Origin of the sequence: Pseudoalteromonas espejiana DSM 9414, assembly GCF_002221525.1 — a bacterium.
Taxonomy (GTDB): domain Bacteria; phylum Pseudomonadota; class Gammaproteobacteria; order Enterobacterales; family Alteromonadaceae; genus Pseudoalteromonas; species Pseudoalteromonas espejiana.
In genome coordinates, this window is record NZ_CP011028.1 from 1,576,787 (window position 1) to 1,692,129 (window position 115,343).

103 protein-coding genes (2 of these 103 running past the window's edge) are annotated in these 115,343 nt (G+C 41.8%); 43 read left to right on the forward strand and 60 right to left on the reverse strand.

The features are described 5' to 3' along the window. The 3 genes from nirB to metG all read right to left on the reverse strand — a co-directional run. A protein-coding gene (nirB, locus tag PESP_RS07275) for a nitrite reductase large subunit NirB (RefSeq protein WP_089347425.1) crosses the window boundary here: on the reverse strand, positions 1 to 621 show its 5' portion. 1,956 nt of this gene lie to the left of the window's left edge; 621 of the gene's 2,577 nt are visible here — the first part of the coding sequence; its start codon is at positions 619 to 621; its stop codon lies off the left edge, out of view. Positions 622 to 897: 276 nt separating this feature from the next. Further along, on the reverse strand, positions 898 to 1,548 hold the full coding sequence (locus PESP_RS07280) for a bifunctional 4-hydroxy-2-oxoglutarate aldolase/2-dehydro-3-deoxy-phosphogluconate aldolase (RefSeq protein ID WP_089347426.1): 651 nt from the start codon (positions 1,546 to 1,548) through the stop codon (positions 898 to 900). Between the two features lie 73 nt (positions 1,549 to 1,621). Continuing rightward, positions 1,622 to 3,643 carry a methionine--tRNA ligase gene (metG, locus tag PESP_RS07285; RefSeq protein ID WP_089347427.1) on the reverse strand — a complete coding sequence of 674 codons (2,022 nt, stop codon included), beginning with the start codon at positions 3,641 to 3,643 and terminating at the stop codon, positions 1,622 to 1,624. A gap of 187 nt (positions 3,644 to 3,830) precedes the next feature. Between metG and apbC the strand changes: the two genes are divergently transcribed. Continuing rightward, positions 3,831 to 4,907, forward strand: a complete 1,077-nt coding sequence (gene apbC / locus PESP_RS07290) for an iron-sulfur cluster carrier protein ApbC (RefSeq protein ID WP_089347428.1) — start codon at positions 3,831 to 3,833, stop codon at positions 4,905 to 4,907. Between the two features lie 5 nt (positions 4,908 to 4,912). After that, positions 4,913 to 5,497 carry a dCTP deaminase gene (gene dcd / locus PESP_RS07295; RefSeq protein WP_089347429.1) on the forward strand — a complete coding sequence of 195 codons (585 nt, stop codon included), beginning with the start codon at positions 4,913 to 4,915 and terminating at the stop codon, positions 5,495 to 5,497. A 16-nt stretch (positions 5,498 to 5,513) separates the two neighbouring features. Here dcd and PESP_RS07300 read toward each other — a convergent pair whose 3' ends face one another. Together PESP_RS07300 and PESP_RS07305 are read right to left on the reverse strand one after the other, a co-directional pair. Beyond that, the gene (locus PESP_RS07300; RefSeq protein ID WP_089347430.1) at positions 5,514 to 6,299 is read right to left on the reverse strand and encodes a CLCA_X family protein; all 786 of its coding nucleotides are present in this window, start codon (positions 6,297 to 6,299) and stop codon (positions 5,514 to 5,516) included. A 16-nt stretch (positions 6,300 to 6,315) separates the two neighbouring features. Continuing rightward, a complete protein-coding gene (locus PESP_RS07305; protein ID WP_089347431.1) occupies positions 6,316 to 6,912 on the reverse strand; it encodes a tRNA-uridine aminocarboxypropyltransferase in 597 nt (198 codons plus the stop codon). Positions 6,913 to 7,047: 135 nt separating this feature from the next. On the opposite strand from PESP_RS07305, the gene PESP_RS07310 reads away from it, so the two are divergent. Both PESP_RS07310 and PESP_RS07315 read left to right on the forward strand, forming a co-directional pair. Further along, positions 7,048 to 7,392, forward strand: a complete 345-nt coding sequence (locus tag PESP_RS07310; RefSeq protein WP_089347432.1) for an Hpt domain-containing protein — start codon at positions 7,048 to 7,050, stop codon at positions 7,390 to 7,392. 339 nt (positions 7,393 to 7,731) lie between these two features. Further along, complete coding sequence (locus PESP_RS07315; protein WP_089347433.1) at positions 7,732 to 8,949, forward strand: pyridoxal phosphate-dependent aminotransferase; 1,218 nt, start codon at positions 7,732 to 7,734, stop codon at positions 8,947 to 8,949. Positions 8,950 to 9,033: 84 nt separating this feature from the next. Here PESP_RS07315 and PESP_RS07320 read toward each other — a convergent pair whose 3' ends face one another. The 4 genes from PESP_RS07320 to PESP_RS07335 are packed head-to-tail and all read right to left on the reverse strand — an operon-like array spanning position 9,034 to position 11,989. After that, positions 9,034 to 9,504, reverse strand: coding sequence for an outer membrane lipoprotein (locus PESP_RS07320; RefSeq protein ID WP_089347434.1), 471 nt, complete (start codon positions 9,502 to 9,504; stop codon positions 9,034 to 9,036). A 58-nt stretch (positions 9,505 to 9,562) separates the two neighbouring features. Further along, positions 9,563 to 10,183, reverse strand: coding sequence for a penicillin-binding protein activator LpoB (gene lpoB, locus PESP_RS07325; RefSeq protein WP_089347435.1), 621 nt, complete (start codon positions 10,181 to 10,183; stop codon positions 9,563 to 9,565). Positions 10,184 to 10,190: 7 nt separating this feature from the next. Continuing rightward, a complete protein-coding gene (locus tag PESP_RS07330) occupies positions 10,191 to 10,616 on the reverse strand; it encodes a YcfL family putative periplasmic lipoprotein (RefSeq protein ID WP_089347436.1) in 426 nt (141 codons plus the stop codon). Between the two features lie 8 nt (positions 10,617 to 10,624). Further along, entirely contained in the window at positions 10,625 to 11,989 is a 1,365-nt protein-coding gene (locus tag PESP_RS07335; RefSeq protein ID WP_089347437.1) for a COG3014 family protein, read from the reverse strand. A gap of 372 nt (positions 11,990 to 12,361) precedes the next feature. Between PESP_RS07335 and PESP_RS07340 the strand changes: the two genes are divergently transcribed. After that, positions 12,362 to 13,225, forward strand: coding sequence for a DMT family transporter (locus PESP_RS07340; RefSeq protein WP_089347438.1), 864 nt, complete (start codon positions 12,362 to 12,364; stop codon positions 13,223 to 13,225). Between the two features lie 14 nt (positions 13,226 to 13,239). On the opposite strand, the gene PESP_RS07345 is transcribed toward PESP_RS07340, so the two are convergent. The 7 genes from PESP_RS07345 to PESP_RS07375 form a co-directional block, all read right to left on the reverse strand. Next, positions 13,240 to 13,926, reverse strand: a complete 687-nt coding sequence (locus PESP_RS07345; RefSeq protein WP_089347439.1) for a M15 family metallopeptidase — start codon at positions 13,924 to 13,926, stop codon at positions 13,240 to 13,242. Further along, a complete protein-coding gene (gene dapE, locus PESP_RS07350) occupies positions 13,926 to 15,056 on the reverse strand; it encodes a succinyl-diaminopimelate desuccinylase (RefSeq protein ID WP_089347440.1) in 1,131 nt (376 codons plus the stop codon). Before dapE ends, PESP_RS07345 begins: the two co-directional genes overlap by 1 nt. After that, positions 15,056 to 15,400 carry an ArsC family reductase gene (locus PESP_RS07355; protein WP_089347441.1) on the reverse strand — a complete coding sequence of 115 codons (345 nt, stop codon included), beginning with the start codon at positions 15,398 to 15,400 and terminating at the stop codon, positions 15,056 to 15,058. Before PESP_RS07355 ends, dapE begins: the two co-directional genes overlap by 1 nt. A 4-nt stretch (positions 15,401 to 15,404) precedes the next feature. Next, positions 15,405 to 15,902: a PTS glucose transporter subunit IIA gene (locus PESP_RS07360; RefSeq protein WP_089347442.1), complete on the reverse strand. Its 498-nt coding sequence runs from the start codon at positions 15,900 to 15,902 to the stop codon at positions 15,405 to 15,407. After that, positions 15,903 to 16,292 carry an ACT domain-containing protein gene (locus PESP_RS07365; protein WP_089347443.1) on the reverse strand — a complete coding sequence of 130 codons (390 nt, stop codon included), beginning with the start codon at positions 16,290 to 16,292 and terminating at the stop codon, positions 15,903 to 15,905. It lies immediately after the preceding gene. A gap of 226 nt (positions 16,293 to 16,518) precedes the next feature. Then, positions 16,519 to 18,678 (reverse strand): phosphate acetyltransferase, encoded by a 2,160-nt coding sequence (gene pta / locus PESP_RS07370; protein WP_089347444.1) that lies wholly within the window; start codon positions 18,676 to 18,678, stop codon positions 16,519 to 16,521. A gap of 2 nt (positions 18,679 to 18,680) precedes the next feature. After that, positions 18,681 to 19,895 (reverse strand): acetate kinase, encoded by a 1,215-nt coding sequence (locus PESP_RS07375; RefSeq protein WP_089347445.1) that lies wholly within the window; start codon positions 19,893 to 19,895, stop codon positions 18,681 to 18,683. Between the two features lie 303 nt (positions 19,896 to 20,198). Here PESP_RS07375 and yfbV point away from each other — a divergent pair, with 303 nt between their 5' ends. Beyond that, a complete protein-coding gene (yfbV, locus tag PESP_RS07380; protein ID WP_089347446.1) occupies positions 20,199 to 20,645 on the forward strand; it encodes a terminus macrodomain insulation protein YfbV in 447 nt (148 codons plus the stop codon). Here the strand turns inward: yfbV and PESP_RS07385 are convergent. Genes PESP_RS07385 through xthA form a run of 3 tightly spaced genes read right to left on the reverse strand, consistent with a single transcriptional unit; the run spans position 20,629 to position 22,888 of the window. Next, on the reverse strand, positions 20,629 to 21,432 hold the full coding sequence (locus PESP_RS07385; protein ID WP_089347447.1) for a putative RNA methyltransferase: 804 nt from the start codon (positions 21,430 to 21,432) through the stop codon (positions 20,629 to 20,631). The genes yfbV and PESP_RS07385 overlap by 17 nt on opposite strands. After that, entirely contained in the window at positions 21,429 to 22,076 is a 648-nt protein-coding gene (locus PESP_RS07390) for an energy-coupling factor ABC transporter permease (RefSeq protein WP_089347448.1), read from the reverse strand. The genes PESP_RS07385 and PESP_RS07390 overlap by 4 nt, the downstream gene beginning before the upstream one ends. 5 nt (positions 22,077 to 22,081) lie before the next feature. Continuing rightward, positions 22,082 to 22,888: an exodeoxyribonuclease III gene (gene xthA, locus PESP_RS07395; protein WP_089347449.1), complete on the reverse strand. Its 807-nt coding sequence runs from the start codon at positions 22,886 to 22,888 to the stop codon at positions 22,082 to 22,084. Between the two features lie 241 nt (positions 22,889 to 23,129). On the opposite strand from xthA, the gene PESP_RS07400 reads away from it, so the two are divergent. From PESP_RS07400 to rluB, 4 genes are all read left to right on the forward strand, one after another. Then, positions 23,130 to 23,561, forward strand: a complete 432-nt coding sequence (locus PESP_RS07400) for an exonuclease III (protein ID WP_089347450.1) — start codon at positions 23,130 to 23,132, stop codon at positions 23,559 to 23,561. A gap of 224 nt (positions 23,562 to 23,785) precedes the next feature. Then, positions 23,786 to 24,307 carry an EF-hand domain-containing protein gene (locus tag PESP_RS07405; protein WP_089347451.1) on the forward strand — a complete coding sequence of 174 codons (522 nt, stop codon included), beginning with the start codon at positions 23,786 to 23,788 and terminating at the stop codon, positions 24,305 to 24,307. A 149-nt stretch (positions 24,308 to 24,456) separates the two neighbouring features. Next, positions 24,457 to 25,047 carry an SMC-Scp complex subunit ScpB gene (gene scpB / locus PESP_RS07410; protein WP_089347452.1) on the forward strand — a complete coding sequence of 197 codons (591 nt, stop codon included), beginning with the start codon at positions 24,457 to 24,459 and terminating at the stop codon, positions 25,045 to 25,047. Then, positions 25,044 to 25,913: a 23S rRNA pseudouridine(2605) synthase RluB gene (gene rluB, locus PESP_RS07415; RefSeq protein ID WP_089347453.1), complete on the forward strand. Its 870-nt coding sequence runs from the start codon at positions 25,044 to 25,046 to the stop codon at positions 25,911 to 25,913. Before scpB ends, rluB begins: the two co-directional genes overlap by 4 nt. A gap of 63 nt (positions 25,914 to 25,976) precedes the next feature. Here the strand turns inward: rluB and PESP_RS07420 are convergent, their stop codons facing one another. Next, on the reverse strand, positions 25,977 to 26,723 hold the full coding sequence (locus tag PESP_RS07420) for a YciK family oxidoreductase (protein WP_089347454.1): 747 nt from the start codon (positions 26,721 to 26,723) through the stop codon (positions 25,977 to 25,979). A gap of 226 nt (positions 26,724 to 26,949) precedes the next feature. Between PESP_RS07420 and PESP_RS07425 the strand changes: the two genes are divergently transcribed. Both PESP_RS07425 and sohB read left to right on the forward strand, forming a co-directional pair. Further along, entirely contained in the window at positions 26,950 to 29,409 is a 2,460-nt protein-coding gene (locus tag PESP_RS07425) for a VolA/Pla-1 family phospholipase (RefSeq protein ID WP_089347455.1), read from the forward strand. Between the two features lie 100 nt (positions 29,410 to 29,509). Further along, positions 29,510 to 30,526, forward strand: a complete 1,017-nt coding sequence (gene sohB, locus PESP_RS07430) for a protease SohB (protein ID WP_089347456.1) — start codon at positions 29,510 to 29,512, stop codon at positions 30,524 to 30,526. Positions 30,527 to 30,634: 108 nt separating this feature from the next. On the opposite strand, the gene PESP_RS07435 is transcribed toward sohB, so the two are convergent. Next, entirely contained in the window at positions 30,635 to 31,966 is a 1,332-nt protein-coding gene (locus tag PESP_RS07435; protein ID WP_089347457.1) for a dicarboxylate/amino acid:cation symporter, read from the reverse strand. 190 nt (positions 31,967 to 32,156) lie between these two features. Here PESP_RS07435 and PESP_RS07440 point away from each other — a divergent pair, with 190 nt between their 5' ends. Both PESP_RS07440 and topA read left to right on the forward strand, forming a co-directional pair. Continuing rightward, on the forward strand, positions 32,157 to 36,122 hold the full coding sequence (locus tag PESP_RS07440) for a beta strand repeat-containing protein (RefSeq protein WP_089347458.1): 3,966 nt from the start codon (positions 32,157 to 32,159) through the stop codon (positions 36,120 to 36,122). Between the two features lie 250 nt (positions 36,123 to 36,372). Continuing rightward, positions 36,373 to 39,072: a type I DNA topoisomerase gene (gene topA, locus PESP_RS07445; protein WP_089347459.1), complete on the forward strand. Its 2,700-nt coding sequence runs from the start codon at positions 36,373 to 36,375 to the stop codon at positions 39,070 to 39,072. 121 nt (positions 39,073 to 39,193) lie between these two features. On the opposite strand, the gene PESP_RS07450 is transcribed toward topA, so the two are convergent. Next, complete coding sequence (locus PESP_RS07450; protein ID WP_089347460.1) at positions 39,194 to 39,436, reverse strand: hypothetical protein; 243 nt, start codon at positions 39,434 to 39,436, stop codon at positions 39,194 to 39,196. 236 nt (positions 39,437 to 39,672) lie between these two features. Between PESP_RS07450 and PESP_RS07455 the strand changes: the two genes are divergently transcribed. Beyond that, the gene (locus tag PESP_RS07455; protein WP_089347461.1) at positions 39,673 to 40,224 is read left to right on the forward strand and encodes a TIGR00645 family protein; all 552 of its coding nucleotides are present in this window, start codon (positions 39,673 to 39,675) and stop codon (positions 40,222 to 40,224) included. Between the two features lie 285 nt (positions 40,225 to 40,509). Here PESP_RS07455 and PESP_RS07460 read toward each other — a convergent pair whose 3' ends face one another. Continuing rightward, positions 40,510 to 42,135: an alpha-glucosidase family protein gene (locus PESP_RS07460; RefSeq protein ID WP_089347462.1), complete on the reverse strand. Its 1,626-nt coding sequence runs from the start codon at positions 42,133 to 42,135 to the stop codon at positions 40,510 to 40,512. A gap of 653 nt (positions 42,136 to 42,788) precedes the next feature. Here PESP_RS07460 and PESP_RS07470 point away from each other — a divergent pair. From PESP_RS07470 to PESP_RS07495, 6 genes are all read left to right on the forward strand, one after another. Further along, complete coding sequence (locus PESP_RS07470) at positions 42,789 to 45,581, forward strand: TonB-dependent receptor (RefSeq protein ID WP_089347464.1); 2,793 nt, start codon at positions 42,789 to 42,791, stop codon at positions 45,579 to 45,581. Between the two features lie 121 nt (positions 45,582 to 45,702). Then, on the forward strand, positions 45,703 to 47,196 hold the full coding sequence (locus tag PESP_RS07475; RefSeq protein ID WP_089347465.1) for a tryptophan halogenase family protein: 1,494 nt from the start codon (positions 45,703 to 45,705) through the stop codon (positions 47,194 to 47,196). Beyond that, positions 47,196 to 49,049 (forward strand): glycoside hydrolase family 13 protein, encoded by a 1,854-nt coding sequence (locus PESP_RS07480; RefSeq protein ID WP_089347466.1) that lies wholly within the window; start codon positions 47,196 to 47,198, stop codon positions 49,047 to 49,049. The genes PESP_RS07475 and PESP_RS07480 overlap by 1 nt, the downstream gene beginning before the upstream one ends. A 90-nt stretch (positions 49,050 to 49,139) precedes the next feature. Continuing rightward, positions 49,140 to 50,999 carry an alpha-amylase family glycosyl hydrolase gene (locus tag PESP_RS07485; RefSeq protein ID WP_089347467.1) on the forward strand — a complete coding sequence of 620 codons (1,860 nt, stop codon included), beginning with the start codon at positions 49,140 to 49,142 and terminating at the stop codon, positions 50,997 to 50,999. Continuing rightward, positions 50,992 to 52,488 (forward strand): MFS transporter, encoded by a 1,497-nt coding sequence (locus PESP_RS07490; protein WP_089347468.1) that lies wholly within the window; start codon positions 50,992 to 50,994, stop codon positions 52,486 to 52,488. Before PESP_RS07485 ends, PESP_RS07490 begins: the two co-directional genes overlap by 8 nt. 9 nt (positions 52,489 to 52,497) lie before the next feature. Further along, on the forward strand, positions 52,498 to 54,909 hold the full coding sequence (locus PESP_RS07495; RefSeq protein ID WP_089347469.1) for a glycoside hydrolase family 15 protein: 2,412 nt from the start codon (positions 52,498 to 52,500) through the stop codon (positions 54,907 to 54,909). Between the two features lie 106 nt (positions 54,910 to 55,015). Here PESP_RS07495 and PESP_RS07500 read toward each other — a convergent pair whose 3' ends face one another. Next, entirely contained in the window at positions 55,016 to 56,032 is a 1,017-nt protein-coding gene (locus tag PESP_RS07500) for a LacI family DNA-binding transcriptional regulator (RefSeq protein ID WP_089347470.1), read from the reverse strand. A gap of 279 nt (positions 56,033 to 56,311) precedes the next feature. Between PESP_RS07500 and glk the strand changes: the two genes are divergently transcribed. The 5 genes from glk to gap all read left to right on the forward strand — a co-directional run bounded on the left by glk (position 56,312) and on the right by gap (position 62,201). Beyond that, positions 56,312 to 57,304: a glucokinase gene (glk, locus tag PESP_RS07505; RefSeq protein ID WP_089347471.1), complete on the forward strand. Its 993-nt coding sequence runs from the start codon at positions 56,312 to 56,314 to the stop codon at positions 57,302 to 57,304. Between the two features lie 36 nt (positions 57,305 to 57,340). Then, a complete protein-coding gene (locus PESP_RS07510) occupies positions 57,341 to 58,354 on the forward strand; it encodes a LacI family DNA-binding transcriptional regulator (protein ID WP_089347472.1) in 1,014 nt (337 codons plus the stop codon). A gap of 325 nt (positions 58,355 to 58,679) precedes the next feature. After that, positions 58,680 to 60,530 carry a phosphogluconate dehydratase gene (gene edd / locus PESP_RS07515; protein ID WP_089347473.1) on the forward strand — a complete coding sequence of 617 codons (1,851 nt, stop codon included), beginning with the start codon at positions 58,680 to 58,682 and terminating at the stop codon, positions 60,528 to 60,530. Positions 60,531 to 60,564: 34 nt separating this feature from the next. After that, a complete protein-coding gene (gene eda / locus PESP_RS07520) occupies positions 60,565 to 61,185 on the forward strand; it encodes a bifunctional 4-hydroxy-2-oxoglutarate aldolase/2-dehydro-3-deoxy-phosphogluconate aldolase (RefSeq protein ID WP_089347474.1) in 621 nt (206 codons plus the stop codon). A gap of 11 nt (positions 61,186 to 61,196) precedes the next feature. Further along, positions 61,197 to 62,201: a type I glyceraldehyde-3-phosphate dehydrogenase gene (gene gap / locus PESP_RS07525; protein ID WP_089347475.1), complete on the forward strand. Its 1,005-nt coding sequence runs from the start codon at positions 61,197 to 61,199 to the stop codon at positions 62,199 to 62,201. Positions 62,202 to 62,270: 69 nt separating this feature from the next. Here the strand turns inward: gap and PESP_RS07530 are convergent, their stop codons facing one another. From PESP_RS07530 to PESP_RS07540, 3 genes are all read right to left on the reverse strand, one after another. Next, on the reverse strand, positions 62,271 to 63,566 hold the full coding sequence (locus tag PESP_RS07530; protein ID WP_089347476.1) for a leucine-rich repeat-containing protein kinase family protein: 1,296 nt from the start codon (positions 63,564 to 63,566) through the stop codon (positions 62,271 to 62,273). 72 nt (positions 63,567 to 63,638) lie between these two features. Then, complete coding sequence (locus tag PESP_RS07535; RefSeq protein WP_089347477.1) at positions 63,639 to 64,352, reverse strand: YebC/PmpR family DNA-binding transcriptional regulator; 714 nt, start codon at positions 64,350 to 64,352, stop codon at positions 63,639 to 63,641. Positions 64,353 to 64,444: 92 nt separating this feature from the next. Beyond that, positions 64,445 to 66,226, reverse strand: a complete 1,782-nt coding sequence (locus tag PESP_RS07540) for an ABCB family ABC transporter ATP-binding protein/permease (RefSeq protein WP_089347478.1) — start codon at positions 66,224 to 66,226, stop codon at positions 64,445 to 64,447. A 105-nt stretch (positions 66,227 to 66,331) separates the two neighbouring features. Here PESP_RS07540 and PESP_RS07545 point away from each other — a divergent pair, with 105 nt between their 5' ends. The 6 genes from PESP_RS07545 to PESP_RS07570 all read left to right on the forward strand — a co-directional run bounded on the left by PESP_RS07545 (position 66,332) and on the right by PESP_RS07570 (position 71,879). After that, positions 66,332 to 66,793: a hypothetical protein gene (locus PESP_RS07545; protein ID WP_089347479.1), complete on the forward strand. Its 462-nt coding sequence runs from the start codon at positions 66,332 to 66,334 to the stop codon at positions 66,791 to 66,793. Positions 66,794 to 66,902: 109 nt separating this feature from the next. Then, positions 66,903 to 68,741: a protein translocase subunit SecD gene (gene secD / locus PESP_RS07550; RefSeq protein WP_089347480.1), complete on the forward strand. Its 1,839-nt coding sequence runs from the start codon at positions 66,903 to 66,905 to the stop codon at positions 68,739 to 68,741. Then, complete coding sequence (gene secF, locus PESP_RS07555) at positions 68,734 to 69,666, forward strand: protein translocase subunit SecF (protein ID WP_089349121.1); 933 nt, start codon at positions 68,734 to 68,736, stop codon at positions 69,664 to 69,666. Before secD ends, secF begins: the two co-directional genes overlap by 8 nt. Positions 69,667 to 69,780: 114 nt before the next feature. Then, positions 69,781 to 70,257, forward strand: a complete 477-nt coding sequence (locus PESP_RS07560) for a GreA/GreB family elongation factor (RefSeq protein WP_089347481.1) — start codon at positions 69,781 to 69,783, stop codon at positions 70,255 to 70,257. A gap of 239 nt (positions 70,258 to 70,496) precedes the next feature. Next, on the forward strand, positions 70,497 to 71,132 hold the full coding sequence (locus PESP_RS07565) for an MltR family transcriptional regulator (protein ID WP_164504409.1): 636 nt from the start codon (positions 70,497 to 70,499) through the stop codon (positions 71,130 to 71,132). Positions 71,133 to 71,477: 345 nt separating this feature from the next. Then, on the forward strand, positions 71,478 to 71,879 hold the full coding sequence (locus PESP_RS07570; protein WP_089349122.1) for a hypothetical protein: 402 nt from the start codon (positions 71,478 to 71,480) through the stop codon (positions 71,877 to 71,879). A 62-nt stretch (positions 71,880 to 71,941) separates the two neighbouring features. Here the strand turns inward: PESP_RS07570 and PESP_RS07575 are convergent, their stop codons facing one another. Further along, positions 71,942 to 72,280, reverse strand: a complete 339-nt coding sequence (locus PESP_RS07575) for a zinc ribbon domain-containing protein YjdM (protein ID WP_089347483.1) — start codon at positions 72,278 to 72,280, stop codon at positions 71,942 to 71,944. 305 nt (positions 72,281 to 72,585) lie between these two features. On the opposite strand from PESP_RS07575, the gene PESP_RS07580 reads away from it, so the two are divergent. Genes PESP_RS07580 through PESP_RS07590 form a run of 3 tightly spaced genes read left to right on the forward strand, consistent with a single transcriptional unit; the run spans position 72,586 to position 75,623 of the window. Continuing rightward, positions 72,586 to 73,980, forward strand: coding sequence for a RimK family protein (locus PESP_RS07580; RefSeq protein ID WP_089347484.1), 1,395 nt, complete (start codon positions 72,586 to 72,588; stop codon positions 73,978 to 73,980). A 4-nt stretch (positions 73,981 to 73,984) separates the two neighbouring features. Further along, positions 73,985 to 75,094, forward strand: coding sequence for a GNAT family N-acetyltransferase/peptidase C39 family protein (locus PESP_RS07585; RefSeq protein WP_089349123.1), 1,110 nt, complete (start codon positions 73,985 to 73,987; stop codon positions 75,092 to 75,094). Between the two features lie 16 nt (positions 75,095 to 75,110). Next, positions 75,111 to 75,623, forward strand: coding sequence for an MgtC/SapB family protein (locus PESP_RS07590; RefSeq protein WP_089347485.1), 513 nt, complete (start codon positions 75,111 to 75,113; stop codon positions 75,621 to 75,623). 31 nt (positions 75,624 to 75,654) lie between these two features. Here PESP_RS07590 and PESP_RS07595 read toward each other — a convergent pair whose 3' ends face one another. After that, complete coding sequence (locus tag PESP_RS07595; RefSeq protein WP_089347486.1) at positions 75,655 to 76,881, reverse strand: sensor domain-containing phosphodiesterase; 1,227 nt, start codon at positions 76,879 to 76,881, stop codon at positions 75,655 to 75,657. A gap of 75 nt (positions 76,882 to 76,956) precedes the next feature. Further along, positions 76,957 to 77,967, reverse strand: coding sequence for a GlxA family transcriptional regulator (locus PESP_RS07600; protein WP_089347487.1), 1,011 nt, complete (start codon positions 77,965 to 77,967; stop codon positions 76,957 to 76,959). Between the two features lie 124 nt (positions 77,968 to 78,091). Here PESP_RS07600 and PESP_RS07605 point away from each other — a divergent pair, with 124 nt between their 5' ends. Both PESP_RS07605 and PESP_RS07610 read left to right on the forward strand, forming a co-directional pair. Next, positions 78,092 to 79,999 (forward strand): beta-ketoacyl synthase, encoded by a 1,908-nt coding sequence (locus PESP_RS07605; protein ID WP_089347488.1) that lies wholly within the window; start codon positions 78,092 to 78,094, stop codon positions 79,997 to 79,999. Between the two features lie 303 nt (positions 80,000 to 80,302). Further along, positions 80,303 to 80,737: a thermonuclease family protein gene (locus PESP_RS07610; RefSeq protein WP_089347489.1), complete on the forward strand. Its 435-nt coding sequence runs from the start codon at positions 80,303 to 80,305 to the stop codon at positions 80,735 to 80,737. A 786-nt stretch (positions 80,738 to 81,523) separates the two neighbouring features. On the opposite strand, the gene PESP_RS07615 is transcribed toward PESP_RS07610, so the two are convergent. Continuing rightward, the gene (locus PESP_RS07615) at positions 81,524 to 83,029 is read right to left on the reverse strand and encodes a zinc metalloprotease (protein ID WP_089347490.1); all 1,506 of its coding nucleotides are present in this window, start codon (positions 83,027 to 83,029) and stop codon (positions 81,524 to 81,526) included. Between the two features lie 352 nt (positions 83,030 to 83,381). Here PESP_RS07615 and PESP_RS07620 point away from each other — a divergent pair, with 352 nt between their 5' ends. Continuing rightward, entirely contained in the window at positions 83,382 to 83,750 is a 369-nt protein-coding gene (locus PESP_RS07620; protein ID WP_089347491.1) for a LexA family protein, read from the forward strand. Between the two features lie 80 nt (positions 83,751 to 83,830). Here the strand turns inward: PESP_RS07620 and PESP_RS07625 are convergent, their stop codons facing one another. The 28 genes from PESP_RS07625 to PESP_RS07770 form a co-directional block, all read right to left on the reverse strand. After that, complete coding sequence (locus PESP_RS07625) at positions 83,831 to 84,895, reverse strand: DNA cytosine methyltransferase (RefSeq protein WP_089347492.1); 1,065 nt, start codon at positions 84,893 to 84,895, stop codon at positions 83,831 to 83,833. Further along, positions 84,892 to 86,025 carry a hypothetical protein gene (locus PESP_RS07630; RefSeq protein ID WP_089347493.1) on the reverse strand — a complete coding sequence of 378 codons (1,134 nt, stop codon included), beginning with the start codon at positions 86,023 to 86,025 and terminating at the stop codon, positions 84,892 to 84,894. The genes PESP_RS07625 and PESP_RS07630 overlap by 4 nt, the downstream gene beginning before the upstream one ends. Before the next feature lie 210 nt (positions 86,026 to 86,235). Further along, the gene (locus tag PESP_RS07635; RefSeq protein ID WP_089347494.1) at positions 86,236 to 87,102 is read right to left on the reverse strand and encodes an FAD-dependent thymidylate synthase; all 867 of its coding nucleotides are present in this window, start codon (positions 87,100 to 87,102) and stop codon (positions 86,236 to 86,238) included. Positions 87,103 to 87,113: 11 nt separating this feature from the next. Then, on the reverse strand, positions 87,114 to 87,296 hold the full coding sequence (locus PESP_RS07640) for a hypothetical protein (protein ID WP_055253325.1): 183 nt from the start codon (positions 87,294 to 87,296) through the stop codon (positions 87,114 to 87,116). 1 nt (position 87,297) lies between these two features. Next, complete coding sequence (locus PESP_RS07645) at positions 87,298 to 87,708, reverse strand: DUF3310 domain-containing protein (RefSeq protein WP_089347495.1); 411 nt, start codon at positions 87,706 to 87,708, stop codon at positions 87,298 to 87,300. Positions 87,709 to 87,736: 28 nt separating this feature from the next. Further along, positions 87,737 to 88,339, reverse strand: coding sequence for a helix-turn-helix domain-containing protein (locus tag PESP_RS07650; protein WP_089347496.1), 603 nt, complete (start codon positions 88,337 to 88,339; stop codon positions 87,737 to 87,739). Positions 88,340 to 88,474: 135 nt separating this feature from the next. Next, positions 88,475 to 88,930: a hypothetical protein gene (locus PESP_RS07655; RefSeq protein ID WP_089347497.1), complete on the reverse strand. Its 456-nt coding sequence runs from the start codon at positions 88,928 to 88,930 to the stop codon at positions 88,475 to 88,477. Continuing rightward, the gene (locus PESP_RS07660; protein WP_089347498.1) at positions 88,930 to 89,478 is read right to left on the reverse strand and encodes a 3'-5' exonuclease; all 549 of its coding nucleotides are present in this window, start codon (positions 89,476 to 89,478) and stop codon (positions 88,930 to 88,932) included. Before PESP_RS07660 ends, PESP_RS07655 begins: the two co-directional genes overlap by 1 nt. Positions 89,479 to 89,717: 239 nt before the next feature. Beyond that, positions 89,718 to 90,425 carry a hypothetical protein gene (locus PESP_RS07665; RefSeq protein ID WP_089347499.1) on the reverse strand — a complete coding sequence of 236 codons (708 nt, stop codon included), beginning with the start codon at positions 90,423 to 90,425 and terminating at the stop codon, positions 89,718 to 89,720. A 190-nt stretch (positions 90,426 to 90,615) separates the two neighbouring features. Further along, a complete protein-coding gene (locus PESP_RS07670; protein ID WP_089347500.1) occupies positions 90,616 to 91,044 on the reverse strand; it encodes a hypothetical protein in 429 nt (142 codons plus the stop codon). 1 nt (position 91,045) lies between these two features. Beyond that, positions 91,046 to 91,417 (reverse strand): hypothetical protein, encoded by a 372-nt coding sequence (locus PESP_RS07675; protein ID WP_089347501.1) that lies wholly within the window; start codon positions 91,415 to 91,417, stop codon positions 91,046 to 91,048. A 31-nt stretch (positions 91,418 to 91,448) separates the two neighbouring features. After that, positions 91,449 to 92,834 (reverse strand): SNF2-related protein, encoded by a 1,386-nt coding sequence (locus PESP_RS07680; protein WP_089347502.1) that lies wholly within the window; start codon positions 92,832 to 92,834, stop codon positions 91,449 to 91,451. After that, positions 92,824 to 93,732: a PD-(D/E)XK nuclease family protein gene (locus PESP_RS07685; protein ID WP_164504411.1), complete on the reverse strand. Its 909-nt coding sequence runs from the start codon at positions 93,730 to 93,732 to the stop codon at positions 92,824 to 92,826. Before PESP_RS07685 ends, PESP_RS07680 begins: the two co-directional genes overlap by 11 nt. A 125-nt stretch (positions 93,733 to 93,857) precedes the next feature. After that, positions 93,858 to 94,079, reverse strand: a complete 222-nt coding sequence (locus PESP_RS07690; protein ID WP_089347504.1) for a hypothetical protein — start codon at positions 94,077 to 94,079, stop codon at positions 93,858 to 93,860. Continuing rightward, complete coding sequence (locus PESP_RS07695; protein WP_089347505.1) at positions 94,076 to 96,733, reverse strand: primase-helicase family protein; 2,658 nt, start codon at positions 96,731 to 96,733, stop codon at positions 94,076 to 94,078. The genes PESP_RS07690 and PESP_RS07695 overlap by 4 nt, the downstream gene beginning before the upstream one ends. A gap of 343 nt (positions 96,734 to 97,076) precedes the next feature. Next, positions 97,077 to 97,466, reverse strand: a complete 390-nt coding sequence (locus tag PESP_RS07700) for a hypothetical protein (protein ID WP_089347506.1) — start codon at positions 97,464 to 97,466, stop codon at positions 97,077 to 97,079. A gap of 2 nt (positions 97,467 to 97,468) precedes the next feature. Beyond that, positions 97,469 to 97,828: a hypothetical protein gene (locus PESP_RS07705; protein ID WP_089347507.1), complete on the reverse strand. Its 360-nt coding sequence runs from the start codon at positions 97,826 to 97,828 to the stop codon at positions 97,469 to 97,471. Positions 97,829 to 97,830: 2 nt separating this feature from the next. Beyond that, entirely contained in the window at positions 97,831 to 98,559 is a 729-nt protein-coding gene (locus PESP_RS07710; protein WP_089347508.1) for a hypothetical protein, read from the reverse strand. A gap of 78 nt (positions 98,560 to 98,637) precedes the next feature. Further along, positions 98,638 to 100,689, reverse strand: a complete 2,052-nt coding sequence (locus PESP_RS07715; protein ID WP_089347509.1) for a DNA polymerase — start codon at positions 100,687 to 100,689, stop codon at positions 98,638 to 98,640. Next, entirely contained in the window at positions 100,686 to 101,264 is a 579-nt protein-coding gene (locus PESP_RS07720; protein ID WP_089347510.1) for a hypothetical protein, read from the reverse strand. The genes PESP_RS07715 and PESP_RS07720 overlap by 4 nt, the downstream gene beginning before the upstream one ends. Positions 101,265 to 101,340: 76 nt before the next feature. Next, complete coding sequence (locus tag PESP_RS07725; protein ID WP_089347511.1) at positions 101,341 to 101,814, reverse strand: hypothetical protein; 474 nt, start codon at positions 101,812 to 101,814, stop codon at positions 101,341 to 101,343. Positions 101,815 to 101,858: 44 nt separating this feature from the next. Further along, positions 101,859 to 102,263 carry a hypothetical protein gene (locus PESP_RS07730; RefSeq protein WP_089347512.1) on the reverse strand — a complete coding sequence of 135 codons (405 nt, stop codon included), beginning with the start codon at positions 102,261 to 102,263 and terminating at the stop codon, positions 101,859 to 101,861. Next, a complete protein-coding gene (locus PESP_RS07735) occupies positions 102,260 to 102,541 on the reverse strand; it encodes a hypothetical protein (RefSeq protein WP_089347513.1) in 282 nt (93 codons plus the stop codon). The genes PESP_RS07730 and PESP_RS07735 overlap by 4 nt, the downstream gene beginning before the upstream one ends. Positions 102,542 to 102,565: 24 nt before the next feature. Further along, positions 102,566 to 102,928, reverse strand: coding sequence for a hypothetical protein (locus tag PESP_RS07740; protein ID WP_125939505.1), 363 nt, complete (start codon positions 102,926 to 102,928; stop codon positions 102,566 to 102,568). 382 nt (positions 102,929 to 103,310) lie between these two features. After that, positions 103,311 to 103,712 carry a hypothetical protein gene (locus tag PESP_RS07745; RefSeq protein ID WP_089347515.1) on the reverse strand — a complete coding sequence of 134 codons (402 nt, stop codon included), beginning with the start codon at positions 103,710 to 103,712 and terminating at the stop codon, positions 103,311 to 103,313. Beyond that, positions 103,709 to 104,284, reverse strand: a complete 576-nt coding sequence (locus PESP_RS07750; RefSeq protein WP_089347516.1) for a pentapeptide repeat-containing protein — start codon at positions 104,282 to 104,284, stop codon at positions 103,709 to 103,711. The genes PESP_RS07745 and PESP_RS07750 overlap by 4 nt, the downstream gene beginning before the upstream one ends. A gap of 1,793 nt (positions 104,285 to 106,077) precedes the next feature. Further along, positions 106,078 to 106,515 (reverse strand): hypothetical protein, encoded by a 438-nt coding sequence (locus PESP_RS07765; protein ID WP_089347519.1) that lies wholly within the window; start codon positions 106,513 to 106,515, stop codon positions 106,078 to 106,080. 78 nt (positions 106,516 to 106,593) lie between these two features. Then, positions 106,594 to 108,069: a hypothetical protein gene (locus PESP_RS07770; RefSeq protein ID WP_089347520.1), complete on the reverse strand. Its 1,476-nt coding sequence runs from the start codon at positions 108,067 to 108,069 to the stop codon at positions 106,594 to 106,596. A 270-nt stretch (positions 108,070 to 108,339) separates the two neighbouring features. Here PESP_RS07770 and PESP_RS07775 point away from each other — a divergent pair, with 270 nt between their 5' ends. The 5 genes from PESP_RS07775 to PESP_RS07800 all read left to right on the forward strand — a co-directional run bounded on the left by PESP_RS07775 (position 108,340) and on the right by PESP_RS07800 (position 114,388). Further along, positions 108,340 to 108,678, forward strand: coding sequence for a hypothetical protein (locus PESP_RS07775; protein WP_125939506.1), 339 nt, complete (start codon positions 108,340 to 108,342; stop codon positions 108,676 to 108,678). After that, positions 108,679 to 109,185 carry a hypothetical protein gene (locus tag PESP_RS07780; protein ID WP_089347522.1) on the forward strand — a complete coding sequence of 169 codons (507 nt, stop codon included), beginning with the start codon at positions 108,679 to 108,681 and terminating at the stop codon, positions 109,183 to 109,185. A 115-nt stretch (positions 109,186 to 109,300) separates the two neighbouring features. Further along, positions 109,301 to 110,899 (forward strand): phage terminase large subunit, encoded by a 1,599-nt coding sequence (terL, locus tag PESP_RS07785; RefSeq protein WP_164504412.1) that lies wholly within the window; start codon positions 109,301 to 109,303, stop codon positions 110,897 to 110,899. Positions 110,900 to 111,197: 298 nt separating this feature from the next. Then, positions 111,198 to 113,327 carry a portal protein gene (locus PESP_RS07795; protein ID WP_089347524.1) on the forward strand — a complete coding sequence of 710 codons (2,130 nt, stop codon included), beginning with the start codon at positions 111,198 to 111,200 and terminating at the stop codon, positions 113,325 to 113,327. A gap of 2 nt (positions 113,328 to 113,329) precedes the next feature. Beyond that, on the forward strand, positions 113,330 to 114,388 hold the full coding sequence (locus PESP_RS07800) for a hypothetical protein (protein WP_089347525.1): 1,059 nt from the start codon (positions 113,330 to 113,332) through the stop codon (positions 114,386 to 114,388). Between the two features lie 705 nt (positions 114,389 to 115,093). Here PESP_RS07800 and PESP_RS07805 read toward each other — a convergent pair. After that, positions 115,094 to 115,343: the 3' portion of a hypothetical protein gene (locus PESP_RS07805; RefSeq protein WP_089347526.1), read on the reverse strand. 161 nt of this gene lie beyond the right edge of the window; the window shows 250 of its 411 coding nt (coding positions 162-411); its start codon lies beyond the right edge, outside the window — the gene reads right to left on this strand; its stop codon occupies positions 115,094 to 115,096.

Genomic DNA, 115,343 nt, shown 5'->3' on the forward strand with positions numbered 1-115,343 from the left:
TTTAGAGGTGTGAACAGTAACGCCTAGTTTTTCTATTTTATTTTTTAATAGCGTGCCGCCTTGCTCGTCGAGCTGTACCGCCATAAGCTGCGGTGCAAACTCAACAACATGCGTATCAAGCCCTAATTGTTTAATGGCGTTTGCGGCTTCAAGTCCTAATAAACCACCCCCAATTACTACACCACTTTTACTGGCTGCGGCACTGGCTTTTATTTGCTCTAAATCCTCTAGGGTGCGATAAACCAAACAGTGTGGTTGATCGTTCCCCTTAATGGGCGGCACAAACGGGTATGAGCCAGTAGCTAAAATAAGTTTATCGTAATTGTATTGCTCACCCGTTTTGGTGGTAACGACTTTATTTGCCTTATCAATTGCATCAACCCATTGGTTGGTAAATACATTAATGTTTAATTGCTGATAATTATCAAAGGTGGTTAGGGCTAAATCTGCGGCTGTTTTACCATCAAATACACTCGATAAATAAACACGGTCGTAGGCTAAATTTGCCTCGCCGCATAAAACAGTTATATGGGCATGGGCGTCGCTTTGGCGCATTTGTTCAACAAAATGGTGCCCAACCATCCCATTACCAATAATGAGTATTTTTTGTGGTGTTTGCATTGGTATTCCCTCAGTGACGGTTAAATTTAAAAACAAAAAAAGCCCGCCACAGATACAAGTACATGTAACTGCGTGCGGGCTTCTTTGCCTTTAGCTGGTTATTAGCGAGCTTTAATTTTATGTCGTAAAAATACGAACTTACCAGCTAATAAGCAAATACGTTGCCAATTATGTAACCCTTTGTTTATGTTTATTAAGTTAATAATAGTAAGCTTTTAAAAAAGGGGGGTGTTTAATTATGGTGCACGTAAGCACCTGATGAGTGCATACAACTTTTTAATTTTTTGGCAGTTTATTTATATAGCAATTAACTAAATTGGTCAGGGCAACGTGTTGCTCCGGAGTATTTATTGGCTTACTAAAATCGCCACTCACTGCTATAGCGCAGGCACCAGCATCAAACCATTGTGTTAAATTATCTAAATTTATACCGCCTACAGGCATTAGTTGTGCCTCAGAAAATGGGCCTGTTAACGCTTTAAAGTAATTAACCCCCATACTTCCTGCAGGAAATACCTTAATAATATCAGCGTTGTACTCTATTGCATTGGCTATATCGGTAGGTGTGAGTGCCCCCATTAAAACGGGTAAGCCATGCTGGTGAGCAAGCTCTACAACTGCTTTATTAGTGTTGGGCGTTACAATAAACTGCGCACCAGCATCTACTGCTTGCTGTGCAATATGTGTATTGATAACTGTGCCAGCGCCTATAAGTATTTGCGGGTTCTTTGCGCGGGCATTAATAATTTCTTGCTCAAACCCCGGTGTATTAGAGGTTATCTCTAACACTTTTATACCTGCAGAAATTAGGCAGTCTATTACATTAGTTACATCAGCTTGTTGTGCTAATCGAATGATAGCAACTAGCTTATGCTGCTTTATTAGTGTTACGATTTTTTGTTTGGCTGAGTATGTGGCGTGGCTCATCATTGTATGCTCAGTTAGTTAAGTTACAGGCAATAAAAAACCGCTACTAGCAGCGGTTTTTTATTAAGTAATGTTACATTACACGCATACCTGGCTCTGAGCCGTCGTCTGGGTTAAGAATGTAAATTTCTTTACCGCCAGGGCCTGCGGCTAATACCATGCCCTCAGACATACCAAAGCGCATTTTACGAGGCTTAAGGTTTGCAACCATTACTGTAAGCTTACCTTCGATGTCCTCTGGTGCATAAGCTGATTTAATACCTGCAAATACTTGGCGAGTCTCGCCGCCTAAATCAAGAGTTAGTTTAAGTAGTTTGTCAGCGCCTTCAACGTGCTCTGCTTTTGCAATTTTAGCTACGCGTAAATCTACTTTTGCAAAGTCATCAAACTCAATTTCATCGCTAATTGGCTCTTTTGCAAGTGGGCTATTTGGGTCAATCGTTACTTTTGACTCTAGGCTTTCTTTTGATTCATCAACCATTTTATTCACTTTATCCATTTCTACGCGTTGCATTAACGGCTTAAACTTATTAATAGGGTGGTTTACTAGTGCATTTTGAACACCATCCCACGCTAGGTCGTCATTTAAAAAGGCTTCTACATTTGCAGCCATTGCTGGTAATACAGGTTTTAAATAGGTAATTAAAACGCGGAACAAGTTAAGGCCAAGCGAGCATACTTCGTGTGCTTCTTGTTGTTTTGCTTCGTCTTTAATAAGTACCCATGGGGCTGCGGCATCAATAAATTGGTTTGCTTTGTCGGCAAGGGCCATAATTTCACGAATGGCACGGCTGTATTCTCGGTTTTCATAATGAGCAGTAATGCTTGGTGCCGCTGCCTGAAATTCTTCAAGTAGTTCTGGCTGCATAATAGTGCTACTTAGTTTGCCATCAAACTTTTTAGTAATAAAGCCTGCACAGCGACTCGCTATGTTTACTACTTTACCTACTAGATCTGAATTTACACGTTGTGCAAAATCTTCTAGGTTTAAATCAAGGTCAATAATACCGCTGTTTAGTTTAGCTGCGTAGTAATAACGTAAATACTCTGGGTCTAGGTTATCAAGGTAAGTACGCGCTTTAATAAACGTGCCCTTTGATTTAGACATTTTTTCGCCATTTACGGTTACAAAACCATGAGCAAATACATTGGTTGGTTTTCTAAAGTTAGCGCCTTCTAGCATGGCTGGCCAAAATAAGCTGTGGAAGTAAATAATGTCTTTACCAATAAAGTGGTATAGCTCTGCCTCTGAACCTTCAGCCCAAAATGCGTCAAAGTCTAGGCCTTTTTCGTCACATAGGTTTTTAAAGCTGGCCATGTAACCAATTGGCGCATCTAGCCAAACGTAAAAGTATTTACCTGGTGCATTTGGAATTTCAAAACCAAAGTAAGGCGCATCACGGCTAATATCCCACTGCTGTAGTCCATCGGTAAACCATTCGTCTAGCTTGTTAGCCATTTCTTGTTGAATGGAGCCTGAGTGTAACCACTCTTTTAACATGCCTTCAAATGCAGGTAGGTCAAAAAAGTAATGTTCAGAGTCTTTTAAAATTGGCTCAGCACCCGACATAACAGAACGCGGGTTAATTAGCTCTGTAGGGCTGTAAGTTGCGCCACACGAGTCACAGCTGTCGCCATTTTGGTTTTCAGACTTACACGTTGGGCAAGTACCCGTTACAAAGCGATCAGGTAAAAATATGCCTTTTTCAGGGTCAAACAATTGCGAAATAGTGTGCTTTTTAATATGACCGGCATCGTTTAGACGGTTATAAATAAGCTCACTCAGCTCTTTATTTTCTGAGCTGTGAGTACTGTGGTATTTATCAAACTTAATGTTGAAGTCGGCAAAGTCGCGTTGGCGTTCAATGCTTACATTTTTTACCATTTCTTCAGGCGTGATCCCTTGCTTTTGCGCATTAAGCATAATTGGCGTGCCGTGGGCATCGTCGGCGCAAACATAATATGCTTCATGGCCTTGTAGCTTTTGAAAACGTGACCAAATATCAGTTTGAATGTATTCCAATAAATGGCCTAAGTGAGTAGGGCCATTAGCATAAGGTAATGCGCTGGTAATGAGGATCTTTCGCTGCGTCATAATTATTCCGAATTGAGGATAACTCACCATTTTGACTGTAAAAAGGAGAGCTATCATTAATATATCTACAAGCTAGTGGCTAACAGTACGCATAGCTTATGGATTTTTGTTAATTGACTGGTGTTAATGCCCTGAATGTTACATAATTCTGTGGCACTTTTCATCAAAGAAACGCTATTTAATTGCTATGTTTGGACTGTCAAAACTATTCTCTTCTAAATCGGTGCAAAAACAACCGATTATTACTGCCTTAGCGGCGTATCGTAGCGCGGCTTTTGCCGTGGGTATTGATGAAAGCTTTATCGATACAATTTCTCAAAATGACGATAAATCTATACTTATAAAACTTACGCTGCCTTTTGCAGCGCAATCAGAAATGCCAAAGGTTGAGCAGCATGTAAGTGAAAGCTTAAACGTACCTGTGGTAATTGAATCTGTGGTTAGCATTAAAGAGCCTGCCAAATTTAAAGCCATTAAACATATTGTGCTTATTGCCTCGGGTAAAGGCGGGGTGGGTAAATCTACCACTGCGGTAAATTTAGCGGGGGCACTTAAAAATGAAGGCGCAAAAGTAGGAATTTTAGATGCCGATATTTATGGGCCGTCTATCCCTATGTTATTAGGGCTTGTAGGCGCAGAGCCGCAAACCAAAGATAACAAACTACTACAACCATTTGATGCCAACAGTATTAAAGCCCAATCAATTGGCTTTTTAGTGCCAAGTGACGATGCTACCGTATGGCGCGGGCCAATGGCCTCGGGAGCGCTCAACCAATTATTAAACGAAACCGATTGGGGCGAGCTTGATTATTTAATTGTTGATATGCCGCCAGGTACCGGTGATATACAATTAACCATGAGTCAAAAAGTACCCGCAAGTGGCACTGTTATTGTTACTACCCCACAAGATTTAGCGCTTGCCGATGCGCAAAAGGGTATAGCCATGTTTAATAAAGTAAATGTGCCTGTACTTGGCCTTATAGAAAACATGAGCCATTACATTTGTACTCACTGCGGTGAAGCAAACCATGTATTTGGCAAAGACGGCGCCGAAAAACTTGCCCATAAGCACGGCGTACCCGTATTAAGCCATATTCCCCTTGCCATAGATATTCGTGAATATTCTGAGCAGGGCAAACTTATTGCCAGCGATAACAGTGCCGCAATAAGTAAAACATACAGCGCAGCAGCGAGGCTAATGGCCAGCACGCTTTACTATCAACAGCATCACAATGCGATTGAAATTGTGATTACAGAAGATTAATAAAAATGAGACTTTCAGACACACATATTAAAGAATACTTAAACGATGGCCGTATTGTTATTGAGCCTGCGCCAACAAGCGAAATGATTTCGGGTGTAACCGCCGACTTACGCTTAGGGAATAAGTTTAGAACCTTTAATGCACATAATGCAGCCTTCGTGGATTTAAGCGGCCCTAAAGATCAGTTAAATAAAGCCATGGAATCAATAATGAGTGAAGAAATTGAGCTTGCTGATGGCGAGGCTTTCTTTTTGCACCCAGGCGAGCTTGCGCTGGCCATTACGCATGAAAAAGTAACATTACCTGCCGATATTGTAGGCTGGTTAGACGGGCGTTCGTCGCTTGCCCGCCTTGGTTTAATGGTGCATGTAACCGCACACAGAATCGACCCTGGCTGGAGTGGTAATATTGTTTTAGAGTTTTATAACTCAGGTAAGTTGCCACTAGCACTGCGCCCAATGATGAAAATTGGTGCAATGAGTTTTGAAATGCTTTCAGGCCCGTGCGAAAACCCATACAACATTCGTAAAGACGCAAAATATAAAGATCAAAGTAGTGCGGTAGCAAGCCGTATTAGTGACGATAAATAACCAGTTAATATAGACATTACTCGTCTGTTTTATGAAGCGCATAACCCAGTAATTCAAAATAACGGTTAAGCGCTTTATTTGCGTTATTAACATGCTGAGCATTTGGGTATATTAAATTACTGCTTTTTAAGCCACTAACCAAAAAGCTATTTTGAATAGTGCTGTGAGCATCTATACAGGCTTCAAAGCAGCGCGCCGCTAATTCCTCAGGCATACTCATGTAATTCATGTTATGCGCTTGGTCGTGTTTTATGCACGTTTGTACGAATTCATTCGCATCTTCCCCATTTAAATCTAAAAACACGCTTTTGTAAAAATTGTTTAGCGCACTATTAAGTGGGTGCGATAAATTTGGTGTATTTGAAAGCCACAATTTTGATGCAAATCCAAAGCGAGGTTTGGCTGCAAATAAGTGCTCGCTTATATGATGATCAAATGCATGAAACCATTCGTGGGCTAGCGCGCCACCACCGGCATTTTTAGCAAGCGCTAAGGTTTGGTCGGCAGCGTTATAGTGCGCTTGCACACCTTTTTGACCGCCGTGACCAAATGCAAAATTAAGTTTACCGCGAAGGCCAATCGCTTTTGGCGGTAAATGCAGTATTTGAGCAAGGTCCGCGAGGGCATCGTAAATTAAATTAGCACTTATGAAGCGCTCTTCTTTGGTAACCCATTTACCCACCACCATAGATCTAAATCCAAAGGTAGTTCTTATATCGCTAAAGTCGACTTGGTCGTCAAAGCGGTAATCGGGGCCTTGGCGTGTAAAGCCTCGTTTTAATCTGTTTGGGTAGTTTCGCATGCGCTAATTTTATAGATTAATTTAAGTAACGTGCTTTTACGTGTTCGGGCATGTGTTGGGTTTGTTTTTTTATTAATTCATCTAACAAATTATAAAGTGGCGCGGGGTTTAACTGCTCTATTAAAAACAAACTATGTGCAACGGCTTCAAGTGTTGAGAGGCTATCGGCTCTAGGGGCTTTTCTAATTGCGTAACGGTTAGTAGGCAACTGCTTAAAGCTGACTGTTTTAAACTGATTTAACAGCGTTGTGAGCTGTAATATTTTGTAGGCTTTTTTCCATGTGCCGTCTATCACAATTAAATGAGTGATATTGTTTATCTCAGCGCTTTTTGCTTTCTCATCTAAATTTATAGCCTTCCCATTAGGGTAAAGTAAAACTGTTGATTCTAAAGGTAGGCTTTTTAGTATTGCAAAGTCGTTATTATTTTCACCTTTGACTATTTGGCAACCAGTTAGGCTTAAATTAACTAATTTAGCGGTGTTTTTAGCTATTTTTTCTTCGCTTGGGTGTTGTAGAATAATAACTCTAATTTTGTTGTTTATATGTGAAACAGCCCTGCATATACAGGTTGAGGGCGTGAACTGACAGCGTTCGCAAAGTTGGCGGGTCATTAATAAACTTTTTGCTGATGTATTTAATATAATTATACATTTATAAAGTAATAAAGTTGGAATTTTTTACGCATAGATATACAGTAATACTATTAACTATAAAAAAGACATGGATTGTTTATAAGGGCTTAAAATATGACAGAAGTACAAATTGATGTGGCTGCTTTAGAGAGCATGCAATCGTTACTTGGTGAACAGTTTAAAGATACACTGGAATTTTGTTGCAGTGAGTTTGAACGTTTGGGAAATGAAGTAATTGCAACATTAGGGAACGATAAAGAAGCGTCTATTCGCCACGCCCATAGTTTAAAATCAAATGCTGCACAGTTTGGTGCTACAAGTTTATCTGAGGTAGCACGCGATATTGAATTAAGTCTTAACCAAGATAACTTAGACCAAGCTACTTCTGCTTCTGCTTATTTAATGGCGCAAGTAACGGGCTCGCAGGCTAAGTTAAACGAATGGTTAGCAACGAATTAGTTAATTGAGCATAAACGTGAATTTATTTCAGTCTTAAGCAATTAATTAGGCTAGTATTTTGCGCCTTTAATAGGTTAATCTATGCCTTAACTAGGGCGTGTTTGGCCTTTCGAGAATAATTTTTTTGCAGAGTGTTTAATTTTTAAATTAGCTAAAGCACATGTGTTGTTAATGTATAAAACAATAACAACACATAAAACTCTATTTAAGGGCGCTTTACGCAACTTTCCTACTCGAATTACCAAACCAAATCAGGTTATATCCCACGCGCTGCGAAAACCCCTCCCTAGATTTAACAAATTTTGATTTAACAAAGCCACTACGCCCAAAGAGGTAGCAATGTCAGATATAAAAAAGAGTCATAAACTAGAAGGTGTATGTTATGACATTCGTGGGCCGGTTTTAGCGCAAGCTAAAAAAATGGAAGACGAAGGTCAAAAGGTTCTTAAATTAAATATTGGTAATCCGGCTGCATTTGGCTTTGATATGCCAGAAGATATGCACCGCGATATTATCCGTAATTTATACTCGGCCCAAGGCTATTGTGATTCTAAAGGGCTTTATTCTGCACGTGTGGCGGTTTATCAGCATTACCAGCAACGTGGCTTGTATAATTTAGACGTAGATAATATTTATATTGGTAATGGCGTGAGTGAGCTTATTCAAATGATCACGCAAGCGTTACTAAACAACGATGATGAAGTGCTTATTCCTGCGCCTGATTACCCTTTGTGGACGGCATCGGTTAAGTTGGCTGGTGGTAATCCGGTTCATTATTTATGTGATGAAGAGCAAGATTGGTTTCCGGATATTGCGGATATAAAAAGTAAAATTACATCTAAAACTAAAGCATTGGTGCTCATAAATCCAAATAACCCAACCGGTGCGGTTTACAGCGACGACTTACTTAAAGAGCTAATTAATATTGCGCGCGAGCATAAACTATTACTGTTGAGCGATGAAATCTACGAAAAGATTTTATACGATGGAATAACGCATACCTCCATTGGTGCGCTTTGCGATGACGTGCCAATAATTACATTTAATGGGTTAGCTAAAACGTACCGAGCAGCAGGTATAAGAATGGGCTGGATGGTACTCAGTGGACGCACATCAGCAATGGAAGATTTACGCAAAGGGCTCGATATTTTATCCTCTATGCGGTTATGTGCCAATGTACCGGCTCAATATGCAATTCAACAAGCATTGGGTGGCGTACAATCAATAGACAGCTTAATAGACCCAGGCGGGCGGTTGTATGTTCAGCGTGATATAGCTTGGCGCGGGCTTAACGCCATAGATGGCATTAGCTGTAAAAAACCTAAAGGGGCGCTTTACGCTTTTGCTAAAGTAGACACAGCGCATTTTAATGTAACAGATGACGAAAAAATGATGTTTGATTTGCTAAAAGCAGAAAAAATATTACTTGTACATGGGCGAGCATTTAACTGGCCTGAGCCTGATCATTTTAGATTAGTGTTTTTACCTAATAAGGACGATCTGTCTAGTGCGATGCTTAAAATGCAGCGCTTTTTTAAAGACTATCGCCAAGTTTAGTTAATTCCAACTAACGCGTTGTAAAATAAAAAACGAGCTTAAATAGCTCGTTTTTTATTATAGCGATAATGCTAATACGCGCTATTAGTAAGCGCGGTCTACTCTTACAGTGTTATCACTTAAATAGACAAGGCGTACGTTATCACCTTTACTAAAGCGCATTGACTGGTCTTGGTCTTGTACCACCATGTATTGGTCGCCGTTTTCTACTTGAATTAGTAATTCGACTAGGTGCGTTTGTTTATAATAGATTTTTTTTTGCTGATTATTATGGGCAACGCTACCACCAATTACAGAACCTAAAATGGTTGCGACCGTTCGCCCGCTTCCGCCACCAAACTGATTACCCACTACACCACCGAGTAGGGCACCGCCAAAGGTTTTCCAACCACTGTTTTTATCTTGGACGAGTTCTTGCTCAGTTATTTTGCGAACAGATTTTACATCACCAAATAACACTTGCTGCACGGGTACGGCTTTATTTCGCTCGTAGTTTGCAAAGCTTGGATTGCTGATTGTAAGTAAAGTGCACATTATTAGCGTTAAGGCTTTCATAATAGTCTCCTGTTGGTTGCCATATACGTATTATGTGTAATACGTATATGGCTTTAAATTACCAACCAAATGTCGATTTTTCTTTCGTTTTACGAATTTCTGTTTCGTCTGCCCACTCTACTAGGCCGCTTTCCATATCCATTAAACGCATTGTAAATTTGTAATACACGTCTGATTTGTCGGCATTAGATTTTACAATGCTCGATAAATTTCCGTATAGCATGTATTGCGCGCCAATTTGTTTACCAAAAGCAACCGCGGTTGCAGGGTTTACAAGAGCGTCTTCGTTTTGGAAATTAAGTTGTTCGCGCACTGACTCAACACGGGTCATATCTACAAAACGGAACTTACCACTGCGCAGCATTTGCGTAGAGATTGAATCGGTGATTGATTCGGTATCAATGTGTTCGCTGGTTTTATTTTTAATTCGCTCTACAAATACCACAGGGCGTTTGTTTTGCGTCATTGTGCCAACCACAGGCGAGCTAAGTAGTGAGTCGGTCATTTGGCTGGCTACTTTTTGTAAATCGGTAGAGCCAAAGTTAATATCAGTCGTCTCTACTGCTTGTGCATCACCGTAGCTTACTACAGCTTTGTTAGCACAGCCGCTAAGTACCAAAGCACTTAGGCCAACGAGTGCGTAGCTAGATAGCGTTTTAAATTGTGTTACTTTCATCATTTTACCCTTACTCTTTAAATTCTTGTGCGTCGGTAGATACTTCTCTCACTGCTAGCGAAAACGTTACCGCAGTTGGTGTAGGTGCTAAACCAGGTAATTGTGTTTTAGAAAAACCAAACAGTGTTAAAGCTTGCCAAGGCGAGTGGTTGCCTTTAATGACAAAGCCGTCTTTGTCGTACCAATTAAATTGATATTGTAAATACTGCGATTTTTTATATTGGCTGCTGAGCGTGACTACCACATCGGTGAGCTGGTTAGTTTGGCGCGTTTTAACATCGGTAATAGCAAGTTTTTCACCAAGAGCAGGATTATCAACATGTAACTGCTCGTTAAATGTATTTTTGCTTTGCTCAACCGATATCCCTGATGTAACAGGTTGTGTTGCACATGCACTTAGCATTATTGCAGCCACAAATGGCAAAGTATATTTCATGATGACTCCTAGAGTTGAACCACATGGTAGTTAAAGTAGTTATTAATAGAGGTTAGGTAAATTAAGGTTAACCCTTGCTTACTAACGGTAAAATTAATAGGCGTGTTGTTGCCTACTAACAGTGTATGCGAGCCAGTACTTAAGCTTTTACGCGCCACACTTATTTGGTTTGGTAATGTGAGCCAGCTGCGAGTATCAGCTTGCTCCGACGCTAAATTGTAAATATTGGCGATTATATTGCCTACATCCCCTGTACTGCGCGCTAGTTCGGCGCGTACTTTTTCTTTAGCAACTAAACGTAAAACTTGCCTAGATACACGAGCGGGAATTTGTTGCTCTAAGGTTTTTGCTGCTAATGCTTCTATGTGAACTAAAGGATTGAGCGCTAAACTTTGCGAATCTATATTTATGTTATTAAAACTTGAAACATAGGCATTATCTTTATAAACCGGCATGGCTAAGCTATAAAAACGAGCATCCCCACCTGATGTGTAAATAGGGAGTCGCAATTTAAATTCATCTTGCTTAGGTACTAAGCCCTGTTCAAATAAAACCACAACCTCGCCATGTTGTGCTGCTAAAGGTTTTACATCGCTAAAGCGGCGCTTAAATTCGTTTAGGTCTTGGGTAAAACCCTGTTTTTTAGCTAAACGCATTACATCTTGTTGTAAATATATATTATTAGGCTGAATCTCTAATGCTTTTTTATAATCTATGTATGCATCATCATATTGTTTATCACCTTGGTACAATAAGGCTGATAAATAAAACGTAAATGCATTTTGAAAACCATTTTTAATATCACGTGTTACGTTACTCATACTAGGGTAGTGCTGCTGAGCCTGCGCCACTGTATCACTTATTTCTGTTTGGTTATCGGCAAGGGCGTCTACCTGCACTTTATTTGCACGGCGTATCTCTACAAGCGCGCCTTCTAAATCATTTTTATATACATAATTAAGCGCTTTATAACTGTGTAACATGCTCATTTCGTAAGCTGGTGGTACATAGGTAATCGCTGAGTCGTTAGTAAAAAGGGCGTTACTTTGCTCAAGTCCGGCGCTTAGTTGTATTTTTGCCGCTTCACGTTTTGTTTGAACCTTGCTGTATACGTTTTCAAATTGTTGTTGTGAAAGACTTTGCTCGTTAGCAAGGTCTTTTAAACGTGCTTGCTCTAATTGGTTAAGTAAATAACTACTGTGTAATGTGCTGTTGTTTGCAATAAGTGACTGTGCCTGATCTATATTGTTATTTTTAATTGCGTTTCTTACAGGCGTCATTTGGCTTGCATAGTCGTTAAATAGGTCGTTAAAGCCTATGGTGCTACATCCACTTAATATAAAACAAATGCTTAAAATTATACTTTGGCGCACTGAGCACTCCTATATAGTTAGGTTTTAAAGATTAACATACTCTGGTTTTTGATTAGCGTGAAATAGTGTAAAAAAACGTAGCCTAAACTTTGCTTTACTTAACATAATTAAGGTAGGCAAATCATTATGAACTGCTTGTGAATTTAGCTTGAGTCAAATTAGACATGTATTAATTACGTTTAATAGTTATAACAGCTAAATTAAAAATATAGTTAAAACAATGGCATTGCTTTACACACTAAGCGCACACCTGTTTAAATGGCACTCAGTAACCTGAGAATTCTAAAATAAGCCTTTAAGGAGTATTTGGGTTAAATACATACTTAATAAATAACAAACCTACTAGGTTTAACTTTACGCTTAGGAGCCACCTTGAAAGCCACTTTATACACAGTTATTGCTTTAATTGCGTTTGCCGCAAACTCATTACTTTGCAGAATGGCATTAGCGCAAGGGCATATAGATGCATGGAACTTTACTGTTATTCGTTTATTAAGTGGTGCGGCTTGCTTGGGCTTAATTATGTTTTTTTACACCTACAAACTAAAACGCCAAGGAGCATTTGATACTGCTATTTTAAACGATACTGGCAGCTGGCGAAGTAGTATTAGCTTATTAATTTATGCTCTATGTTTTTCGATAGCCTACGTAGAGCTCGATACAGGAACTGGCGCGCTTATTTTATTCTCGGCAGTGCAGTTGACCATGATAGGCTGGGGAATTTATAAAAAAGAGCGCTTAAGCCGCGTGCAATGGGTCGCCTTTTTTGCTGCGTTAGCTGGTTTTGTGTATTTAATGCTGCCTTCAGCGGCTGTGCCTTCACTTTTTGGTGCTTCGCTTATGGCCTTAAGTGGAATAGCGTGGGGTATTTATAGCATTCGCGGTAAAGTGTGCGTTTCACCGCTTCGTACTACGGGGTTTAACTTTATACGCAGTTTGGTGGCAATTCCTATTTTATTATTAGTGGGTATGGCCTATATAAAAACAGTGAGCTTAGAAGGTGTTTTATTGGCAAGTGCCTCTGGGGCTATTGCCTCCGGCATAGGTTACAGTATTTGGTATGTGGCTATGCCACTACTTAAAAGTACGCAAGCTGCTGTTGTGCAATTATGTGTGCCGGTACTTGCCGCAGTAGCCGGTGTGCTGTTTTTATCGGAGCAATTAATAATTGAATTTGTGATAGCAAGCTCAGTTATATTAGGCTCTGTATGTGTGTTTATATTAAATAAAAAGTAACGTAAAAGCCCGTTTTAAGGCGGGCTTACATTAGTTACAAAACGCTTATAGAGTGCGGGTAAATTTTTTAAAATAGCCGACTTACCCAGTAAATCACTCTCATTTATGCATTCAAAAAGAACCTCTTCGGTTAGTGCTTCAGCTAATAACTTTGATTGCTGTATGTGACTTATATGCCAAAGCTCTGGGGCAACACCGCCTAAATCGTGCTTGTAAGGGCGGTAAAAACCAAATTTAGCTAAGTGTGTATCAAGCCATTTGCTAAGCGCTGCAAACGGCCCACCCGGTAAATACTCTGAAGGCGTTAGCTGTAGTTGGTAATCATCACTTACGGCTGCTTTATCAAATATATCGAGATCAGTGCCTAAATGATGCCTACTTGCACCTGGTAGCGCAGAGTAGAGCATAATAGCAGTGCATTTATCTATATCGGTTAAGGCGCTTAAATCAAGCTGTTGTTGCTGCTTGTTTAAAACAGGGCGACGACCCGAAAATTTATTGTTCCAAATCATGGCTTGGCGATTAAAGTCTCTGAAGCTCGAGGCAATGGTCAGCTCAAATCCAGCTGTTTTAGCGGCATTTTGTAGCGCTAAAAAATCGTCGATAATTTTACTGTGTAAACGATGATTTTGAATAGCACTTAAATGTGTATCACTTTTACCTGTAATACACAGTGCTAATGAGTGATTTGTTGGCGCCATTAGGTTAACAGTTGCTCTAGTATTTGCTCATAAATATCAGCAAGGGCAATTAAATCGTCGGTGCTTACGCATTCATCTACTTTATGAATAGTGGCATTACGCGGGCCAAGTTCGATAACCTTAGCACCTGTTTGAGCAATAAAGCGCCCATCAGAAGTACCGCCCGTGGTTTCTAAGTTAGTCGTAATCCCGGTGACAGATTTAATCGCGTTTACGGTAGCATCAACAAGTGGCCCGTGTTCGGTAATAAAGGGTAAACCATTCACTATCCAACTTAACTCATAGTTTAAATTGTGTTTTTGCAAAATAGTATTAACACGTTCTTGCAATTGCTCATGTGTAACTTCGGTACTAAATCTAAAGTTAAATTGCACATCAAGCTCACCAGGAATGACATTCCCCGCGCCTGTGCCGCCATTAATGTTTGATACCTGAAAGCTAGTTGCAGGGAAAAACGCATTGCCGTTATCCCACACTGTTTGGCTAAGTTCAGTTATTGCAGGGGAGGCTATATGTATAGGGTTTTGTGCTAAATGTGGGTAAGCTACATGGCCTTGTACGCCTTTTACCTTTAAAAAACCAGTAAGCGAGCCACGGCGGCCATTTTTTACAACATCGCCTAGTACATCACGTGATGAAGGTTCACCTACCAGGCACATGTCAATTTTTTCACCGCGTGCTTCTAGTGTGTCTATAACGCGAGTTGTACCATTAATAAATGGGCCTTCCTCGTCTGAGGTAATCAAAAAAGAGATAGAGCCTTTATGGTTCGGGTTTTTAGTTACAAACCGCTCAGTTGCAACAAGCATTGCAGCTAAAGAGCCTTTCATATCGGCTGCGCCACGGCCATGGAGTAAGCCATCTGAAATTAAGCCAGAAAAAGGCGGGTGCTGCCAGTTTTTCTCAGGCCCAGTAGGCACTACATCGGTATGCCCTGCAAAACAAAAGTGCGGAGATTGTGTGCCTTTACGTGCCCATGTATTAAGCGTATCGGTAAAAAAAAGTGACTCAATATTAAAGCCAACTGCTTTTAAACGCTCGTTCATCATTTGTTGGCAACCCGCATCTTCTGGGGTTACCGATTCGCGTTGAATAAGCGCTTGTGCGAGTGCAATTACATCATTTGTCATTATTTAAAAATCTCATCGTATTGCGCGGCTATAAATCCTAAGTGGTAGCTGTTGTTATTTACGAGCACAGGGCGTTTTATCATTGCTGGCTGCTCAACAAGAAGCTCAATTGCTGACACTTTAGTAAGGCTTTGCTTTTGTTCATCACTAAGTGCGCGATACGTTGTACCTCGTTTATTAACCAGTTGTTCCCAATCAAGCTGCTTGGCAAACTCACTGACCATTTTTTCATTTACACCGTCTTTTCGGTAATCATGAAAGGTATAGTCTATGTTGTTATCGGCTAAGTATTTTTTAGCTTTTTTAATTGTGTCGCAATTGCTAATGCCGTAAAGAGTGATCATAAATTCAATTCTTCTTAATAATTGATAATAAAGGGTCTACACCCGCGTTAACATGCGAGTGTGAATAATAAAAGCTACCTAAGTTATGGCCATTTAATAAAACTAAGCTACCAATTAGAGGTGCATCTAGCTCACGTAAATCAAAATAGGCTAAGCGTTGCCCTTTTGTAATTTTACTGCCATTTAACTGTGCAATATGTGTGTGTGTAATGTGTTGCTCTGGAGTAATTGATAAATTTATCAATACTTTTAGACCATTATTGGCTTGCAGAATAAACTCGCACCCTGCATTTTTTACTTGCACTAAGGTGCCATCAAAGGGGGCTAAAATTTTATGGTTACTTAGCGAAACCATAGCGGTAGGACCTAAAGTAGAGAACTTGAAAAAAGGCTCAGGATGTTGGTTTAAATCCATCACCTTGCCACTAAAAGGGCTGGTTATTTTTATTGCGGTGGCGGGAAGTTTGTTTTGCGCCAAATATTCAACAGCAGTGGCTTTCATTTATTGATCTACCACTAAGTTATAACCATCACTTTTAAGTGCACTGATGGCTTGCTGTGCAGTATGCTTTTTTACCAAAATGTAATCTGTATCGTAAGTCGAAATAGAAAAAATAGAAATATTAGCCTTGGCCAATACGCCTGAGATATTTGCCATAATCCCTGTTAAAGAAAATCCCAAAGGGCCTACTACTTCGAGTGCTTGCCAGTCAGGCTCGGTATCTAAACAATCTATATTAAAACTGCTAGGGCACACTATTGATAACTCATCATGTGTTTTAGAAATAAAAAATAATGGTAATTTTAATAGTTCGCCCGGAATGTCAGCATCTACCTCTAAACTATGAATAGATAAAAGTGTGCTGTGTAATTGTAATGTTTGTTTTGACATTAAAAGCCTGCGAACAGCATTGATAGTCAGTTAATAGTATAGATTATTGACATCGAATTAAAGGTGTAAAGGCGACTAAAATGAGGGTTATGAAGTTGCTTGCTATAAGAATTTAAAACTTACCCACAATTTCTGTGGATAACTATGGGAATTGGTAGGTATAAATAGCCTAACTAACTAATTATAAAGTAAATATTAGCTAGGCTATAAAAAGCACTAGTTTGCTTTATGCGTTTTCAAGCGCTTCAACTTGGGCAGCCTGAATGGCTGTTAGAGCAATAGTATACACAATGTCATCTACTAAAGCGCCGCGGCTTAAGTCGTTAACAGGTTTGCGCATTCCTTGTAGCATTGGGCCAATACTAATTAAGTCGGCACTTCGTTGCACAGCCTTGTAAGTGGTATTACCGGTATTAAGATCTGGGAATATAAATACCGTTGCCTTCCCTGCTACTGGGCTATTTGGTGCCTTTTTAAGTGCTACGTTTTCCATAATTGCCGCGTCGTATTGAAGCGGGCCATCAATAATTAGGTCAGGGCGTTTTTGTTGTGCAATTTGTGTCGCTTCACGTACTTTTTCAACATCGGCACCTGTACCTGACGTACCAGTGCTGTAGCTGATCATGGCAACACGTGGCTCAATACCAAATGCAGCAGCAGAGTCGGCAGATTGAATTGCAATATCAGCCAATTGTTCAGCATTAGGGTCTGGGTTTATTGCACAATCACCGTAAACAAGTACTTGGTCAGGTAAAAGCATAAAAAATACCGACGATACAAGTGATGAACCCGGCGCTGTTTTAATAAGCTGTAAAGGAGGGCGAATAGTATTGGCCGTGGTGTTAACCGCACCTGATACTAAACCATCAACTTTACCTTGCTCAAGCATCATGGTGCCAAGCACAACGTTATCTTGTAATTGCTCTTGCGCAACCACTTCTGTTAGGCCTTTGCTTTTACGAATTTCGACCATAGGGGCAACGTAATCGTTAATGACCGACTTAGGCTCAATAATGCTTACATGTTCGTTAAGCTCTATACCTTGCTGCTCGGCAATACGCATAATTTCTTCACGTTCGCCTAATAAAATAGTTTTTGCAATACCACGTTGGCCACAAATTGCAGCGGCTTTTATTGTACGTGGCTCGTTACCTTCAGGCAGTACAACGGTTTTAGCTGCTTTACGTGCTTTATCGGTAAGTAAATACCTAAACGCAGGCGGAGAGAGCTTACGTGTTTTACCCACACTTTTAGCAAGCGTATCTAACCAGTCTGAATCTATGTATTGCGCGTTATGATCTTTTACTTTTTCGATGCGTTGGTCATCGTCACTTGGCACTTCCATATTAAAGTTATGGAGCAATAACGAAGTGCGCCAAGTATCTGCATCAGTTGCAAGTATTGGTAAGCCAGTTTGCATTGCTTGCTCACACAGCGCCATTATACGCGGCTCTGGCTCAAAACCACCGGTAAGCAATATTGCACCAATTTTAGTACCATTCATGGCTGATAAACACGCCGCGACAAGTATGTCTGAGCGATCGCCTGGCGTTACTAATAAAGCACCCGGAGTAAAGTGGTTCAAAATGTTAGATACTGTACGAGCACAAAATGTAATACGGCGCAAACGACGATGTAGCATGTCGCCTTCGTTGATAATCGTTGCTTTTAAATACGCGCTTAAGTCTTTTACGCGCGGGGCAACTAGGTCAAAATCCCATGGTATTGCACCAAGTAGCATAAACGGATTTTTTCTAAAAATAGGTAAAGACGCTAAACGATTTAGTTCGTGATCCAGCTCTTCAGGTTTATACGAATCAACTAAATCTGCGCGGGCGCGGCCTTCTTCATCGAGAGGGGCGTTTACCTTATTAAATATACAACCTAATACACGTGCGTGGTCTATACCGCCATAGTAGCCAGCGGCTATTTCTAGACGATCTTCTATTTGCGTAATACTGTAATTACCTGGGGTAAGTACAAATACGATTTCTGCGCCTAACGTCTGTGCAATTTCTCTATTTACTCGTCCAGCATAAGGTTGACGACGCGTAGGTACCATGCCTTCAATAATGGCTACTTCGTCATCGTTTATTTTACTTTCAAAGCGTTCAACAATTTCTTCTAGTAAGTCATCGCCTTTGCCATCACCAATCATTTGCTCAGCGTAGTTTAAAGCAAATGGGGTAGGCGGGGTGATAGATGAGCCTTGCATAACAATTTGCGTTGACTTTTCAGGGCCTGTTTCGCCTGTGCGAGGTTGCGCAATAGGTTTGAAAAAATTAACTTTAACTGTTTTTTGCTCAAGTGCGCGCACTAAACCAACCGAAACAGAGGTTAAACCAACACCGGTAGAGACCGGTATTAACATAATACGACGAGCCATAATTAAAGCTCCTTTACAATGTTTGCAGCATCAAGAGCAATAACCCACTCTTCATTGGTTGGCATAACAACGGCTTTAGTTGCTGCAGTCGCAGAACTAATAACGCCTTCATTGCCAAAGCGTGCGTCTAGGTTGGCTTGCTTGTCGCAATCTAACCCTAAAAATGCCAGCTGAGTAATTACTTTTTCGCGGATAATATCTGAGTTTTCACCTATGCCGCCGGTAAAAATAAGTGCATCTAATGTTTGTAATGGCACCATGTATGCTGCAATTTGTTTTGCAAGGCGGTAGCAAAAAATATCAAGGGCTAGCGCTGCTTTTTCGTGACCTGCAACTGCGGCTTCTTCAATTGTTCTACAGTCGTTTGAAAGCTCGCTTATACCTAGCAAACCACTTTCTTTATTGAGTAGGTTATCGATTTGTTTTGCGTCGTAATTAAGCTGTGTTGTTAAAAAATTAAATAAGCCTGGGTCTATGTCGCCACTGCGAGTACCCATAACTAAACCTGCTAACGGCGTTAAGCCCATGCTGGTATCAACACTTTTGCCACCTTTAATCGCACACACCGAACAACCATTACCTAAATGCGCACTAATAAAGTTACTTTGCTCTACCTGTTTACCAATTAACTTAGCAGTTTGACCTGCCACATAATAATGGCTTGTACCGTGCATACCGTAACGACGAACGCCGTGCTCAGTGTACAGCTTATAAGGTAGGGCATATAGGTAAGCTACTTTGTCCATTGTTTGGTGGAACGCGGTATCAAACACGGCAACTTGTGGTAAACCTGCAAAAGAAGCTTGCGCAGATGAAATACCGAGTAAATTTGCATGGCCGTGGAGTGGGGCAAGGCTTGAAGCATCTGAAATGCCTGCAATCACTTTATCATCGACTAATGCCGATTTTGTAAAGTGCTCGCCACCATGAACAACGCGGTGGCCTACAGCAATTAAGTGCTCATCTAAGTTATGATCTTTTATTAAGCCCACTAGCGTATTAATGGCTTCTGCATGTGCTTGATTAGCGCTTAGGTCAATAATTGTTTTATTGCCTTGGTACTTATATTTAATTGATGGAGTGTCTGAGCCAAGTCGCTCAGCTAAGCCAGAAATGATTTCATGACCGTTATTAGCGTCAATAATGGCAAATTTTAAACTTGAACTACCACAATTTAATACTAAAACGTGTTGTGACTTAGAAGGCGTAGTTGGCATAGATACAGTTTCCATAAACAATAAATTTAGTAAGTGTATGTTAAGGTATTAACAATACACTTTAGGTGCAATTAACGTGTAACTTGGCGCTCATTAAATTTGTTTAGTAAGCGACTAAAGTCTAGTTGTAAAGCAGGCTATTTTACCCCAGTTAATAAATTTAGTTTAGTGTTTAGTCGCTTATATATACAAAAATAATAACTTTTACCGGTAAAGTGTTAAGCCATAATTATGTGTTACACTTATCAATAGTGGCACGCTTAGCGCTACTGTGTTTATAAAGTTTAGATGTGAGGAGTCATGATGCAAAAAAGTGTGATGTCACAATTACAAACGGGTAGGTTATACGCAAAAAAATGGCCTATGCGTAAAGAGTTAGCGCCGCTGTTTAATGAGTTTAAAGTCATTAAAGCAACTGAGCTGGCAATTACTGTAATGCCTATTTTGGCAATGCTTACTCTTTTTTTTCAGCTTAACTATTTAGGCCCTGACTTTTTACCGCAAGCGATTGCCAGCGCTTTGTTTTTTTTATCCCTCCCGCTACAAGGCTTATTTTGGTTAGGTAAACGCGCCCAAACTGAGCTAGAGCCAAACATGCAAAAATGGTACAACGATTTGTATACCAAAATGGTCGCAAATGGCTACCAAGCACAGTTAAGTGAAAACAAGCCCCGTTATATGGAGCTTGCTAGTTTATTAAAAGATATGTTTGATAAAATGGATAAAGCGTTTACTAAAGAGCAATTTTAGTAAACTGAGTTATATAAAATGATAAGGTGACATTATGCTCACCTTTTTCTTCGAGTGCTGCCCAGTGCTCGGGTCTGAACTTCCACGCAAATGGCGTCATCATTATTAAATTTTTAATGTCTGAAAAGTTAAGCGTTACATGCTCTGTAATGAGCGTTTGCGCTGCTTTTTCAAAACCATTGGGTGTATCAATTTCGGTGTGCTTTGCTACATCAGCGTAAATATATTCTTTTAGCTCTTTGAGATGCCAAGGCCCTGGGCTTGCGACAATTAATGTGGCCCCTGGCGCTGCTAAACGAGCCAATTCTTGATCGAACAGCGGAGCAAACACACTCAGTAGGGCGTCTGCTGCTTTCTGTTTAAAAGGCGCTGTACTAATAGAAGCAACGCTAAAATGGCAATTGGGGTAGCGTTTTGCAGCGTATTTAACTGCTGATTTAGATATATCTACACCATAAACTGCGGCTTGCGTGTTCGCTGCAACAGCGTGTGTATAAAAGCCTTCGCCACAGCCTAGGTCTATGAGCAAATTAGGATTAAGCTCGCTAATAATATTACTTAATGCGCGTTGTAAAAAGCCATAAAATCCACGTTCTAAAAATGCACGCCGTGCTTGCACCATTTCTAACGAGTCGCCAGGCTGCTTGGAGTTTTTTTGTTGTACAGGTAATAGGTTTACATAGCCTTCTTTAGCAAAATCAAAACTGTGATTATTGCTGCAGCGAAGTGTTGCCCCATGCTTTGCAAGTGAGGTGTTACATAGTGGGCATTGGTATTGCAGACTCATTGGCCTAGGTAGTCCTTATCGTAAAATGTTTTGACCCAGTGCGGTCGATAAGTAATCATAATGGTTATGGCCATACCGTTGAGCATTGCCTCAGGAAACCAAATGATTGCACTTAAATATACGTAGTTATCTGCTAATTCTTGCCAATTGTACTGCCCTATCGCTAAGTAAAATAAAGCGCCTAAGCTTATTTTTATACACGCAATAAAACCGGCGGTTATAAACGCGCAAACAAATATGTATACAAAAAAGTGACGAGGTAAATACTGATAGCTCAGTATAAAGCTAAGGTAGCTTAATACTGTAGGAATAAATGCACCAATTAACAGCTGCAGAGGAAGTAACTCGAGATCTATTTGGCCAAAAGAGAATAATAATCCAGATGCGAGTAAGCTGCATAAAATAGTTAACCGCCAACCTAAAATTAAAGTAGCTGCGGTTACGCCTAAAATGTGTAAATCAAGCCCAGTTAAAATACCGGCTTTAATTTGCCAAAGAACAGCAAAAACGAGCGCACACGCCAGCACACCCGTTTGGCGTGCAGGCGTAGTATAAAGTGCTTTGTAGGTGTTTTTATCAAAACTTATAAAGGTAATGATTAAAACAAGGGCCCAAAGTAGCCCTTGTGTAATGTCAGTAAACATTAAAGCTATTTAAAAGTAGACCAAATAGGTGCATGATCCGACGGCTTTTCAATTCCGCGCAGTTCATAATCTATCCCTGTATCTACACAACGAGCAGCAAGGTCGTGCGTAGCAAGTACTACGTCAATACGTAAGCCTCTATTATCAACAAACCCTTTAGAGCGGTAATCAAACCAAGAGTATTGATCGTTTGTTTCGGGGTTTTGCTCTCTAAAAGTATCTTTAAAGCCCCAATTTAATAATGTTGCTAACCACTCACGCTCTTCTGGTTGGAAAGAGCATTTACCTGTTTTTAACCAGCGCTTAGCGTTTACATCACCGATGCCAATATCTAGGTCGGTAGGGGAGATGTTTATGTCGCCCATTACAATTACGTCTTGATCTGGAGTGTGGTTAGTTTCAAGGTGGGTCATTAAGTCTTTGTAAAACTGGCGTTTATAAGGAAACTTTGTTTCATGGTTAATGTTGTCACCTTGAGGGAAATAACCATTCATTACAGTTAAGTCACGGCCGTTATCTTGCTCTACGGTCACACTTATCATGCGCTTTTGAGACTCTTCGGTATCTGTTGCAAACCCTTTTAAGACCGATTTTGGCTCTTTTTTGCATAACATTGCCACACCATAGTGAGCTTTTTGGCCATGAAAATAAACGTGATACCCCATCTTCTCAACGTCTTCTAGCGGGAATGCTTCATCATGAACTTTAATTTCTTGCAGCCCAATTACGTCTGGCTGATGTTTATCTATAATTGCTTGTAACTGATGTAAGCGTGCGCGCAGACCATTGATATTGAAAGAAATAACCTTCATAAAATTTACCTTTAATTAGACTCTGTTTTTATAACTAAATTGTATCAGTAATTTAGACTACATAACATGATCGAAATGAGAAAATAGCTGCGCAAATGTTGATCAAATGGTGGCTAAAGTTTAAACATTGTAAATGCTTTATTAATTATTTAAATAAATAAAAAATTCAATTGATCTCCTTATTATTGAATATATAATGCGCAAAAATTACTTGTTTAGTCGTTCAAATAGGATCTCTCTCATGAAAACACAATTACTTTTAGCTACTGCATTATTAGCGTCTGCATCTGTATCTGCACAAAGCAACACTTACTTCAGCCAAGATAACAAACTTGAGTCTAAGTTATGTGTTTTAAGTGCGAATGAAGGTTTTACTGCGGCTCGTAAAGAAGCTGCACAACACGGTGTTTACTTATCGCGTTTTTCAAAAAGTGTATTATGTAATGGCCAAGACATTCGTGACATTGCTAAAAAAGCAACGTCTAGCCAAGTAAAAGAATCAAAGGTTGAAGTATTCGCTAAAGATGCTCACCAAGAAACACAGTTATGTATGACTGCACTTAAAAAAGGTTTAGCGCCAGTACGTCAAAAAATTGGTAATTTAAACTCTTTAAAGTGTAATGGTCAAAACGTAACTGAGTTTGTAAAGCGTTACCAAAACGCTGCCATTTAATTTTTAAGCTTTAAATTAGCTTTATAGAAAATGCCCGGTTTATACCGGGTATTTTTTTGCAAAAATTACAAGGTAAGCTGCAATCATTGCAAAGCTAAGTAATTGATAACTGTATATAAAACATCCTTTTAAAGGCTAAGTGGCTGTTTTTTGGTAAGTTATATGTTCTGGCATCAGACTTGTATTAGTTAAAGTGACATTTACTAACTACAAGGATACGTCTTATGAAAAAGTTAACACTCGCAACAACTATTTTAGCATCTTTGAGCTTAGCGGCTTGTGCCTCAAACCAAGGCTTAGAAAAAATCGATAGCGATTTTGCAAGTTTAGATAACGACAGTGATGGTTATATTTCAAAAGTAGAAGCAGATGACGACAGCATCTGGGGCCACTTTTCAAATATTGATACCAATATGGATAACGAGATCAGTCGTAAAGAATTTAACGCTTACATGCAATTAAATACCGGTAAGGTAGCCACTGACAGTGAAGTTAGTGAATCAGCATTTAAAGCTAAGATAGCAAAGTTTGATAAAATCGAAAATGATTTTAAGAGCTTAGATAATGACAAAAATGGTTACATTTCAGTAGAAGAAGCTGACGATGATGACATTTCAAACCATTTTGGTTACATGGATGGAAATAACGATAAACGCATCAGCAAAGGTGAGTTTAAAGGTTATATTAAAAAATACGGTAAAGCCGTAGCTGAAGATGATGCTCTTAAGGTATTAAGACACAGCTAATATTACCTAAATGAGTTAATAAAAACAGCCAGCATTAATTGCTGGCTTTTTTGTGCATTTAATTTAGATAAAAGGCAGATATATTTTCCACCTTTTATGATGTTCTGTCATAATAGATGGCTGTGTATTTTAAAGGGCTGAGCAAAATTATGGCAGGTCGTCGAATTAGTGACGAGCAATTAATTGAGATCATTGAAGCGGCTATATTTGTCGCAGACAAACCAGTTAGTAAGCGCCATTTAAAAGACACAGTACTTGCTGATTTAGCACTATCAATGGCAAGAATTAACGCAGCAATTGAAGCTATAGAAAGCCATTTTCAGACACGAGGTATACGCCTTGTAGAAGTTGGCAGCGGTTATCGGTTTCAGGCTTGTAGTAGCTTAAGCCCTTGGCTGAGCAATTTATGGCAAGAACGAGCGCCTAAGTATTCGCGCGCGCTTTTAGAAACTTTGTCGTTAATAGCCTACAGGCAACCAATAACACGTGGTGAAATAGAGCAAGTAAGAGGCGTTACTACCGGCTCAGCAATTATAAAAACCCTTCTCGAGCGAGAGTGGGTAAAAGTGGTAGGGCATAAAGAAGTACCCGGTAAACCGGCACTTTATGCTACTACAAAATTATTTTTAGATTATTTTTCGTTAACGGGTTTAGAACAGCTTCCTGCATTGCCAGAGCAACAGCAAAGTAAGATAAACCAGTTATTAAGTGATCCTTCTGTGAGAGAACCATCCGAATGAGTATTCAAGGTGAAAAGTTACAAAAAGTCCTAGCCCGCGCAGGTGTAGGCTCGCGTCGCGAAATGGAAAAGTATATTGATGCTAACCGCGTTAGTGTTAACGGTAAAGTTGCCAAGTTAGGTGACCGTGTTGAAGAAACCGATTTAATTCGTGTTGATGGCCACACTGTAAAAATTGAAGAAAAAGCAGACCGTATTTGTCGCGTTATTATGTATAACAAACCAGAAGGTGAGTTAAGTACACGTAAAGACCCAGAAGGGCGCCGTACTGTTTTTGACCGCCTACCACGCATTGATGGCGAGCGCTGGATTGCGGTTGGCCGATTAGATATAAATACCGCAGGTTTAATGTTATTTACTAACGATGGTGAAATGGCTAATCGTTTAATGCACCCAAGCTACGAAGTTGAACGTGAATATTCAGCGCGTGTATTTGGTGAAGTAACTAACGAAACAATTAAAAATTTAACACGTGGTGTAGAGCTTGAAGATGGACCCGCTAAATTCTTAAATATTAAACCGTTAGGCGGTGAAGGAATTAACCGTTGGTACAATGTTACGCTAAACGAAGGACGTAACCGCGAAGTTCGTCGATTATGGCAATCGCAAGATGTTGAAGTGTCACGCCTTATTCGTATTCGTTACGGTAAATTAGAGCTTGATAAACGCCTACCACAAGGTGGTTGGGCTGAACTTGATTTAGAAACGGTAAACTATTTACGTAAAACCGTGAAGTTAGGGCGCGAAACTCAAACTAAGCTATCGGTAATGCCAGAAAAGCGTAAAGATAAACGCGCTAAAATAAACCAAATTCGTAAAGCGGTTAAAAAGCATAACCAACGCGTTAAGCAAACAAAGCGTAAATAGCTTTTACGATTAGTAATTAAAAAGCCGCAATTTATTGCGGCTTTTTAATAAGAAAATAAAATTTTACTTTTTAGTTTGTGCGTCGAGTGATTCGCCATTTACCTGGGTTGAATCGTCGCTCATAAGGTATAAATAGGTTGGCATTAAATCTTCAGGGCTGGCTAGTTTATCGCGATCCTCTCCTGGGTATGCAGAAGCTCGCATAGAAGTGCGGGTCGCACCTGGATTAATACAATTTACACGGATATTTGTTTTTCCTACCTCGCATGCCCATGTTTGCATCATGCCTTCTACTGCAAACTTAGATATAGCGTAAGGTCCCCAAAATTCACGGCCTTTGCGGCCAACACCAGATGATGTAAATACAATAGAGGCGTTGTCTGACTTACGTAGCACTGGAAATAGCGCTTTGGTGATCATAGCTTGCGCTGTCACATTTACTTTCATGATATTCTCAAAAGTAGATGAACAAAAATGCTCAAGTGGCCCCAGTGAACCCAATATACCTGCGTTATTTAACAAGCCATCTAATTTACCAAATTGGCTTTCGATTGTTGCGGCAAGGTCACGGTAGTTTTGTTTAGTCGCACCTTTTAAATCCATTGGTACGATTGCAGGCTGAGGGTAGCCAGCATTAACAATCTCATCGTAAACGCATTCGAGTTTATTTGTTGTTTTTCCTAATAAAATAACCGTAGCACCATGCTTTGCATAGGTAATTGCTGCTACACGACCAATGCCGTCTCCGGCACCAGTAATTAATATCACTTTATTTTGAAGCGCATTTTGAGCTGCTTGATAAGTTTGCATATAAATACCAATTGATAATTTTTTTTGATTTTAACATAGCAAATCGTCAAGTAATCGAATTTATTGAAAATTTAGGTGGCGGAATTATAAACTTTACGTTAAGTTTAACTGGTCTAATGTCTCATTAATAAACTGATTACATTGTTTTAACTTTACTACACTGATTAAACACACTTACTTTGAACGAACACACTATAAAAATAAAGATATGTGCGGAGCTAAAAATATGAAAAAAATGCTACTCTCACTCTCGGTTACGGCTGCATTAGCAGGCTGTGGCGGCGGAGAAACGTTAGAAGATGTTAAAAATGATACAGCCACTATTATCCCAACTGCTACGGTAACTTTTGACCCAGCAAACGGGGTACTGTCTGTTCCTAACGATTTATTAATGAGCGGTACTCAAGACGGCACACTTAATATTCCAGGGGAACTAGACGATGATAACGTGTCTATCCCTCGTGCCGCTTATTCAGACCCACAACTTGCATTGGGTGCATTAGATGGTTGGTCTTCTCAGGTGCCATTTAAGATTGATTTAACTTTCCCTACGGGTGTATCGCTTGACGAAACGTCAGCTGCAACGCCTGGCACAGTGCGAATTTTTGAAGTTATTATGGGCGCAAGCCTCACAGATGCAGAATGTTCGGTGGTTACAGCCGGTACTGCATGTAAGTTAGTTGGTGAGCTGACTTACGGAGTTGATTTTATCTCTCAAGCATCGGGTGATGCAGTAGCAATTATTCCTCTTAAACCATTTAATGCAGGTAGTTCATACATTAATGTACTAACTACTGGCTTGAAAGATTCTCAAGGGCGTTCTATTCAGCCTTCATCAACTTATGCGTCTGTAAGTGAAGAAGCGCCGCTTATTACTGATGCTCAGCTTGGGCTTCAAGCGGCAGTAAATAGTTATGAAAATGTAGTGGTAAGTTCGGGTGATATCACCAAAGACGACATTATATTTTCTGCTGCGATGACTATTCAATCAGCAGGGCCTGTACTTGGTACTATTAAACAATTATTAGCAGGTAGTTTGGCAAACCCTGCGACCGTACCAAAAATAACTATCACAGAGTCTGAAGAAACGGTTAAAGATTTTTTAAAATTTCCTGATATAGCTACTTTTGCACCATTTGATGCTGTTGAATATATTAAAGGCGAGATTACTTTACCTATGTACCTAGGCACACCTACAGGTACAGAAATAAGCGATTTGAATGACACTTACTGGAAAGCTATGTGTTCAAGCCCCGTTGCAGTATTAAATCAATTAGCTTCAGATCAAAAATTACGAGATGAAGGTAAGCAAGAAGAAATTGATGCAACTATGTTTGACGAAGGTCCTTATGAAGACGTTTGTCAGCAAATAAATACTCAGCTACATGATTATCCAAAAATTGATATTACTCGGCATTTAACTAAATATAACCCAGTTCCACTAGCTCAAAGCTATGAGACTATACCTGTACAAATCACAAAGCCAATTTTAGCTGATATAAATGTTTATCGTTCAGCTTATAATCTACCTGAGCTTGAAAGTATCCCAGAAGGCGGTTGGCCTGTTGTAATTATGCAACACGGCATTACGACAAATAAAGAAAGTATGCTTGCATTAACTGCGCAGCTTTCAATCCAGGGTTTTGCTACCGTTGCAATAGATCATCCTCGCCACGGTGAGCGTGGAATAGATGTAGGTGATGATGGCACAGACGATTTTAATGCTACTAGTGGCTCTGTACTTAGCTATATGAATTTAAGTTCATTGCTTGTTGCGCGCGATAGTTTACGTCAATCTTCAGCTGATTTATTAGGTTTACGTTTAGGGTTAAACTTTATAAATGATACAACGATTAACGCACAAGACGTCACTTACATTGGTCATTCATTAGGCTCTATTGTCGCTCCTGCATTTATTTCCCAAGCAAATAATCCATTAGCGCCAACGGTTGATCCATTATTTAATGTAAACACAGTAGCACTTGCTAGTGGCGGTGGCGGTATTGCTAGCTTCTTACTTGAGTCGGCAGCATTTGGTCCATTTATTCAAGGTTCAGTGTTATCTCAAGCTGGCACAACAGAGGCTGACGAACTTAATGTATACTTGCAAGGTGCTGCATTGTCTAATTGTGGGGCATTAGCATCAGAAGATAAGGAAGCTTATTTAACGTGTGGTTATAACGAGTATGTAGCTTCTTTAACTACAGCTGGTGAAACAAGCAAGCTTACTAATATTCAAGATGTGTTTACTCAGTTTGCATTTGCAGCGCAAACAGCGTTAGACAGTGGAGACCCAACTAATTACGCATCGGCAGTACAAGCATTAGGTACGCCTGTTTACACAAACGTAGTAGTGGGTGATGGTGGCGATAACAAACCTGATCAAGTTATTCCTCCTGCGGCAGCGAATAACCCAATTTCAGGGACTATTCCATTAGCAAACTTTATGGGGCTTGAAACAGTAAGCACTTCACAGCCATTAAGTGAAACACCGGCTAGCTACTTAGTTAAATTTACTAAAGGACATCATGGCTCTATTTTAACACCAGCCCAAGATGAAGCCGAAGCGGCTACTGTTGAAGGCAGCGCTGCCGCAAATGCTGAAATGCAGCTGCAAGTTGCTACTTATTTAGCAGCACGCGGGCGTATGTTACTCGTTACAAACACTGAGGTTGTGACTGATTAACCAGCAAATATATTATTAACCTTTAAAAGCCACTGTTTAGTGGCTTTTTTTTGTTATAAAGCATGATAAATTAGCTTAAATTTATAAATGGAGAAACCAGTTGGAATTTTTATACGAGTACGGTTTGTTTTTTGCTAAAACGGTTACCTTTGTTATTGCCATTGCAATTATTTTAACCCTTATAGTGGGCTCTGCTGTTAGGCCTAAAGCTAAAAAAGGGGCAATAGAAATAGATGATTTATCTGAGCAGTTAGATGATTTAAAACAGAGCTTTTTAGAAAACACGTTAACTAAAAAAGAGTTAAAGTTGCATCAAAAAGCATTAAAAGCTGAGTCTAAAAAAACAGCAAATGATGAGCCTAAACCACGTTTATATGTTATTGACTTTATTGGTAGCATGGATGCACACGAAGTTGAAAGCCTACGTGAGGAAGTGACTGCCATTATTACTATTGCAAACCCAAAAACAGACAAGGTGCTGGTGCGTTTAGAAAGCGGTGGTGGGGTAGTACATGGCTATGGCTTAGCAGCCTCTCAGCTACAGCGATTTAAAAATGCGGGTATTAAACTATCTGTATCAATAGATAAAGTTGCAGCAAGCGGTGGTTACATGATGGCATGTGTTGCAGATGAAATACTTGCAGCACCTTTTGCAATTGTGGGCTCTATTGGGGTTATAGCGCAAATACCTAACTTTAATAAAATATTAAAGAAAAATGATGTGGAGTTTGAGCAAATTACCGCGGGTGAATTTAAACGTACACTCACATTATTTGGAGAAAACACAGATAAAGCACGTGAAAAGTTTCGTGATGAAATAGAACAAACACATGGCCTGTTCAAGGATTTTGTAAGTACACAGCGTCCAAGCTTAAATATTGATAATGTTGCCACTGGTGAGCATTGGTTTGCTACTCAAGCTATTGAAAAAGGCTTAGTGGATGTTATAAAAACCAGTGACGATGCATTGTTAGAGCAACAAGCCGAGCGCCAAATTTATAAAGTTAAATACAAGGTTAAAAAGGGCTTAAGCGATAAACTGGCAATAGGTTTAAGCAGCGGTGTAAATAAAGCGGGTGTTAATTTAATGTCGCGTTTTAAATCGATAAACCCATAAAATACTTATACCAATCCTCAAAATAGATCACTTAATTAAGCGAATTGGTATTAATTATAAACAATAAAAAACCCTTGCATGGCAAGGGTTTTTTATGGCTTAAAAATATTAGGGCGTTGATTTATGATAATCTTCTAAGTCTTTTGCGGCATTTGGGTCGTTGAAAATAGTTTCATCGAGTTGACCTTCAGATTTAGCAACAACACACGTTACCATACAGTCACCAGTAATATTTACCGCAGTACGCGTCATATCAAGCAGTCTGTCTACACCAATAATGATAGCAATACCTTCTACAGGTAAACCTACTTGGTTAAGTACCATAGCTAGCATGATTAAACCGACACCAGGTACACCAGCTGTACCTACAGATGCAAGTGTTGCAGTTAAGATAACCATTAAGTAATCAGAAATTGTTAAATCAACAGCAAACACTTGTGCAATAAACACGGTTGCCACACCTTGCATTATTGCTGTGCCATCCATGTTAATAGTGGCACCAAGCGGTATAGTAAAAGAGGCAACTGAGTTGTTAGCACCCAGCTTTTTTGTTGCTGTTTCAAGGGTGATTGGCATAGTAGCGCTTGAACTTGATGTACTAAAGCCAAATAAGCAAGCGTGTTTCATTTTTGCTAAAAAAGTAAGTGGGTTAAGTCCCGTCAGAACTTTTAAAATAATGCTGTAGTTAATAAGGGCATGAATAAGCAATGCAGCTACAACCACTAAGAAGTATTTAGCCAAGCTTACAATTAACCCCATTTCAATGGTGGTAAACAATTTAGCCATTAAGAAAAATACGCCGTATGGTGCAATATTCATCAGTAGTGTAACAAGTTTTAAAATTACTGTGTTTAAGTCTTCGAACACAGTAGCAACACGTTTACCTGCTTTACCGCTTAAAGCCATCGCCACACCAAATAAAAGTGCAAATACAATAACTTGCAGCATGTTACCTTTAGCCATTGCTTCGAAAGGGTTAGTAGGGAACATATCAATAATTACGCGTGCAAGTGTAGGGGCTTCTTTCGCATTAAAGCTCGCATCTGAAGGAAGGGCAATGCCTTCGCCTGGATTAAATAGCAGCGCCAACGATATAGCAACTGTAATTGCAACCGCGGTAGTTACTAAATATAAGCCTATAGACTTACCGCCTAAACGACCTAACTTTTTAGGATCGCTTAAACTACACGTACCACAAACAAGCGATACAAACACAAGTGGAACAACCAACATTTTTAAGCTGGCAATAAAGATTTGTCCACCCACATGGAAAAGGCCATCAACAAAAAATGCTTTAATTGGCAAAGAGAATAACCCAAGAGGAATTAGATAATCGTCTTCACCAGCTAATATAGCTTGAAATAAAAAGCCTACTGCAATACCCAGCGCCATACCAATCATGATACGGGTAGTTAAACTCATTGAACGTATTTTAGACATATTCCCTAATCTATTTTTTCAAATTTGCCATAGACTACCAGCAAGGAAATATTTACTACAGAAAAAAATAGTTTTTAATGAAATTTTTTTACACAAAAAAGTGACAAAAAACTGTGATATTAGACTAAGTTATAGGTTAATATTAGGTAAACAATTATCAGTAAATAATAACAACGCTAGGGAGAGGTCCATGCCTTTAACGCGACTACTCAGCATTACACTATTTAGCTTTATGCTTTCAGCTTGTGGTGGTGGTGGAACAATCGAGAAAGACGGCACTATAGGTGATGATGATTCTACAACCGAAACATCCACATATACGGTAAGCTTAAAAGGCTATACACAGTCAAGTGATACTGAGTCAAATACAGTTACCGCGGCGGCTCCTTTAGAACTTAGAGCAAGTTTAGAAAATCAAGACGGTGATGCTGTTTCTGGTGAGCGCATTACCTTTACCCTGGCAGATGATGTTGGTGCTTTAAATCAAGCTTCCGCACTTACAAACAGTGATGGCTTTGCTATTGTCGAACTAATGGCTGGTACAGTTGAAGGAGCTGGAGAAGTAACTGCGACCTATACTATCGATGGTGTTTCATATACAGATAGTTTTAGCTACAGCTCTTCTGGAGATTCAGAAGGTGATGTTGAAAATCCTTTCTCAGTAAGTTTAGAAGGATATTCTCAAACAGACGGTAGTGAATCTAATACTGTATCAAGCGATTCGCCGTTAAATATAACTGCCACACTACTAGACTCTGATGAAACCCCTATTTCTGGTGAGCGCATAACATTTACACTTGCGGATGAAGTCGGTTCATTAGCTCAGTCATCAGCTTTAACTCAAGCAAATGGACAAGCGACGGTAGAGCTAAGCGCGGGTACTACAGTAGGTGCTGGTGAAGTAACAGCTACATACACTCAGAACGACGCTGTATACAGCGCAACTTTTGCATTTCAATCACAGGGCGATGAAGCCAATCAATCAGATTATAGTTTAACCCTTCAAGGTTATACTAAAGGTACCGACACTCAATCAAATTCTACAACTTCTTTGGTACCATTAGAGCTCAGGGCAACATTGCTCAACGAAGGTGCGGCTGTAATCTCACAAAGTGTTAATTTCTCATTAGCTAGCGATATAGGTATTCTTAATCCAAGCTCTGGAAGCGTTTTAACAAATGAAGAAGGAGTAGCTACCATTGAGTTACTAGCTGGCGATACAGCTGGTGCATCAGAAGTTACAGTTTCATATACAATCGATGGCGAAGCGTTCAGCTCAGAAGCATTTGACTTTGAATCTATTATTATTGAACAAGCACAAATCGAAGTTAGTTTACTATCGAATGATAATATAGAAACTAGAAATGTTGATTTTCAAAACCCTGCTGTAGCACAAGCACAACTTTTACTGGATGGTGAGCCCGGGGCTTATAAATTAATAGAGTTTAACTTATCTGGTTTGGGCGTTATTAATCCTTCAAATGGTACTGCAATGACTAATGAAGAAGGTATTGCAAAAATTGATTTATTAGCTGGTACTGAGGCTGGCGCTAGTTCCATCTCCGCTACTTACAATGATAACGATAGTAATTCTTTTACTTCTGAATTTTTTACTTTTACAACCGCTGGTGATGCTCCTGAACAAGGCGATGATGACACTTACACCCTTAATTTAAGCTTGATTTCATCAACAACATTAACTCAAACAAGCGAAGTTAGTGCAAATGATAACGCTTTAGTTCAAGCCACTGTTTTAGATTCAAACAATGAAGCTGTCGTTGGAGGTGTTGTTAGTTTCAGTTCAACACTAGGTAACTTATTACCAAGCGCGGGAACCGCTTTGACAAATGAAAATGGTTTAGCATCATTAAACCTTGCTCCGGGAACGATTGAAGGTGCTGGTACAGTTACTGCAGTTTATGAGGCTGCTCAATCGACTGTAGGATTTTATACTCGCGGTGATGCGATTGACCCAAATCAGAGTTCTGCAGATATAGACTTTAAAATTTTACAAAACTGTTCTTCTGACTTTTCAACTACAAGAAACGCATCATTGTGTGATGAGGTAACTAGTATTTCAGGTGACACAACAGGTATTTTATACATTGAAGTGACAAATGAAAATTCAACAACTCCACTTACACAAACATTAGTAACTGCAACTACATCAATCGGTTCCGTTACTCCTTCAACAGGTACTGCAATTACAGACTCAAATGGTGTTGCCCTTTTAACAATCGTTCCCGGCCAAGATGTTGGTGCTGGTGAAATTACAGTGTCGGTGCTCGAAAGCGATTTAACTAAAGCATTTCAAATTGCTGCAGTAGATGTTGAAATTGCTATCAGTAGCTCGGTTGCTGACGATGAATTATTAGCAGCAGGTGCAACTGCACTTATTTCGATAGAAATTTCTAAAGATGGTGAGTTATACACTACACCATTAACTGTTGAGTTTTCTTCAGGCTGTGTAGGCTCAGACCAAGCATTAATTGACGAAACGGTAACAAGTATTGGTGGTTTTGCCCGCTCAACTTATCGCCCGCTTACTTGTGTAGGTGGCGATATCATTACAGCTACTGTGATCACTGGTGGCGATACAGTGTCGGCAAATACAACTATAAATGTATCACCAGCTAATATTGGCTTTTTACAGTTTGTTGAAGTGACCGAACCTGTAATTTCTTTAAAAGGTACTGGTGGCGCCGACAGAACTGAAATCTCAGAGGTGACATTTAAGCTTGTTGATTCAAACGGGAACGACCTAGCATCAAGAACTGTAAACTTTGAGCTTTCAACTGCTGTAGGTGGCATAACGTTAGGCACAGCCAGTGCAATTACAAATGCCAGTGGTGAAGTAACTACATCTGTTCAATCTGGTTCTATTGCAACGCCAGTACGCGTTATTGCATCAAGTGAGGAAGAGGTTGATGGCAACACGGTTATTGTAACGGCGCCTTCAGATATTTTGGTGGTTAGTACAGGTATTGCAGATCAAAACAGCTTTTCGTTATCACGTTCTATTTTTAACCCTCATGCTTTAAATGTTGATGGAAATACAGTATCGGTTAACGCACGTTTAGCAGATCACTTTAATAACCCTGTTCCGGATGGCACGGCGGTTAGTTTTATTACAGAAGGTGGTGTAATAGAGCCAAGTTGTACCACAACTGATGGAGCTTGTAGCGTAACCTGGACAAGCAGTAACCCACGTCCTTTTACTGATTCAATGTACGAAAATACGATTACTCAAAAGTGTGATAGCGGGTTACCGTGTCCATTAGGTATTTTAAATAATGATTTAACGGTAGATTTACCATTAGGTGGACGTGCAACCGTTCATGCTTACGCAATTGGTGAAGAAACGTTTTCAGATTTAAATGGTAATGGTTACTTTGATAGCGAAGACTTTTTTGACGATTTATTCGATATTCCAGAAGCCTTCATAGATAACAACGAAGATGGCACATACGGCGGTAAAGATTGTAACGATGGAACCGACCCATGTTCGCGTGACAACTCTACCGGTGATGAGTTTGAAGAATTTGTTGATTTTGATGGCAATGGTACATGGACCACAGAAAACGGCCTTTACAATGGCTTATTGTGTCGTGAAGAAGACGAGACAGCAGGTATTTGTACTCGTCAAATGGTTAATGTATTTCAAAACCAAGAGATTGTGATGTCAGGTGACGCTGCATTCTTTAGATTAGTAACATACGCTGATGATTGTTCGACTATTGTTGGTGCAAATGCATCTGAAGTACGTGTTAACAGCGACCCTACAAGTCCACTTGTTCGTCGTGTGCAAAGCGATGCAACAAGTCAGCTAATGTGTCAGGTTGACTCGATTGACTTAACACAAACTACTGGTGCATCAAGTTTAAACCTTACAGTATTTATTGCTGATGTTTATAACAACCCAATGCCAGCTGAAACAACTATTTCGATTGCAACAGACAACGGTATTTTAACGGGTAATGATAATTACACTTACCCTAATACAACAAGTATTGTGCCTGTAGGACTTTCGTTTGGTATTACGCGTGAGGACTTAGATGGTGGTAATGAGCAGTTTAGCGGCATTTTAACTGTGACAGCTGAGGCACCTTCTGGGTTAGAGACTACACTTTCAGTTAGCGTAACTGACGATTTATAATTGATATAATGTAAAAAAATGCCAACCTTAAGGTTGGCATTTTTGTTTCTGTTCTATATATTCCACAGCAATTATTCTAAAAACACCTGTTTGTATAATTTAACAACAAAAATTGTTTGTTTATTCAGTAAATACAGAAAAGTTTGTATTAAAAGCTTGTAACAATAGGTGTTTGTAGATATACCTATAAATATTCGCGCCGTTTATGTCGGCAAAACACATTTAAATATTTGGTTAGAAATAGGCAACTATGGGCAAATCGCTAGTAATTGTAGAGTCACCTGCTAAGGCTAAAACAATTAATAAATACTTAGGTAAAGACTTCATCGTAAAGTCCAGTATTGGTCACGTACGTGATTTACCTACCTCAGGTTCGAGCAAAGCTAAAGTGCCGGCAACTAAAACGCCTGCCGAAGTTCGTAAAATGGAACCTGAAGAAAAAGCAGCGTATAAACAGCAACGAGATTACACCAACTTAGTAGCGCGTATGGGTATCGATCCTGAAAAAGGGTGGGAACCGCATTACGAAGTTTTGCCAGGTAAAGAAAAAGTAGTTCAAGAGTTAAAAAAGCTGGCCGAAAACGCAGACCAAGTTTATCTCGCAACGGATTTGGATAGAGAAGGGGAAGCTATTGCTTGGCACCTTCAAGAAATCATTGGTGGCGAACCAGAAAAGTATAAACGTGTAGTTTTTAACGAAATTACTAAAAATGCTATTCAGCAAGCGTTTGAAACACCGGGTGAGCTAAACACCGATATGGTGTACGCACAGCAAACGCGTCGCTTTTTAGACCGTGTTGTTGGTTTTATGGTGTCGCCTTTGTTGTGGGCAAAAGTTGCTCGTGGTCTATCTGCCGGTCGAGTGCAATCAGTTGCAGTGCGTTTGTTAGTAGAGCGCGAGCGTGAAATTAAAGCGTTTATTCCTGAAGAATTTTGGGATATCCATGCTGATGTTAAAAATACCGAGTCTCAGTTACGCTTAGAAGTAACCAAACAAGCAGACAAGCCATTTAAGCCTGTAAATGAAGCGCAGGCTGCTGCCGCAGTTAAAACGCTTGAGAGCGCGGAATATAAAGTAATAAGTGTTGAAGAAAAACCAAGTAAAAGCCGTCCAAGCGCACCTTTTATCACTTCAACCATGCAACAAGCTGCTAGCACTCGTTTAGGGTATGGCGTTAAAAAGACCATGATGCTTGCACAGCGTTTATACGAAGGTGGTTACATCACGTATATGCGTACCGACTCAACTAACCTGTCAAAAGATGCGGTTGAAATGTGTCGTGACTACGTTACTGAAGAGTTTGGTGCTAAGTACTTACCAAAAGATCCAATTAGCTATAGCTCTAAAGGAAACGCGCAAGAAGCGCATGAAGCGATTCGTCCTTCAAGCGTGACTGTGCTTTCGGGCCATGTTGAGGGTGTCGATGCCGACGCTAAAAAGCTTTACGAGCTCATATGGCGCCAATTTGTAGCATGCCAAATGGTTCCTGCAGAATACGACCTAACAACGCTTACTGTTGCCGCAAGCGACTTCCAGCTTAAAGCAAAAGGTAGAGTATTACGCTTTGATGGTTGGACTAAAGTACAACCAGCAGTGCGTAAAAAGAATGAAGAAGATCAGTCTCTTCCTGCTGTTAAAGAAGGCGAAGTGCTAAGCTTAATTGAGCTTGATCCTAAGCAGCACTTTACTAAACCGCCAGCGCGCTTTAGTGAAGCAAGCTTAGTAAAAGAGCTTGAAAAACGTGGCATTGGTCGTCCATCTACGTACGCATCAATTATTTCAACAATTCAAGATCGTGGCTACGTACGTGTAGAAAACCGTCGCTTTTTTGCCGAAAAAATGGGTGAAATAGTTACCGACCGTTTAGTAGAAAACTTCACTGATTTAATGAACTTCGATTTTACTGCAAAAATGGAAGGGCGTTTAGATGACATCGCCGAAGGCGAGCGCGTTTGGACTCAAGTACTTGATAAATTTTATGACGATTTTTCTACGCAACTAAACATTGCAAAAGACGAGCCAGAGCAAGGCGGTATGCGCCTTAACCAAATGGTCGAAACGGATATTGACTGCCCAACATGTGGCAGAAAAATGGGTATTCGTACTGCATCTACAGGTGTATTTTTAGGGTGTACAGGTTATAACCTACCACCTAAAGAGCGCTGTACAACAACCATGAACCTTGTTTCAGGTGATGAAGCGGTTGCTGCAGATGTCGAAGACATTGAAACTGAAACATTAATGCAAATGAAGCGTTGTCCAATTTGTGAAACAGCGATGGACTCCTACTTAATTGATGAAACTCGCAAGCTACATGTATGTGGTAATAACCCTGCATGTAAAGGGCATATTGTTGAAGAAGGCACCTTTAAAATAAAAGGCTACGATGGACCTATTATCGAATGTGATAAATGTGGTTCTGATATGGAGCTTAAATCGGGTCGCTTTGGCAAGTACTTTGGCTGTAATAACGAAGAGTGTAAGAACACCCGTAAGTTGCTTAAAAATGGCGAAGCTGCGCCACCAAAAGAAGATCCGGTTCATATCCCTGAGCTTGAGTGCGAAAAATCAGAAGCCTATTTTGTACTTCGCGATGGCGCGGCAGGTATATTTTTAGCGGCTAATACTTTTCCTAAATCACGAGAAACACGCGCACCTAAAGTGGCGGAGTTAAAGCGTTTTAGAGACCGTATTTCTTCTAAGTTTTATTACTTAGCTGACGCACCTGAAAAAGATCCTGATGGAAATTTAGCTGTAGTACGTTATAGCCGTAAAAATAAAGCACAGTACGTTATGACCGAAGTGGACTCAAAAGCCACCGGCTGGACTGCGCACTATGAAGCAGGTAAGTGGGTAGAAGAAGCAAAGAAAAAAGCGGCGCCTAAAAAGAAGGCTGCTACTAAAAAAGCGCCTGCAAAAAAGACAAAAGCTAAAAAAGAAGAAGAGTAACTAACCCGTTACTTGTTTTTTAGCCAATAAAAAACCGGAACGCACAGCCTGTGTCGTTCCGGTTTTTTTATGAGTGCATATGCTTCGCAATGGCTTTGTTAGCCGCATATATACTCATAATTTAAATTTTTACAGATGACACTTTTTTATAGCCTTCAGACTCCAGTTCATCATTTACACATTGAAGTACGTAACCTAAAAGGTCTTCATTCGCTACATCGTCGTCTTTAGCCCAATTTACGCACATATCTGTGTATTCTTTAATTGTTTGTGCAGAAGCTGATGGTGCATCGTCTGCTACTGCATACGTTGCAGATACAGCAAAAAGTGGCGCTACTATTAATGCTAGCAATGCTTTATTCATTCGTTTATTCCTAAAAAATGGTTTGACGATTTAAATACATTTTATTGTTGTACTTAAACTGTGCCCAATGCAGAACAACTCTGTTGGTGTACTGATTTTTAATCGAAACTAAAATAAAAGATAACGAAATATTTTTATCGTGAAGATGAGAAAATTACGCTTAAATTACATTATAAGTATTTGTGTTGTAATAATTTATAAGCTAAGGTCGCTTTTTTTTATAAAAAGTAAAATGAATGGCTGAACAGCAAACTAACGTCCCTCGTGCACCTCGTAAAGTTCACAAAGTGGAGCAAGGGTTAGAATCGTTTATATTTACCGGGCGTTGGTTATTAGCGCCTTTTTTTGTGGGCTTATTGTTTGCAGTAATACTGTTACTTATAAAGTTTTTTAAACAACTTTATTTGATGGGCATCGCAACCTTTAGTGCAACAAATCAAGAATTACTCGTTGGTATACTAACACTGGTTGATACAGCCTTGTTAGCAGGTTTGCTTTTAATTATTATTTTTAGCGGCTATGAAAACTTTGTCTCAAAGCTCAATATTGAGGGCCATGAAGATAGGCCATCATGGATGGGGAAGGTTGGCTTCTCTGGTTTAAAAATGAAACTTATTAGCGCTATTGTAGCTATATCTGCGGTTGAGCTTTTAAAGGTATTTATTAATTCTAATATTCATTCAAGTGATGAGTTATTTTGGAAGGTAATTATTCATATTACTTTTGTAAGCTCAGGCGTATTATTTGCGCTCACTGATTATTTAAATAGTAAAACGCAATCACATTAAAAAGGTTAAGTTATACCAATTCGCTTAATTAAGTGATCTATTTTGAGGATGGAAAAACGTGTTTATAGCTAGGCAAAAAATTCGCTATTTAGTTGTTCTAAATGAGAATTTTTTAACGCAGATAGCGATACGTTTAGCCCCGCAAAATGATTAATTATTATTGCGGATTGGTATTAGTGCTTTGGTGGCAGCTATTTCGCCTTCATACCGACCAAAGTGACCTCAAGCTTTAAGCACACAAAAAAGCCCGATAAAATCGGGCTTTTAAAATATGTTAGGGCTTTATTAATTTACAAAAGCAAAATAGCACCCAAAACCGCTTATGCTTAACGTATTACCCTCTAAAGTGGCATTACAATGAGATAGCGAATCCTGTGCTTCAGTCACTGTTTTAGTTAGCTCCAATGTTTGATTGGTTTGAGCTAAATTAAACACACACAACATAGTTTGCTCGTTTAACGTTCTGTAAAAAGCGAGAATAGGCTCAGCAGTATCAATAAACTCAATGTCGCCTTCTAATAACACTGCATGCTGTTTACGCCATGCCATAAACTCACGGTAGGCATTAAGTATTGAGTCTGAATCTTTATCTTGAACAGATACAGCACTTTGAGTGTGCGCGTTATCTACAGGTAACCAAGGTTTTGCATTACTAAAACCTGCATGTTCTGAGTCATTGATATCCCATGGCATCGGCGTTCTGCAGCCATCACGGCCTTTAAAGTTTGGCCAAAAAGTAATGCCGTACGGGTCTTGTAGGTCTTCAAAAGCAACAGATGCTTCACCTAAGCCAAGCTCTTCACCTTGGTACATACATACACTACCTCGTAATGAAGCAAGTAGGGCTGTAAGCATTTTACATTGGGCAGAGTTTATTTCACCATTTTGGCTCCAACGACTCGCTACGCGCTCTACGTCGTGGTTGCTAAATGCCCAACACGGCCAACCTTCGGTCATACGTTGCTCAAGTGTTTGTACAGTTTCTCTTATGTATTCACTTGAATAGTCATCAGTAAGTAGCTCAAAACTGTAGCCCATGTGTAGCTTATCACCGCCTTGCGTGTACTCTGCCATGGTTGCCAATGAATCTTCTGATGAAATTTCACCTAACGACACAGTGCCTGGGTACTTATTAAGTAATGAGCGTATGTCTTGCATAAACTCAATGTTTTCTGGCTGCGTGTTATTATAATAGTGATACTGAAAAGCATACGGGTTATCTTCACTAAAGCCACGCCCTTGGCGTTTATCCTTAGGTTTAGCTGGGTTGTCACGAAGCTGAGCATCGTGGTAGCAAAAGTTAATTGCATCTAGTCTGAATCCATCAACCCCTTTTTTAAGCCAAAACTCAACATTATCAAGTACTGCTTTTCTTACTTCTGGGTTATGGAAGTTTAAATCAGGCTGTTCGGTTAAAAAGTTATGTAGATAATACTGACCACGACGAGGCTCCCATTGCCACGCACCACCACCAAATATAGATAACCAGTTATTAGGCGCTGTACCATCGTCTTTAGAGTCAGCCCATACGTACCAATCTGATTTATCATTATTTTGGCTTTCGCGGCTATCTAGAAACCATTGGTGTTGATCTGATGTGTGACTTAATACTTGGTCAATTATAATTTTAATGTCGCGTTTGTGTGCTTGGTCTATTAATTCGTCAAAGTCGTTTAAGTCACCAAAAAGCGGGTCTATGTCGCGATAATCGCTAATATCATAGCCAAAATCTTTCATTGGCGATTTAAAAAAGGGAGAAATCCAAATAGCGTCAACGCCTAAGCTTTTAATGTAATCAATGCGATTAATTATCCCTTTAAGATCACCAATTCCATCGTTATTGCTGTCTTGAAAGCTTCGCGGGTAAACCTGATAAATAACCGCACCTTTATACCACTGCTGTTGGGCCATGCTTTTCTCCGTCGTTCCACACAGTATTTATATTGTTATTAGTTCGATTGAAACAATCGCTAAATTTTCAAAAAGCATACGTGAAGGGGACTACTCTGTAAAAAGCCTGCATACGTATGCAGCTAATTTACTCACTTAAAACCGTTTTTAAAGAGGTGTATTTAAGGTGCTGTATTTTTATTACGAGCTTTACCAATCATGCTTTTTACTTATAAATAAAATAGCGCGGTCTGTTTTGGTGCTTATTTTAAAAGGCTTGCACGGTATTGGTGAAAGTGATGAATGGTCTTACCAATTTCATAAAGCAGAAATAATTATAATAACGTATGTAAATATTAAAAAATGCTTTAATTAACGCTATTTACACGCTGTATCATGGTTTTTTTATAGTGCGAACATATGTATTTTTATAAAACTCATTAACAATCATGTTGCACCATAATAATAAACTTAAAATCAATAGGTTAGCTTTGGTGTTGTGAACTAACTGTTAATTTATAATGCGTTGCATAGTCTTGAATACGTATGCATAAAGTTGTTAATAAAATAATTCGAGCGTTAATATTGATGCTGACAACAAAATTAGCTCGCCTGTTTGACTATCACTCAAATAAAGAAGCGGGTATCACAATATGGGTAACGGGAAAAACATCATGTCTATGTTCAAACCAAGTATATTAACTTTGGCATTAGCAACTGCAGGTTTAGCAAGCTTTACCTCTGTAGCAGCGCAAGAAGATACAGTTAAAAATGATGACGTTGAGGTTATCGAAGTAAAAGGCTTTCGTGGCAGTGTTGTTGAATCTATCAACACAAAACGCTTTTCTACACAGGTTGTAGAATCTATCTCTGCAGAAGATATAGGTAAACTACCTGACTCATCAATTGCTGAGTCTATTGCACGCTTACCTGGTTTAACAGCGCAGCGTTTAGATGGTCGCGCAAGCAGAGTATCAATTCGTGGTTTTGGTGAAAACGAAAGTGGTACTACTTTTAACGGCCGTGAACAGGTATCTATTGGTGATAACCGCGGCGTAGAGTTTGACCTTTACCCATCAGAAATTATGAGCGGCGTTACGGTATATAAAACACCAAACGCAAGTATCGAAGCAGAAGGCATTGCCGGTGTTATAAACATGCAAACCGTGCGTCCTTTAAGTAAAGGCGAGCGTGTATTCCAAGTTAATGGCCAATACGAGCAAACCAGCTTTGATAAACTAAACCCAGACGGTAACGACGATGGTTACCGCGGTACTATTTCATACATTGATCAGTTTGCTGATGACACTATAGGTGTTGCATTTGCACTTAACACCATGAGCTCACCAAACCAAGAAAAACGTTGGAACGCGTGGGGCTACCCTGAATTTACCGCTGATGATGGTAATACTTACTCAATTTTAGGTGGTGCTAAACCATTTGTACGTTCATCGACACTCGAACGTGATTCAGCCATGCTCGTACTAGAAGCTGCACCGACTGACAAACTAAACATGACGTTTGATGCGTTATATGTAGATTTTACAGATGAAAAAATCTTACGCGGTATCGAAATCCCATTTGCATGGGGCCAAGGTTCAATTGACCCTGCAAGCGTAGCTGTAGATGATGCGAGCGGATTTATTACCAGTGCTGTTACTAATGGCCAGCGTGTAGTTGTTCGTAACGATTATGAAGAGCGTGAAGCAGAATTAACCGCATTTGGTTTTAATACTAAATACGATATTGACGATTCATGGTCAGTAGAATTTGATGCAAGTTACTCGCAAGTAGATCGTAAAATTTGGAGCCTTGAAAGTTACTCAGGCACAGGGCGTGGTGATTCACGTGGTGTTGCAGATAACTTAGGTTACACCTTTAACGGTGGGAATACTGGTGCTACGTTTACTCATGACTTAGATTATAGTGATTACAGCTTAATTCAGTTAGGTGGGCCTCTTTCTTGGGGGTCAAACAAAGCGTTGAATAATAAGTATGGTCTAACCACTGATTCAGGGTATGAAAACCAAGCGCAAGACGGTTTCATTAATGCGCCAACCATTGAAGATGAGCTGTCTACATTAAAGCTAGCGGCATCTAAAGTATTAGAAAACGAATACTTCAGCTCAATTGAGTTTGGTATGTCTTATAAAGAGCGCGAAAAAACAAAAGATTCGCAAGGTTTTTATATGACATTATCTGGTTTTTCGCTTGATAACCCAGGTATGTTAACTGTGCCAGAACAATACCGCATGGGTAGTGTTGACTTAGGCTTTATTGGCATGGGTGATATGATTGCCTATGACGCTAACAGTTTATTAAATGATGGTTATTATACGCTCGTTGACCAAAGATTAGCAGACACAAGTCACTTAACTAAATCGTGGACAGTAAAAGAAGAAATTACTTCGGCGTTTGTACAAGCTAATATTAATGCTGAAGTGAGCGGTTTAGCGTTAACAGGTAACATTGGTGTACGTTATGTACATACTGACCAGTCTTCACAAAGTAACGCTTTTAATGCAGACGATGATGGTAATATTTTTGTTACGCCGACAGATCTTAGCCACGATTATTCTCACGTATTACCAAGTTTAAACTTATCGCTTGCGATTGATGAGCAGCAAACAGTGCGTTTTGGTGCGGCTAAAACTATTTCGCGTGCACGTTTAGACGAAATGAATGCATCAATTGACGCATCATACAATACTACGCCTGATGAGAACGGTAACTTTTGGTCTGTATCGGGTGGTAACCCTAATTTAGAGCCAAAAGAAGCAACTGGTTACGATTTAACGTACGAAAATTACTTTAGTGATGAAGGTTACTTCTCTGCTGCATTTTTCTATAAAGACTTAACGCAGTGGATTTTTGATGGCACATACGCAATTGATATGTCAGGTGTTGCAGATCCAGAGTCAGGTGAAATTCCAGCAACATCTGAGGGTACGGGTAGTGGTAAAGTAAATGGCGGCGGCGGTGACCTATACGGTTACGAGTTATCACTAGCGTTACCATTTAAAATTTTCCACCCGTCACTTGAAGGCTTTGGTTTAATTGCAAGCCATACCGGTATTGAGTCTGATATTGAAGATCAAAACGGTAACGAATACGAACTACCAGGCCTTTCAGATAAAATTCAAAGCTTAACGGTTTATTACGAAATGAATGGTATTCAACTGCGTACCAGCATGCGTAAGCGTAGTGCCTTTAAAGGTGATGTATACGGTATAGGTTTTGATACTCAGCAAGTAGATATCCTAGGTGAAACAATTTGGGATGTACAAGCTGGGTATGACTTCTCTGAAGCCGGTGTTGAAAGCCTTGAAGGTTTATCAATTCAGTTCCAAGTACAAAACTTAACAGAAGAGCCGTTTACATCGCTTTCTGGCGATAACGCGCTACAAGTTCGCGACTACCAAGATTACGGTCGTACTTACTTGTTAGGCTTTAGCTACAAGCTATAATTAAGGTTGTGTGTAGGAGCCCTTGTAATTTGTGTTACAAGGGCTTTTTTATAGCTACTTTATCTAATACCAATCCGTAATAATACCTAATCATTTTGCGGGGCTAAACGTGGACAATAATATGAAACCAATAAAACACGTTGTCATTGCAGGCGGTGGCACAGCAGGGTGGATAGCAGCAGCCTTGCTTAATAAAGTGTTAGGTAAAGTAATTAACATAACACTGATTGAATCAAGCACCATAGGCACTATAGGCGTTGGTGAAGCAACAATTCCGCCAATTATCCAACTTAATAATGCACTGGGTATAAACGAGCAAGATTTTATAAACGCCACCAATGCTTCTATTAAATTAGGTATTGAGTTCGAAAATTGGAAAACTCCCTCTCATAGCTACATGCATGCCTTTGGCTCATTTGGAAAAGACTTTCCTTTTTGCGATTTTTACAATTTTTGGGTAAAAGGAAAAATTACCGGCTCTGAAGATAGCCTATGGGATTTTTCGTTAAATTACCAAGCAGCTAAACAGCATAAGTTTTCACCATTAAATACTATACCTAACACTCAATTACCTGGTTTAAGTTATGCGTATCACTTTGATGCAACACGCTATGCAGAGTACTTAAAAACGCTTGCTACTTCGCGTGGCGTTAAACACATAGACGCTAAAATAGAGCAGGTTAACCAATGTCTGCACTCAGGCAATATTACAAGCCTCACACTTGATAATGACACCGAAATTAACGGCGATTTATTTATAGACTGTACCGGTCAGCGGGCTTTGTTAATAGAGCAAACACTTAATACAGGCTTTGTAGATTGGTCTCATTATTTACCATGTGATAGCGCTGTTGCTGTGCAATCTCAAGGTACTGATTCGCTAAAACCCTATACTCGCTCAATTGCGCATAGCGCAGGTTGGCAATGGCAAATTCCGCTGCAAAACCGTGTGGGTAATGGGCTTGTTTACTGTAGCCGATACTTATCTGATGAGTCGGCCACGCAGTTACTATTAAATAATTTACCTGCCGAGCCCATTACAGCACCACGCGTTATAAAATTTAAAACAGGACGGCGCTTAAAGCAGTGGTATAAAAATGTGGTTTCGGTTGGACTCGCCAGTGGCTTTTTAGAGCCGTTAGAGTCAACCAGTATCCACTTAATACAAAGTGCAGTAACCCGTTTAATAAAGCTGTTTCCGCATAATGGTATTAGCGATGCGTTAGTTGGCGAGTTTAATAATCAAAGCGTGATAGAAATAGAGCACATACGCGATTTTATTATTTTGCATTACAAACTAACAGAGCGAGAAGACTCGGCGTTTTGGCGTCAGTGTAAGCAAATGGATATTCCCGAATCATTGGCTCATAAACTCAATTTATTTAAACACACAGGCAAAGTAGTACGTGAAAACGACGAACTATTTGCAGAGGTTGCTTGGCAGCAAGTGTTTATAGGCCAAGGCATTATTCCCGATGATTACAATAGTATTGTTGACTCATTAAGCAGTGAACAACTTAACGATTTATTTTCTACATTAAAAACTCTTATTACTTCAACGGTAGAACAATTACCTACTCATAAAGATTTTTTAGCAAAAATTAAAAAGGCCTAATGATGCGATTTTTAAATAAACTTTTACTTGTAAGTGCGTGCACCTTACCAACCATTAGCTATGCACTTGACGTTGAACCTGCCAATTGGTGGGTAGGCATGAATAAAAACACGATTAACATCATGGTGCATGAGCAAAATATTGCAAACGAGCAAATTAAATTAGCTAAATATAATGGTGTTAAATTAAATAAAGTAACGCGCACAGATAACCCAAATTATGTATTTTTGAATATTACTGTTACCGATGCCGCTAAAGCAGGAACGCTTAAATTTAATAGCAGCGAAGCGAGCCAAAGTTTCGAATTTCCACTACTTACACGTGATAAAAACAGTGCAAAGCGCCAAGGCTTTACATCTAACGATACCCTTTATTTAATCAACCCAGATCGCTTTGCTAATGGTGATAAGCAAAACGATACTGTTCCTAGCATGCTAGAAGCAGCAAATCCAAGTATAAAGGGCGGGCGCCACGGTGGTGATATACAAGGGGTTATAAACGCATTACCGTATTTAAACGATTTAGGTGTTACTCAGCTTTGGTTAACGCCAGTACTTGAAAACAACATGCCCGATTATTCTTACCATGGTTATGCAATTACTGACTTTTATAAAGTTGACCCACGTATGGGCTCAAATCAGTTATATAAAACCCTCTCGGTAAAAGCAAAAGAGCAAGGCATAGGCCTTGTAATGGATATGGTACTAAACCATTTTGGCTCAGAGCATACCTGGGTTAAAGATAAACCTACCAAAGATTGGATTAACTTTAATGGTGAATTTAAAAAAGGTAAAAACGCTACAAGCCATGCACGCCAAACTATACAAGACCCACACGCCAGTGAGTACGATAAACGCCAGTTTAACGATGGTTGGTTTGTAGAAACCATGCCGGATTTAAATCAGCGCCAACCACTGTTAAGCGAGTACTTAATTCAAAATGCTATTTGGTGGATTGAATACGCGGATTTAAGCGGTATTCGCGTTGATACCTACTCTTACTCAGATAAAGCATTTTTGAGCGATTGGACAAAAGCCATTATGCAAGAATACCCAGACTTTAATATTGTAGGAGAAGAGTGGACCTCTAACCCTGCAATTGCCTCTTATTGGCAACGTGGAAAAAACAATCAAGATGGGTATACATCAAGCCTACCAAGCGTGATGGACTTTTCTTTGCAAGAGTCGGTAATTCAAGCGCTAAATGAAGATGAAAGCTGGAATACGGGTTGGGTTAAAGTATATGAGTCGTTGGCGAATGACTTTTTATACCCTGATACCAATAACATTATGGTATTTGCTGATAACCACGATATGAGCCGTGTATATACCGAGCTTGGACAAGATGTTGCAAAAACTAAAATGGCCATGACGCTATTTTTAACTACGCGCGGTATTGCACAAATGTATTACGGTACGGAGGTGCTATTAGATAACACCCCAAGTAAAGACCATGGTGATATTAGAATAGACTTCCCGGGTGGATTTAAAGGCCAAACGAGTAATGCATTTACAGGTAAAGGGCTTACCTCGCAGCAAAAAGACATGCACAAAACAATTAGCACCTTGCTTAACTTTAGAAAAAGCAGCACTGCGCTAGATAAAGGCAAGTTAGTGCACTTTACGCCTCAACAAGGTGTGTATAGTTATGCGCGTATTAGCGACGATCAAACTGTGTTGGTATTTATGAATAAAAACACAAAAGAGCTAGTTAAGAATATTGAGTACATGCAGGAAGTAATACCAAAAAATGCTAAAGCGCTTAACTTATTCACTAATAAAACACAGTTGCTAGGTAGTACAGTGGCTTTACCGGCAATGAGTGCAACGGTATTAGTTATAAATACCCCTTAATAGTTTACCTGAATACGTATGCAGCAACTGTATGGTTGCTGCACTAATCTTTAGTATAAAGTTATAAAAATACTGACAAAAAGACGCACAATGAAAAAATCAGTTTATGTACCCGCAATACTGTGTAGCGCACTTATTGCAATGGGTTGCTCAGAAAGTAACAAACCTGAGCAACCACAAGCGCCAGCACAAACCCAAAACGAATTAACTAAGCCAGTTGTATACCAAGTATTTACCCGCCTATTTGGTAATACCAACACGTCTAATACGCCATGGGGCACTAAAGAGCAAAATGGTGTAGGCAAATTTGCCGATTTTAATGACGCTGCTTTAAAAGGTATAAAAGAGTTGGGTACCACACATGTTTGGTACACCGGCGTGCTACATCATGCGTTAGTGGGGGATTACACTGATTATGGGATTTCTCAAGATGACCCTGATGTAGTTAAAGGCAGAGCGGGCTCACCGTATGCTGTTAAAGACTATTACGATGTAAATCCTGATCTAGCAGTTAATGTTACTCAGCGCATGGATGAATTTAGCGCACTTGTTGAGCGTACACATAACCATGGCATGAAAGTCATTATTGATATAGTGCCTAACCATGTAGCAAGAAATTACCAATCGCTTGGTAAACCTAAAGGCGTTAAAGACTTTGGCGCGCAAGACGACACCACTAAAGCGTACGATAAAAACAATAACTTTTACTACGTACCAGGGCAGTCTTTTCAGGTGCCAACATCGCCAGAGTATAAAGTTTTAGGGGGTAATGAACACCCATTAGCGGATGGCTTTTTTGATGAAACGCCCGCTAAATGGACAGGTAATGGTGCCCGTGCAGCAAAACCCGATATAAACGATTGGTACGAAACAGTAAAAGTTAATTATGGCGTAAAGCCTGATGGCAGCTACGATTTTGCTCAATTGCCAAGTGAATACAAAAATAAAGATTACCGTGCTCATTATGCGTTTTGGCAAGATAAAGAGCTCCCTAACAGCTGGTACAAATTTAGAGACATTGCGTTATTTTGGCTCGATAAAGGCGTTGACGGCTTTAGATACGACATGGCCGAAATGGTGCCTGTAGAGTTTTGGAGCTTTTTAAATTCGTCGATAAAAATGCAAAAAAGCGACGCCTTTTTGTTAGCTGAAGTGTATAACCCGCTAATGTACCGTGCGTATATTCACCAAGGTAAAATGGACTACCTTTACGACAAAGTAGGCTTTTACGACACACTAAAAGCCATTATGCAGGGTAAGCAAGCTGCTAATACTATTTTTGCAGCCCAAAGCCAAGTTACTGATATTGAAGCGCACATGCTGCACTTTTTAGAAAACCACGATGAGCAACGTATCGCAAGCCCTGACTTTGCAGGTAATGCTGCGTGGGGTAAACCGGCAATGGTGGTTTCTAACTTAATGAGCCGCGCACCCACGTTATTATATTTTGGCCAAGATGTGGGAGAAGATGGCTCAGAAAACGCAGGATTTGGTACAGCTACACGCACTAGTATTTTTGATTACATTGGCGTACCGGCGCATCAATCGTGGATGAATAACGGTAAGTTTGACGGCGCTAATTTAACAAAAGAGCAAGTAGCACTTCGTGATTACTATAAAGCCATTATGTCACTTAATAGTTTACCTGCTGTGGTTGGGGGTGAAATGACCGAGCTTAACGTAACAGGAAGCGAGCGAGTTGTTGGCTTTATGCGCAAACTTGGCCAACAAACACTTTACGTTTTAAGTAACTTTAGTGAACAACCTCAAACTATTACGGTTAACTTATCAAAAGTGCAATTAGCGGCACTTAGCGAGCAAACCCAATTGCATGACTTACTTGAGCAGCACAGCACCGAGATCACATCAGGGTCGCAAGGCGCCACATTCACACTCACACTTGATGCATTTAGCAGCGCAGTATTAACAAATAAGGCTAATAATGAATAATCAAAATAATAGCGACAAGCCAAATCTAAGCTTTTGGCAAATATGGAACATGTGTTTTGGCTTTTTAGGCATACAGTTTGGTTTTGCCCTGCAAAACGGTAACGTGAGCCGTATATTTCAAACATTAGGCGCGCAAGTAGATGATATTCCCATTTTATGGGTTGCAGCACCGCTTACCGGTTTAATTGTACAGCCTATTATTGGTTACTGGAGCGATAAAACATGGGGCCGTTTTGGCCGCCGTCGTCCGTTTTTCTTTGTGGGCGCGGTGTTAACAACGCTTTCATTATTTATTATGCCGCATTCGCCTACGCTTTGGATTGCCGCAGGTATGTTATGGATTATGGACGCGTCAATCAACGTGACCATGGAACCGTTTAGAGCACTTGTAGGCGATAACTTGCCTGAAAAACAGCGCGCTACCGGTTACGGTTTACAAAGCTTTTTTATTGGTATTGGTGCGGTACTAGCCTCAGCATTACCATGGATGATGACTAATTGGTTTGATGTAAGCAATACCGCAGCGCCTGGGCAAATTCCTGAGTCTGTTAAATACTCATTTTATTGGGGGGGGGTTGTGTTATTAGTGGCTGTGCTTTGGACCGTTGCACGTACAAAAGAGTACAGCCCAGAGCAATTAGCTGAGTTTGAAAAGCAAAGCGCTCAACCTACTACCAGCAAGCTGGTTGATATTAACTTTAATAAAGGCGCCATTATTTTTGTGGTGTTAGGTTTAGCAACCCTTGCATTAGTAATGGGGTTATCGCTTGAAAAAGAGCTTTACCTACTTGCTGGCGGTTTACTAGCGTTTGGTATTGTGCAGTGGATTGCAGCAGCACTTAAAAGTGCGAATAAAACCCAAGGTGGTTTTTACCAAGTAGTACAAGATGTATTTACTATGCCAGAGGCCATGAAGCAGCTTGCATGGGTGCAGTTTTTTAGCTGGTTTACGTTATTTGCCATGTGGATTTACACCACCGCCGCGGTAACAAGCTTTCATTATGGTAGTAGCGATGCAACCTCTAAAGCTTTTAACGATGGTGCAGATTGGGTGGGTATTTTATTTGCCGCTTACAATGGTTTTGCCGCGATTGCCGCAATGTGTATTCCGTTTTTAGTTAAAAAAATGGGTTTAAAAGGCGCGCATTGTTTTAATTTATTATTGGGCGCATTAGGCCTTGGCAGCTTTATGATTATTCAAGACCCTAAAATGTTACTTATACCTATGATTGGGGTGGGCTTTGCGTGGGCGTCTATATTATCGCTGCCTTACGCTATGTTAAGTAACGCCTTACCAAGTAACAAAATGGGCGTTTACATGGGTATTTTCAACTTCTTCATTGTTATACCGCAGTTACTTGCCGCCAGTATTTTAGGGCTTATTTTACGTCACGCATTTTCAAATCAGCCTATTTACGCATTATTAATTGGCGCAGCCTCGTTCGTTGTTGCCGGCATTGCTGTAATGCGCGTTAAAAATTCTAATTAAGGACACACAATGAAAAAATATAACCTTATAACTGCCTCACTCTTAACATTGGGTTTAACTGCCTGTGGTGCACAAAACACAAGCACAGATAATGAAAATACCGCTGCACAGGTTAAATCGGCACCTGGAGCACCTGGTGTAGAGCCATTTTGGGCTTATGCAGGTAAAACAGGGATTGGCACGTCTTACGAGCAATACCAAAAAGGCCAATACAGTGATTCAGCTGCAACAGGCGATGTATCTAAGGTGTGGTTTTCAATTGCTAAAGGCATGATCACCGAAACCATGTTTGGGCTTATCCACCAAGCGCAAATTAAAGACATGCAGTTTGTTGTTACAGGTAAAGACTTTACCGTAACCGAAGCTGATGAATTAGATGTCACCATAGATTACTTATACAAAGATGCGCAAGGGCGCCCACTTTCGCTTGCCTACATAGTAACAAGCACTGATAAACAAGGGCGCTTTAGCCTAGAAAAACACATATTTACCGACCCAAATGGGCAAACATTATTTGTTCGCAGTGTATTTAACACTGAACTTGAAGGATTAAAAGCCTATGTTGTTGTAAACCCTTACCTAAACAACAACGGGTTAGGTGACTTTGCTAAAACGACAGAGCAAGGCCTTGTCGCATGGGAAGACGATAACTATTTATCACTTCAATCAGCAACCCCTTTTAAAGCTAAAACGGTAGGTTTTACAGGTGAAAGCGATGGTATTAACGCACTTAAAACCACTCAAGCGCTAAACACTCAATATACAAATACTGGCGAAACTGCAGGTAACGTAAGTATGTTGGCAGAGCTTGGTGAAATAAGCGCTAACACCACCTTCGATTTAGCACTTAGTTTTGGTAAAACGCAGCAGCAAAGTATACAACAAGGCGAGCAAAGCTTAGCTAAAGGCTATCAAGCAGTGCTTGATCACTATAACGGTAAAGGTGAAGCACTAGGTTGGCAAGATTACCTACAAAGCCTTAAACCACTAAATACTATGGTTGAGCAAACTGCCGATAACGGTAAGCTTTTATACACCAGCGCTATGGTTTTAAAAGCACAAGAAGATAAAACCAATGCCGGTGCGCTTATTGCGTCATTGTCTAACCCATGGGGCGAAACCGTATCTGCTAAAGAAGGCTCAACCGGTTATAAAGCGGTATGGGTACGCGACTTTTACCAAGTAGCCATGGCATTTATGGCGCTCGGCGATACAGCCACTGCAAAAACAGCATTCGAATACCTTGAAAAAGTACAAGTAAACAGCAAAACACCGGGTAATAACGGCGATACAGGCTGGTTTTTACAAAAAACACATGTAGATGGTGAGCTTGAATGGGTAGGTGTACAACTAGATCAAACCGCTATGCCAATTATGCTTGCTTGGAAGTTACATAAAGCCAATGTACTTAGCGATGAAGAGCTAAAAAGTTGGTACAGCAAAATGTTAAAACCCGCGGCTGATTTTTTAGTTGATGGCGGCCTTGCTAAAATTTTATGGAACGACACGCAAATTACGCCACCGGCTACCCAACAAGAGCGTTGGGAAGAGCAAGAAGGTTACTCGCCTTCGACTACTGCGGCAATAGTGGCAGGCCTTATTACAGCCAGTGATATTGCAACACTAAGTGGCGATGATAAAAACGCAAAGCGCTACTTAGATACGGCTATAAAGTACAACAACGATATTGAATCGCACATGTTTACTACTAAAGGTAACTTAAAAGGCGAAAATAGTGATGGTGAATACTTTATTCGTATAGGCCAAGATACCGATGCAAACTCAGACACTAAAATTAACGCTAATAATGGCCGTGAAGGGTTTAATAAAAAGCAAATTTTAGATGGCGGGTTTTTAGAGCTAGTACGCTATGGTGTACGTGGTGCTAACGACGAAAGCATTGTTAAAACACTGCCTGAGTACGATGATGAAACGCTAGAAGATAACCTACAAGTTAAATACAGCTTTAGCTTTGACGATGGCAGCGGCACATTTGCAGGCTACCGCCGCTACGGTAATGACGGCTACGGCGAAGATGAAGTAACAGGAACAAATTACGCAGAGGGCGGCAGCAATACACCAGGCCAACGCGGTCGTGTATGGCCGTTTTTCACAGGTGAGCGTGGCCACTATGAAATAGCTGCTGCTAATGCAAACAACGCCCTTGATGATGCAAAACAAGCGCAAATTAAAAACAGCTATATAAAAGGTTTAGAGCAATTTGCCAATAATGGAATGATGCTACCTGAGCAAGTATGGGATGGCGTAGGTGTAAATAAAGCAGGTTATAAGCTAGGTGAGGGCACTAATTCAGCAACACCACTGGCATGGACACATGCTGAGTATGTTAAACTGGTCCGTTCATTGAGTGATAAACAAGTATGGGATCATTACCCAGTTGTAGAGAAAGCCTTAAAGTAGAGTTACTTTGAAAAAATTTAAAAGCCACGGTTAATAGCCGTGGCTTTTTTGTATCTAAGTGGGGGGAAATGTTTTAGCTGCAACGATGATGTTGAGTTATAAATTCTTAACTACTACCCCTAGCAATTAACACTGGCGGTAAAAGGGTGCTTTGTACTTCTTCTTCACGTATTAATTTAAGTAGGTTTTCTACCAGCATTTGCCCTGCAACGGTGGTGTCTTGCGCTATGGTAGTAAGCGGTGGATTTATGTAGCTTGCAATAGCTATGTTATCAAAGCCTACAACGGCTACATCGGTAGGTACTTTTATATTGGCTTCTTTAAGGGCGCGTATTGCACCAATGGCTATTAAATCACTGGCGGCAAAAAGTGCGTTAAATTTAATGTTATTAGCAATAAGTGAACGTGTTGCATGATATCCTGACTCCTCAGTAGAGATAGCGTTAGCCATTTTTCGCTCATTTATAGTTACGTTATTAGCGAGTAGCTCGTCTTTAAAGCCTTGAAAGCGAGCAAAAAACTCTGGGCTGTGATCAGATGCATCACCAATAAAGGCACAATCTGTACGGCTATGAGCAATTAAATGGCCTGCGGCAAGTTTACCACCGCCGTAATTATCACAGCATACGGTGAGGTCAGGGCGGTTATCTACAGTGGCCCCCCAACAAACAAACTTGGTATTTTGATCAAGCAGGGTTTTAAATTTTGGTTGAAAGTCTATGTAATCACCGTAGCCGAGTAAAATAATGCCATCGGCTCTGTGGCTGTCCTCGTAATCTGCTTGCCAATCAGCACTTGCTGATTGAAACGAAACCAGTAAATCGTAACCTTCTTTTGCACACGCGCGGGTAATGCTGCCAAGCATAGATAAAAAGAATGGGTTTATTTGTGATTCGTCAGAAGTAGGGTCTTCAAATAATAATAAGGCTAGCGTGCTGCTTTGCTGAGTACGTAAGTTACTGGCATTTTTGTCAACTTTATAATTAAGCTGTTTAGCTATGTCGTGAACGCGCTTGCGAGTTTCTTCATTAACAAGAGGGCTGTTACGTAAAGCACGAGATACCGTTGATTGTGAAACCCCTGCATAATGGGCAATGTCAAATGAGGTGGCTTTACCTTTCATTGTTACAACTTAATTAAATGCTAAATAATTGTGTCATTTTCGACTATTAGTGAATTATTTCAAGCTTTTTACGATTTATTATTGATCTAGTCCTGACACCGGTGTCATAATGTCAATGTTTTATCATTTTGTTGTCAAAACGTATTAGCTGCTACTTAAAGTGGCAGCCTTTTTTACTGTGATAGCTACTTTGAGGTGATAGCTCAAAGTGTATAAATAACAACGCAAAGCCGTTGTAAAATAATAAGCATAAGCCGCTTACACAAAAGAGATAATACCATGAGCCAAAATTCTTCTGCCCAGTTTACTCCCATTTTAGTCGCCGACATAGGCGGTACTAACGCTCGCTTTGCATTAATCACCGATTTTAACGAGCAATCAAACCAATTTGTTATTGAGCATATTAACATATTTCCTAGTGCAAACTTTGGTTCTTTAGAAAGCGCGCTTGAACAGTATTTAACAACTATTCCTCATGTAACGCCAACTCGCGCATGTTTAGCAGTTGCAGGCCCAATAAAAGCAGGCCAAGTGCATTTAACAAACTTAGGTTGGCACTTTAGTGTTAACGAGTTTAAAGCACATTTCAATCTAACTCAGTTAGAAGTGATTAATGATTTTGCAGCATTTGCCTATGCCGCCCCTTATTTAGACTCAACACTAAACATTACCATTAAACCAGGGCAAGCCGATGCTAACGCTAATATAGGTGTAATGGGCCCAGGTACTGGTTTTGGCGCTGCGTGCTTAGTGCGTACCGCGCAATCTACGGCAGTGTTAAGCTCTGAAGGCGGCCATATGACGCTAGCTCCGGTAAACGAGCTTGATTCTTTATTAATAAATGAGCTTCGTAAAGAGCACCCCCATGTTTCAATCGAAACTGTATTTTCAGGTCCAGGTATTGCTCATTTATACAAAGCAATGGCTGCTGTGAAAGGGGTTCCTGCTAAAAATTTAGATGCCGCGCAAATTAGTAGCTTGGCTAACAGTGGCGAGTGTGAAGTGTGTGATGCAACCCTAAACCAATTTTGTGATTGGATAGGCAGTGTTGCTGGTGACTTAGCAGTTGTATATGGCGCATTAGGCGGCTTGTTTATAGGCGGTGGTATTTTACCACGTATGCAAAGCAGATTATTAGAGAGCCGTTTTGTAGAGCGCTTTTCGCAAAAAGGCGTAATGTCACAATATGCAGGTCAAATTCCGGTTACGCTAGTAACACAAGATAACATTCCGCTTATTGGCGCTGGTGCGTGTTTATATAACAGCAAATAGTTTTTTGCTTAATGGTTGTATTTGGATAATGAACAAATGAAAAAAGTAACCATAAATAGTGTAGCAAGCCATGCGGGCGTTTCTAAAAAAACGGTATCGCGGGTGTTAAATAATGAGCCTAACGTAAGTGCAGCCACACGCGAAAAAGTGCTTAAAGTATTTAAAGAGCTTGATTATACGCCAAACCCAATAGCACGCGGACTTGCGCAAAATCGTAGCTTTATTATTGGTTGTTTGTACGATAACCCAAGTAAAAGTTATATAACACGCGTACAAACAGGTGCACTTGCTGCTTGTAAAGAAAATAACTACAACTTATTAATACACCCCTGCGAATTACGTGGTGATGATTTAATTAACGATATTGAACAGTTATTACAAACATCACGCTTAGATGGTGTTGTACTTACTCCGCCATTTGGTGATTTTGAAAAACTTGCTAATTTTTTAAAAACTAAAAAAATACCGTATGCACGGGTTGCATCAGCATTACTTGAAGATGATTCAATTTCGGTGCGTAGTAACGATGAGCAGGGCGCTTATGAAATTACCGAGCATTTAATTTCGCTTGGTCACAAATCTATCGCTTTTATTAAAGGGCACCCTGATCACAGTGCAACTCAGCAGCGCTTTAAAGGTTACAGACGAGCTTTAGCAAGCCATGGAATAGAATTTGACGAGCGCTTGGTAGAAGAGGGTAACTTTAGTTATCACTCAGGTGTAGACAGCGCACGCAGTATTTTAGATTTATCGCCAAGGCCAACGGCTGTATTTGCATCGAACGATTACATGGCGGCAGCGGTACTAAAGCTTGCCACACAGCGCCAGTTACGCGTACCCGATGATATATCTATTGCAGGGTTTGATAACGCACCAATTGCACGCCACATTTGGCCTGGTTTAACAACAATTGCACAACCTGTAGAAGAAATGACTAAGCAAGCTGTTACGCAGCTTATTTCGCATATTTCACAACCGCAAGATCAGCCTTATCAGGTAACACTTGAATCACGACTAATAACACGAGAGTCAACAGCTGCAATAAAGTAACCCCCATTTTTGTTTTTCACAGTAACCCGAATTTGAGTGACGCTTATTCGGGTTTTTTTTGTACTAATTTTAGCCTTTAAACTAAAATTAGCGTGGTCATTAAATGGTCACGTTAAAATTTTAGACTATTTTTGTTACTCAGGGTTGACACCGGTGTCAATGCTATGCGTTAATACAGTGACACCGGTGTCAGGGTTGTTGTGAGAGGCTCCCTGGTAGCGTACCTTTGAACGGGTAAATCAAAGATGCTCAGTGCAGTTATTTACGTGGAGTCTGTAATTGCAACTGAGCCTTTTTCCTCTAACTAATAGAGATGAGCTAAATTATGTTGCACCCTCGCATTGAAGAAGTCACCCAACGCGTTATTGAACGCAGTAAACAAACCCGTCAAGATTACTTAGATCGTATTTCGCACGCAAAAAAACAAACAAGAGTTCGTGCCGGACTAGGCTGCGGAAACATCGCTCACGTTATGGCTGCATGTAGCAGCGACGACAAAGCGCGCTTAAAGGCTGATGAGCAGCCAAATCTTGCTATTATTAACTCATATAACGATATGCTTTCGGCCCATGTGCCATACAAAGACTACCCAGATTTAATTAAAGACCTTGCAACTAAGTACGATGCAACAGCACAAGTTGCTGGTGGTGTACCTGCAATGTGTGATGGTGTTACGCAAGGGCGTGACGGCATGGAACTATCGCTTTTTTCTCGCGATGTTATTGCAATGTCTACAGCGGTTTCATTATCGCATGACGTATTTGACGGCGTATTTTGTTTAGGCGTATGTGACAAAATTGTCCCAGGTTTATTAATTGGCGCATTATCATTTGGCCATTTACCTGTGTTCTTTTTACCAGCAGGCCCAATGCAATCTGGTATCCCAAATAAAGAAAAAGCACGTATTCGTCAAAAGTTTGCACAAGGCTTAGTAAGCCGTGAAGACTTATTAGAAGCTGAAAGCGCGTCTTACCACAGCGCGGGTACTTGTACGTTTTACGGTACTGCTAACTCAAACCAAATGCTTATGGAAATAATGGGTTTGCACCTTCCTGGTAGCTCATTTATCAACCCATACACAGAGCTTCGCGATGGACTAACAGGTAATGCTGTAGAAACCATGCTTAAGCAGCTTACAGATGATAAAGAAAGCCCGTGTTTAGCAGAGGTCATTAGCGAAAAAACCATTATTAATGGTTTAGTTGGCTTGCTATCAACAGGTGGCTCTACTAACCACGCTATTCATATTGTTGCTATTGCAAAAGCGGCTGGTATTCAAGTTACATGGAAAGACATGTCTGATTTATCAGAAGTTGTTCCACTACTTACGCGTATTTACCCGAACGGCTCGGCAGATGTAAACCACTTCCAAGCTGCAGGCGGAATGGGCTTTTTAATGCGTGAACTTGCAAGTGCTGGTTATTTGCATACCGATGTGAAAACAATGCTAGGTGATGGCCTTGCACCGTACATGACAGAGCCGCGTCTCGATAAAGACGAAAGCTTAATCATGAGCGATTCAAATGGCCCAACTAAAGTTAAATGGGTAGATTGTCCTGAAAACTCTCTTGATGAAGAAGTACTTCGCCCAATTAACAACCCATTTAGCAAGCAAGGCGGCTTACAGCTACTTACTGGTAACTTAGGTAAAGCAGTAATTAAAGTATCTGCTGTAGCAACCGAGCACCAAGTAGTAACAGCGCCTGCTAAAGTATTTAGCTCACAAGGCGAACTGCAAGAGGCATATAGCCGTGGCGAGTTAAACCAAGACTTTATTGCTGTGCTTAAAGAGCAGGGCCCTAAAGCTAAAGGTATGCCAGAGCTTCATAAATTAACGCCAGTAATGGCAACTCTTCAAGACGAAGGCTTTAAAGTAGCCATTGTTACCGATGGCCGTATGTCGGGTGCATCAGGCAAAGTACCTGCTGCAATCCACCTAGCGCCAGAAGCTGTTGAAGGTGGCATTATTGCTAAAATTCAAGAAGGCGATTTAGTAACACTAGATGCGCCAAGCGGAATATTAAAGGTACATGTTAGCGATGAAGAGCTTGCTAAACGTGAACTACAACTTAGCCAACCAAGCCTAACATTTGGTACAGGTCGAGAGTTATTTACTGGATTTAGAAATATTGTAAGCAGTGCCGATTTAGGTGCGAGTGCTTTTGGACTTGAATAATAATTGCCACACACTGGGTAATGAGGAACAAGTAATGAGTATTGAAAAAATCTTAGCGTCGGCACCTGTGGTGCCAGTGGTTGTAATCGAAAAACTAGAAGATGCAGCACCACTAGCTAGAGCGTTATATAACGGTGGCTTAAAAGCCCTTGAAATTACGCTACGTACACCTGTTGCTGTTGAAGCAGTAAAACTTATGAAAGCAGAGGTTCCAGAGGCTTTCGTTGGTACAGGTACAGTGGTTGATAAAGCAAGCTTTGACGCTTCAGTAGAAGCCGGCGCTGATTTTATGGTAAGCCCAGGCGTAAGTGATGAACTATTAGCACTGGCTAAAAATTCAGATATTCCATTTTTACCAGGAGCTGCAACTGCGAGTGAAGTTATGCAGTTAGCAAGCCATGGCTTTAAGTATTTAAAATTCTTCCCAGCTGAAGCGGCTGGCGGAACAGCAATGCTTAAGTCGATTGGTGGCCCATTACCACATATTACTTTTTGCCCAACCGGTGGCATTAGCCTAGCAACTGCACCTAACTATTTAGCGCTTAAAAACGTTATTTGTGTTGGTGGTACGTGGATGCTAGATAAACAACTAATTGAAAACAAAGACTGGCAAGCCATTGAAGCGCTTGCTCGCCAAGCAAGTGAAGTTAAATAGGAGTCTAATAAATGATTAATGTAGCAATTAATGGCTATGGCCGTATCGGTCGCAACGTATTACGTGCACTTTACGAGTCAGCACAAAACAGTGAAATTAAAATTGTAGCAATTAACGATTTAGCACCTGCTAACGTAAACGCACATTTAACACAGTTTGACTCAGTGCATGGTCAATTTTCTCAAAAAGTAACATTATCAGATAACACTATGTTAATTGGTGATGACGTAATTACGCTTACTCAAGAGCGTGACCCTGCAAACTTACCGTGGAAAGAGCTGAACGTAGATATCGTTTTAGAATGTACTGGCTTTTTCACTAAGCGTGACGACGCGGCTAAGCACATTACTGCTGGCGCTAAAAAAGTAATTGTATCAGCACCTGGTAAAGACCTAGACGCAACTGTAGTACATGGCGTTAACAGCGATGTAATTAACGCTGATAGCAACATTATCTCTAACGCTTCTTGTACTACTAACTGTTTAGCGCCAATTGCAAAAGCAATTAACGACACAGTAGGTATTGAGCAAGGTAGCATGACCACTATTCATGCTTACACAAACGATCAAAACTTATCTGACGTTTATCACCCAGATCTATACCGTGCGCGTAGCGCAACACAGTCTATGATCCCAACTAAAACAGGTGCTGCTGCAGCTGTTGGCTTAGTACTTCCTGAGCTTGCGGGTAAATTAGACGGTATGTCGGTACGTGTACCTACTATCAATGTTTCTTTAGTAGACTTTACGTTTATCACTAAACGCGATACAACAGCTGAAGAAATCAACGAAGTAATGAAAGCCGCAGCAACAGGTTCAATGAAAGAAATCTTAGAATATAACGAGCTTCCGCTTGTTTCTATCGATTTCAATCACAACCCAGCGTCGTCAATTTTTGATGCAACGCAAACTAAAGCTGATGGCAAACTAGTTAAAGTAATGGCTTGGTACGACAACGAGTGGGGTTTCTCAAACCGCATGTTAGACCAAGTTAAAGCATTAGGTCAGTACTTATAATTGACCCTGTAAAAGTTTAGCTTTATCCAACCAAGCCTGCATTATGCAGGCTTTTTTATTTTAATTAATTTATACCAAGTCGTTTAATAAAGCGATTAGCGCTTTAAAGTTAGGGCGAGATGCGATAGCGGTATTTATAGCTCGCGTGGCTATATCGGACATTTTATTAAACAGTTCGTTTTGCTTATCTGCTGTACTAACAGTACTTAGTAAATCCTCAATTAAACACCCAAAAGCACGCACTTCTATTAACTGTATTTGCTGCTGCTGATATATCCTGAGCATAGCTAAATTTGTAGCTGCACCAAAATCGCCAAATAAAACGTCATATTGGTCGTTTATCATGGTGTTGTGTGCGTAAATGTCGCCATGGCTTACGTGATTATCATGTAGGTGAGCAAGCGTATTGGCCATCTGCTTTGCTATTTTATAAACAGCTTCAATAGGGTAATTACAACCATCATTAAAGGTATCGCGCGTGCACGTTTGTAAACTTGGCGGTAAACCTAAATTTGTATAATTAGTATCTATTAATTCCATTACTAAGCCAAGCTGTGTGCTTTGCTCTATATAGCTTAATACATTTATTAGGTTTGTATGCTTTGCAGCTTGCAGGCAGCAATTTACTTCATCAAGTGGGTAGCCATCGCTCGTTATTGACCCTTTAAATAGTTTTACAGCAACATTATTATGTTCTGCTTTTGCAAGGTGTATAACGCCAGATGCACCTTGGCCTATTACTTTTTTAAGCTGAAAATTTTTAAGCGGGGTATTTTTTAAAGTACTTTTTGTTAAGCACTGCGCTTTATTAAATTCGTTACCGGCAAAGGCAAGCCAAGCAAGTTTTGGTAATTCTAGTAGCCAATCGTCGAGTTTTATTAGGTTGTTTGCAGAGAGCCTTACAAGCTCTAAATTAGTACAGTTAGCCATGCTTGTCGGTAAATGTTTTAGGTTATTACCTGCAAGCGCAAGCTTTTTAAGCTGGGTGTAATTACCAAAGTCTTCAGGCAGTTCGCTTAACGTGTTATCGGTGAGTATTAACCACTCAATATGTTTTGGCAGGCTGTTTAGTGCAAACTCTGAAATTTGATTACCTTTAAACGCGACCATAATTAAAGCAGGGCATTTAGCCAGCACTTCAGGGATATGCTTAAATTGGTTAAACGATAAAAACACGCGTTTTAAACGGTGTAAACAGGCAAACTCAGCAGGTAAATCAGATAAATTATTATTTGATAAATCGAGTACTTCGAGGGTGTCTGCAAGGGTAAAAATTTCTGATGGGAATTCAGTTATCTCTTCAACAAGTTGTAAACGTTTAGCACCTTTAAGTTTGCCAGCGCTAAGTTCTGAAAGGGTGTTCATAAAATAATACAGGCCTTTAAAATAAAAAAGCCAACATAACTGTTGGCTTTAAATGTATACGTTTAAATAAGTTTAAAATTGTGCGTTATGGTAAACGTTTTGCACGTCGTCACAATCTTCAAGCATGGCTAAAAAGCGCTCCATTACTTCAACGTCTTCACCTTCAATAGGCGCTTCAACTTGCGGCACAAACGAAATTAGGTCTACGTCAAAGTCGGTAATACCCATTTCTTCAAGTGCTGTGCGTGTGCTGTTATATTCAGTATGCGGAGCAAAAACAGTGACTTTACCATCTTCTACTTCTACATCTGTTACATCTACATCAGCCATCATTAGTGCTTCTAGAACTGCTTCGTCGTCATCACCATCAAAAACAAAAATAGCGAGGTGATCAAATAAATGTGATACCGAATTTTGTGCGCCAATTTTAGCATTTGCTTTGGTAAAACAAATACGTACATCAGCAAACGTACGTTTATTGTTGTCTGTTAAACAGTCAACAATAATCATACAGTTACCAGGGCCGTACCCTTCGTAACGAGTTGCAGCGTAGTCTTCACCACCGCCGCCTTTAGCTTTATCTATAGCACGCTCAATTACGTGTGCCGGTACTTGATCTTTTTTAGCGCGTTCAATTAAACGGCGAAGTGCAAGGTTTCCATCTGGATCTACACCCCCGTTTTTAGCACAAATGTATATTTCTTTACCGTACTTAGAATAAACTTTAGTTTTAGCACCCGCAGTTTTAGCCATTGAATCTTTTTTGTTTTGGTAAGCTCTTCCCATCTGCGTTTCGCCTTAATATGTAAATTATTGAATAAAATTGCAAGGCGGTATTCTAAAGGTAAAGCCGCCTTATCGCCAGTAAATAGGGTTAATTAATCGTCTTGCTGTTGTAATAACCACATTTGAGCGTATAGCCCATTTTTTGATAAAAGCGCTGAGTGCGTACCTTGCTCTACCAGCTCACCTTTATTAAATACCAGTATGTCATCGGCATCGATAATAGTAGAGAGCCTATGAGCAATCACCACGCTGGTATGGTTTTGCGTAACAGCACGCATTGCATTTAATATTGCTTGTTCAGCGTGCGAGTCGAGTGCTGAGGTTGCTTCATCAAATATTAAAATAGGGGAGCGCTTTAAAATAGCGCGTGCAATGGCAATACGTTGTTTTTCGCCGCCTGATACCTTTAAACCCCGTTCGCCAACGAGTGTTTGGTCGCCGCTTTCTAATGTTGAAATAAAGTCTTTTAAATGTGCCATTTCAATGGCTTTATCTATTTCAGCATCGCTCGCTGAGGGTCTGCCATAGGCTATGTTTTCACGTATGGTGGTATTAAATAGCACAGTGTCTTGTGGCACTATAGCAATAGCACTTCGCAGGCTATTAAGTGTAACTGAATCTATGGCTTGGTTATCTATAGTAATAGTGCCCGAGTTCACATCGTAAAAGCGATAAAGTAACCGTGCTAATGAGCTTTTACCTGCACCACTTGCCCCTACAACCGCCACTTTACTGCCTGCTTTTATTTTAAAGCTAATGTTATTGAGTATTGGGCGACTGGCATTGTATCTAAAACTTACATTATTAAACGCTATGTCGCCGTGAGTAAGTATTAGGTTTTGTGCATTAGGTCGCTCAATGACTTGTGGCTTTTTATTAAGTAAGCCCAGCATGTTTTCTAAATCGGTAAGTGCACGCCTTATTTCACGATACACAAATCCCAAAAAGTTAAGCGGTAAAAATAATTGGATCATATATGCGTTTATCATTACAAGTTCACCAATTGTTAAAGCGCCGGTTACCACTTCTTTAGCGCCTAACCACATCAGCGCCGTTATAGCACTTGCTATAATAAGCGCCTGGCCAGAATTAAGCGCAAGTAACGACATTCTATTTTTCAAGCGGGCGGTTTCCCAGTTTGCTAAAAAGGAGTCGTATGTTTTAGCCTCAAATTCTTCGTTGTTAAAGTATTTTACAGTTTCAAAGTTAAGAAGGCTGTCTATGGCGCGAGTATTACTTAAATTATCGGCGGCATTTGCCTCACGTATAAAGCGGTTTCGCCACTGCGTTACTGTTACGGTAAAGGTAATATATATTGCAACCGCTAATAAGGTTATTAACGCAAACCAAACAGAAAATAGCGTCCCAAAAATAATAGCAACGGTGAGTATTTCAAAAAGAGTCGGTACAATATTAAACATCAAAAAGCGCATTAAAAAGCTTAACCCACTCGTGCCACGTTCTATGTCACGGCTTATCCCGCCGGTTTGTCTATCTAAGTGAAAGGCAAGCTCAAGCGAATGTAAATGTTTAAATACCTTTAAACCAATATCGCGCATAGCGTGCTCTGTTACACGAGAGAACACCACATCGCGTACTTCGCCTAAAAAAACACTTGCAAACCTAAGTCCACCATACATAAGCAGTAGTAACGCAGGAATAACTAAAATTGGATTAATTGATTTATCTATCGAGTCGATAATTTCTTTTAGCGCCCAAGGCATTAAAAGTGTTGCGCCTTTAGCCCCTATAAGGGCTAAAAGTGCAATAAATACTCGTCCTTTAAATTTAGTAATGTAAGGCCACAGCGTTTTAATGCTTTGTTTTAAGGTCATGGCATCGGCGCGTTTTTCTGTACTGTGCTTGGAGCGCATTAAAAGCCTCGGTAAAATTAAATTGAATACTTAATAGATATGCATTGTATTTTAAATACTTGCCCTTATATACTACGCATCCCTTATTTTAGTTTTAAAATAATCATGTTTAAATTTCGTGTGTTCATAACTGCCTTTTTGCTACTTGCTGCACTTTTTAGTGTGCAGAGCAATGCTGCGCAAACAACACAAAATTTAAACCCTGCTGTAAGTTCACACATTTTATTTACAGATGCCGTTGATATAACTAAAACAAAGCATGTCACAGAGTCTGCAGGCGTACCTACGCATAAAAAAACGCATCAAACAGATTTTTCAGCTCACCAGCCACGCCTTACTGCCAACAACTCATCATTTTTTTTGCACACAGTTCAAAGTGAGCCAGAATACGATGTTGTTTTTGAGTTTTTTGCGCAGCATCTTGTTAGGCAAATATTTTTACGCCCCCAAGCGGTAAACGTTATTCAGCCTTGGTATACGTTTGTGCACAATAGTAAAAAATCGCGCTTAAGTGGCTGGAAAGATGCGAACTTACTCTATAGAGCTGTAACTACTTACCACGCTTAATTTTCTTATTTAATTTTTATTAGGTTTTAACGTTTTTCGTTTAAGCCTTGAGATTAATTGTGCTTTAAAAAGCACATTGCCAGTAATTTACTGGTGATAAGGAAAAAACATGTTAAGTGTAAAAAAAGATCAAAAGTCATTTATGGCTAAATTTAAATTAAGCTATATAGCCATGCTTATTGTACTAATTTTATTAGCTATTAGCGCATTACCCAACTTATACCCTAATAAATCGTGGTTGCATGTAAGTAGCGCGCCACATAGCGAAACGAAGACCGTGCCAAGCACTAAAGCATTAGTTACTTTTTTAAATAGCCAAGGCTTAGAGGTCGAACAAGGCCTTGATAAGCAATCAACTATAAATATTCTGTTAAACGAGCCAACTAAAAGCGCACAAGCGCAAGCGGCTATAAAGGCGCAGTATCCAAACACGCAAGTTAAAATTGTAGAGCATGCAACAAGCCCACCATGGCTACAAAATTTTGGTTTATCACCAATAAAGCTGGGTCTTGATTTAAATGGCGGCGTGTTATTTGTACTCGACGTAGATTTAGATAAAGCCGTTGATGAGCAATTAGTGAGTGCGTATCAACAAGCTAAGTCAATTATAGTTAAGCAAAAAGCGCACGGTCTTAAAGCGCAGCAAACAGGGCATGGCTTTGAAATTAATGCGCTGCCTAACTCGGTGCAAAAACTTAACCCAGTGATTGATGAGCTTCAAAGTCGCTTTGCTAATTTAGCGGTTACAACAAGCAATAACGGCAATCTTAAAAACGTCAAATTTAGCTACTCAGAACAAGGGCGCAGCAACTTTGATAAAGAAGTAATGAGCCAAACGCTTACTACGCTTCGCTCGCGCATTGAAGAATTAGGTATTACCGAAGCCGTAACACAGCGCCAAGGTAAACAGCGTATACGTATTGAGCTGCCAGGTGTACAAGATCCAACCGAGGCAAAGCGCATTATAGGCGCCACTGCATCACTTGGGTTTTATCAGTTAAAAGAAATTGGTGGCCAAACATTTAATATGCAGTCTGGTGGCACCATAAACCTTGACCCTGTGCCTATTTTTACCGGTGATCACATTAATAATGCAAATATAGGGCGCGACGATTGGGGTAAGCCACTGGTTCAACTAAGTTTAGATGGGCAAGGCGGCGATGCTATGTCGGCGTTTTCAAAAGCTAATATTGGTAAGCCTATGGCCACGGTTTACTCTGAGTACTCTCAAAACGCGAAAGGCGAGGTTGTTAAAAAAAGTGAAGTTATTAATGTAGCTAATATTGCGCAGCATTTAAGCTCACGTTTTAGTATTACCAATATGAAAAGCCAGCAAGCAGCGGCCGATTTAGCCCTATTATTACGAGCAGGTTCACTAACCGCGCCTGTAACAATAGTGCATGAGCAAACAATAGGGCCAAGCCTTGGCAGCGAAAACATTAGTAATGGTTTAGCCGCATTAATGCTTGGTATGGGTATTACACTTGCCTTTATGGCGCTGTGGTATCGCCGCTTAGGGCTTATTGCAAACGTAGCGCTGTTATTAAATTTAACATCGCTTGTTGGCCTAATGTCTTTATTACCGGGGGTTGTATTAACACTTCCGGGTATTGCTGGGCTTGTGCTCACTATTGGTATGGCGGTAGATACCAACGTTATTATATTCGAGCGAATTAAAGAAGAGCGCCGTAAAGGGCGTACGCCATACCAAGCAATTCAAGAAGGGTATAAACAGGCGGCCAAGACAATATTTGATGCTAATATAACCACTATGATCACCGCGCTTATTTTATACGGCATAGGTTACGGGCCAGTTAAAGGCTTTGCCATAACCTTGGCACTTGGATTAATTACTTCAGTATTTACTGGCGTGTACGTATCAAAAGTACTAAGCCAAACGTTATATTTAAAATTGGCTAAAAAAGCAGGAATAAATGCACATGCTTAACACTTTTTTAAAGGGCGAGGCGGGCACTCGTCTGCGTTTTTCAGGCATGCTTTTGAGCGCCATACTTGTGCTGCTATCGGTATTTACACTTAGTCAAAAAGGGCTTAATTTTGGCCTAGACTTTACCGGTGGCTATCTAACGGAATTTACCACCAGCCAAGGTGTTGAGCTAAAACAACTTGAGCAATTTATTACTAAAAATCACAATGGCGAGTTTGAGCTAACCGCGCAAGGCAATAGCCACTATCAACTACGCGAAGCGCCTAGCGATTCAACAGCAAATAGTAATGATTGGCAATCTGCCATTACTCAAAACGCAGATATAAACGCTGAGGTATTATCGTCAGCGTATATTGGCTCACAAGTGGGTGATGAATTATTTGAGCAAGGTTGTTTAGCGCTATTTTCAGCTATGGTTGCAGTAATGCTTTATTTAGTGGTGCGGTTTGAATGGCGTTTAGCTGTGGGCTCAGTGGTTGCGCTAGTACATGATTTACTACTTGTACTGGGGCTATTTTCGCTATTAAATATTGAGTTTAATTTAACCGTACTTGCCAGTTTACTCGCCATAATAGGTTACTCACTTAACGACTCTATAATAGTGGGTGATAGAGTACGCGAGCTTTTACGTGTTAAATCTAATAATGCACTTAGCCCTGCAAGTATTATAAATAGCGCGATAAAAAGCACCTTAACGCGCACACTTATTACATCGGGCACCACGCTTGCTACGGTTGCCAGCGTTTGGTTACTCGCAGGCGCACCATTACAAGGCTTTGCTATTGCATTATTTACAGGCATTGTAGTAGGGACGTTTTCATCTATTTGTATTGCAGCCACTTTGCCAGAGCTTTTAGGGTTAAGTGCTAAAAACTACGAAGAAAAACTAGATATAAAAACCCAAGCATTAATGGATATGCCATAAATTTGGGTTTACATAACTAAGTAAACATAACGGCGCTTAAAATAATGGTTTTAAGCGCCTTATAACGTTAAAATTAACCGCATAGTTTACAGCATTGGTTATTAGCGCTCCCTCATGAACAAAACCCACGTAATTGAACACCTTAAATTTGCACTTGAAGCACGATTAAACAGCGCAAAACAAGCTGCCAAAGCCGCGCACGACGCCGCAACTCACGAAGAAAGCGTAGCAGAAACGCAGTACGATACCCTCGGGCTCGAAGCCGCTTATTTAGCACAAGGCCAAGCCGAGCGTGTAAACGAATGCTACAAAAGCATTAAACAATTTGAAGCCATTTTTAAAGAGCCTACTCACAATAAAGTGATTATAAGCTCACTCGTTTGTTTGGAAGATGAAAACACCGCACAAAAATGGTTTTATTTAGGCCCAGCCGCAGGCGGCTTAACGGTTGAAGTAAAAGGGCAAACTATTCAAGTTGTTACACCCGAAGCTCCACTAGGTAAACAACTTTTAGGCAAACAGCTTGATGATGAAGTAAGCCTAATCATTGCAGGCAATAACCATGAATATGAAGTGGTAGAAATTTTATAAAACATTGGTTTTATATGTAGATCAGATAAGCGAAGCGCCATCCGACAAAGCCATTTGTCTCATAACATTATTAAAAGTTGCTTTCGTTTAAAAAGCATAGCTAACTTTCATGCATAGCCAATAACATGTTTACATTAAAGTTATTAAGTGGAATTATTGAACGATATAATATACGCCGTTTCGGGTGTTATAAACCACTGAAATGGTGTTCAATAAGATGTTATGTGAAAAGAGGACTTATGAAGCTGTCAGAAAAAGATTTTGAGGATTTTACTGAGGTGTTGCTCAAGAACACTGCCGAACTTTGTCCTCCTGAAGAACAAGAGATTGTTAAGAAAATTACATCTTTTAGGCAAGTTCTAATAGAAGAGTCAGACCGTGGTTGTGCTTTAATGGCTGTCGCATTTATCGACGAACTTCTAATAGATCTGCTTAAGGCGTACTTTATCGAGAATGAGGCCTTAATTGGGCGAATGCTTAGTTCCAGCGGTAGTCTAGGTAGTTTTTCGTCTCGAATAGATATGGCATATGCGTTAGGACTAATGTCAAAGAATGTAGTTCATGACTTAAATATTCTTCGCAAGATTAGAAATGACTTTGCTCACGTATCTAAACCTCTAACTTTTGAAGAGGACGGCTTAAGGTCTCGATGTTTTGCATTAGCAGTTATGCCTTTTCCTGCAGGTTTAAAAGCCCGGTCTAGGTTTTGCCGTTCAATGGTTATTGCTGCCAATGAAATTGAGTTCGCTCGTCTAGATTTAACAAAATGTCAGGTTCGAGCTAACTATAATGGTGAAAAAACGGCAACATCTTTAAATGAGTTAAAGAAATTTGTCGAAGATCGCTTTAGTGTAGACCTTTCAAACAGCATTTAATTTTCACATAACAAAGCATTTAAGAGTGATTCGCAACGCTCGGCATTTTTGCTTCGCTCAAGTTTAGCCGAGAGCTGCTAACACCTTAACACGGCGTTAGCTATACTGGCGCTTCAACAAGGCAAATACTGGTTGGCTCCTATGCTGCGCTTCGGATTATAGCTAACCAGTGTAGTAAATAAACAAGACACCAATCCTAAATTTGCACTTAACATAATTAACTAGACACCCACCTAAACTTTGAAATTAAGATGGATGTCAGTCCAAATAAATAGTTTGGTCGGACCAATTTTCGCTACGCTATAAATGCCCGCTGAGCTGGGCAATAGTAAACAAGGAAGTCCTTTGATTCATAGATTTTTATCAATATTCGCAGTACTCTTTTTATTATCAGCTTGCACTACAGGAAAGCTTTATTACACGAAGGCTTCTGGCGAACGTGTTTTAGGGTGTGATGTGGAGTTTGTTGGTATACCAAGTGTGGATAAGTTTGCGGTTGAGTATGCACTTAGCCTTTGCGCGAAAAGCTCTGTGAAAAAAGGGTATTCCATAGATAAAGAAAAGGAATACCTACTTACCCTAGAGCTTCAAATTCCAGAGTCACAATGTGGTGAATCATGGAACCATAAGTCAGTAAAAGAACATTATAGAGCTGGCAAATTGTCAAAGAAGGAATATGGCTATATTGTTGCTCACATAGACTTGGGTTTAGCGGTTGTTAACGAATGCTCACCAATAACTAAATAAAATCAATTATTTAGATCGTTTTGGCGAGACATGCAGGATGGCTTCGCCCTTTATTCGACCAACTAGTTAGCTTTTTTCACAAACTTTGCTGTTACCATCATTTCACCAATGCCATCTACTTTGCAATCTAGCTCGTGATCTTTTTTATCAAGCACACGCCTTACGACCGCTTTGGTGCCAATTTTAATGACTTGTGAGCTGCCTTTTATTTTTAAATCTTTGGCTACGGTTACTTTATCGCCATCATTAAGTTGGGTGCCGTTGGCATCTTTAACTAAAATTGCGTCTTCATCGTTTGTGCTATTTGGGTTCCATTCATAGGCGCATTCTGGGCAAATAAGCATTTGTTGGTCTTCGTAAACATATTCTGATTGGCACTGTGGGCAGGCAGGATGTGACATTTATAACGCTCATAAAATAGTAATTTTGGGTATTTTAATCTGCATTAATAGGAAAATATAGTTAATCAATATTTTTTATCTTCACGCTAAAAATATCTCGTTTGTGTGGTTTTTAAAAAGGGCATATAAAGCAGATGTCGCTTAAGCAATTTAAGCGCTAACACTTACAGTAGGTATTTGTTAAAGCACCCATCGTATTAAGTGATACGCGCAATGCCCACTTAGTACGCTGGGTGTTTCTATTTATAGTGCTGAGTATTTTATTAGGCATGCTTTTTATATTTCTGACTTAACTAGGAAAAGTCGTGTTTAAAACCTTAATAGTGGTTGATAACAACGAGCAAACACTTGCTCAATCGTTCGAAAATGTAATTACGTTTAATAGTTACTTACGTGATTACCCAAAACATAATGAACCTAAAACCCGCATTATTAATTTATGCGACTCAAGCCAATACTTGAGTAAGGGTTACTATTGCTCATTGCTTGCAGAGGCCCGTAAACACCAAGTTTTGCCAAGTGTAAAAACAATAAACGCGCTTCGAAGTGGCCAAGCTCCTATGTTAAATGTGGGGCAAATTGATGGTGAAATTTACTTTGGTAATGCGCTAAACGAATTACAAAGTAAAGCGGCTAAATCGGTATTTAAACAATACCCAGCGCCTATTTTATTTGTAGATGAGCAAGGTTTGTTACAGCAAGGTTCGCTTAGCTCTTTAAACGATGAGCAATATAGCAATTTTGTAGAAAAACTAAATACGTTTACCCAAACACAGTGGCGCATTGGAAATGTGCAGCGCCGTTTTAGATGGGATATGGCAATACTGGTTGATCATAACGAAAAAGTACCACCGAGTGATAAAGACGCCATTGCCCGATTTATAAAAGCCGCCGCTAAGCACGGCATTAATGCACAAGCATTAAGCTTTGATGAAATAGACAACATTGCCCAGTTTGATGCGTTATTTATTCGCCAAACTACAGCGATTGACCATCCAACGTACCGCCTTGCAAGCAAAGCGCAAGGCCTAGGTTTAGTGGTAATAGATGATGCCGAGTCTATTTTACGTTGTTGTAATAAAGTGTATTTACACGATGCGTTTAATTATCAAAAAGTGCCCAGTTTAAAAACGGTGGTAGTGGCTGATCAATCAGCGCAAACGCTTGAGCAATTAGAAGAGGCGTTTACCTATCCGCTGGTTTTAAAAATGCCAGAAGGGTCGTTCTCTAAAGGGGTATTTAAAGTTGCAAACCGCAGTGAGCTTGAAGCTAAATTAACCGAGCTGTTTGAATATAGCGCATTGGTACTTGCACAAGAATACATGTACACAGAATATGATTGGCGAGTAGGTGTATTAAATGGCCGCGCTATATATGCGTGTCGCTACTTAATGGCACGCAACCATTGGCAAATTTATAATCACGACGCTAAACGGTTTTTCTCGGGTGGTTTTGAAACGCTACCTACCTTTGAGTTACCAAAAGCCGTACTAGATGCCGCTTTAAAAGCGTGCAAAACAGTGGGTAAAGGGTTATATGGCGTAGATGTTAAAGAGCATCAAGGCAAAGCATACGTGCTTGAAGTTAACGACAATCCAAGTATTGATCACAAAGTTGAAGACGGCTATTTAGGCGACGAGCTATACATGATTATTATGGACGAATTTAAACAACGTTTAGAAGCGCGAGGCCGTGGGTAATAACATGAGCAAGCTTGTTATTCGAAAAGCTATTGGTAGTGATTTATCTGCACTGATTGACGTTGAAAACGCGTGCTTTAATAACGATAAATTGAGCCCGCGTAGTTTAAAGCGCTGGTTAAGTGCTAAGCACGGTATTTTGCTCGTTGCAGAAAATGGCGAGCAAGTATGCGGCTATGGGCTTGTGTGGTGCCATAAAGGCACGCGTTTGGCGCGTTTATATTCGCTTGCGGTATTACCCCAAATGCAAGGTAAAGGCATTGCCAAAATGCTATTAGCAGCGCTTGAAAAACAAACCAGTGAGCGTGGGCGAATTTACCTTCGTTTAGAAGTGGCCGTAAATAACGAAAGTGCGATTGGGCTTTATAAAAGTTTGGGTTACAGAGTGTTTGGCCAATATAGCGATTATTATGACGATCACAGTGATGCGCTACGAATGCAAAAAAATATTCGCCAAACGAGTGAGTTAAAAGTAGCGCGATTAACGCCCTGGTATCAGCAAACTACCGAGTTTACCTGTGGGCCAGCGGCGTTATTAATGGCAATGGGGGCACTTAAGCCAACAACGGAGCTTAGTCAATCACATGAGCTGGCACTTTGGCGTGAAGGTACCACCATTTTTATGACCTCAGGACATGGTGGTTGCCATCCGTTTGGTTTAGCACTTGCGGCTAATAAACGCGGCTTTAAAAGCGAGGTCATGGTAAATACCACAGAGCCTTTGTTTTTAGATGGCGTACGCAATGAGAACAAAAAAATGGTACTAGCAACAGTGCATCAACAATTTGTTGATGGCATTGCACAGGCAAATATACCGCTTGTGCATAAAGATGTTGAGCTTGAGCATATTGAACAGTGGTTAAGCGAAGGCTTTAGTGTGCTGTTATTAATTAGCACATACAGTTTTGATGGTAAAAAATCACCCCATTGGGTGTGCGTTACCCACCTTGATGAGCACTGCGTGTATGTTCACGACCCATTTTGTGAGCCAGGAAGCGACAAACAACTCGCAATAGATTGCCAGTACGTACCTATAGCGCGCAGTGATTTTAGTAAAATGTCAGTATTTGGTGGCCAACGGCTAAGAACCGCAGTGGCCATTGCTAATAATTAATAGGTTTTTGTTAAGAGTGACTTTTTTAGATTTAATTGATGTAGCCCCTTATTCGTGGGCAGCCATTGGCACCGCCGCTTTTTGCGGTGCCATAATTGGTATAGAACGGCAATTGCGCGGTAAACCTGTAGGTATTCGTACCTCAGCTTTAATAACGCTGGGCACGTATTTGTTTTTATCGACCGCGTTTAACTTACAAGGCGATGTAATTGATCATTCTCGTGTAGTGGGGCAAATAATTACAGGCATTGGCTTTTTAGGCGCTGGCGTTATGCTTGCAAAAGACGGAGCCGTTGTAGGGGTTACCTCAGCTGCAACCATTTGGGTGCTTGCCTCAATTGGCGTAATGATAGCTACAGACAATTTAGGTGCTGCTATTAAACTTTCAGTGCTGGTGGTCGGTATTTTATATGGTGTAGATGTACTTGAGGCAAAATTTAAAAGCTTAAGTAAAGGCGTCCATACTAAAGTAAAAAGCTATCAAAAGCGTTACTACCGAAAAGAGTTTAACGACACAGAGCGCCACTAATTTAGTGGCGTACTCCGTTAAAATGTATTAGTTAAAGTGTGACTGCTTGATACTCTATTGCCTCGTTAATTGGCGCGGGGCGACCAATAAAATAACCTTGTACGTTATCTACATTTAGTTTTCTGAGTGTGAAAAGCTCATCTTCATTTTCTATGCCTTCAGCTACAATTGAACAGTTAATTGCTTTTGCAAAACCACATAACGCCTTTGCTAATAAAAACTTTCTACGGTCGTTATTTATATTTTGGGTAAGGCTAATATCAAGTTTTATAATATCGGCTTCTAACTCTAATATATGCTGAAAAGACGAAAACCCAGCGCCTACATCGTCTATTGCCAGCTTTACGCCTTTTGCTCTTAATGGCTCAAGTGCAGAGCGCATAGCCTGGTAATTTGTAATAGGCGAATGTTCAGTCACTTCTAATATTATTCTGGTGCAATCTACATCATTTAATACGTTATTAATTGCACCCGATAATATATGCGCTGGCGATGTATTAATGGTTACGTAGGCGTGTGGGGCAAGCTCATCCATGCAGTGCAGGGTATTTTGTATAGCAAGTATTTCTAGCGCTTCACCGAGACCTAAATTATCGGCATCTTTAAACCATACATCGGGTGTTTTGTAAGGCTCGGTAAAAAATCGAGAAAGCGATTCATAACCCGATAGCCGGTTAGTCGCTAGGTTAAAAATGGGCTGAAAATAAATAGTGATGGCTTTTGTTTTTATAATATTTTCAATGAGTATTTTTGTATCAATACTTAAAGTATCAGATTGCGCTTTTTGCTCTATAAGTTCGCTAGCAAGTTCTGATATTAGTTTTAAAAATGCCAAATCTTTATTATTTAAATTGTCATCACATGCTGTTTTGTAGCAGCAAAAGGTACCGTAAATTTTACCTGATGCTAAAACTATAGGCACACCTATATATGAGCCTATATTTAATTTTTTTGTAACCGGCATAGCCTTAGTAATTGGGTGTTTATGTGTGTTTGGTATGATAGGTTCAAGGTCGTTATCTGAGATTTTTTTGCAATATGTTTGGCAAATAGGATCTGAATTACCAACTGCTACACAGGGGTTGTTGGTTTGGTTATCAACCACCTTAAAAACGCGATCTGTTTTTGTAAACTCAGATATAAACGCAACATCCATTTTAAGATGTTTGCGCACAAGCGAAAGTAGGCGCAATAATTTTTCGTCGATAGAGCCATCACTTTGTTGCTCAAAAAGCTGTTTTTTTATTTCATCGCTCATACAATAACCTGAATCGGATTTTAGGTAATAGTGTAATTTATATAACAATAAAAGCCACTTAATAACTATTATGCATTAACCAAATAATTTTCTTCTTACTACTTTCCTGTACTCGCTTGGCGTTTGGCTTAGCACTTTTTTAAACACGCGAGTTAAATGGCCTTGGTCGTTATAGCCAACCTCAAGTGCCACTTCTTGAATAGTTAAATTTGACGACGCTAATAATTCCTTAGCACCTTCAACCCTTAACTGTTGCCAATATTCTATAGGGCTTTGATTAGTTGCAAGCTTAAAACGCCGTGTAAAGGTACGGTAGCTTAAGCTAAATTGTGCCGCTACTTCTTGCAGGTTTAACTCGCTGGCTAAATTAGTTTTAAGCCAAAACTGAATTTGCGCTATTAGTTCATCTGGGTGGCGGTCAACCGCGCCTTCAAGGTAGCGCTGATCTTCGTAGGGTTTACGAACTTCGTGCGAAAAGTTACGTTCTACGTGTTGTGCAGCGGCTTTGCCGTAATATTGGCTAATAATATGTACGATCACATCGGCCAGTGCATTTAAGCTTGCCACCGTATACATACGCTCAGATTGGGTTATAAAAAAGTCGGGTTTTAGGCTGACCAATGGGTAGTCGTGGCTAAATTGTTTTGCATAATGCCAGTGGGTGGTAGCGGGGTGCCCATCAAGTAACCCAGCCTCTGCAACTAAGCAATTACCAGTACCCACACCAATTATATGGCTGCCAGTTTCAAAGCTTTCTTGTAGCCACTCAACTATCTCTTTATTAGTACGAACGACAGGGCGAGGGTTTCGCCATATGCCGGGTACTATAATTAAATCGTTATAAGGTGCGTTAGCAGTAGTGCAATCGGGGACTATAGCAAGCCCTGTACGGGTTTGTATTGGCTGATTATTTTTAGCAATTAAATTTATACTAAGTGCTCTAAAGTCAGCTTGGTTTAAGTGGCCTTTTGCATAGGCTTCGCCCGCTCTTAGCATTTCAATGGGGAGCGTTAAACTGGTAATAAGTAAGTGTGGGTACACAGTGATTGCAATGTTTAGCGCGGGGTTAAGCGATTTTTTATTCATTTCAATGCTCCGACCAGTACATTTTGGCCTTTTGTGCAGAATATTTGGCTATTAAAGCATAAAGAGTTGTTATTAATCCAATTAAACTGTTTGCTTCTCCAATAACACGCATTAAAGGTTAATTATGACAGCATTACCCGTAATAGTAGGCATGGGCGGTATAAACGCCGCAGGCCGAACTTCTTTTCATCAAGGTTACCGCCGTATCGTGTTAGATGCATTAAACGCACAAGATCGTAGTGAAACATTTTTAGGCCTCGCCACATTAATGAACTTGGTAAGCGTTGTTGATGGTAACCTTCAAGATTCAAATGGTAATAATGTTGAGCAAAGCGACATAGAAGCACGCTTTGGTGAGCAAATTATTGCTGGGACGCTCATTCGTAAAATTGAAAAAGAACATTTTGACGCAGATGCCACGCCTTGGCAGCAAAAAATGACATTAAAGACATCTGACGAAAACGCAATTGTATTTGAAACTCGCGCACGTGACTTACCAACCCCTGTGCCCGCAAGCTGGAATGTACAAGAGCTTGACGGCAAAAAAGTAAAAGTAACAATAGCCGCAGACTTAGACGTAAAGCTTGATTCTACACGTGACAACCCAATTAAATCGGCAGGGCAGTTTCCCACTGGGTTTGATCCGTCAATTATGTATAACAGCCGTTATCAGCCACGCGGTTTGCAAGCCACCATATTTGCAGCAAACGATGCTATTAAATCAACAGGCCTTGACTGGCAACGCATAATGAATAGCGTAGAGCCAGATAAAATTGGCACCTATTCAGCCTCTGTTATTGGTCAAATGGACGATAAAGGATTAGGTGGTTTAGTTAAAGCGCGTCAGCAGGGCGATCGCGTTAGTACTAAGCAATTAGCACTTGGTTTGAACACGATGTCGACTGATTTTATAAACGCGTACGTTACAGGTAATGTAGGTACTACGTTTTCTACCTCGGGCGCATGTGCCACTTTTTTATATAACTTACGCGCCGCAGTAAACGATATTCAAGCAGGGCGCACCCGTGTTGCGGTTGTTGCAAGTGTTGAATGCGCTATAACGCCTGAAGTAGTTGAAGGCTTTGGTAATATGAGCGCCCTTGCAAATGTTGAAGGCTTACGCCGTTTAGATAACCTAAGCAGTGAACAAGAGCCCGATTACCGTAAAAGCAGCCGCCCATTTGGCGAAAACTGTGGTTTTACATTAGGTGAAGGCGCACAAGTGACTATTTTAATGGATGATGCATTAGCACTAGAGCTTGGTGCAGACATTATGGGCTCAGTACCTGATGTATTTGTAAATGCCGATGGTATTAAAAAATCAATCACCTCACCGGGCCCAGGTAATTACATTACTATGGCTAAATCTGCGGCATTAGCAACAAGCTTATTAGGTAAAGAGGCGCTTCAAAATCGCAGCTTTATTTTAGCGCACGGTTCAAGTACGCCGCAAAACAGAGTAACTGAGTCACTTATTTATCATAAAGTAGCGCAAACCTTTGCCATTGATAGCTGGAAAGTAACGGCGCCAAAAGCTTATGTAGGGCACACAATTGCACCTGCTAGTGGCGATCAGCTGGCGATTGCGCTGGGCGTATTTAGCCATAATATAATGCCGGGCATTACGACTATAGATAAAGTTGCTGACGATGTTTATGCAGATCACTTAGATATACGTAACAGTCATTACGATTGCGGCGACATGGACATAGCCTTTATAAACTCAAAAGGCTTTGGCGGTAATAACGCCACAGCTACTGTATTGAGCGCTAAAGTAACAATGCAAATGCTTGCTAAGCGCCATGGTGATGAGGTTATGCGTAGTTATGCAGATAAAAATACATCTGTTGTTGCTGCGCAAAATACCTATAAAGCACAAGCTGACCTTGGCAAGTACGAATTAGTATACCGTTTTGGCGATGGCGCCATTGACGATAACGACATTGTAATTGGCGAAGAGGGTATTGAACTGCCAGGTTTTGATAAAGCCATTTCGTTTACTACAACCAACTCCTATCAAGATATGTTTTAGAAGAACAGTTTTGCATAGGTTAGCATAATTTTATACCCCCCCGAATTTGCTGGGCTGTAGCGTAGACATAAGTTATCAAAGCTTATAATCGGTACAGACCCAGCATGGACCCACACCCAAAAAAAGACCCGAAATGGACCCACAGTGGACCCACTTTTTCTACCTTCGAGAGCCTAAAAGCGGCGAGTGTATTACAGTAAAGCTCAAATATTTGTAATCATCACCACACGACAAAAGTTGCAAGTTTTAAGCTCTTAACTTAAATTGGTACAAAATAATCGATTAATAACACTAAGAGGCCGCATGAGATTATTTGCTTTATTATTTTTGCTGTCCTTCACTGCTAACGCTGAAAGTATAAGAAACAAGAACCATGGCACCCTGATAGTCTCAGAAGTAACCTCGATCTATGACGGAGATACCTTCAGAGCTAATATTAAAGGACTTCATTCCTTAATAGGGGAGAGAATCGGCATTCGAGTAGCTGGTGTTGATACACCAGAGATACGCGGCAAGTGTAAACAAGAAAAAGATCTTGCTCGCCAAGCAAAGCAAGTAACCGTTGAAGCTTTACGTTCGGCAAAGGTTATTGAGCTTAGGAATACAAAGCGTGGTAAGTATTTTAGGATAGTTGCTGACGTATACGTGGACAACAAAAACCTGACTGACATTCTAATCAGTTCAGGCTTGGGTGTTGCTTATGACGGGGGCACTAAGGCGAAGGATTGGTGTAGTTAATTTTGTTTAGTGTGGGGGCGGCAAAGAGCGATAGCCAGACACTGAAAAAATTAAATTTGTTCCTGTGTTTTGAGTAAAAACCTAATTTTGTGCAATAACATTATTAAACGTCGTTTTTGTGTGTTATTAACCACCGCAATGGTTTTCAATAAGTTGTTATGAGTGAAAGGAGCTAGAATTGAACAAAATGGTAATGTTACAAGTTATAAATGCTAAAGGTTTAGTAGATACATCAATAGGTCGAAAACCTATTGATGATCTAGAACTAAAAGAGATTTTTTAGAGTTTTAAAGAGATTTATTTTTTGCAGCCTATCTCTTATGCTTATGAGGCTATCGAGAGAAACGTTAAAGATCTGGATAATTTCATTTGTCGAATATTTGGCCCCAATAACGAATTAGTATACGGTATTGTGAACCATATGTAGGCTATCAGTTCGCCGACTGAGGTTTATCAAAGATTTACTAACTTACTATCTTCAGCCAATGCATTTTTAAATCTCGCAGAATCAAAATTAAAGTCAGCATTTGGGAAAGAATCGCTAAAATTATCAAGTTGGAATGATATGGAATTAGGTATTGATTTTACAGACCTTCATTCAGCTGCTGCATAAAATTCAAGAGATTGAATTTAACGTAGACGAATTTATTGATTTTGCTGGCTCTTTCATCGATGGTATGGATGATAAGTTAACCGTTTTTCTAGCTAAAATTTTTGAGTTGGTATGTAGTGGTTAGATTATTAAATAAAGCCGCAACAAGCGGCCTTATTCGTAAGTAGGGACTATTATATTGAGTCGCTATATTGACTAACTTCTCTAAGATAAAGCGCTACCGCTTTCTTGTTATTTTCTCTTCCAGCTCCAAGGCGTATTTTCTTCTTCTTCTCATAGTCATCAACTAAACGAGTAGGGGAAGATAAATAAGGGTGTCCTGTACAATAACTAGTTTTTATAGTTTCCTCACATATATTGTTATATGCCATAAAAGATTTTACTGCCTCTACACTACCGCTACTATCCTTATAACTTCCTATAAAAGCTCTTGCATAAGATTTACCTGGAACATCATTATATTTACTATGCCCAGCACCCAATACATGCATTAGCTCATGCTGCGGATAATACAGGTTTGGATTTGGATTTATTCCCCAACCAGCAACAGCAAAGCCTGTATGTTTGTTTCTGTAGTCTCCATATCCATAAGGGGTTAGAGCTAGGCCTGCGTATTGATTGTTAGAGTCATAGGATAAATGTACGAACATAACTACATCAGCTTTCCACTGTCTACGCATTTCTCTTAACTGTGGACTATTTGACATACGTTCTAGGATTGTTTTGTAGTCAGTAGGGCAGCTCGAACCGCATACGTCGCTTGGTGGGAGGCTGTATGCGTATCTTAAGTTAGAGTTACCACCAGAAGTAGCAACTTTCTCATAAGCAGTAGAATAAACAAAAGGTATAAAATTAGGTGCTTCACCTGTAACAAATTTTTCGTTCACAAACATGTTCTGTACGTCTTTTAAAACAGGAATAGGGTAACGGCTCCTAAATTTGTAATCTCTCATAACCTTGGCTATTGAAGGGTGCACAAGCCAGAGTATTTGAACTGAATGATTTAATTTAACCGCATTTTCAGGATTTAAAGGGTATTTAACCGTCCATCCGTTAACTGCTTTGGAACTTATAGAGCTATCGGGCCTAAAATCAAGACTGTAAGGGATGTTAACTTTTACACTTTCAGGTACTTCATAAGTATCATTTTCTAGCTTTATATTTTCATCAACAATAGCATATTTTTTGGCGCTTTTAACGGTCCAGCTTTTATCGATTTCTATAATGTATTGGTATTTAGTGCCATTAATTAGAAGCTCCATATCGCCAATTTCATCTTTGAATGGAGTATCGTGTAAATAGGTTAAATTGAAGTCCCATTTACGGGAAGGGCTTTTTAAAAAAATGGAATATATTTTATTATTCAGGTGTGTAATATCAGTTACATACAGTTCTTTTGTTGTCAGATCTGGATCATTGTGGCCAAAGGTAAGGTTGGTCTTGAATTCGTCGTCATTAAACTTAATTGTGTGTGTATTGTCGCCACCAAAATTGATTTCATTTTTTACATTCATATCCTCAAGCTCAAGATGGTTTATTGATTCTTGAGTTAGAATTTCCAGGCTATCAATTTGGGAAGGAGTAAACACAAAGTCTTTAAGAGGTAATGAGTTTTCGAATTGTGCGTGAGAGCACATACTAAATCCAAGCAAAAAGGCTGCAAAATATTTATATTTCATAATTTATCATCCGTTTAAATTTAAAATAAGTTCAAATAATGAACTTAAATATTGTACCAAAAAAAGGTAATAAAACAACATTAGTATTATAAAATATTTATAATAAAGTTACTTTTCATTAAAAACGATAACTTATAAACTTACTTGCGCGATATAGCTTATGTCTAACTATAAAAAATATGTAACGTAATTATTTTTATGTGGATAGCTCAGTCCGACAATTGCACTTTATGGTCACCTGCAAGTCAGTTTACTTTTAGTTGCTGGTATTTAATAAATGCCAAAAGCTGTATATATATACAGCTCTTTGGTATTATACCCTTACTCCAAACTAAAATTCTTGAAGCCCACTATGCTCACAGAAAACGCCCAAATTGGGCCTCAACTCACAGACTTAGAAAATACGCTTGACTCTACTTTTATCAAAGACTCCACATTTATCGGCCGTGCCAGTGGTCGAAGTATGGAGGGCGTAGGGATATACGATGGAGATATACTGATAATCGATAGGGCTCAAGATGTTAAACATTATGATGTCATCGTAGCGTGCTACAACGGTCTATTTATATGCAAAATAGCAGATATGAAGAACAACCAGCTCGTGTCCGCTAGCCCAGATTATAAGCCAGTTAAAATAAAGGCAACCGACGAGTATTGTGTTGAGGGTGTCGTTACACAGTCGATAAGAATGCATAGGGGGAGTTCTAGGTTGGGGGATTGATTTTTTAGAGTTTCCCCTCATCGAAGCTTAATTAGGCCACAATAAAGGGATACTTATAATTACTTAATCAGGTACTCCAACTAGTCTCTAATACTCGGTTCTGGAAGAGCAAGTATCGCCTCACCTGCACCTCTATATAAAGGTAGACCTAATAGGTTTTCTGTTTCGCAGTGAGTCGGTTGAGGGTATTGAAAATAATGAAGATTCTTGGCCGCTACAAAAAATAGCCTTCGTCTTTTCTGAGGAACTCCGTAGTCAGCAGCCATTAACTCTCTATGTGTTACGTCGTAACCAATATCATGAAAAGATTTATATATCTCTTCAATCATATTTGCACTTTTCACTTGTGCAAGACCGTAAACGTTCTCCATTACTACTATTTCGGGTTTTAGAGCATCGACATGCCTTATATAGTCTCTGTAAAGTACGCCAAGAGGGTCATTTGTCGCCTTTTGCTTACCTGCAACACTGAAAGGCTGACATGGGGGGCCTCCTATAATTACATCTGGGGCTTTCCCTACAGCCCTAATCACAGTCGAAGGGCAAAGTTCCGTTATATCTTCACGGTGGAAATTCCATTCAGGTCTGTTGTGTTTTATAGTCGCTTCAGCCCACTTTTCTATATCACTTGTGAAGCAAGTTTCAAATTCAACTATGTTGTCGGAGGCTTGTTCGAAACCTAAATCAAGCCCTCCTGCACCGGTAAAGTAAGAAGCAATTTTTATTTTTCCACCAAGGTTTAAGCGTTCAAAATATTTAGCTACTTCTTTAGCAAGTTCCTTTGCTAAACCTACGGGGACAGCATTTCCGATCTGCTTATGAATTTGCCCTAGTGTACCTTTGAATTCATAATCTATTGGAAAGTCTTGGAGTACAGCAGCCTCTCTGGGAGTTACGTACCTATCCTGTTTCGGGTGTACGAACTTGTTAAATATATAAGCAGTAACAGTAAGAGATGGTTTGTGCTCCTCCAATCGAATCAAGCGCATATTCGGACCACCTGTTTTTTTTTCCCCCGTGCGGATAAAACTTGCGTGTTGCAAGTGTTCAGGCAAGTCGCCCATTTTTCCACCTGGAGGAAGGTGTTTCATTCTCTCAAGGACTACACCACTATATTCTCTAGTCTCATGATTTGGTAATTTCATATTTTCATGTCGCGTAAAATAGGTTCTTCTAAAGTGATTATAAAGTCGAAGGCTCTTCTAAGATCTTTAGAAAGTATTGCCTCGTGTCCATCGATCGTTTTAAAATCCTTCTCAAGACCCCACATCATATCAGTAAAAGGGGTGACGTACTCACCCCCATGTCTATATGCTGGAAGATTAGATATTATAGCTGTTTTTAATCTAGAATCACCTTTTAGGTTTGTCCCAATTTTAAGTGATTGATAAATAGCCTTCTTAATATCATCGGTGCGGTCCATCCCAGCACTTGTTTTGCTATCACTTATTGACTCTTTCTTAGGCCACCCATCTAAATCTTTAGCAATTTTAGGAGGGCTACCGCTAGCATTTGCAAGAAAAAACATTTTATTCGTTCTGTCTTTATGTGTGTATGCAGCTTTGGCTGATAACCATTCATTAATCGAATCGTTAATTATTGTTTTGTTACTTTCATCTATTAAAAAGTCGACCAAAGGTTTGAATGGCCAGAGAGCCCCTTCAAGCGTGCCTAGTGGGATGGGCCCTATACCATGAAGAAAAATTGCTGAACTGCTAGATCTCAGCTGTGATGTTGTAATTGTAAGTTTTTCATGGTTTCCACTTAAACAGCTCTCTGGGACATTAAAAACAAAAGGGTAGGTGACCAAAGGTGCAGATTTAACCTCGGCAAAAATTATGAGTCCAGACTTGTGTTTGAGTACTGCATCTGCGGCTTCAGAACCTCCGATGACAAGTACCTCAGATAATTCGGGATAAAGCTTTTCAATGAATCTTAAGATCATCTCACTACTAAGTTTGCCCAAAGCCCCAGATTGCGGCTTTACGGCTTTTTGGTAGGTCCATTTATTTTTATTCGTGTAGCATGGTGAACATAAATTTATAAAGCCAAGATGGGAGTTATACTCACTACTAATATGGCTACATTGTTCAATGGATTTTTCTACCCCAGAGGTTGCATCTATGTAGGCACAAGAAATCATTAGGTCAAAGCAAAAAGCATGAATATGCGGATCCTGTCCTTCTAGCCAGTTAAGTAATCGATCGACCTCAGTTCTCCAAGGGTAATCAACTAATGGTTGTTTTCCTTTTATATTATTAAACTCAAATGCCATTTCATTCCCTAAAAAAAATATATATATCAATACTTAATCTTAATTATATTTTGCAGGATAAAAGTCTTTTTTTCTACTTAAAGTTGTTGTTCTTGATAAACGTAGAGCTCATAGCTCATTTGAGCTATTGATAGGAATGCAATTATTTGCATTGTTCAACTGAGTTGGGTTTCAAGTATTAGGCTCACATGAGAATGAGCCTAATATTCTTTATTGACAAACAACATGCCCCTTAATGAGCTGTCTATGTTGAATCCAGCCACGGAAGTTACCCGACCAACGACCACCGTCAACGTCAAAGTGTGTAACGCCAATACGTTTAGCTTTGGCCTTCGTTAGCTTATGGTAATTAGGAATAGGTGTAGCTTGATGCTCGAAAGGGGAGGCATGAACACGGTCGCCTGATGTTAATGACTCAAAGATACGCAGCGCCTTGTCTAGTGACATATCAAGCGTACGGTAGCTAACCTGCGCACAGCACGAAACAGAAATAATTAGTAGCTCTTGTAGCTCGTAGCACTCACGCATTTCGTCAGTTATGTAGGGTAAATGCCACTCCTGATAGCCTAGTTCAACAGGAACACTGTTATTTAAGGCCGTGCTTATTTTACGTGCGAGTTCACGTATCTCTGGTTGTGCGTCTTTGTGGTCGCGTAACCATAAGAAATTCGCCCACTCCGTCGATGTAACCACAACCTTCATTGTCTGAAAGGTTTCTAATATACGATTCGAGACTTGCTTGTGTAGCTTTACCTTTTCCATTCCCCAATGAAACATACATGCCGCTTTCGATGCACCTTTCCACAAAGCGCGTGCTAAGCAGGACGGGAGGGTCTTTAAAGTCGTCTGGGCTTGCATACCACTCTGGTTCGTGCCCCAGTGTATAGGCAACTCTGGCGTATTCCATACTTGTTGTCTCACTTTCTTTGTTGGTATAGCGCGTGAGCTTGCACTGTTTCTTGAGAAAACACGATGCGTCATAAGCTCCGCGTGAATGAATCTAGGGTATTCTAGTTCTGCTGTTGTAATACGTACGCCATTGGCGATTGAATCTGCAATAATTTTTACTGTTATCATATTTATTAGTGTTACTGTTTAAGCCAGTCGTTAAAATTTTCTACATGTATGAGTAAACGGCCATCCTGCGCTCTGCGCCAGTGCTTTTCCTCAAATAGTTGTCCACGCTTAATTTTGCTACGTAGGGCGGCAACGGTGTAACCCGTTGCCTTAGCCATAGCGTTAAGCGTTACCCACTCAACGTTAAAAGCCATATTAACCCCCATTAAGCAATAAATGTTCTGCGGCTATAGGGAACAGCTCAAGCTGCCTAGCACGCGCGATTAACAACTCGTAGTCACCCATAGAGGCAGATATAAGGGCAACTAAAAGCTCGAATTGATCTCTTTCAAATTCTTCAGCCATTGCTGATAACATGCGAATCATGCAGTAGCCGACGTCCTCAGATACAAAGTTAGGTCTATATATAAGGGCGTTCTTAATGTAATAATTTCTTTTTCCGCGTTCCAAGCCGGTTGTGTCTTTGAGGCCAAAGCGCCAAATGTATTTAAACGCATTACCTGTTGCAAAATCCATATGCCTAATAAAGTGAATAGCCTCCACTGAGCGGGTGTTGTAGTGGGGCGATTTTTCTATAATGTCATGTTGTTGTGCTGAGTCAGGCATTTAAATTCCTTTAGTACACACTCGTACTCTATCTAAATTTTCTCCCTCTAGCTTGCGGATTATATACAGACACGACTCTAAAAACGTCGTCTTTAGGGTCAACTAAATAGCGTCTTCCACCTTGCCAGAGTTGTTCCAAGATCTCCCAGCCTTCTTCGGTTTCTGATAGCTCACCAAACACAATTGGTTGTCCCTTCTTACGAAGGTAAACCACTCTGTCGCCATCCCGTACGTTACCCTTTGGGTTAACGAGCAGCATTGACCCTTTCTTTAGGCCGAAATCGTCGTAGTCCACTTCTATGAAGTACGACTCATCGCATTCGAGTATAGTCTCAACAAGCGCTGACGGGTTTGTTGGCTTACGCCCCGACAGCGTTGCTAATACTCGTAACGGCTTCTCTGGAACAGTGTCCGAGGAAGCACCGAAGTCAGACAGCTCAAGCCCTGTAAAAGCGGTGAACTTAGTCAAAAAGTCAGTGTTAAGCGGAATCGTCCCTCTCAGATATTGACTGAAAGCCGACTGGTTCATGCCCATAGCCTTTGCTGCTCTGGCCTGACTTAGCGCCGTAGCATCTTTATGGGATGACCATGCAAGCTGTACTTTCTTTAGTACATCATTACTGTATTCCATCTTAAAAATTCCCCGTTGTGGTTGTGTTGCTTATACATAATTTAACAGTAGCACTGTTACATGTCAACGCATATGTTAACGTTTGCTAAGACATGAACACCACATTCGGAGTGGCCTCCAGCCGATCTAGCCTCCCTATAATCGATGGTCTGAAAGCCCCCCCTCTAATGTAGTTTCCTCAATAAATGCTGCTATAGCTGTGTAGTTTAATTTTTCTGCACGATTGGCAAATTCTTCGGCGGTTATGCCGTTAACCCATTCGCTAGGGTCAGTTAGGACAACACCACAAACTTGTCGTTGATGTTTTATGGCTTCGCAGCCGATGATCACTACTGCAAGCTCATGGGCCTCTACAGCTTCATTAAGCCACAATAGCTGCTGTGCAGATAAGTCGGGCTTAACGACCGTCGTAGGCCGCTTGGGTAGTGTCTTTATGAATTTGTACTCAGCCCATAACGGGCGTTTTCCATTGCGGTGCCGATAAAATGCGTCAGGTACGCCACCCGCGAAATTATCGTTGATTTTCCACATACGCATTATATTCGAATTCAGTCTTTTGCCGACGTTCGCTGTGTACTGTGATTCAATCATTACAAGCCCAACGCCTCTAATCGCTTGAATAGAGTAAGCGCTTGTGCCTCTGCGTCGAATAATGCGTGGTGTGCAACAGTCGGCTCAACTCGTTCAATTTGTGGGGTTAGGTTCTTGATAGTGCGGTAACACATATCGCCACGGTAAGACCAAGGGCGGGGGAGGCCACAAATCTTGCAGGCTTCGGCTATCAGCACATTGTCCATCGCTGCGCCATTACCCCACAGGCGAATTTCGTCGGCAGGTACACCTTTCGATTGCTCCGCGATAAACTCGCTTAGCTCGATTAGTGCGTCTTTAACTGGCTTATGTGCGTAGTTACCCTTAAACTCGTCACGCTCTGCTTGCTCTTGCTGTAGCCACCATAGGACGGTACTCGCGTCGATGCGGAAACCTGCTTTTTGGCTATCTTCGAGGCTAATACGAGTGTAGTAGCCTTTGTGTATCTTTCTGTTTTTTAAATCCATTGGAACAATGCCGATTGACAGAATCGCGTCACCTGCGTTCGTGCCCATAGACTCGATGTCCACCATGTAATCGCTGACCATTATATTCTCCTGTTACCATTGGCCACCAAAAATTTAAGGCGCTAATGTAAAGTATTGTAAAGGTGTTTTGAAGTGTTAATTTTATGAAATTTAATAAAAAATTAATTGTTAACGAAAGATTCAAAAAATAGTAAATTTTTATGATCAAACTTTAAACATTCATTCATTTTGCTTTAATATTTTACACAAAAAAGCCGACCCTAAAACGAGTCGGCCAATGCCCTAAAGTGGTAGGGCTATTATGCTGCTTCGGTCTTTGAAGCAAATAAAGCGCTATACATTTCAACAGCTTGCTCGTATAACTCGTCTGGAGCATGAGCGACAAGTGATATGTCGTAGTTGAAGAAATTACCTGAGCTATTAGACTCGGACACAACGCCTAATTGCCACACACAACCAAAGCGAGGGTTGCCTTGTTTTTCTTCGTCATTAATCAGGGTGTTCCAGATTCGTGACTTTTTGACTTTAACCCCCGGCATATCAAGTAGTGCAACAGATTTCGGATTACCTTCATCATCTAGCAGTAATACTAGGTGAGTAGGGTTCTCAGAAATATCATGGTCTTTCACCGCTAGACCTTGTTCTTCTAGTGCGTCTAGGGCTTCTTGTTCTGTGTCGTATGAACCGACCATACCGCCGCCTAACTTACGTTTACGCCATACAACGATTTTCTTTGTAAAGCTTAAGTTGATTAGGAACAGCGATGTGTATAGTTCTTCTGTAACGCTATTCATGATCATACCAGCTTGTGCGCCGTCAACTTGTTTAGGGTTGCCAGGCTCTACTTCTGGGTTGATCATTTGTAACAGTTTTAAGCGAGGAATGGCTAAGTCGTCAGTGCTAACATTTTCAGAGCCGCGGCCAACGTATTCGCTACGTTCTTCAATAGTTGCTACACCTGTGAACTTATCTTCTGCTTTAACAGCTACGTTAGTGTTATTTGCCATGATGGTATTCCTTATATTCGTTATTCATTATTCGTTAATGAGTCATTGGATCAAGTTATTTGATCGAAAAACACCCAACGACTGACTAGGAAGTAGGGGGTTAGCAAGCAACCACAACAGGTACATAGAGAGAACCAGTTGAGGCTGCAATATTAGTATTACTGTTAAATCAAGTCAACAGTGTTACTAATTAATTTTTACGTACCGATAGTTTTCTTACTTGAACGGGTTTTACTCCTGCTAGTGTGTCACCCATTGAAATAAGCTCTCTAAATGGTGCTGCATTGACTTTACGCTGTAGGAGGTAAAACGCATCATTGTCTTTAATGTACTCGTACAATGCGTCCCAATCCGTAACAGAGGGTTGTGTTTCTTCGCTCATAGATATAGCACCTACGCCAACGTAAGCTACTTTTTCGCCTACTTCTAGGGTTGCTTTTAGGTAGTTCTCAAGCTCGGTTTTACGCTCTTTAAGAGCTTTTAGCTGCTCTGCTTCAATTAGAGCTATCTCGCGACGAACGCGAAACAACTCGGTAACTACAGCCTTACGGTCTGGTAGCTCGCTGGCCGGAATATCTGATAGTTCAAACTCTTCATTTAATTTCTCTGCTGCTGACATTTTATGCTGCCTCTTGTTCTGTGTTTTCAGTTAATTCCTTTGGGGCACGGCAACCTGCGTCAAAAAATGCGTGTAGCTTATCCATCGCTTCGTCGAACGCTTGTACTTTGGTCACTGGCGTAGTTTGCAATTTGGCTTTTAATCGTTTGCACTCAGCGGTTAGCTTCGTTATCTCGTCAAGGTTCAAGTCGGCCATAGCACTTTTTAAACCTTCTTCGGCTTCAACTAATTTCGCACGTGTTTCTTCGAAGTCGCTACCGAACTCAACAACTTGCTTGCGCGTGTGGCGAACGTCTTTAACGGCCTCGTTGAACGCTTCAAGGTCAAAGTCTGCTGCTGTGATTTGGAATTTGTTTAAAGGTAAGTTGCTCATAATGGTTCTCTCTATAATGTAAAAGTTGTGGTTAGGCTGCTTGCGACAGTCCTGCGATAGTGTTTAGTAAGTCAATCATGTTCATCTGCTTGTTGAGCATCTTCTGGTAGACTTCTTCCTCTACCGTCTCCTCAGCCGCAATATGAATAATCTCGGTCTTACGTTGTTGGCCTGTTCGTACGATACGGTGGTTAAACTGCTCGTAGAGGTCGGCACGATAAGTAGGGCTCGCCCAAATAACACGGTTCGCCATGGTCAATGTCAAACCGTGCCCCGCTGATTGTGGGTGAGCGAAAATCACATGTATGTTGCCCTGCTGGAATTGGTGAACGATTCGGTTACGCTCTAACGACGGTGTATCGCCATCTATTACCGCGTAAGTAATCTTTCGTTTTTTGGCCTCGGCTATCAGGCCATCACGTTGATGTGTCCAGTTGAACGCAACAAGCGCGTGGTCTGTCTCCTCAACCAAGTCAAGCACCAGCTCATAACGTTCTTTGTGTACGTTAATGACTGATCCATCTTCGTTATATACGCCACCCGATAACGTTTGCAGTAGCTTTTGCATACGTGAACCCGCATGAACGGCATTCAGCATTTCGCCACTTTCTAATGCCAATACTGACTCCCGTTTTAGGAACTCGTAGTCGCGGCGTATCTTCTTAGGCAGCTCAACCGTTACCTCTCGGTAAATGGTCTCTGGTAACTCTTGAACGTCATCAAGGGCAACGCGTGAGGTAATGTCCGATAGCATCAGTGTCACATGGTCTGCTGCACCGGCTTTATCTTCCCACTTCATTGCACTCGCTGGTGCACCAACAATAGGCTTGGGGTCACACACTTGCTGGCGAAAACCAAAGAAGTTTTTACCTAAGCGCTCGCCTCGGTCTATCAGGAAAGCTAAGTGCCAAATGTCGAGAATGGTATTAGGGGAGGGTGTACCCGTCATAAGCGCCATTTTCTCAATGTCACCCGCAATACGGTTAATGGACTTGGAACGCATAGACGTTCTGTTTCGGAAGGCATCGCCCTCGTCAACAATGAGAACATCGAATTTAGACGCGTAGCCTTCGTTGTCGATCATCTTAACCGTGTCATGGTTCGTGATTACCCATTGGGCGTTACCCTCGAAGGCTTTACGTTTTTTGGCCGCTGTTCCCGCAGCGATGACGTAGGTTGTTTCGGGCCAGCCAAAGCGCAGGTCTTTAGCCCACGCTGGCGTTAAAATGGAAAGGGGCGCGAGTACAAGAACACGGGCATCAGGCCAGTAGGTTTTTACCGCATGAATGCAGGCGAGCGTTTTGCCCGTCCCGCATCCGTCGAAGTTCAACACTCGCCCTTTGTCGCCCCACAGGTTGGCAAATGCCTCTTGGTGGGCGAACGGCTTAAACGTCGGTTTTTCTTTTTTAGGCAACATCTAAACCTCGATAGTGGTCAAAACCACATGCGCCGTTACCGTATGCTTTACCATCACGGTTAGTGTTGCAGCCGTACTCACAGAAACGACACGTATGCGCGTTCGCTGTAGGTATGAAGTCTTTAGTCGTTGTTAGCTTTTTAGCACGGTTATGGTAGCGAAGTAGCAGCATACCAAGCTGGCGACGGTTGAATGTGCGAACCATCTTAGTACCGTCGTCTAAGTACCAAAACTCAACCTTGAACACGTCAATCTCAGGGAAACGGTGCATTGTATGCAGCGCGTAGCTAAGCCCTTGGTCTGCGTGCTTCATTTCGTTGCCAAACTTCTGACCTGTTTTGTAGTCGATGATTCGGCATGAGTTTTCGTTCTCACGGATGAATACGTCAAGTTTTGCGCGACCCCAAAGCTCGTCGTCGTCCCAATCGCACGGCGACCAATCTTTGCGGATACCCCAATTTTCTTCCATTGTGATTTTACCTTCACGGTAGTCATCACGCAGGCTAGAGAAGTCCGCAGAGAATTGGTCGAACTTGGTTCGGTTATCCGCTGGTAACTCTTCTACGTCACCACGAACCCAAGCTTCGCAGCCGTCGTGAATGACCGTTCCTCGTTGTGCGGCCTCTCCAGAATCGACGGCTATTTTGTCTACTTTGCCTAGTTTGACTGCCCATTGACAGTTTTCGAACTTCTTGAGTGTTGAGAATGACCAGGCTTTGACAGCTGCTGTTGGGAAGTCGACGACCATTGCGCCGCGTTCATCTTCACGCGTTTGCTTTGCTTGTTTAAGTGCATCCGATAGAGCATTTAAGTCTCCCGCTTTTTTAACTGAATTGTTTTTTGGTGCTTGCGTGATTACGGCTTTTTGTTTTGTTTCTTTAGCGCGAGCGCCTAGCATTGCTGCTAGACCCTCTTTGCTGTCCGCTTTCACCGCATCCGAAGGCTTTGGTGTATTGCTCTTACCTTGTATTGTTTGTTGACCAGACTCAGCGGCCTTGGCCTTAAGTTTGGCAGCAAAATCCATTACGCGGCCTCCTTCGCATAGCGGCGAATGAACGCTGCGCAGTCGTCTATACCTATGTAAATTTCACCTTTATGCTCAATTGCTGGCGCCGAGCGAAGACCATGCGGATTACTTTCCGATAGGCGAACAACATCGAGTTCTACGCCAGCTAGCTCAGCGTATGATTTAACGTCAGGGCAGAATTTACATCCACGGGCTGTGTATAAGATTGGATTTTTCATAGGTCGTATCCATTATTTGAATATATTTCGGGTTCAACGGATTGTTCTAGCTCAGCTCTAGCCTCAGCCATAGCTCGCTCGAAGTCCTCGCTGGTTCTTTTTTCTGGGTCGATTGATGAAACGTTGCTCGGCAGAGTGCTGTTAGCATCTTTGATTGCCTCTAGCACTTCCTCGTCGCTGTAGTTCCAAAACACCTCTACGCATCGTGGTCGTGATGGCAGTGGCGCTCTTGCACCTACAGGACGTGATTTACGTTTCTTCTCAACATCGTGCGTTGATAGCATTCGAGATAGGGCGTTTTCAGATATTTCCTTACCCGCCAAGTAGCTGTAAAGCATGCGTAAATCGTCAGGTAGCAAGTAACATGCTTTACCTGTATTCACGTGCTCTAAGTTGGCCGTCAGGAATGTCTTAACACGCGTCAACTGTGCAAACTCTTTAGGCTCAAGGTTCGCTGTCGACTTATCAAGAATACCGATGAACGCACCAAAGTCACCGTCACGTAGCGCAGTGAAGAAGCTATCGGATGCGCTCATACCTGCTTTCTGCGTGTCGATGCGTGCTTGGTTCATAATGATTGAACCAGATTGGTGAGTGTCCACCTTGAATGAGCGAAGGTAAGTCGCAAAGGCGTGTAGCTCGCCCTTAATCAACTCGTCCGTGTGCTCTCGGTGCGATTTGATGTACTCAAGACGCGCTTCAAGGTTTCTCTGCTGCCTCGGTGCAATGTTGTAACGGCGTTTATCCGTTACAGGCATTGCGTCCAAGTCGTTTGTCGCGAATATGAAGTTCAGCCGTTGAACAACCTCTCGCTGTTGTTGCTGCATCTTACGAAGCATCATTGTCGGCTCGGTAATACGCGTTTTTAACAGTGACGCTGCTTTTGTTAAGCTCGCTGCACCGCGCATGTTGAACTCGTCAACCATCAGCAACATTAAATCTTCCATCCAGCCGTTAAACTGGTCGTCGGCTATCCCTTGCAGCGTGTTCTGTGCCACATACTGCTGACCGATTAGTGGGCGTAACACTGACTTAAACAGTAAGCCTTTACCCGTACCCTCTGTACCATGCACAAGCCACGCGGTCTGTGTCTTGTCTCGTTTCTGCATGATGAACGCAAGCCAGTTAATGAAATGCTCAAAGCAGTCCATATCGTCACCCAACATGTTTAAGATGATTTCACTGATGACAGGGCAGTCGTAGTGCAGCATCCAAGCATTGCCGTATGTTAGGGTTTCAGGGTAGTCATGCGTCGTTTTGTCACGCATGTAAACCGACGGCTTGAATCGGTTTATGTAGTCTTTGTCGCCTATCGCAAAGCGGGTTTCACCTCGGTTCGGGTCTAACGTCACATGAATAGCAGGTACAGGGTCGGGTACTAGCTGGCCGTAGTGCTTTAGCCACTCAGCAGCTATTTGCGCGTTCTTACGCTCCTTTAACTCAACAACTTCGTCGTTATCTTTGTCGTACTCCATCGTCATATACATGTCAGACGTTTGGTCGATAAACATTGAACGTTGAACTTTGCGAACGATACCTTCGTCGTCCTTCACTTCCTCGTATGCCTCACCATACTTCTCGATATGCTTGGCATATGCTTCAGGGTCAGCACTTTTGAACAAAAAAGCAGGCTCGTCAGGTATGAAACAGCGCACAACCTCTGGGTTAGAGCGAGCTACCCAGTACGCGTTGTTCTTACTGCCACCTACGTTATAGCGGACAAACTCGTCGTCCTCATAGGCAAACTCCATACGAACGGTCGGCGGGTTAGCCATAACATTCATTGGACGGCCATCGACGTTTATTCGCGTAAACTTCGGTTTGTGCCTTACAATCCCAGCCTCTTGTTGCAACTCCTTAATTTTGGTATCACGTATCTGGTTTATAGCGTCCATCTTGTCATGAACGGCCTCAAGCAAAGGGTCTAGGTTAAGTAACTCTTTACCTTTTTTAACCAGCACAAAACGCTCGTCATCGTTGATAAACGGGTTAGTGCGCTTTGGGCCAAAACTAGGCGGGGCAATGTAAATTAGACGGGCGGGTTCCGCTAAGCATGGGTCTATAACACTCTTTAGGCGTGTCTTTGTTTTTGTTAGCTTCAACCTGTTATAAATGTCAGACTGAGAGTAGTTAAGGGACGTAAGCCACTCTTTTAACGCACGGGGGGACACTGAATTTTCAAGTAAAAAGTGTATGTGAACCGACACTTCATCTTGGTTCAGGCCAAATGAGCTTGAGGCCATAGCTACGTAAGAAACGTCATGCAAGGCAGTGGGTAACATTTCAATTACCGACTCAGCAACCTGCTTAACGTCTGACGAGCGGTAGCGCTCTTTTAGCTCACCCTCTAGTCTCAGACCATCAACGTCCAGCACCAAAAACTCGGTACGGGCATCTTGGTCAGTCATGTTTCGACGTGACTCATGAGCTAAAGGACGGATGAACAAACCCTTGTAAAGCGCTCGACCATATCGGGCGTTCTCTAATAGCAACTCTCGGTAGCCTGCTAAGCCTTCTTCCTCTACGTTCAACTCTGCTTCGTACGACGTTAATTTTGCAGCAAGCGGGTACGAGCGTGAGCTACCATCAGCTAAGCCAATCGTTTTACGCATCGGACCTATCTTGCTGTGCGCGGAAACAAAGTGTAGTTTCATTGTCTTTATGCCTCCCTTGGGTATTTTTCGAAATCGTCTGCACAATCTTTGTCACAGAACAACCGGTCAGGCTCGTGAACCAGTGGTTCGTCACAGTTGTAACAGGCTTCTTTAGGTGTCAGGCGAGGGGTCTTGACCTTCGCGTTTGCTAGCTGAACAGCAAGCATTAACTCCTGCTGTTCAACTGATTTGTCTATGTAATCAGGCATCTCGTTAAAATTAATTATTAATTATTAGTAATTAGTTTGTGGATTTTAACAGTGTTACTAATAATAATCAGCAGTATAAAATCGATTTTAAGTAGTCACACTGCTAAAACTTAAACTCCGCTGCATTCTAATAGTTAGTCCAGTCGGGTTGTAATCCATTTTCCTTCATCTTGAATAGCAACTAGGGCGTACGGATAGACAAAGGCTCGCTGTCCCGTACGTGGATTAAGTATCATTATAATAGGGGCTAGAGGCTCATCTTCGGGGTAGTGGTACATACCGTCCTCATCAATTGTTACTCGATTCCCCCATTGATGGCCGTAAGCGTAGTTGTCGTCTACGTTCTGCTTGAATGTGCTATGCTCATCACCATTACAAAGTAGTTGTGGGATAAGTCCTGCGTACTCAACAAGGTCGGATGGTGTTAGCTTAGGGTCAAAGCCTTCGTAAAGTGTCGGGTTCGTTACACCAATGAATGACAGGCCGTCTGCCGTTACACTCGTAAATTCTTGATGATTGTTCATGGTTATTCACCTAAGTCACATTTTGGGCAGTCCAGCTCCGTAACCGCAAGCTCTGAGCCATCAGGCATTACAGACTTCGTTTGACGGTAGCTAGGGCGTAGGAATGTGTTGCACTTCAAACAACGGCGATTGTTAGTCTCCTCTCGGTCGCCAGCCCCCATCACAGGCTTTTCGTTGGCATACTCAATGAAAGGGTGGAACTCAGGCTCAATCTTGTTCGCTACGTGCTTCTGCGCTTTACGTAGGTTAGGAAACACCATCACCTCGTTATTGTCGTCTTTAAGCACTTTAGGTTCATCGTCGGGTAGCACCAGTAGCACTACCGTAGGTTTAGTCTTTGCAAAGTTATTTGGTTTAGCCATTGTTACGCCGCCTTCTTAATGTCTTTGATGAATTTCGTTGCCACTTTATTGCGCTTGCAGTAGTCCATAATGTGGTCTTTCGCTATTTGTGAATCTATTTCAGTAGGTGATGAGTTTTGAGCCATGGCCCAATTGATTTCACCTGTTTTCAACAGTACGCCTTGTCGTGTGATCCCACGCGCTTTATGGTGGAATTCGAGTACAGGCGTATCAGGTACTCCGTTGTATTCGTTGTCCTTGCTCACGTACATGTGCGGGATGACGCGAATGCTATTGCCCGTTTCAGGGTCTTGGTAGAAAGGCATAAAGCCCTCAGCTTTCAGCGTACGGCTCAGCTCGGTCGCTTTCTTCATTGCCTCAACCTTCTGCTTTCTAGCCGCCTCAACGTCAGCTTTAAGTTCAGCAATTTTCGCCTTCTGAGTCTTGTTCACTTTCTCAAGGCGTTTAGGGTCAAGGCGCTGCAATAGTTTTAGCTCAGCACGTAACTGCTGAATCTCAGCGCGATCTTTTTCTTTGTGCTCGATAGCTTTGTCGATCACTTCACTCTGCTTGTTAAGCAGGCGATTCTTTTCGTTAATGACAGCCTGCATGTCGTCCACCTGTGCCTGTAGTGCCTCAATGTGGTCAACCGCTTCGTTAAATTCGTCTACAGTTTTGTTGTGCGCTTCTGCAACAGCTACGATGTCCTCAAGTATCTTAGTTGCGCTGTCTGCTATGGCTTGTACTGTCATTTTCTGTCTCTCTGTTATGTGTTCTGTGAAAAAGGCGCAGGTAAGTAGGGGAAACCCACGCCTTGCGGTTTCAAGTTGTTACTTAGAATATTCTTTGGCGTAACCGCCTTCATTCGCTAGCGGTAGCCCGATGGCCCATTCAGGGGCTTTGGACATATTGCGCTCCATGATTGAAAACGCTTCGTCCTCTTTGCCTTCTTTCAAGGCGGCAAGTAGCTCATCGTGAACGCTACCCATTACCCAGCCTAGATACTTCTCATCTAGCTCTCGGTCTACGTTCACAAGCTGCTCGGCCAGAATGTCACGCGCCGTCGCTTGCGAAATGTTCTCGATAAGCAGGCCATGCCATAGGTATTTTGGAATAGGCTTGCCCCAGAGGTCGTACTTGTCAGAGTCGAATACAACCTTCATCGAGACACCCGACTGTGTTTCTTCGCCCTTATAACGCGCGTTGCTATACTGCAGAACGCGGCCAGACGGCAGAACTACTTGGTCTTTACGTGCAACGTATAGGTCGTTCGGTCCAAAGCGCAGCTCGCCACCGTTCACAATCACCGGCATGACTGTGTTCGCCAAGAAGTGCCACATCGCTTTAATCGCGTAGTGCTTAACGTCATACGCATTCTTTACGTTGCGACAAAACTCATCGTCTTTGAACATCGGTTCCATGCCAAGCGGACCACTCGCAAGGTACTGCTGGAAGCCAAACCAACCCATTGAGAAGCCAAGACCAAGGGCAGCAGCCTTACCCATTTGGCGCTCGTCAGGGTGCGTTTTCTTCTTAACCGTATAGCCAAATATGTCCGTCGCAATGTCGCTGTATAGGTCGAAGTTCGGGTCGTTGCGGAAGTTCTCTAACAAGTCCTCTTGGCCGCAGAACCATAAGTTCACACGCAGCTCAATGTTAGATAGGTCACATACGCCAATCTGATAGCCGTCAGGGGCTAACATCGACAAGCGGTGTTTACCGCCACGGGTGTTATTTTGTTGGTTAAGCTTTTGCCCACCCGACCAGCGGCCTGTCTGACCCGCACCGTAGTAGTTAAGGAAGAACGGCATACATGCGTCGGTGAACCCGTGTTTACGGAAGGTAGACGACACGCTAATCATTCGCTCTGCACGGCTCTTGGCAATAGTCGACTTCATACGCTCACGGGCTTTGTATAGCACCGCGTACTCAGGGTTATCTATCTGTAGGCGAATGTACTCAGGGTCGCCTTTACCAAGGGCAGGGGTTAACAGGCCAGTCGTCTTAGAAATCTTCTTAGGAACGCGTAGGTCGAAGTGCCTTAGTAGCACCTCGTACTGAGGGTTCGAGCTGAACGTTTTAGGTGTAATGCCCGATATGTCATGCTCCGCACAAAAACGGATAGCCTCAACAACCGCCTCGCCATCTTTGATGTTCTCTTCCTTGATAACTTCCTCAAGCAAGTCGTGGCGAATGTCAAACTGCGGCTCGATAGCGCCACGTAGCGTGATGTGCATTGCACGTAACTCAGTGCTGTTCGCTAGGCCAATACGTGGTATGTAGGCCAAGAACAAACGGCGCATTAGGTTAACGTCTTGACGACAATACTTAGCAAGGGATGCGTGCTGCTCCTCGCTAATGTACTCGTACTTGATACCGTCAACGTCCGCTAAGTCGTTACCTTTACGAAGGGCTGGGTCATCAGGCCATTCGTCCTTTGCACACGCATTTAGACTGCTCGGTCTATGTGCCGCTAGGTACTTACGCATCAGCATTGTGTCGAAGTAAAAGTCGAACTCTAACCCATAACGCCAGTTACAAATTGCACCGTCAAATACCGTGTTATGCGCGACAAGGCCAATACGTAAACCATCAGCGCGTGCGTCTTTCAACTTCTGCATCTGTGCATTGTAGAACGCACCGCCATGGCCGTAGTCAATGTACTCGTCTAGGTCGATAACCAGCCCTAAGCCTGTTTCATGAAAGCGTGGGTCGTAGATGTACTCAGGGTAGGTTAACGACTTCAAGCTAAATGATTTAGAGCCATTGTTCGCTTTTGACTTGTAGAATGTCTCCCAATCAAGGAACACGATTATGTCTAGGTCGAACGCCTTTTTAATGACGTTCAACGCTAGCTTGTCGTCTTGGGTGAAGCAGCTCATGCCACTTCACCTTGTAGGATACTGTCTAATGACTTACCTTCTTTTTGCTCCTCGCAGTATTCGTCCGGGATAATTTCAGCGAGCCCTGGCGTTTCTTCAACAGCTGTACGAAGCGTCTTATGCGTCTCAAGGTATTTGACCATCTTAAGCTCGATTTCTTCGGCCTGCTGCTTAACAAGAGCGCTCTTAGGGAATAAGCCCATGATGCGCTCCTCAAACATTGGCAGGTCTTTAAACAGCGTGTCGTTCACGTTACCGATTTGGTAACAGTAAGGAATTGGTTTCTCGCCACCAAAGTCTAAGTTCATAATGTCAGCCTTGTCCGCACTAGTAACCGTGATGTGCGGGGCAACAGGCAGTGTACCGTCCATAATGGTTGATACGTCTTCACCGTCAGCGCACAAGTTACCTATGCCATACATATCGAATAGGGCGGCATACACGTCACGGCCTAGTTCAGCCAGCTCTCGGTTAAGGCTTTCGATGCGTCCGCCTATCTGCGCGTTAACAACGGCAAGTGCTATCTTGCGACGGTTATAGGCGTTAAGGCGTAAGCCCAGCTTTAGTTTTTTCATGGTCAAATACCTGTGTTGGTTAGAGGGTGAGTAGTGCGCTACTCACTACTCGCTAGATTATTAGTGTTACTGTTAATTAAAGTGATTCTAAAACGCCAATGGCAGATTGAATGGCCTTTAGTTTGTCATGCGCCTTCAAGCGCTCGGCATGTGTTGAGTCTTGAGAGTCGCGGATATTGGCTAACTCTTCGGTTATCATTTCAAGCCCCAATGTCAGCCCATCAATACGTGCTTTGCGGTTGGCTTGGCGCTGCTGCTCTGATTCGTCCTCATCGTCAGTGATACAGTTCGATAGGGTGGTTACAAAGCGGCGAGTCACGTGCGATTGAGTGCGCTCGTTAAACATGGCGTAAAGGCTTTGGTCGTCAACATTGCTTTCGATGAAGTCAACAACGTACTCCATTTGGTTGTCGTCGCTCACATCACGTAAGATTTCGCTAATGTCGTTGCCATCTTCCACGGCATCTTGAACAATGCTTGAAAGGTCGATTGCCATTTCGAGGCGCTCTACGTCGTGTGACTCTAATGTGTAATTTGAAAGTCGTGACATTTAAAATGCTCCCATATGTTGCTTTAATACTTGGTAGTCGTAGCTCATTTTTTCCCATAGCCCCATTTATCTTCCCACTCGCTAGTACAAGGGGAAGCATCGTGCTTAAGAACGTAGGCTGCGCGCTTTTTTGCCTCTATCAGGCTGTCAGGCCAATTCATGCTAAACAGGAAGTCCCATTCTTCGCTCATGAGACCCTTTCCACATAGTTCGGTCGAGTATCCTGTGAAGTCAAAATGATCTTCACACCAAAACTCCTGTGGGAAACCATCAATGTGCGCTAGCCGTCCAGCTATACAGAATGTTGTCCCGCATTCGTTGGCTCTTTGTCTTAAATTCTCTAGGCTTGTGTGATTGGATATATTTGAGAAGCAAACCATATCCACCTCAAAAGGCTCAAGTTCAAGTATCCGTTTGGCTGTATGCTGGTATTTGCTCAACTGTGTCATGCTGCTTGCGCCATACGATGTTTAGTAACGAACAGTGACTTAGGGCGTGTGCCACTGGCTATGTCTTTGTGGATTTGCATGTAATCCCACATACGGCCACCTTTCTCGAAGCTATGCGAACGCATACCGGTGTAGTGCTCGATGTTCGCTGTGCGTAGGTTGGCTTGGTCAATGCGGTTGTGGGCCTTGTTCGTGTTACGCGCTAACGCGCGCACTTGGCCTTGTAGTTCACTGATTGCTTCTTCTAATTTGGTTAGTTGGTCTTTGTTTCCAAACATGACTGGTACTCCGTGTCTTGTACTCTAATGCAGAGGGCGAACAGCGTTGGCATCACGCTCTGCTTTTTCAATTTCTTTGATTAATTGCCCGAATATGGCGTGTAATGGGTGGTTCTCGTCAACCTTCTTGAAGGTCGCGCCTTCATCATCTTCTGGCTCGTCGGCAATATCCTTGTAGTCGTTCTCATAGTTGCGCAGCACAACCGCTTTGAAGCCTTCGTCATCTTCAATACGGTCTCTTAGCTGGCTGATAATGTTGATTGCTTCGTCAAATGCGCCCGAAATAGCGTCTTTTGCTTGCTCTGGCTTGAAGTCTTTGTAGGCTGGCGCTGTCTCCGCAACAAAGCTCGTTAGGGTCGATGCTAACACTTTCGCTCGGCGGTCCATTGTGTGCGCATCGTCCATTAGTATTGTCGTGAGTGGTACATAAATCGGCATCTTCTCAAGCATTTTAGGGTCGCTCTCGTGCTTCTCCATCGCGTTCTTGATTTTCGCTATAGCTACAAGGTTCTCTATCATGTATTTCATTGGTTCGTCCTTTTGTTTTGCTCGTGTTTAAAGGGTGGTTATTAGTATTTAGTAGCAAATGCTAACGCGCTGGTTAACAGTAATACTACTATTGCGGCGCACGACAAAACGGTGCGCGTAAGTCGTTGCTCGACGCGACGGTAGTATCTTGATTTCATAGTGACTCCGCTTAAAAAAGTGGCCGCATAATATAAACACTGCTAATGTATGTCAACAGTGTTACTGTTAAAAACAAAGTGGTTTAAGCTGCTTGCAACTCGTTGGTATACAAGGGAACAGCTCTGTCTGGCGGTAAGAAGTTAGGTAGGGGCTCTAAGCCCGATTTCGTGAACTCTACTAATACTGTACGCCCGACAAGCTCGCCTAAATCGGACAGGTCTCGGATGCCTAAAGCCCCAAGTAGCATGTCCAATTTTCTCTCCCATAAGGCTCTCGACTTAGGGGTCGTTGCTGCAGTAAGGTGAAAGTTACGGTAGTAGTACACGCCAACTCGACGGCCATCGAATGACTCTATGACCTGCATGTTAATCGCTGGATCGCCTGCGCCATTCAATGATGCGCCTCTGATTTGAAACTTGTACTGACCAACATCAAAGTAGGGCTGTTGGTACTGTCTTGTTCGACGAAAGGCTGTTGTGCTCATGCCGCCTCCTCAAGTGCTACTGGCTCTGCGACAGACGGTGCGCGTAATGTGCGAGCGAAGGTTAACAAGGCTTTCACTTCCTTGCGATAGTTCTCGTCAGGGTGCTCGTCAACTAGCTCTTCCCATACGCTGTGCACCGCAATCTCTTCGTTCACTCGCAGCGTGGTCGGTGTCAACAGGGCGGTGATTGGCTCGCCATTTGGTAACGCGCGGTCTAGCACGTAATAGTTAGCAGGTAGCCTCGCTGCTCGTAGGTCAACAGACTTCACATCGCTTGGGTCAAACGTTGATGACTCAAGGTTCGCGCTGAACATACACGCGGCGTAAACGTTAACACCTGTTAGGTCTGAGTGACGGAAGGTGGCCGCTTGCACTGTGGCAAAGGATAAGTCAGCCCCCTTAAAGTTACAGTTGATGAATGATGAGTCTTTGAGGTTGGCGAACGATAAGTCCATGTCCTCGAAGTTACAGTCAATGAACACCGCGTTCGAATAGTCGTTGTTCGCTGTCTTTAGTGTCGTGAAGTCTACGCCGTGCTCTACGCGTTGCATGTTAGTTTGTGCTTGTTCCATATTAGCCTCCAAAAGTTATGGTTTTATGGTGTTTGCCCGTCAGTGGGCGTTAAAGAATAGAATTTAGTAGTTACTGGTCAGTTGTTGATCGCAGGTACGACCTGTGTTCGCGTTTTATACAAAGTGTCCAGCTTTCTGAAAGGGGTGTCCAAGTTTGAAAATAAAGGTGGACACTTATTTTTAATTTTGAGTGAGTGCTCATTAACCCCCGCACCCCGTTAGGACGCATGTGTGAGAATATAGCATCGTCGCCCGACAGGGGGCTGTCCACCTTGTCCATGTTGTCCAACATTTGGATACCTAGCATTGAGAGAAAGTTTTTTGTTATTACTCTTTAATAAGTATTAATTAATAATAAATATATAATAAGAGGTATGGACAAAGTTGGACAACATGGACACTTTGGCCTAAAGCCTTTGCTGGTGCTGCTTTCGAGCGTCCAACCCCCTTGGACAGCGCTGAAAAAAGGTGGACAGGTGGCCTAAAAAGGTGGACACTTTTGCCATCCCTAAACCACTGATAACTAATCGCTATCTGTCACCCGCTTTCCAACTTTTGCCACCGCCTACCAGTATGCAGCACCCGACCGCGCCATCAGCTGTCTGCACTCCTTCGCAAATCGCACGGCCTGCTCCGCGTGATGCCTAGCCCTCGCCGGAAGTCCCTCGTTCATCGCCCGTCGCCATGCCGCCCGTTGTTGCTCTGCCGCCAGTCGTGCCGTACCCGCTCGCTGTCTCATATCCTGTGTACTCATGCCCATCGCTCTGTCTCCTATGCCGCTCGTTGTAGGTCGGTTTGCAAGTGGCGCTCAATCTCGCGCAGTTGGTATGTGATATTCAGCACCTGCTGCTTAAGCCGTGCCGCTTGTCGAAGGTCGCCCAACTCATGCGCTAGGTCGGTCGCTAACCCATAGTCGCCAATCGCATGCCAGCTCAGCGCTATCCCGTCCAGTATCGAATAGCCGCTCGCCAGTAGTCGTCGGTGTAAAGCGTTAATCGGTTGCATCTCGTTCTCCTGTCTGTAGTGGTTGCTTTGTGTTGTGTGTTAGTCGCCGCTCGTCAAAGGTCGGTCGATGAGTGTTATGTGTTGTGCGTTAGTCGCCGCTCGCTGGTCGATGAGTAGCACGCGCCCCCCGTTGAATGGCCTCTGTCGTTCGGATGCCTCTTAATTTCTGTCGTCTAAGACCCCCGTAAAAATAAATTCAGCATCGGAACCCGACTCCGGCTTATGTGCAGGATTAAGGGTGTTTGCTTGGACTTTCGTGTCAGTCGTGGAATCTACCTTGACGCAGGACGCAGGACATGCGGAGCGAGGAACGAGCGTAGGAGCGAAGCGGGCTGTACTAGCGTACTAAGCGTTGAGGTTAAGTGGAACGTCTGTAAGCGAAATCTAAGCTCCCTTAATCCCAACATCAGCCCATTCTCCAAACAGAACGCAATTCAATCCTGTCCACATTGCGCTATCGAACTCTCCTAACCGTCTTATCCGTGGAATCTGATTGATGACCAACATCTGCTATTCGTCCTCTGCCATTCGACGCTCGCCCTTTATCCTTTGACGATCCTCACTTCTCACATCCTCACTTCTCACTTCTCACTTCTCACTACTCACACAAAAGGTCTAATCTCTTCACCTTCCTCACTTCTCACTATGTAGGGGATAACAGAACAGCATACTTCTAGGCCATGTGGCGCGGGGGCTGAGTGTTGTCAGGGCAGGGCACTCGGTAGGGGGTCAGAAGAGAAGGTCAGGCGTTAGCGGCTAAAGACCAGGGCTCACTGTCACACTAATGATTAGTGTAAGTAGTCAGTGTGACTTGCGCTCATTGCTAGACCTTTAGCACGACGTGCTGCGTATGCACGGCTACGTGCTTCGTCAATAGCCGTCACTTTGCCTTTACCAGCACACTTTGCGCATGGAATGTCTTTGTTGTGCTTATGGATGCGGTATAGACCTGTCCCGTTACATGCTTTGCAGTGAGTGCCTGTCACAGACTCAACTATCGCTTCCACAGCGTTAATCTCAGGGCTTTTCTCAGGCGTAGGTATACGTTTGCCTATCCACTGGTAATACTCCTCGCTGTATGCGCGTATACGGATTTTCTCTATCGTTTCCTCCTCCGTTTCAGCAGGTGCGTCTAGCGCGTTTAGTGTTGCTTCATAGGCAGCAGCGCTACCAAATAAGTCGTCAGTGTCGAATAATGAATCAAGTGATAATGTGTTGGTTGACATAGTTATTTACCTCTTTTATATTTCAGAAATGAGCAGGGTGTTGCTTCACCCTGCTCGTAGTTTCTTAGCTAAGTTATATTAGAAAAGAAATTTGTTTGTGATAGCCTCTAGCTCTAACGGGCTAGTAGGCTTTTTATTGCGCATTGCTGTTGACTTCGTTAGCTTCTCAAGCTTCGCAGCTCTTGCGGCCAACTCGTCTTGGCGGTATTGGATTGCGCGTACTTTGCCTATCTCTTTAGCAGCCTCGGCCAATTTCTCCTCGCTACCTTGTGTGAAGTGAACACCCCAGAACTCAACACCGTCGTCAGTCGTGAATGACTCGATTGTTGTTGGATTGCCCAGCAGTCGGTAAGCGTCGGCTTGGAACTCAGCTTGCTTGCGTGGACTAACGCGTGTCCCTGTGTAGCCAGCCTTCTTAACCATCTGAGCCACTAAGAACTCGATAGGGTCGAAGGTCATGTATGATGAGTAGACGCGGATTGGTGTGTCTAACTCTACAAGGTCTAGCAGCTTGCGGAACTCTGTTGCGTAGTGCTCTAGGTAGGCGTGTACGATACGTGTCTCACGTAGTAGCTTTTCAACCTCTATCACCTCGTCGTCGCGCACTGCGTTAGACATTGCAGCGATTGTTAGCTCCTCGCTTGTGTTATCCATTTTGTGGATTTGGTCAAGCACGTATTGCTTTCTACCCTCAAGGCGTTCGATTTTGTTTGAGAGGTCGATGGCCTTGCGCATGCACTTGGTAGCGAATGGGATGCTCTTCTCAGGCATATCACCGATGTGTTCAACCACAAGCCCGTAGTTCTTATCCGCAATGGCTTTACCACGTAGCTGCTTCATGATTGCCCAAGCACCGTATTGAGCGCCTTGTGTCCACTCGTCAGGTGTTCTGTGTAGGCGGTCTTCAATCCATTCCTCTTTTGTTACGTCCTCGTACACAACCTTGCGTTCACTGTCCATCGCTTGTGTTACGTTGACCTTTTGCTTGCGTAGGTCGTGCTGTTGCATATCATGCACTAGCTCGTTGTCTGCCAGCCATTGCGCAGCCTCGTCGTCCTCTTCGTAGAACCCAAGGTCTGCAAGGTCGTTATGCTCGCCATCGTCCATGAACCCATCGTCAAGGTCGTTGTTGACCTCGAATGTAGCCTCGATAGCGCGTTGGAATGGGTGAAGCTCGAACACGTAGTCACCTAGCGTACTAAGCACTTGAGCATGGCCTTGGTACTGTTTGAATAGCTCCTCAGCCCAATCAGCTACGCCACTCACTGCGCTGCTCATCTTGTGTATTCTCGTGCTGTCTGCGTCCTTGATTGCCAGTGCCATTGACGTTGCGATAGTGTTGTCCGCTTGGCGCACCATCTTGTTTAGCTCTGACTTAATAGCCCATGCAATACCGCGTACAACGTAGTTCGTGCGGTGGCCGTATACCGTTGACAGCTCGTCTATTGCTAGCACTGCTTGTTTCGTTAGCTCTGAGGTTGACATGCTTAGCGCTGCTTGGCCGTTAGCTGTGAAACCTTTAGTGTCTGCGTTAGAGATAAGTACGTTTTTCATAATGTTTACCTTTTATGTTGTTGGGACTCCTAAGTAGGTTCAACGTCCCGATTTATGAATGACTCGAATCAAACTCGATCCGAACCGACCGCGCCTTCTGAGAGAAAGCACATACATATGAATAACCAACCACTGACACAGAAAACGCGGCAAGCGACGCAGGACAAAAAACGAACAGGGGCGGGGGTAACACAGGGCGATTTGCTATATATTTTTTTTCTAAATTTTTTGCGGTGAATCCTAACAGTGTTACTATTATAAAAAATAACAGTGAGGCTAATAATAATGAAAGCAAATGCCCTTGTTGAATCGTTGCGTAACACCGCTGTAGAGCTTATGAACACTGCCAGCGAGCTTGAAACAAAGTACGTGGTTACGCCACGAAGCAACCCCCAAGAATTTAAACTCATTATCCCGCTAGGTATGTTTGCTGGAACGGCGGTGGATACGCTAAATCTTAAGAACCCGCCTAACGTTGTGTACGTCGGTGAGTGTCGCATGGGTGGTGTTGACTACAGCTCAGTGCGCATCCTTGTACGTGAACCAATCGATATTGATATTGCTCAATGGGAACTTGTTGGAGACAACACGTTAGTTTGGAGTGAGTAAATGTCGGGGGAATATTCACTATCAACGCTTAGCGGGAGTTATGCGTCGCTCGGCATAGCCCGTCTAACCGCACAAGAAGAAACATATGTTCAACGCCGTACGCAGGGGGTTAACCCTTCTGCGGCGGCAAGGGCGGCTGGCTATAAGTACCCAGCAAGAGCGGTGGCTGAGTTATCTGAACGTGAGGACATAAACCTAGCAATCTCTTACATGCGCGAAATGCAAAGGCAAGTTGCTGTCCAAGCGGGTGCTATCGAGTTCACCAAGGACGATGCAACCGCACTCTACCTTGAGGCGCACGCTAAGTCGGCTACAGCGATGGAAGAAATACGCGCGGTGGATTCGCTCGTTAAGCTGCATGGCCTAGCAACACCTGAGAAAGTCGAAGTCAATATCACCAACCGGTCGCAAATGGAAACGATGGACGATGAGCAGCTACTCAAAATGGCGGGGCAAGATATTCAATTGTCGCCTGATGAGTATAAGGTGACGCGTGATGAGGACTGAGCATTGCCATGAATGTTTGCGCACCGTTCCTCATTTTGAAATGTATGACCAAAAACACTGCTTAAGTTGCGCAAAGCAGCTAGGAACGTTTGTAAGGCCGTCTAATAAAGAATCAGTGGAACGAATCGAACACGAGTTTAAACGCGTGCGAGAGGAGGAATTAGAGGCGTTTAACGTAGAACTTGAGGCGAGGAAAGAGCTTGCTGAGCGTGAGTTGGTTCGTCGTAGGCTGTTGCCATTCATCAAACGCCACAATGACGCTTATATGCCCGGCTGGGTTCATGCTGATATTTGTATGCGGCTGGAAAAGTTTGCGCAGGACATTGAGAACGGCCTATCGCCACGGCTGATGATTACGATGCCACCGCGACACGGTAAGTCTGAAATTGGCTCTAAAACATTCCCTAGTTGGTACTTAGGCCGTAACCCTAGTCATGAGGTAATCACCTGTTCGTACTCAGGCGACTTGGCGGAGGACTTTAGCCGTAAGTGCCGTGACTTACTGGACACCGACAAGTTTAAGGCTGCATTCAAAACACGCCTATCGCCAGATACCAAGAGCGTTAAAAAGTGGATGACTACCGAAGGCGGTGGCTTTACTGCGGCGGGTGTTGGTGGTCCGATAACGGGTCGTGGTGCTCACTTAGGTATCATTGACGATCCAGTTAAGAACCGCGAAGAGGCAGAGTCGGAAGTTACGCGCCAGAAGGTAAAAGATTGGTACTCGTCGGCATTCTACACACGTCTTGCACCAGGGGGCGGTGTGCTGATAATTCAGACTCGATGGCACGATGACGATTTGGCGGGCTGGCTGCTAAACGTATTCGAGGAAGCCAAAAAAGAGGCTGAGGAGAAGGGCGAACCTATCCCAGAGGACGTTGACCAATGGGACTTAGTAGAGTACCCAGCTATTGCGACACAGGACGAAAAGTACCGTAAGAAGGGCGAGGCGCTTCACGAAGATCGCTACCCGTTACCTGCACTACGTCGTATAAAACGTGCCATGATACCGCGAGATTGGGAGGCGCTTTACCAGCAAAGGCCAGTGTCTGAGGACGGTGACTTCTTCACGCGTGATATGTTCCGCTATTACAAGATGGGCGAGCTACCACCGTTGGAGGATATGCGTCTGTATGCTGCGGCTGACTTGGCTATCTCTACAAAACAAACGGCGGACTACAGTGTGTTTGTGGTGGTCGGTATTGACCGTAAGCAGAATATTTGGATTGTCGACCTCATACGTGGCCGTTGGAACTCGTTGGGTATCATTGACCGAATGTTTGAGATACAGACGAAGTACAACCCTGAGCTGTTTGGTATCGAAACAGGGCAGATTGAGCTGACGCTTGAGCCATTCATTCAGAAGGCCGAGCAAGAACGTGGTACCAGTTTACGCTATGAAAAGCTTAGAACACGGGGCGCTGACAAAGGGACGCGTGCTAGGCCGATACAGGGTCGTATGGAACAGGGCAAGGTTATATTCCCTACCATCGAATCTACGCCTTGGATGAGTTCGCTACAGAACGAGCTACTAAAATTCCCGCTAGGCGCTAATGATGACCAAGTAGATGCGCTGGCGTGGATAGGCCAAATGCTTATGTTGTTCGGTATCCGTAACGAGAAGAAGGCTAAACCTAAGAAGTCATTTAAGGATAAATTACGTAAGTTTGGCGGAGGCACTAGGAGCCGTCATAAAAGTGGTATGGCAGCTTAGCGTTTATTGAGAATTAACAGTGCTACTGTTATTATTGCATAACAGTAAAATAATAATAACAATAACAACAGGTCGTGAACTTGGACGCTGAAACTATAAAACAGATAATCGCGCTAGGCTCGCTCTTTGTGGCCGTGATTGGTTTGTGGCATAAGCTAGTCATTTTGCCAATCAAGGAGGAACTAAAGCTGAATGCGACCAGTATCCGCACTCTTGAGATTGACAGTGCTAAGCTGGACACAACGCTCACCGCGCTTACAAACGCAATTGATCGACTAACCGATAGGTTGGACCGTGAATGAGTAGAAATAAGAAAAGAGACCCGAAGGTTGTTGCTCGTGATAATCAAACCCGTTTTGAGGAGGCAAACAACACCAAGCATAAGGACTTTATCAAACGCGCCGTACGTAATAACAACTTTTACGCGGGTGAACAGTGGGATGAAGAGGATAAAGCTCGTCTAGACCGCGAAGGCCGACCAGCCTTAACGCTTAATATGATCTTATCAACGGTGAACGCCATTATCGGTGAGCAGCTCGAGCGTAAAGTTGAAGTTGTCTACCGTCCACGCGACTACGGTGATGAGGAGACAGCGTTTGCGCTCAATGCCATTACCCGCAGTATCCTATCGCTAACGCACTTCGACGATACCGAAGAAGATGTATTTGCTGACGGCCTAATCACAGGCCGTGGGTACTATGATGTTCGCATGAGCTTTGAGAAAAATCTACAGGGTGAGGTCACTATCACGTCGGAGGACCCAATTGATGTTGTCCCTGATGGTGAGGCAAAAAGCGCAGACCCGTCTACGTGGAACGAGGTGTTTATCTCACGCTGGTTAACGCTTGATGAGATTGGCGCTACCTATGGCTGGGAGAAAGTCGAAGGCTTAGAGCGCCTAGTTGATACCAGTAGCTACAACACGGACGACAACTTCGAATACTTTGAAGGTACGTTCGGTGGCACAAGCCGCACGACAACGATGGACGAGAAGGACAGCCGACAACTACGACGTGTTCGTGTTATCGAGCGCCAGCACTTTGAAGTTGATGAGCAGTTCCATTTTGTCGATATGAAAACGGGCAATATGCGCCCAGTTCCTTTCGGCACTGACAAAGAGGAAATGGAGGCGTTCGCAGAGCAGTATGGCCTTGAGCTAATAAAACGCAAAGGTCGTCGAGTGCGAATGACTGTTACAGCGGACGACATTCTGCTGCATGATGACTGGTCAATCTACCGCTCGTTTACTATCGTGCCGTTCTTCCCGTACTTCCGCCGTGGCAATCCGTTCGGTCCAGTAGATAACCTAATCGACCCACAGAACCTGCTTAACAAGACCAGCTCGCAAGAGTTGCACATCGTTAACACAACAGCTAATAGCGGTTGGGTAGTGCAGGAGGACTCGCTGGTTGATATGGACGCGGAGGACTTGGAGGAACGCGGTGCTGAAACTGGCCTAGTGCTACAGTACAAACGTGGCTACGAGAAACCAGATAAGATTCAGCCTAACCAGATACCAACAGGTATCGACCGTATTTCGCAGAAGGCCGCTGCGACTATCCGTGAGATTTCGTCTGTTAACGCGTCAATGCTTGGTACGGCTCGCGCTGACCAATCAGGCCGTGCGCAGGAGGCTGCTGTAAGTCGTGGTCAAATCCAAGTGTCGGTAATCGTGAGTAACCTTAAGCGTGCCCGTCGAATGGTTGGCCGTAAGATACTTGAGCTGGTTCAAGACTTCTACAGTGAGACTCGCTACTTCAAAGTGACGGGTAGTAGTATTCTTCATGGCGAGGAGCGTACAGAGGAAGTCGGTATCAATATGCCGGACGAGGACGGAAACATAATCAATGACGTGACCGTTGGTGATTATGACGTTGAAGTGAGCTTTAGACCTTCGGGCGGTACTATGGCCGACCAAGAGTTTGAGGAAGCACTGCGCTTACGCGAGATTGGTGTGGCTATCCCAGACCATGTAATCGTTCAGCACTCGAACCTTACTAAGCGTAGTGAAATCGCAGAGTTCCTTAAAGAAAGCCAGGGCTTTGGTGAGCCTAGCGAAGAACAAGCGGCGCTTGAACAAATGCAGGTTCAACACCAAATCAACATGCTGCGCAAAGAGCTTGAAAAAGTGGATGCAGACATTGATGTGGCACTTGCGACTGCTAAAGAGAAAATGGCTAAGGCCGACTCATTAAGCGGCTTCAATCAGGCTCAAATGGAACTACGTCGACTTGAACAAGAACGCGTGGCTAAAGAGCAAGAGCTATCACTTCGTATCGCTTTGTCGGCTAGAGGCCATCAGAACCAGAACGCTATGAATGATAAGCGTATTTCTAGCCAAATCGCTATGAAATCTATGGATATGGCGTATAATGCGTCGAATAAAGATAACAGTAACACTAATAAAAATAATAACAGAGGTGACTAATAATGGCTGCAAACCGTAACCTTGATGGACTTAACGCAACATCGGCAATCTTTGATGATTACACGCCACCTACGCCAGAGGAGCGCGGTGACTTCGTGGAGGACGATGAAGCCCCTGCGGACGATGTTGTTGATGAGCTTGAGGACGAGCACGAGGAAGCAGATGAACTCGAAGAAGAAGCAGAAGAACTCGAAGAAGAAGCAGATGAAGAAGATGACGGCGAGTCAGAAGAAGATGAGTCTGAGTCTGAGGGTGAGGACGATGTGGATGGTGATGAAGGTGAGGAGGACGAGCCTGCTGAAAAACCTTCTAAGGTCGCTAAAGGCCGACGTGTCCCGCTCGAACGACTGAACAAGGAAATCGAGAAACGTCGTAACCTTGAGTCTGTTGTGCAAAACCTACGTACGGAAATCGACGCTTTGAAGGGGGCTGGTAGCCAAGAACCGAAGGGCGAACAGCAAACCGACCCTGTAGGCTTCACCCGCGAAGAGTTCGAGGGTATGCAGGAGGCTATGCTTGACGGCGAGACGGATAAGGCTTTTGAGCTATTCGGCAAAATGATGGCTAGCCAAACTCAAGCAGTACAGGCTAAGGCTGAGCAAGAGGTGTCAGAACGTGTGCGCAATGAGCTTAACCAAGACCGTGCAATGTCTGAGCTGCAACAAACGGCACAGTCACTAGCTGAAAAGTACCCAGAGCTTGATAGTGCTGGCGACGAGGCGGACGAAGGTCTAATCGAAGAGGTTGTCGAAATGCGTGACCTGTATGTTGAGCGTGGCCTTACGCCAGCCGAAGCTCTTAAGAAGTCGGTTCGCTTAGTTGCTCTTGAAAATGATTTAGTTGACCGTACAGCTAAACCTAAAGCGGATATGGCTAAGCCTACTAAGAAAACCAATACCAAGGCTAAGCTAGCTGCGGCTAAGAAAGAGCGTGGCAAGTTGTCGGGTACAGGTGGTGGCAATAGCCGACCTGATATTGATATCTCACGTATGTCAGACGACGAGTTCGCAGGTCTTAGTGCAGAGGCTAAAGCGCGTGCAAGAGGTGATTACGTGGTTTAAACATGCGTTTATATTTTTTTACAATTATCTTTCAAGGGGCCGACACATATGTCGGCTTTTATGTGACTAGTTTTCAGGGAGTGGGGGTATGTTAAGAGTATTACTAATCAATTTTAATAAAATATTTTTTAAAGCGTTTAATCGCAGGGGATCGGCCTGTATAGTGGCCATTCTAAAGAGATTTAGAGACCTAGTTCACATTTTTTAAAAGTTAAAAATCCTTTTCTGAAAAATGTGATAATATAAGTGTGTGTCTGAATTTCGGAAACGAAAAAAGCTCACAATTACATGGTAACTGCAAGCTTTAAACAGATGAACCCTCGCCAAAGGGTTAAATCTTTAGTGACGTATGCGTCAATTCTCAATTGCATATTAGTACACGTTAAGTGCGAATACAACAAAAAAGTCACATTTTTGTGATGGTGTATTCGCTGGCAGGCCTTTATTTTAAACGTATAAATTAAGGTTTTATTATGAAACGGTTTGTTGGTACTTTCATGTCCGCGTTAGTGCACAGTATTGATTTTGTTAATATTGGCATTTTCGGGTTGTTAACGGTAAGTGTGCTGTGTATTACTTGTGTACTTATTACTTCTATGATTATTTCCCAAGAAAAAGGAAAATAGCTTAGTCTGAGTCATTACAACAGGCTTTAGTGTAGCTTATAAAGCCGGCGTAAAAGTCGGCTTTATTTAAATGGGGTGTTTATTGCTCTTCTTTGAACCAAGAGGTGGGTACACCGGATTCTGAAATTCCCATTACCTTAAGTCCATCAGAGCTAGTGATGAAAACTCGTGCAGCGACATTATTCGACCACTTTGTTGCATAAGGTTCATAGCGTGAATATGGGCCAAATAGTGGTGCGGTAAGTTTAATAACTTCACATTTCGAGTGGTAGATTGATTTCTGTTTGGTGTTGTCCAATCTATCTTTTATTACACTTCTTGCTGTTCTA

Coding starts and splice junctions, on each gene's coding strand:
- PESP_RS07595 (WP_089347486.1), bottom strand. CDS start 76,881: ATGAGCGATGAAATAAAAAAACAGCTTTTTGAGCAACAAAGTGATGGC.
- PESP_RS07655 (WP_089347497.1), bottom strand. CDS start 88,930: ATGATTGAATCACAGTACACAGCGAACGTCGGCAAAAGACTGAATTCG.
- PESP_RS07720 (WP_089347510.1), bottom strand. CDS start 101,264: ATGAAAAAACTAAAGCTGGGCTTACGCCTTAACGCCTATAACCGTCGC.
- PESP_RS07490 (WP_089347468.1), top strand. CDS start 50,992: ATGAATAATCAAAATAATAGCGACAAGCCAAATCTAAGCTTTTGGCAA.
- yfbV (WP_089347446.1), top strand. CDS start 20,199: ATGCAAAAAAGTGTGATGTCACAATTACAAACGGGTAGGTTATACGCA.
- PESP_RS07575 (WP_089347483.1), bottom strand. CDS start 72,280: ATGTCACATCCTGCCTGCCCACAGTGCCAATCAGAATATGTTTACGAA.
- PESP_RS07315 (WP_089347433.1), top strand. CDS start 7,732: ATGTCAGATATAAAAAAGAGTCATAAACTAGAAGGTGTATGTTATGAC.
- lpoB (WP_089347435.1), bottom strand. CDS start 10,183: ATGATGAAAGTAACACAATTTAAAACGCTATCTAGCTACGCACTCGTT.
- PESP_RS07645 (WP_089347495.1), bottom strand. CDS start 87,708: ATGCCTGACTCAGCACAACAACATGACATTATAGAAAAATCGCCCCAC.
- PESP_RS07440 (WP_089347458.1), top strand. CDS start 32,157: ATGCCTTTAACGCGACTACTCAGCATTACACTATTTAGCTTTATGCTT.
- PESP_RS07355 (WP_089347441.1), bottom strand. CDS start 15,400: ATGATCACTCTTTACGGCATTAGCAATTGCGACACAATTAAAAAAGCT.
- PESP_RS07685 (WP_164504411.1), bottom strand. CDS start 93,732: ATGCTAGGCGCTCGCGCTAAAGAAACAAAACAAAAAGCCGTAATCACG.
- PESP_RS07485 (WP_089347467.1), top strand. CDS start 49,140: ATGAAAAAATCAGTTTATGTACCCGCAATACTGTGTAGCGCACTTATT.
- PESP_RS07560 (WP_089347481.1), top strand. CDS start 69,781: ATGAACAAAACCCACGTAATTGAACACCTTAAATTTGCACTTGAAGCA.
- scpB (WP_089347452.1), top strand. CDS start 24,457: ATGGCAGGTCGTCGAATTAGTGACGAGCAATTAATTGAGATCATTGAA.
- PESP_RS07675 (WP_089347501.1), bottom strand. CDS start 91,417: ATGAGCAACTTACCTTTAAACAAATTCCAAATCACAGCAGCAGACTTT.
- PESP_RS07425 (WP_089347455.1), top strand. CDS start 26,950: ATGAAAAAAATGCTACTCTCACTCTCGGTTACGGCTGCATTAGCAGGC.
- PESP_RS07740 (WP_125939505.1), bottom strand. CDS start 102,928: ATGGACCGCCGAGCGAAAGTGTTAGCATCGACCCTAACGAGCTTTGTT.
- PESP_RS07795 (WP_089347524.1), top strand. CDS start 111,198: ATGAGTAGAAATAAGAAAAGAGACCCGAAGGTTGTTGCTCGTGATAAT.
- PESP_RS07365 (WP_089347443.1), bottom strand. CDS start 16,292: ATGTCAAAACAAACATTACAATTACACAGCACACTTTTATCTATTCAT.
- PESP_RS07460 (WP_089347462.1), bottom strand. CDS start 42,135: ATGGCCCAACAGCAGTGGTATAAAGGTGCGGTTATTTATCAGGTTTAC.
- PESP_RS07615 (WP_089347490.1), bottom strand. CDS start 83,029: ATGAAATATAAATATTTTGCAGCCTTTTTGCTTGGATTTAGTATGTGC.
- gap (WP_089347475.1), top strand. CDS start 61,197: ATGATTAATGTAGCAATTAATGGCTATGGCCGTATCGGTCGCAACGTA.
- PESP_RS07780 (WP_089347522.1), top strand. CDS start 108,679: ATGTCGGGGGAATATTCACTATCAACGCTTAGCGGGAGTTATGCGTCG.
- eda (WP_089347474.1), top strand. CDS start 60,565: ATGAGTATTGAAAAAATCTTAGCGTCGGCACCTGTGGTGCCAGTGGTT.
- PESP_RS07390 (WP_089347448.1), bottom strand. CDS start 22,076: ATGTTTACTGACATTACACAAGGGCTACTTTGGGCCCTTGTTTTAATC.
- PESP_RS07765 (WP_089347519.1), bottom strand. CDS start 106,515: ATGTCAACCAACACATTATCACTTGATTCATTATTCGACACTGACGAC.
- PESP_RS07470 (WP_089347464.1), top strand. CDS start 42,789: ATGTCTATGTTCAAACCAAGTATATTAACTTTGGCATTAGCAACTGCA.
- PESP_RS07345 (WP_089347439.1), bottom strand. CDS start 13,926: ATGGCGCCAACAAATCACTCATTAGCACTGTGTATTACAGGTAAAAGT.
- PESP_RS07650 (WP_089347496.1), bottom strand. CDS start 88,339: ATGGAATACAGTAATGATGTACTAAAGAAAGTACAGCTTGCATGGTCA.
- rluB (WP_089347453.1), top strand. CDS start 25,044: ATGAGTATTCAAGGTGAAAAGTTACAAAAAGTCCTAGCCCGCGCAGGT.
- PESP_RS07620 (WP_089347491.1), top strand. CDS start 83,382: ATGCTCACAGAAAACGCCCAAATTGGGCCTCAACTCACAGACTTAGAA.
- PESP_RS07310 (WP_089347432.1), top strand. CDS start 7,048: ATGACAGAAGTACAAATTGATGTGGCTGCTTTAGAGAGCATGCAATCG.
- PESP_RS07420 (WP_089347454.1), bottom strand. CDS start 26,723: ATGCAAACTTATCAAGCAGCTCAAAATGCGCTTCAAAATAAAGTGATA.
- PESP_RS07305 (WP_089347431.1), bottom strand. CDS start 6,912: ATGACCCGCCAACTTTGCGAACGCTGTCAGTTCACGCCCTCAACCTGT.
- PESP_RS07750 (WP_089347516.1), bottom strand. CDS start 104,284: ATGGAACAAGCACAAACTAACATGCAACGCGTAGAGCACGGCGTAGAC.
- PESP_RS07435 (WP_089347457.1), bottom strand. CDS start 31,966: ATGTCTAAAATACGTTCAATGAGTTTAACTACCCGTATCATGATTGGT.
- metG (WP_089347427.1), bottom strand. CDS start 3,643: ATGACGCAGCGAAAGATCCTCATTACCAGCGCATTACCTTATGCTAAT.
- PESP_RS07540 (WP_089347478.1), bottom strand. CDS start 66,226: ATGCGCTCCAAGCACAGTACAGAAAAACGCGCCGATGCCATGACCTTA.
- PESP_RS07545 (WP_089347479.1), top strand. CDS start 66,332: ATGTTTAAATTTCGTGTGTTCATAACTGCCTTTTTGCTACTTGCTGCA.
- PESP_RS07450 (WP_089347460.1), bottom strand. CDS start 39,436: ATGAATAAAGCATTGCTAGCATTAATAGTAGCGCCACTTTTTGCTGTA.
- PESP_RS07665 (WP_089347499.1), bottom strand. CDS start 90,425: ATGGCAAATAACACTAACGTAGCTGTTAAAGCAGAAGATAAGTTCACA.
- PESP_RS07730 (WP_089347512.1), bottom strand. CDS start 102,263: ATGACACAGTTGAGCAAATACCAGCATACAGCCAAACGGATACTTGAA.
- PESP_RS07735 (WP_089347513.1), bottom strand. CDS start 102,541: ATGTTTGGAAACAAAGACCAACTAACCAAATTAGAAGAAGCAATCAGT.
- PESP_RS07680 (WP_089347502.1), bottom strand. CDS start 92,834: ATGTTGCCTAAAAAAGAAAAACCGACGTTTAAGCCGTTCGCCCACCAA.
- PESP_RS07405 (WP_089347451.1), top strand. CDS start 23,786: ATGAAAAAGTTAACACTCGCAACAACTATTTTAGCATCTTTGAGCTTA.
- secF (WP_089349121.1), top strand. CDS start 68,734: ATGCTTAACACTTTTTTAAAGGGCGAGGCGGGCACTCGTCTGCGTTTT.
- pta (WP_089347444.1), bottom strand. CDS start 18,678: ATGGCTCGTCGTATTATGTTAATACCGGTCTCTACCGGTGTTGGTTTA.
- PESP_RS07535 (WP_089347477.1), bottom strand. CDS start 64,352: ATGGGAAGAGCTTACCAAAACAAAAAAGATTCAATGGCTAAAACTGCG.
- PESP_RS07360 (WP_089347442.1), bottom strand. CDS start 15,902: ATGAAAGCCACTGCTGTTGAATATTTGGCGCAAAACAAACTTCCCGCC.
- PESP_RS07640 (WP_055253325.1), bottom strand. CDS start 87,296: ATGGCTTTTAACGTTGAGTGGGTAACGCTTAACGCTATGGCTAAGGCA.
- PESP_RS07400 (WP_089347450.1), top strand. CDS start 23,130: ATGAAAACACAATTACTTTTAGCTACTGCATTATTAGCGTCTGCATCT.
- PESP_RS07630 (WP_089347493.1), bottom strand. CDS start 86,025: ATGGCATTTGAGTTTAATAATATAAAAGGAAAACAACCATTAGTTGAT.
- PESP_RS07510 (WP_089347472.1), top strand. CDS start 57,341: ATGAAAAAAGTAACCATAAATAGTGTAGCAAGCCATGCGGGCGTTTCT.
- PESP_RS07280 (WP_089347426.1), bottom strand. CDS start 1,548: ATGAGCCACGCCACATACTCAGCCAAACAAAAAATCGTAACACTAATA.
- PESP_RS07745 (WP_089347515.1), bottom strand. CDS start 103,712: ATGAGCACAACAGCCTTTCGTCGAACAAGACAGTACCAACAGCCCTAC.
- PESP_RS07320 (WP_089347434.1), bottom strand. CDS start 9,504: ATGAAAGCCTTAACGCTAATAATGTGCACTTTACTTACAATCAGCAAT.
- PESP_RS07660 (WP_089347498.1), bottom strand. CDS start 89,478: ATGGTCAGCGATTACATGGTGGACATCGAGTCTATGGGCACGAACGCA.
- PESP_RS07800 (WP_089347525.1), top strand. CDS start 113,330: ATGGCTGCAAACCGTAACCTTGATGGACTTAACGCAACATCGGCAATC.
- topA (WP_089347459.1), top strand. CDS start 36,373: ATGGGCAAATCGCTAGTAATTGTAGAGTCACCTGCTAAGGCTAAAACA.
- PESP_RS07670 (WP_089347500.1), bottom strand. CDS start 91,044: ATGTCAGCAGCAGAGAAATTAAATGAAGAGTTTGAACTATCAGATATT.
- PESP_RS07385 (WP_089347447.1), bottom strand. CDS start 21,432: ATGAGTCTGCAATACCAATGCCCACTATGTAACACCTCACTTGCAAAG.
- PESP_RS07770 (WP_089347520.1), bottom strand. CDS start 108,069: ATGAAAAACGTACTTATCTCTAACGCAGACACTAAAGGTTTCACAGCT.
- glk (WP_089347471.1), top strand. CDS start 56,312: ATGAGCCAAAATTCTTCTGCCCAGTTTACTCCCATTTTAGTCGCCGAC.
- PESP_RS07610 (WP_089347489.1), top strand. CDS start 80,303: ATGAGATTATTTGCTTTATTATTTTTGCTGTCCTTCACTGCTAACGCT.
- PESP_RS07495 (WP_089347469.1), top strand. CDS start 52,498: ATGAAAAAATATAACCTTATAACTGCCTCACTCTTAACATTGGGTTTA.
- edd (WP_089347473.1), top strand. CDS start 58,680: ATGTTGCACCCTCGCATTGAAGAAGTCACCCAACGCGTTATTGAACGC.
- PESP_RS07480 (WP_089347466.1), top strand. CDS start 47,196: ATGATGCGATTTTTAAATAAACTTTTACTTGTAAGTGCGTGCACCTTA.
- PESP_RS07530 (WP_089347476.1), bottom strand. CDS start 63,566: ATGAACACCCTTTCAGAACTTAGCGCTGGCAAACTTAAAGGTGCTAAA.
- PESP_RS07700 (WP_089347506.1), bottom strand. CDS start 97,466: ATGAACAATCATCAAGAATTTACGAGTGTAACGGCAGACGGCCTGTCA.
- PESP_RS07625 (WP_089347492.1), bottom strand. CDS start 84,895: ATGAAATTACCAAATCATGAGACTAGAGAATATAGTGGTGTAGTCCTT.
- PESP_RS07695 (WP_089347505.1), bottom strand. CDS start 96,733: ATGAAACTACACTTTGTTTCCGCGCACAGCAAGATAGGTCCGATGCGT.
- dapE (WP_089347440.1), bottom strand. CDS start 15,056: ATGACAAATGATGTAATTGCACTCGCACAAGCGCTTATTCAACGCGAA.
- PESP_RS07475 (WP_089347465.1), top strand. CDS start 45,703: ATGAAACCAATAAAACACGTTGTCATTGCAGGCGGTGGCACAGCAGGG.
- PESP_RS07585 (WP_089349123.1), top strand. CDS start 73,985: ATGAGCAAGCTTGTTATTCGAAAAGCTATTGGTAGTGATTTATCTGCA.
- dcd (WP_089347429.1), top strand. CDS start 4,913: ATGAGACTTTCAGACACACATATTAAAGAATACTTAAACGATGGCCGT.
- PESP_RS07455 (WP_089347461.1), top strand. CDS start 39,673: ATGGCTGAACAGCAAACTAACGTCCCTCGTGCACCTCGTAAAGTTCAC.
- PESP_RS07635 (WP_089347494.1), bottom strand. CDS start 87,102: ATGATAACAGTAAAAATTATTGCAGATTCAATCGCCAATGGCGTACGT.
- PESP_RS07690 (WP_089347504.1), bottom strand. CDS start 94,079: ATGAAAAATCCAATCTTATACACAGCCCGTGGATGTAAATTCTGCCCT.
- apbC (WP_089347428.1), top strand. CDS start 3,831: ATGTTTGGACTGTCAAAACTATTCTCTTCTAAATCGGTGCAAAAACAA.
- PESP_RS07715 (WP_089347509.1), bottom strand. CDS start 100,689: ATGAGCTGCTTCACCCAAGACGACAAGCTAGCGTTGAACGTCATTAAA.
- PESP_RS07375 (WP_089347445.1), bottom strand. CDS start 19,895: ATGCCAACTACGCCTTCTAAGTCACAACACGTTTTAGTATTAAATTGT.
- PESP_RS07300 (WP_089347430.1), bottom strand. CDS start 6,299: ATGCGAAACTACCCAAACAGATTAAAACGAGGCTTTACACGCCAAGGC.
- PESP_RS07330 (WP_089347436.1), bottom strand. CDS start 10,616: ATGAAATATACTTTGCCATTTGTGGCTGCAATAATGCTAAGTGCATGT.
- PESP_RS07565 (WP_164504409.1), top strand. CDS start 70,497: ATGAAGCTGTCAGAAAAAGATTTTGAGGATTTTACTGAGGTGTTGCTC.
- PESP_RS07705 (WP_089347507.1), bottom strand. CDS start 97,828: ATGGCTAAACCAAATAACTTTGCAAAGACTAAACCTACGGTAGTGCTA.
- PESP_RS07600 (WP_089347487.1), bottom strand. CDS start 77,967: ATGAATAAAAAATCGCTTAACCCCGCGCTAAACATTGCAATCACTGTG.
- PESP_RS07500 (WP_089347470.1), bottom strand. CDS start 56,032: ATGAAAGGTAAAGCCACCTCATTTGACATTGCCCATTATGCAGGGGTT.
- PESP_RS07725 (WP_089347511.1), bottom strand. CDS start 101,814: ATGTCACGACTTTCAAATTACACATTAGAGTCACACGACGTAGAGCGC.
- secD (WP_089347480.1), top strand. CDS start 66,903: ATGTTAAGTGTAAAAAAAGATCAAAAGTCATTTATGGCTAAATTTAAA.
- xthA (WP_089347449.1), bottom strand. CDS start 22,888: ATGAAGGTTATTTCTTTCAATATCAATGGTCTGCGCGCACGCTTACAT.
- PESP_RS07605 (WP_089347488.1), top strand. CDS start 78,092: ATGACAGCATTACCCGTAATAGTAGGCATGGGCGGTATAAACGCCGCA.
- PESP_RS07710 (WP_089347508.1), bottom strand. CDS start 98,559: ATGACAGTACAAGCCATAGCAGACAGCGCAACTAAGATACTTGAGGAC.